Here is a 114,044-nt window from a genome sequence, read left to right as displayed (position 1 = left end):
CGTCGAGGACCGTATCGCCGGACTGACGGCCGGTGGCGACGACTACGTCACCAAGCCGTTCAGCCTGGAGGAGGTCGTCGCCCGGCTGCGCGGACTGATCCGCCGCTCCGGCGCCGCCGACCGCCGCCCCGAGTCCGTGCTGGTGGTCGGCGACCTCACCCTCGACGAGGACAGCCACGAGGTCACCCGGGGCGGCCAGGGCATCCACCTCACCGCCACCGAGTTCGAACTGCTGCGCTTCCTCATGCGCAACCCGCGGCGCGTGCTCAGCAAGGCCCAGATCCTCGACCGGGTCTGGTCGTACGACTTCGGCGGCCAGGCGAACGTCGTCGAGCTGTACATCTCGTACCTGCGCCGGAAGATCGACGCCGGCCGGGAGCCGATGATCCACACCCGCCGCGGCGCCGGATACCTGATCAAGCCCGCGGTGTCGTGAACGCGCGACGACGACCGCGCCCGCGGACCCTGCGGACGCGGCTCGTCGTCGCGTCCGTGGCCCTGATCGCGGTGGTGTGCGCGGTGATCGGCACGGTGACGACACTGGCCCTGCGGTCCCATCTGTACGAGCAGCTGGACGGCCAGGTGCGCGAGGTGGCGATGCGGGCGGCGGGCGGCCCGGCCGGCGGCCGGCCGCTCCCCGAGCCGCTGCGTCAGGACGGCCCCCTCGCCTTCGTCACCAAGGGCCCGCAGGGCTTCGGCGTCATCGGCGCGACGGTCGAGGACGGCCGGGTGACCGAGGGCGTGGTGAGCAACAAGAAGGTCGTGAACGGGTTCACCGCGCCCGAGGCCGGTGACCTCACCGACGCCCAGCTGGCGGCCCTCGGTACCGTCCCGCGCGACCACGACGAGCACACCGTGGACGTCCCCGGACTGGGCAGCTACCGCGTCGCCCACCAGGCCGGCCCGAACGGCGCCTTCTACGTGGCCCTCCCCACGGACGGCGTGGACAGCACGATCAACACCCTGGTCCTCGTGGAGATCAGCGTCACCGCCGCCGGTCTCGTCGCGGCCTCCCTCGCCGGAGCCGTCATCGTCGGCGTCGCCACCCGCCCGCTGCGCAGGGTCGCCGCCACCGCCACCCGCGTCGCGGAACTCCCCCTGCACCGGGGTGAGGTCACCCTGGAGGAGCGCGTCCCGCCGTCCGAGTGCGACCCGCACACCGAGGTCGGCCGGGTCGGCGCCGCCCTGAACCGGATGCTCGACCACGTCCACGGCGCCCTGCACGCACGCCAGGAGAGCGAGACGCGGGTACGGCAGTTCGTCGCGGACGCCGGCCACGAACTGCGCACGCCGCTCGCCTCCATCCGCGGGTACGCCGAACTCACCCGCCGCGGCCGGGAGGAGGTCGGCCCCGACACCCGACACGCCCTCGGGCGGATCGAGTCGGAGGCGGGCCGGATGTCCCTGCTGGTCGAGGACCTGCTGCTGCTCGCCCGGCTGGACGCCGGCCGTCCCCTGCGGTTCGAGCCGACCGACCTCGTACCGCTCGTCGTGGACTCCGTCAGCGACGCCCGCGCCGCCGGCCAGGACCACGTCTGGCGTCTCGAACTGCCCGACGACCCCGCCACGGTGACCGGCGACGCGGCCCGGCTCCAGCAGGTCCTCGTCAACCTGCTCGGCAACGCCCGCAGCCACACCCCGCCGGGCACCACCGTCACCGCACGGGTGCGCCGCAGCGGTCCCCGGCTGCGCGTGGACATCGAGGACGACGGCCCCGGCGTCCCGCCCGCCCTGCTCCCCCACGTCTTCGAGCGGTTCGCGCGCGGCGACTCGGCGCGCACCCGGTCCACCGGATCGACGGGCCTGGGCCTGGCCATCGTGCAGGCCGTCGCGGCCGCGCACGGCGGAGCCGTGACCGTCGACAGCGCGCCCGGACGGACCGTGTTCAGCCTTCACCTGCCCGCGGTGGGCACGCGGCCGGCGCCGGACTCACAGCCACGCCACAGCCTCACCACACGGGCACGACAGGGCAGTTGACCAGGGTCGGTGCCATGCGAACCGAATCCTCTCCCGGCACCCTGCCGGCGCGGGAGCACCTCCCGGCCGCCGGAGCCGGCACGCCGGTCCTGGACGTCGTGATCCCCGTCCACAACGAGGAGAAGGACCTCGGGCCGTGCGTCCGCCGACTGCACGAGCACCTCCGCCGCACCTTCCCCTACGCCTTCCGCATCACCATCGCCGACAACGCCTCCACGGACGGCACCCCGCACGTGGCCGGCGAACTGGCGGAGCGGACCGCGGAGGTCCGGGCCGTCCGCCTGGAGCAGAAGGGCCGCGGCCGGGCGCTGCGGACGGTCTGGGCGGCCTCCGACGCCCCCGTCCTCGCCTACATGGACGTCGACCTCTCCACCGACCTCAACGCCCTGCTGCCGCTGGTCGCTCCGCTGATCTCGGGCCACTCCGACCTCGCCATCGGCTCCCGGCTGAACCGCGGCGCGCGGGTGGTGCGCGGTGCCAAGCGGGAGTTCATCAGCCGCGCCTACAACCTGATCCTGCGCGGCTCGCTGCGGGCGCGCTTCTCCGACGCGCAGTGCGGGTTCAAGGCGATCCGCCGCGACGTGGCCCGGGTGCTGCTGCCGCTGGTGGAGGACGGCGGCTGGTTCTTCGACACCGAACTGCTGGTGCTCGCCGAACGCGCCGGGCTGCGGATCCACGAGGTGCCGGTCGACTGGGTCGACGACCCCGGGTCCAGCGTGCACATCGTGCGGACGGCGACCGACGACCTCAAGGGCGTCTGGCGCGTCGGCAGGGCCCTGGCCACCGGGTCGCTGCCGCTGGACCGGCTCGCCCGGCCGTTCGGCGACGACCCCCGCGACCGGGACATCGAGGACGTACCGCAGGGCCTCGCCCGCCAGTTGCTCGGCTTCTGCGTCGTGGGCGCCCTGTCCACCCTCTTCTACCTGCTGCTCTACAGCGGCTTCCGCGCCTTCACCGGCTCCCAGACCGCCAACGGGCTCGCCCTGCTGGTCTCGGCGGTCGCCAACACCGCCGCCAACCGGCGGCTCACCTTCGGGGTGCGCGGGCGCGCCGGGGCGGTACGCCACCAGGCGCAGGGGCTGGTCGTCTTCGGTATCGGTCTCGCGCTGACCAGCGGCTCGCTCGCCGCGCTGAACACGGCGAGCAGCGACCCCGCCCACTCCACCGAACTCGCGGTGCTCGTCGCCGCGAACCTCGCGGCCACCGTGCTGCGGTTCCTGCTGTTCCGGGCGTGGGTGTTCCCGGACGGAGCCCCGGCCCCCACCGTCCCGGCCCCTGCGGCCCCGCCTCGCGCCGGTTCCGCCCCCGCCGCCCGGACCGCCCCCGCCGACCACGACCCGAGGGACGACCGATGACCACCCGGCACGACCGGACGCACCCCCCGGCCGACCCGCCCCTCCCGGGCCCCCCGACCGGGCCCGCGTCACCCGGCCCCGCGACGCCCACCGCCCCGCGGGACCCGCGCTGGGCGCGCCCCGCCCTGCTCGCCCTGCTGCTGGTGACCGGCGTGCTCTACCTCCACGGCCTGAGCGCCTCCGGCTATGCCAACTCCTTCTACTCGGCGGCCGTGCAGGCGGGCAGCGAGTCCTGGAAGGCGTTCTTCTTCGGCTCCCTGGACGCGGCGAACGCCATCACCGTCGACAAGCCCCCGGCCTCCCTGTGGCCGATGGAGCTGTCGGTGCGGATCTTCGGCCTGAACTCCTGGGCGATCCTCGTGCCCGAGGTGCTCATGGGCGTCGGCACGGTCGCCGTCGTGCACGCCTCCGTCCGACGCCGTTTCGGCGCGGTGGCCGGTCTGATCGCGGGCGCGGTCCTCGCGCTCACCCCGGTCGCGGCGCTGATGTTCCGGTTCAACAACCCCGACGCGATGCTGGCGCTGCTGTCGTCCGTCGCCTGTTACCTCGTCCTGCGGGCCGTCGAGGACGGCCGTACCAAGTGGCTGGTGTGGGCCGGCGTCGCGATCGGCTTCGCGTTCCTCACCAAGACCCTCCAGGCCTTCCTCGTCCTGCCCGCCTTGGCGCTCGTCCACGGCGCCTGCGCACCGGTGCGGATGCGGAAGAGGCTGACGCAGCTCGCCCTGGCGACCGCCGCGCTGGTCGTCTCCGGCGGCTGGTGGGTGGCGGTCGTCGAACTGTGGCCGGCGTCCTCGCGCCCGTACATCGGCGGCTCGCAGAACAACAGCTTCCTGGAGCTGACCTTCGGCTACAACGGCCTCGGCCGGCTCAACGGCGACGAGACGGGCAGCGTCGGCGGCGGTGGCGGCGGTATGGGCGGCGGCGGTGGCCAGTGGGGAGAGAGCGGCTGGGACCGGATGTTCGGCGCCGAGGTCGGCGGCCAGATCTCCTGGCTGCTGCCCGCCGCGCTGATCCTGCTCGCCGGGGGGCTGGTCCTCACCAGGAGGGCCGCACGGACCGACCTCGCCCGGGCGTCGTTCCTGGTGTGGGGCGGCTCGCTGCTGACGACCACGGCCGTCTTCAGCTGCATGGCCGGCATCTTCCACGAGTACTACACGGTGGCCCTCGCCCCTCCTCTCGCGGCCGTGACCGGCATGGGCACGGTGGCCCTGTGGGAGAGGCGGCGGGAGCCGTGGGTGTCGCTCACCCTGGCGGCGGCCGGCACGGCGACGGCGGCCTGGGGGTACGTCCTGCTCGACCGCACGCCCGACTACCTGCCCTGGCTGAAGTGGACGGTCCTGGTGGGCGGGTCGGCCGCCGCGCTCGGCCTCGCCCTCGCGGGCCGGGTGGGGCGCCGGGTGGCGCTCGGCGCGGCGGGCCTCGCCCTGGTGACGGCGCTGGCCGGCCCGACGGCGTACACGCTGAGCACCGTCCAGCAGGGGCACTCCGGTTCGATCGTCACGGCCGGTCCGGCGGGGGCGGGCATGGGCGGCGGGGGGCGGCCCGGAGGCGGTGGCGGTCCCGGCTGGGGCGGTGGGTTTCCCGGCGGGGGCCGGAATGAGCAGGGGCAGACACCGCCCGGCGGGTTCACGGACGGCGCCGGCGGCGCCGGCGGCTTCCCCGGCGGCGGCCCGACGGGCCGGGACGGCGGACAGAACAGCCAGGGCGGAAGGAACGGCCCGCCCACCGGCCGGAACCAGCAGAACGCCCCCGGCGGCAGCGCCGAAGCCGGCGCGATGCCCGGTGCCGGCGGCATGGGCGGCCTCCTCGGCGGTGCGGACGTCGGCGCGGAGGCGAAGGAACTGCTGGAGACGGACGCCGGCGACTACACCTGGGCCGCCGCGGCCGTCGGCGCCCAGAACGCCGCCGGTTACCAGCTCGCCACCGGAGCGCCCGTCATGGCGATCGGCGGCTTCAACGGCACCGACCCCTCACCGACCCTGGACCGGTTCAAGGAGTACGTGGCGGACGGAAGGATCCACTACTTCGTCGCCGGTGGCGGCATGGGCGGCGGCGGTCGTGACTCCGGCACCTCCGCGGAGATCACGGCCTGGGTGGAGGAGACCTTCGAGGAGGTGACAGCCGGCACGGCGACCTTCCACGACCTCACGAGGAAGCGGGCCGGCGACTGACGGACACCCGTCGAGCTGTACACCGTATGGGAACTGTTCTACGGTGTACAGCATGACGACGTCCTCCCCGGAGCACGCCCCCGGCCGGTCCGCCGGCCAGGCGGTCCCCACGCCGCCGGGGCACGCCCGGCGCTGGCTGATCCTCGGTGTCATCTGCCTCGCCCAGCTCACCGTGCTGCTGGACAACACCGTCCTGAACGTGGCCATCCCCTCGCTCACCCGTGAACTGGACGCGTCGACCGCCGACATCCAGTGGATGATCAACGCCTACTCCCTGGTGCAGTCGGGTCTGCTGCTCAGCGCGGGCAACGCCGCCGACCGCTACGGCCGCAAGAAGATGCTGATCGTGGGCCTGGTCCTGTTCGGCGCGGGGTCGCTGGTGGCCGGACTGGCCCAGTCGTCCGGTCAGTTGATCGCCGCGCGGGCCGGCATGGGGGTGGGCGGCGCGCTGCTGCTGACGACGACCCTCGCCGTGGTGATGCAGATCTTCACGCCCGAGGAGCAGCCCAAGGCGATCGGCATCTGGAGCGCCGTCAACTCGCTGGGGTTCGCGGCCGGTCCGCTGGTCGGGGGCGTCGTGCTGAACCACTTCTGGTGGGGTGCGATCTTCCTGATCAACCTGCCGGTGGTGGCCCTCGCGCTGGCCGCCGTCACCGCCTGCGTCCCCGAGTCGAAGAACCGGCAGGGCGACCGCCCCGACCTGGTCGGCGCGGTCCTGTCCACCATCGGCATGGGATCCCTGGTGTACGCGATCATCTCGGGCCCCGAACACGGCTGGACCTCGCCCCGGGTCGTGGCGACGGCGGCGACGGCGGCCCTGGTCCTCGGCCTCTTCGCCTTCTGGGAGAGCCGCGTCCCCCACCCGATGCTCGACCTCGGCTTCTTCCGCAACCGCCGGTTCACGGGCGCGGTCGGCGGACTGGTGCTGATCACCTTCGGCATGGGCGGCGCGCTGTTCCTGCTCACCCAGTACCTGCAGTTCGTCCTCGGCTACGGCCCCCTGGAGGCGGGGCTGCGCACCGCGCCCATGGCGATGACCGTCGTCGCCCTCAACTTCACCGGCGTGGGCACCAGGTGGGCGGCGAGGATGGGCACCCCCCTCTCCATAGCCGTCGGCATGACCCTGATGGCGGGCGGACTGGTGTCGATCGCCACGCTCACCGAGCACGGCTACGCCGGTACGCTGCTCGGCCTGGTCCTGATCGGGACGGGCACGGCGATCGGCAGCCCGGTGATGGCGCACGCGGTGATGAGTTCCGTCCCGCGCGAGAAGGCGGGCGTCGGCGCCGGGATCAACGGCACCCTCGCCGAGTTCGGCACCGGGCTCGGGGTGGCCGTGCTGGGCGCGGTGCTCAACGCGCGGTTCGCGGCGCTGGTCCCGGTGGCGGCGACCTCGCTGCCGGTGGCGCTGGCCGCGGCGGGCTCGGACGGCGAACGGGTGCGGATCACCGACGCGTTCTCCGCCGGGCTGGAGACGAGCCTGCTGGTGGGGGCGGTGGCCGTGCTGCTCGGCGGACTGATCGCTGCGGCGTTGCTGCGCCGGGCGGACCGGGCAGAATCGCGGGAGAAGGCCTGAGAGCCGGACGGCCGGAACCCGGAGGGGGCGACGGCGCTGACCGGCGCCGGCGAGTCGAGGAAGGTGCGCCATGGTGAGGGCAGCCCAGCGGTCCGGCGGTGCGCCGCGGACCAGTGTCTGGCTGGAGGGCACGGACCGCCGCGGCGGGCGCGGCGGCGGACAGCCGTCGGGCCTGGACCGGGAGCGGATCACCGAGGTCACCGTGCGGTTGCTGGACGCCGAGGGCCCGGCCAAGTTCTCCATGCGCCGCCTCGCCGCCGAGCTGAACGTGACGGCGATGTCCGTCTACTGGTACGTCGACACCAAGGACGACCTCCTGGAGCTGGCCCTGGACCGCTCCTTCGGCGAGCTGACGCTGCCCGACCCGGCCGCCGACGAGGACTGGCGCGACCAGCTGCGCGCCCTCGCCCGTGAGTACCGCGCCCTGCTGGTGCGCCACTCCTGGCTGTCGCCGCTGGCCGGACGGTTCCTCAACATCGGGCCCAACGCGCTGCGGTTCTCCCGCGTGATCCAGCGGGTCATCAGCAGGACCGGCCTGCCGGAGCGCGGGGTGACCGGGGCCATCGCGGCCGTCTTCCAGTTCGTGTACGGCTACGGCACGATCGAGGGCCACTTCCACGCCCGGGTCGCCGCGACGGGCCTGACCCCCGACGAGTACCACGAGCGCGCCATGACCGCGGTGACGCGGTCGCCGGACCCCGTCGGGGTGTTCGAGGAGTCGACGCGGATCATGGCGGCCCGCGGCGGTGACACGGTCGAGGAGATGATGGAGCGGGACTTCGCCTTCGCCCTGGACCTGCTGGTGGCCGGCATCGAGGCGATGGTGGCCCGCTCCCGGGACTGAGCGGGCCCGCCTCAGTCCGTCTGGACGAGCCGCGCGGGGAACCCGCCGGTCGCCACCGGCCCCCAGCGCTCCGGAGTGACCCGGATGATCGACTTGCCCTGCTTGATCATCGCCGCCCGGTACTCGTCCCAGTCGGGGTGCTCACCGGCGATGTTCCGGTAGTACTCCACCAGCGGCTCCACGGACTCGGGCGCGTCCACCACCTCGGCGGTGCCGTCGATCTGCACCCACGGCCCGTTCCACTCGTCGCTCAGGACGATCAGGCTCACCCGGGTGTCCCTCTTGGCGTTCCGCGTCTTGGCGCGTTCGGGGTACGTGGACATCACGATCCGTCCCGAGTCGTCGACCCCGCAGGTCAGCGGGGAGCCCTGGGGGCCGCCGTCCGCCCGCCGGGTCAGCAGGACGGCCCGGTGCCGGGGCCGTACGAAGTCCAGCAACTCGTCGAGGGAGACCCGGGTGTTCGTCGCGATGTTCGGTGCCATGGCGTCAGGCTAGGCCCTGGGCGGCCATCGCCTCGGGGAGGTTGTCGTAGACCGGGATGTCGCGGCGCACGCCGGTCAGTTCCAGCACGCGGCTCGCCAGGCTCTCCGGACGGGCCACCACGTGCACCGGGGTCCGGGGGCGCAGCAGCCGGTGCACCTCGTTGATGAGGCGGACGCCCTGGGAGTCCATGAACTCCGTCGCGGTGAGGTCGAGGACCAGGAGCCCGGCCGGACGGCCGGGGCGGGGCCGTACACGGTCCATGATCAGCGGCAGCAGCCGGTCCGCGGTGGAGACGTCGACCTCGGGTGGGAACGGGAACCGGATGGGTGCGGCCGGGGGGTGTCCCCCGGAGGATTCGGGAAGGAAGGTCACGGCAGTCACCTGGCAGACGTGCGTCCGGAATTCCGGCAAGGCCACTTCCTGACCCGCCCCCATTGCACCACGTCGGAGTGTGTCACCGGAAGCGGCTAAAATTCTGTCCGTCCTGTGCTCGCAGTCGGGAATGTGCTGCGGAGCTCTCCTGCGCACGGCTGTCCGGTCGTGCTCGCCGAAGAGGTTCGTGGTGGCTGCGTCCCGGTTTTCTGATTTGCCCCGTTTCCCCGGTACGGATCTGGCGGAAGCGCTGACGGACGCGGCATGCCGGCTGCACGAGACGTCCACCCCGGACAGCACCCTGGACACCGCGGTCCGGCTCACCGTGGACCTCGTACCGGGAGCCGAGCACGCGGGCATCTCCGTCATAGAGCGCGACAACCGCAGACAGACCCTCGCGTGGACCGACGAGGTGGTGCGTGCCGCCGAGGACGTCCGCCCCGAGCCGGGGAGACAGCGGTACTGGCACCGTCTGTGGACCACCCCGGTGGCCGAGGTCGAGGACAGCGAGGGGGACGAGGGCGCGGACGACCTGTACGGTCTCGGCCTGCGTTCCGTGCTCTCGCTGCGGCTGCGCACCGACCGGCGCCGGCTGACCGTGCTCACCGCGTACGCCCGCAAGCCGCGCGCCTTCGACGAGTCCGCGCGGCGGGTGGGCCGGCTGTTCACCGCGCACGTGGGCATAGCCCTGGACTCCGCCACCGTGCGCGATCAGCTCACCGAGGCCATGCGCACCCGGGACCTGATCGGCCAGGCCACCGGCATCCTCATGGAGCGCATGGACATGGACGCGGCCGGCGCCTTCGACAGCCTGGTACGGGCCTCGCAGCGGGAGAACGTGAAGCTGCGCGACCTCGCCCGCCGGATCGTCGACACCCACGAGGCGCCCTGACGGGGCCTCAGAGGGCCGGGAGCGATTCGCCCTCCACCGCCTGGACGTCCAGCTCCACCCGCAGCGTCGTGCCGATGGCCGCGATGCCGGCCCGCACGACCTGGTTGTAGTGCATCGCGAAGTCCTCGCGCCGCAGTTCGGCCGTGGCGCGGAAGGCCGCCCGGGTGCCGCCCCAGGGGTCCGCGCCGGTGCCGAGGTAGGCCAGGTCCAGGTCGACGGGGCGGACGATCCCGCGCATGGACAGCTCGCCGTGGACCGTCCAGCGGTCGGAGCCCGCCCCGGTCAGGCCGGTGGACCGGTAGGTGATCTCGGGGTGGTGCTCGACGTCCAGGAAGTCGGCGGAGCGCAGGTGGGTGTCGCGGGTGCCGTTGCCGGTGTCGATCGACGCGGCCCGGATCACCGCCTCCACCCGGGACTTCGTGATGTCGTCCGGCGCGACCTCGACCCGGGCGGTGAAGTCGGTGAACCGGCCCCGCACGCTGGAGATGCCCAGGTGCTGGGCGACGGCGGCCACGCTCGAGTGCGCCGGGTCCACGGTCCACGGCCCCGGCGGCGGCAGCTCGGTGCCGCCCTGCCGGGCCAGGGTCACCGTCCCCACCTCGGCCCGCCCGCTCGCGGTGACCAGGGCGCTGGCCGCGGCGGGCGCGTAGCCGACCGCGGTGACGATCACGGTGTACGCCCCCGGCGTGAGCGCGGTGGCGTCCCGTACGGCGCCGTCTGCGTCCGCCCCGGCACGCAGCACCTGCGCCCCGGTGCCGTCGGTGAGGGTGACGACCGCGTGCGACACGGCCCACCCGTCCCGGGTGCGGATGGTCGCGGTCAGTGGCATCCCGTTCTCTCCCTGGATCTTTCCTGGACTTGGCCGTCGTGGGACCGGCCCGGGGCGGGGCGCGTCTCCGCTACAGGACGCGCGGCCCGCCCCGGGCCGGGGTTCTCGGTCAGTCGCCCGGGTGGGCGAGCTCGATGTCGTGGTCGTCGGTTCCGCCGCCGGTGACCGTGAGCGCGGTGGCGACCGGCGGGTAGCCCGTGGCGATGACGGTGTACTCGCCGCTGTCCAGGTCGGCGAAGGCGTACGCGCCGTCCGCGCCGGTCGTCGCCGTGCCGACCACGTTGCCCGCCGCGTCGACCAGGGTGACCCGGGCGTCGGCCAGCGGCCCGTGCGGGGCGCGGACCACGCCGCGCAGCCGGGCGCCGGCCTCCAGGCCGACCTCGACGCGGGTCACGCCGGTGCCGCCGACCTCCACGGGCAGCGCGCGCGGCCGGTGGCCGTCGGCGTTCACCGCGAGGGTCACCGTGCCGGGCACCAGCTCCGCGAAGGAGAACTCGCCCTGCTCACCGGTGCTCCCGCTGGCCAGCAGGTCGCCGCGCACATCGGTGACGATCACCATGGCGCCCGGCACCGGTGCCCCGGTGCCGGCGGAGTGAACCGTTCCGGCCAGCCCGCCGGTACCGCTGAGCAGGATGTCGTGGACGAGCGGTTCGCCGTCCACCACGACCGTGGACGCCTGCGGCTGGTGGCCGTCGGCGGCGGCGATCAGGACGTACGACCCGGCCCCGGGCGCGTCCACCCCGTACCCGCCGTCGGCCTGGGCCACGGAGCGGCCCAGCTGACGTCCGCCGAGCGAGATCAGCGTGACGGCCGCCTGCGGCACGGGCACGCCGTCGGCGCCGCGCACCACACCGCGCACCGGGACGCCTCCCGGGGCGGATCCCTCCGCGAGGGTGACGGTGGCCGGTGCCGGAGCGGTGGTGTCCTCCCCGGCGGACGCGGCCGGGGTGCCGCCGGGGGCCGGGGCCACCGCTTCGGCCTTCTCCTCCGCGGCCTGGGCCAGCGCGCCGGTGGTCCGCAGCGGGACCTCCTTGATGAACAGGGTCACCAGGAAGGCGAGCAGGGCGACCGGGGCGACGTACAGGAAGATGTCGGCGATGCCGTGCCCGTAGGCGCTCTCCAGCCAGGTGCGGATGGGCGGGGGCAGCAGGTCCATGTCGGGGATCGCGCCGCTGCCGGAGGCCTCGGCGGCCGCCGCCCGCTCCTGCGGGCCGAGCTGTCCGATGGTGTCCTGGGCGTAGTGGCTGATCCGGGTCGACATGACCGAGCCGAGCACGGAGACGCCGACCGCGCCGCCGAGGGACCGGAAGAAGGTCACCACGGAGGAGGCGGCGCCCAGGTCGGCCGGGGACACCTGGTTCTGCGTGCACAGCACCAGGTTCTGCATCATCATGCCGACGCCGAGACCCAGCAGCGCCATGAAGAGGGCGATGTGCCAGTACGGGGTGTCGTAGCGCATGGTGCCGAGCAGGCCCAGGCCCGCCGTGAGCAGCACGCCGCCGGCCAGCAGCCAGGTCTTCCAGCGGCCGGTCCGGGTGATGATGATGCCGGAGACCGTGGACGACACGAAGATGCCGCCGATCATCGGGATCGTCATGACGCCCGACATGGTCGGGGACTTGTCCCGGGCCAGCTGGAAGTACTGGCTGAAGTAGACGGTGCCGGCGAACATCGCGATGCCGACGAACAGCGAGGCCAGCGAGGCCAGGGTGATGGTGCGGTTGCGGAACAGGCGCAGCGGGATGATCGGCTCGGCGGCCCTGCTCTCGACGAACAGGAAGACCAGCGTCAGGACGATCGATCCGCCGACCATGACGCCGGTCTGCCAGGAGAGCCAGTCGTACTTGTCGTCGGCGAAGGTGACCCAGACCAGCAGCAGGCAGACGGCGGCGGTGACGAGGAAGGCGCCCGCCCAGTCGACCTTGACCTGGCGCTTGACCAGGGGGAGGTGCAGCGTCTTCTGCAGGACGAGGAGCGCGATCAGCGCGAAGGGCACACCGACGTACAGGCACCAGCGCCAGCCGAGCCAGCTGGTGTCGGTGATGACCCCGCCGAGCAGCGGGCCGCCGACGGTGGCGACGGCGAAGGTGGCGCCGAGGTAGCCGGAGTAGCGGCCGCGTTCCCGCGGGGAGATCATCGCGGCCATGATGATCTGGGCGAGGGCGGCCAGACCGCCGGCGCCCAGGCCCTGGATGGCACGTGCGCTGATGAGCATCGCCGGGTTCTGCGCCAGTCCGGCCACGACGGAGCCGAGGACGAAGACGCAGAGGGCTATCTGGACCAGGACCTTCTTGCTGAACAGGTCGGCGAGCTTGCCCCACAGCGGGGTGGAGGCGGTCATCGTCAGCAGCGAGGCGGTGACGACCCAGGTGTAGGCGCTCTGGCCGCCGCCGAGGTCACCCACGATCTCGGGCAGCGCGTTGGTGACGATGGTCGACGACAGGATGGCGGCGAACATGCCGAGCAGCAGCCCGGACAGTGCCTCCATGATCTGCCGGTGGGTCATCGGAGCGTCTGCGGAGGAGCCTCCCCCGTGCTTGGCATGAGCCCGCACACCGGCTGGTGTGGTCGTTGCCATGGGCGTCCTTCTCTTATGTGCTTGCGGGTGTACGGGTGGTCTGTTCGGGAGGGGGAGGCGCCGGCCTGGGCACGGTGCGGCACTCGCCGAAGCTGTCCCTGAGCCGGGCCATCAGCTGGGCGAGGTGGCCGACCTCTTCGTCGGACCAGTCGCCCAGGCGCTCGGCGAGCAGCCGGGTGGTCCGCCGGAACAGCTCGTCGAGCCGTATCCGCCCGGCGGGGGTGAGGCGCAGGATGCGGGACCGTTTGTCGGCGGGGTCCGGGGAGCGCTCGATCCAGCCGCGCTCGGCCAGGTGGGCGACGTGGCGGCTGGTGACGGACAGGTCGACGGAGAGCAGCTCGGCGACCCTGCTCATGCGCAGGTCGCCGTAGCGGCCGAGGAGCGTCAGCACGGACGCGGAGCCGCTGGGGCAGTCGGCCGGCATGATCCGGTTCATCTCCCGCTTGACGGCGCCGAAGGCGCTGAACTGCCGGACCAGTTCCTCGTACTGCGCCGTCCCGGCCATGGCACCTCCCATTTCGTTGCTCGAAGCAACGGTAAAAGTCAATGGTTGCTACAGGCAAGCAAAAGGGGCCCGGACGGCTCAAAAACTTGGCAAAGGCAAGTAATCGCGACAGTAAACATGCAGGTCGCAGGGGTCGTGCCCGTTCCGTCCCGACCTGCCGGCGGCCTCCGCACGGTCCGGCCCCGCCCCGCTTGGGCCGCCCGTCGGGGATTCGCTAGGGTCTCGTGACATGGCTAACACCCAGGGCCCGCAGGGCAATCACGACCCCGCCGGCAGCACCCAGATGTTCCGCGCGTTCGTCGACGAGGCCCCCCAGGGCCGGCAGACCGCGTCCACCAGCGGCGGACCCCGCATCGGCCTGATCATCGGCATCGTCGTCGCCGTGGCGGTCGTCGCCGCGGTGGCCTGGCTGGCGCTCAAGTAGCGCGAGCGGCCGGAGAAACGCGGCGGGCCGCCGTTGCGCCCCAGACGGGCGCCCCGGCGGCCACGCATCCGATTCCACCCCGCGGAGCCGCTCGCTCCGCGGGATCGGAGCCTCAGTCCGAGATGAGGCCCTCGCGCAACTGGGCGAGGGTCCGCGTGAGCAGCCGCGAGACGTGCATCTGGGAGATGCCGACCTCCTCGCCGATCTGCGACTGGGTCATGTTGGCGAAGAAGCGCAGCATGATGATCCGCCGCTCCCGGGGCGGCAGCTTGGCCAGCAGCGGCTTCAGCGACTCCCGGTACTCCACGCCCTCCAGGGCCGTGTCCTCGTAGCCGAGGCGGTCCGCGAGCGAGCCCTCGCCGCCGTCGTCCTCCGGGGCGGGGGAGTCGAGCGAGGACGCCGTGTACGCGTTGCCGACGGCGAGCCCGTCGACCACGTCCTCCTCCGACACGCCCAGCACGGCGGCGAGTTCGGCGACCGTCGGGGAACGGTCCAGCTTCTGCGAGAGCTCGTCGCCGGCCTTGGTCAGCGCCAGGCGCAGCTCCTGGAGCCGGCGCGGCACCCGCACCGACCACGACGTGTCGCGGAAGAACCGCTTGATCTCGCCGACCACCGTCGGCATCGCGAACGTCGGGAACTCCACGCCCCGTTCGCAGTCGAAACGGTCGATCGCCTTGATCAGCCCGATGGTGCCGACCTGGACGATGTCCTCCATCGGCTCGTTGCGCGAGCGGAACCGAGCCGCCGCGTAGCGCACCAGGGGGAGGTTGAGCTCGATCAGCGTGTCCCGGACGTAGGCACGCTCCGGGCTGTCCTCGCCGAGCACGGCGAGCCGCAGGAACAGGGAGCGGGACAGGGTGCGGGTGTCGAGGGCCGCCGTGTCCGGCAGTTCCGCCGTCTCCGGGAGCCGCGCCTGGTCCGGGAGCTCCGGAACCGGTGTGGCCGGGCCTTGGTCGATGGGGCCGAGTGCGTCGAGAGCATGGGGAGCTGTTTCGCTCTCCGCGAGCGTGAGCACCTTCGAGCTGCCCTGTTCTGCGGACATGCCACCCCCTTTGGGTCGCGGGACGGTCGCGGCGGACGCTCCCGATCTGAGGAACGCAGCCTTCACCTGAATACCGGCGCCGAAGCTCCGGCAAACGCGCTTCCCGCAGAATGTCACATGTCGGCAACGCGCTGTAGTGACATGTCGACATCCAAGATACGAATCGGCCCTGGAAACAAGGGGTCTGACGGACTTTCGGCTCGGAAGAACGCGTAACGGCAGTTCTGGGCGATTCGCTCGTTCCGGTTACGCGTCGATCCTGTTTGCGGACCGCAGCCGCTGGAAGCTGCGCGCCAGCAGACGGGACACGTGCATCTGCGAGACACCGAGTTCCGCACTGATCTGGGACTGGGTGAGGTTGCTGTAGTAACGCAGCAGCAGGATGCGCTGCTCCCGCTCGGGGAGCTGCACCAGCAGGTGCCGGACGAGGTCGCGGTGCTCGACGCCGTCGAGGGCGGGGTCCTCGTAGCCGAGCCGGTCCAGCAGGCCGGGCATCCCGTCGCCCTCCTGCGCGGCCTCCAGGGAGGTGGCGTGGTACGACCGTCCGGCCTCGATGCAGGACAGCACCTCCTCCTCGGAGATGCGCAGGCGTTCGGCGATCTCGGCGGTCGTGGGAAGCCGCCCGAAGGCGGTCGTGAGGTCCTCCGTCGCGCTGTTGACCTGAACCCACAGCTCGTGCAGCCGGCGCGGGACGTGGACGGTGCGGACGTTGTCGCGGAAGTAGCGCTTGATCTCGCCGACCACCGTCGGCATCGCGAACGTGGGGAACTGCACGCCCCGCTCCGGGTCGAAGCGGTCGATGGCGTTGATGAGCCCGATGGTGCCGACCTGGACGACGTCCTCCATCGGCTCGTTGCGGGAGCGGAAGCGGGCGGCCGCGTAGCGCACGAGCGGGAGGTTCGCCTCGATGAGCGCCGCCCGCACGCGGGTGTGCTCCGGCGTACCGGGCTCGAGATCCTTGAGCTGACCGAAGAGCAGTTGGGTCAGGGCCCGGGTGTCGGCACCCCGCCGTTTGGCGGGGGTCTGGACCGCGTCGGGGGACACGTCGTCCTGGGGCGGCGCAGTACTGGCCGGCACGGTCAACGCCACCTCGTCATCGCTCTCATGTCCGTCAACTCATCCGTCAAAAGCGGTCATAGCATCACAAGACTGACTCACTGTGCGCAAGCACCGCATATTCCGTGTTGAGCGCCGGGCGCGGGCCGCGGCACGGGAAAACCCCCCGCCGTCGTGGCGAGGGGCGAGGGACGCGGGCGGACGGAGGGTCAGAACTCGTAGTCGGCGATCACCCACGTGGCGAACTCGCGCCACAGTCCCACGCCCGCCTGGTGCTCCGGGTGCTCCACGTACCGGCGCAGCGCGTCCGCGTCGTCGAACGCCGAGTTGATGGCGAAGTCATAGGCGATGGGGCGGTCGCTGATGTTCCAGGCGCACTCCCAGAAGCGGATCTCCGGGATCCTGCCCTCCAGCGAACGGAAGGCCTCCTCGCCCCTGACGACCCTCGGGTCGTCGCGCTCGACGCCCTCGTTCAGCCGGAAGAGCACCAGGTGGCGGATCATCACTTGCCTCCGTTGGCGAGCCAGGTCATGAAGTCCCCGACGGCCTTCGCGGCGTCGGAGATGCCCTCGAACCCGACCGTGACGTAGTCGCCGGCCGTCTCGGGGTCCGTGATGATCAGGTACAGCACGAAGACCACGAGCACATAGATGACGGCCTTCTTCGCGTTCACCGCCATCGCGGCCCTCCCCTGTCACTGATGTGCACCGGTGTCACATGCGTCGAGCGGGCCCATGATCGCACGAAGGGCCCCGTCTGACGACGGGGCCCTTCACCGGCGGTAGCGGAGGGATTTGAACCCTCGGTGACTTGCGCCACACTCGCTTTCGAGGCGAGCTCCTTCGGCCGCTCGGACACGCTACCGAGGGAGACCTTACAGCAAGGGGCGGTGTGGTTCGAAATCGGTCATCAGCGGTTCCGGAAGAACTCCGTGAGCAGCCCGGAACACTCCTCGGCGAGCACCCCGCCGATCACTTCGGGCCGGTGGTTGAGCCGGCGGTCGCGGACGAGGTCCCAGAGGGAGCCGACCGCGCCCGCCTTCTCGTCCCGGGCGCCGTAGACGATCCGTTCGACCCGGGACTGCTGGAGGGCTCCCGCGCACATCGTGCACGGCTCCAGCGTCACCACCAGGGTGCAGCCGGTCAGCCGCCACTCCCCGAGCCGCGCGGCGGCCCGCCGGACGGCGAGGACCTCCGCATGGGCCGTGGGGTCGCCGGCGGCCTCGCGCTCGTTGTGGGCGGCCGCCAGCACGGTGGTGCCGTCCGGGGCCAGTACGACGGCGCCGACGGGGACGTCCCCGCCCCGGACGGCCAGCGCGGCCTCGTCCAGGGCGAGTCGCATCGCCGCCCGCCAGCGGTCGCGTACCGGGTCCGGCGGTCCGGACGTGGTGGTGGTCGGCACGGTCAGCGGACGGTCTCCAGTACTTCCGAGGCGCCGAGGGCGTCGGCGATCTCGTTGACGGCGTCCCCGGCCAGGGAACGCAGCTCCTTCTCGGTGACGCCCAGGTCCTCCAGGACCCGCGCGTCGCCGACCGGCCCGTGCGGTACGGCGTCGGCGGAACCGGCGGCCGCGGGGCCGACGTCCGCGTCGTCGGCGTCCCCGGCGTCGGGTTCACCGTCCTCCGTGCCGTCGAGGTCGAGGGCGTCGAGGTCGGTTCCGTCGTCCCCGGGGGCGCGGCCGAGCAGTTCGTCGGTGAGCAGGATCTCGCCGTAGCTGCTGCGGGCCGCCGCGGCGGCGTCGGAGACGTAGACCCGGGGGTCCTCCTCGCCGTCCACGCGGACGACGCCGAACCACCCCTCCTCCTGCTCGATCAGCACGAGCACCGTGTCGTCGTCCGGAGAGGCCTCCCGGGCCAGGTCGGCAAGATCGGACAGGGTTTCCACATCGTCCAGCTCCGTGTCGCTCGCTTCCCACCCGTCTTCGGTGCGCGCGAGCAGTGCGGCGAAGTACACCGTGACTCTCCCACTGGTCATAGGCGTGCCGGTTGGGAATCCCCCCGGCGGAGGTTGCGGACGGGAGTCGGCGACGCCGGCCCCGCCCACTCGGAATCGTGGCAGAAACACGGCCGTCGGGGGACGTCTTCGGCTCCCTGTGTCCGGCGGTTTCGCTCGCGGTGTGCCGAGTGCGCCCCCGGAGGGACCCACCGGCGCACGCGCTGCCGCTGTCGCTGCCACGTGCGGATCGTACGCGGCCGGGACCGCCGTCGACGTACGCCGCTCGGAACGGGAAATCCCACTGGTGGAAGAGTGGTTGAGGGGTGAACGGGATCGGCGCTACCAGCGGAAGGTGCGCATGCGCATCGCGTGCCGCAGCCGGGCGGCCTTGGCGCGGCGTGGCTGGACCCGGTCGCGCAGCGCGCGGGCCTCGGCCAGTTCGCGCAGGAACCGGGCGCGGCGCCGTCGTCGCTCGGCCTCCGTCTCGTCCTGCGCGCCGGCCCTGCCCCGGGAGAGGGCGGGTGCCTCGCGCGGCGACGGATCGTCTCGGTGTTCCTGGTCAGGCATCGGTTCATCACTCCCGTCCGTCCTTCCCACCTTCCCCCGGTCGGGCGGTTTGACGCCAGCGAACGAGTGACGGGGGGCCGGGGTGCTTGCCGTGCCGCGGGGACGCCGGGCCCTCGGGGCCCGGTTAATGTTGACGGCATGCGTCTCCACGTCGTCGACCACCCCCTGGTCGCCCACAAGCTCACCACTCTGCGCGACCGTCGCACCGACTCCGCGACCTTCCGCCGTCTCGCCGACGAACTGGTCACCCTGCTCGCCTACGAGGCCACGCGCGACGTGCGCACCGAGCAGGTCGACATCCGGACGCCGGTGGAGCCGACCACGGGCGTCAAGCTCTCCCACCCGCGTCCGCTGGTGGTGCCGATCCTGCGCGCCGGGCTCGGCATGCTGGACGGCATGGTCCGGCTGCTGCCGACCGCCGAGGTGGGTTTCCTCGGCATGATCCGCAACGAGGAGACGCTTCAGGCCTCGACGTACGCCACCCGGATGCCGGAGGACCTCTCCGGGCGTCAGGTGTACGTGCTGGACCCGATGCTCGCCACCGGCGGCACGCTGGTCGCGGCGATCCAGGAGCTGATCAAGCGCGGCGCGGACGACGTGACCGCCGTGGTGCTGCTGGCCGCGCCGGAGGGCGTGGAGGTCATGGAGCGGGAGCTGGCCGGCACGCCGGTGACGGTGGTGACGGCGTCGGTCGACGAGCGGCTCAACGAGAACGGCTACATCGTGCCGGGACTCGGCGACGCGGGGGACCGGATGTACGGGGCGGCCGAGTAGCCGGCGGCCTTCTCCGCCCCCGCGTTCTCAGCAGTTCTTCTTCGAGGCGGGCGCCGGCTTCGGGGCGGCCAGTGCGGTCAGTGCCCGGTCGGCGTCCGCCTTCTTCGTCAGCTCCCGGAACCGGTCGCCGATGATGAGGTCGATCTGGGCGCCCTTGCGGGCGGCGTCGGTGCGGCGTTCGGCGTCGGCGAGCTGGGTGCCGAGCACGGGGAGCGCGGTGTCGAGGGCGGTGGCGGGCCCGAGCAGCACTCCGGTGCCCTTCACCTTCTTGTCGTACTCCTTGGGCGCGTTGGCGACCTCGCCGATCCTGAAGCCGCGTTTCTTCAGCTCGTCGGCGGTCTTCTGGGCCAGACCCGCCTGGGTCGTGGCGTTGAGGACGTTGACCGTGATCGTGCCGGGCAGCGGGAACGTCTTCGGGGCGGTCGCGGGGGTCGCCTTGGTGGCGCAGGCCGCCTTCGTGCCGACCGCGGAGGCGGAGTCGCCCCCGGTGAACACGTCGATGAGCTGCAGGGTGCCCCAGCCGCCCACGCCGAGGACGGCTGCGGAGGCGACGGACAGCGCGACGAGCCTCGCGCGCCGCCGGGGACGGCGCATCCGCGGGTATCGGTCGCCCGTGATCCGGTACTGGCCGCCCATGCCAGGTGGAGTGAGCATGCTCATGAGCGCAGCGTAGTGCGCCCGGGCTGCAATGCCTACTAGATGATCATTCGACTGGGTGCAGTGCTGGTGCAGTCCAACCCGAAAGGGCGAAAACCCGGCCGCGGGAAGGGCTTCGGGCGGGCGTCAGCCGAGCTCGAGCACCCGGGCGTGCAGCACTTGGCGCTGCTGGAGCGCGGCGCGCACGGCGCGGTGCAGCCCGTCCTCCAGGTACAGGTCGCCCTGCCACTTCACGACGTGCGCGAAGAGGTCGCCGTAGAAGGTCGAGTCCTCGGCGAGGAGCGTCTCGAGATCCAGCTGCTGCTTGGTCGTCACGAGCTGATCGAGGCGGACCGGGCGCGGCGCGACGTCCGCCCACTGCCGGGTGCTTTCCCGGCCGTGGTCGGGGTACGGCCGGCCGTTTCCGATGCGCTTGAAGATCACACGGAAAGCCTACCGGTCAAGGCGTTCCGGGCGCAGCCATGGCGACGCAGTGCGACACCGGAAAAAGCGGGGCGAAGAGGGAGCAGCAGGGCTTCCCGGGTGAGGTGCGCCCGCTGTTCGGCGGCCCGTACGAGGTGCTGTGACCGGTATCCCGCCCTCCCGCACGCCGGATTCCCCCGAAAGTGTCCCCACCGCCCGACCCGTGCGACACGACACCCCGTCCCGAAGCCCCGGCACCCGACCCCGCGGCCGTGCCGGGCGGGTGTACGGCCCGGTGGGCCGAGTGGGCGCACCCGGCAGCGGCACTCCGTCGGCACCGGGCCCCCGACGCCCCACCGAGGCGGCCCCCGGCCCGCGTGGCCGCGCGTACGGCTTGGATGTGGGGCGGGCGAGGGCTGTCATCCGGTCGGGTGGGCTGGGGCTGCCGTCCGGTCGGGCGCACTTGGCGCGCCGGGTGGAAGCCCAGACCGCGTGCCCGGTTCCGTGGTCCGGGTCGGGCCCCGGCAGCCGGAGCGCACGCCCTGGAACGGCTGGGCGGGGCGGCTCCCGAGGCCGACGGGGCCGCTGGTCGGGCCGGAGGGGCGTGCGGCCGGACGGGTCCGACGGTGTGCAGCCGCGGCGGGTAGGCACGAGGGCCCTCCGTCGTCCGCGGGCCCTCGACGCCGGCCTGGGCATCGGCGAGCGCCCCGGGTGTGGAGCGCACCGCGCGAGGTCCGGGGTGGCCGGGCGCCGTCCGGCCGGGCGTGACCGGCGCGTGGGGCGGGAGCCCGGAGGGCGGGTCGGCTCCGGGCCTGGCGGGTCGGGTCTTCGGCCGCTGGGGCGCATGCCCGGGAGCCGGCGGGTGCGGCCGGGGCCGGCGACGGGTGGCCGGGGCCTGGCGGGCGGGGGCTACGCGCCCGGCTTCTTCGCGGCCTTGGCCGCCTTCGCCGCCGCCTTCTGCTCCTGCTTGTGCGCCCGCACCTTGGCCAGTGACTCCGGGCCGGTGATGTCGGCGACGGAACGGAAGGACTTCTCCTCGCCGTAGGCGCCCGCGGCCTCGCGCCAGCCGGTGGGCCGTACGCCGAGCTGCTTGCCGAGCAGGGCGAGGAAGATCTGGGCCTTCTGTCTGCCGAACCCGGGCAGGTCCTCCAGCCGCTTCAGCAGTTCCCCGCCGTCGCCGACGTCCCGCCACACGGCCTCGGCGTCACCGTCGTAGTGCTCGACGAGGTACCGGCACAGCTGCTGGATGCGGCCCGCCATCGAGCCGGGGTAGCGGTGCACGGCCGGCTTGTCGGAGAGCACCGCGGCGAACGCCTCGGGGTCGTGGGCGGCGATCTCGTGGGCGTCCAGGTCGTCCGTGCCGAGCCGCCGGGCGATCGTCGCCGGGCCCTTGAACGCCCACTCCATCGGGATCTGCTGGTCCAGCAGCATCCCGGTGAGCGCGGCGAGCGGGCTGCGGCCCAGCAGCCGGTCGGCCTCGGGGTCCTGGGCGAGGTGAAGGGTGACGTCCATGCCCCGATGATCGCGCGTCGCGGCTCAGCTCGCGCGCCAGTACCCCAGCGCCTGCATCCGCTGCTTGGGCACGCCCAGCTCCTTGCGCAGGAACGCCGAGAGTGTGCGGGTGGTGACGGTGTCGCAGGCGATCCAGACGTACGGGTCGGGGCCGGCCCGCAGCAGTCCGGGCAGCTCGGCCCGTACGCGCTCGACCAGCGCGGCGCCCGCGTCCTGCCGGGGGACCTCGCGCACCTCGTGCCGGCCGGGGTCGGCGAGGCAGGGCAGCCCGTCGAGCGTGCCCTCGAACCAGATGGTCGCCGGGGCGTCGCCCAGCGCGCCGAGCAGGGAGTTGATGGCCGGGAGCGAGGCCGGGTCGCCCACCACGAAGACGTGGGAGGGGGCGGGGGAGGGGTGCTCGAACCCGGTGCCCTGCACGGTCGCCTCGACGGTGTCACCGGGCTTCGCCGTCCGGGCCCAGTCGCTGGCGCACCCCTCGTGCAGCGCGAACTCCAGGGCGAAGGTGCCGGCCGCCGGGTCCGGGTCGACCAGCGTGTACGCGCGCTGGTGCGGCTTGCCCGCGTTGTCGAACCACAGCCGCACCCACATCGTCGGGTGGACGCCGGCCGCCGCCAGCAGTCCGCCGTCGGTGAAGCGCACCCGCCGGTAGTCGGCGGTGACGTCCTCGCTCCCCGTCACGGTGAACGTGAAGTCCTTCGCACGCAGCAACTTGAGGACCGCGCCTTCCCAACCCCGCCCCTGGCCCATCGCGCCCTCACCCTTCGCGTACGATTCCGCCACGATTACTTAGGGGAGCCTAACCTAAAGGGAAATGAGGGCACAGTGACCGGCGAGATCTTTCGCGATCCCTGGGGCATCCCGCATCTGCGCGCGGACGGCGCGAACGAACTCGCGCGCCTCCAGGGCCGGGTCACCGCCCGGGACCGGGCCTGGCAGATCGAGGTCGAACGCCACCGGGCGCAGGGCACCTCGGCCGCCTTCCTCGGCCCCGAGGCGCTTGCCTGGGACCGCTTCGCCCGCCGCGCCCGCCTCGCCGACACCGCCCGCCGCTGCTTCACCGCGCTGGAGCGGGAGGACCCGGAGACGGCGGAGTGGGTGCGGGCGTACGTGGCGGGGGTCAACGAGGTCCTCGCGTCCGGCGGCACCGCGAGCGCCCCGGAGTTCGGGCGGGCCGGGCTCGCCCCCGGCCCCTGGGAGCCGTGGACGCCGCTGGCGGTCTGGCTCGGCACGCACATCCTCTTCGCCGGCTTCCCCGCCAAGCTGTGGCGCGAGCACGTCACCACGATGCTCGGGGCCGGCGCCGTCGGCCTGTTCGCCGCCGACGGGCCCGGCACCTCCGGCAGCAACGGCTGGCTGGTCGCCGGGGAGCGCACGGTGACCGGGCACGCGGTGATCGCCGGGGACCCGCACCGGTTCATCGAGGACCCGGGCGTGTACCAGCAGATCCGGCTCTCCTGTCCGGAGTTCGACGTCGTCGGCCTCGCCGTGCCCGGTGTCCCCGGCATCGCCCACTTCGGCCACACCGGCACCGTCGCCTGGGCCATCACCAACGCCATGGCCGACTACCAGGACCTCTACCGCGAGCGGCTGCGGCGCACCGGCGCCGGTGTGGAGGCGCTCGGCCCGGACGGCACCTGGCGGCGGGCGGCCCGGCACACGGAGACCATCGAGGTGGCGGGCGAGGAGCCCGTCGAGGTCGAGGTCGTCGAGACCGACCGCGGCCCCGTCGTCATCGGCGGCCCCGAGGGCCTCGACGACGGCGTCACCGAGCCCGGCGTACCCCCGCTCGCCGTCGCCCTGCGCTACCCGCCCCGTGTCACCGCCGACCTGGGCTTCGGCGCGCTGCTGCCCCTGCTGCGGGCCCGCCGGGTCGCCGACGTGGACCGGGCCGCCGACCGGTGGGCGGAGCCGGTCAACGTGATCATGGCCGCCGACACCGACGGCGACACCCTGCACCGGGTGGCCGGCCGCGTCCCGGTCCGCGCAGGGGCCAACCGGACCCGGATCGTCCCCGCGTGGGAGCCGGAGTACGCCTGGCAGGGCTGGCACGAACTCCCGCGCGACGGACTGACCGACGGCGTCGCCGTCATGGCCAACCAGCGCGGCCCGGCCGCCCCCCTCGGCGTCGAGTTCGCCCCGCCGCACCGCGCCGAGCGCATCACCACCCTGCTGGGCCGCCGGAGCCGCTGGTCCGCGGCCGACATGGCCGCGATCCACACGGACACCCACCTCGCCTCCGCCGCCCCCCTCCTGGACCACCTCGCCGCGCTCGGTGCCGGCGCCCTGACCGGGTCCGCGGCCGCCCTGCGCGACCGCCTGCTGCGCTGGGACCGCCACATGGACGCGGACAGCGCCGACGCGGCCGCCTTCGCGGCGGTGCGCACCGCGCTCGTACGCCGCCTCGCCGCCCACCCCGCCCTCGCGGCGGCGGCCACGCCGCCCCCCTGTCCCGAGGTCTTCCTCCCCTGGCTCGCGCTGCTCCCCCGCGTGGGGTACGCCCTCGAGCACCTGCTCGTGGCCGAGGACCTGTTCGGCATCGACCGCCCGGCGGCCGTCCGCGCGGCGCTGGAGGAGGTCGCCGCCGAGCCGCCCGCCGGGACCTGGGGCGACACCCACCGCCTCGCCCCCTGGCGGGCCCTGCCGCCGTCCGGGACGCCGTACGACGAACCCGGCCTCTCCGGCGACCACGACTGCGTGCTGTGCACCTCCCCGGTGCCCGGTCTCACCGACCTCGCCGCACGCGGTCCCGCCGCCCGCTACGTCTGGGACCTGGCCCGGCGCGAGGACAGCCGCTGGGTGGTGCCGCACGGCGCCTCGGGCGTGCCCGGCTCACCCCACCACCGCGACCAGCAGCCCCTGTGGCTCGCCGGAGACCTGGCCCCGGTCATCACCGACTGGGCGCAGCTGACGAAGGAGACCGATGTCTGACCCGTACGCCTCCCGCACGGCCGTCCACGAGCAGGAGGTCGACGGCTTCGGGGCCGTGCGTGTCCTGCCGCTGGACCCGGCCGCCGACGCGCCCCTCCTGCACCGCTGGGTGAGCGGGGAACGCGCCGCCTTCTGGGGCATGAACGGCCTGACCGAGCAGCGGGTCGCCGAGATCTACGCCCACCTGGGCACCCTCGACACCCACCACGCGTACCTGGTCCTCAAGGACGGCGCCCCGGCCGCGCTGCTCCAGACCTACGAACCGGAGGCCGACCGGGTCGGCGCCTGCTATCCGGTCGAGCCCGGCGACATCGGCATCCACCTGCTCCTCGCCCCCGCCGCGCCCGGCGAGACCCGCTCCGGCTGGACCGGCGGGCTGGCGGCCGCGGTCGTCACGTACGTGCTGCTGGTGCTGGACCGCCGGCGGGTGGTGGTCGACCCGGACGTCGCCAACGAGAAGGCGGTCGCCCGCTTCGCGCGGCAGGGGTTCACCACCGGACCCGTGGTCGTCCTGCCGGAGGTCGACCTGCCGGACGTGTACCTCCCTCGGAAGCGGGCGCAGCTCGCCTTCCTCACCCGGGAGGTAGCGTTCGGCGGGTGACCCCCGACGAGCTCGTCGCCTACTACGGTCTGGAGCCGCTGCCCCGCGAGGGCGGGCGGTTCCGGCAGACCTGGGCCGGTCCGCCGGGGCCCGACGGCCGGCCCGAGGGCACCGCCATCGTCGCTCTGCTCACCGACGCCCCCGGCGACTTCTCCGCCCTGCACCGCCTGCCCGCCGACGAGATCTGGCACCACTACCTCGGCGGCCCGCTCCAGTTGCTCCTCCTCGCCCCGGACGGCACCTCCCGCACCCCCGTCCTCGGCCCGGACGTCCTCGGCGGCCAGCACGTCCAGCTCACCGTCCCGGCCGGCACCTGGATGGGCGCACGGGTCGCCGCGGGCGGTGCCTGGACGCTCTTCGGCTGCACGATGGCGCCCGGCTTCACCTACGAGGGCTACGAACACGGTGAGAAAACGGACCTGACGGCGCGTTACCCCGAACGGGCGGGCCTCGTCCGGGAACTGTGCCGCCCGTGAGCCGGCCGGGTCTCCTCGAAGGCCAGGCCGCCCTGATCACCGGCGCGGGCGGCGGCGTCGGCCGGGGCATCGCCCGGCGGTTCGCCGAGGAGGGCGCGGCCGTCGCCCTGCACTGCCGGACCGCCGGCGACTCCGCGCGGGCCACCGCCGACCGCATCCGGGCGGCGGGCGGCGCCGCCGTCGTCCTGCGGGGCGACCTCACCGACGAGGACGCCTGCCACCGCGTGGTGGCCGAGGCGGCCGAACACTTCGGCGGACGGCTGACCGCGCTGGTCAACAACGCCGGCGTGCAACCGGTACGGGAACTCGCCGGGATGACGGCCGCCGAGTGGCGCGCGGTCGTGGACACCAACCTCACCAGCGTCTTCGCCTGCACCCGGGCCGCCGCGGAACTCATGCGGGACACCGGCGGCACCGTCACCCACATCGCCTCGGTCGAGGCCCGCCACCCGCCCCCCGGCCACGCCCACTACGGCGCCTCCAAGGCGGCGGTGGTGGCGCACGCCCGCGCGGCGGCCCAGGAGTACGGCCCGTGGGGCGTCCGCGTCAACACCGTCTCGCCCGGCCTGATCGACCGGGAGGGCCTGGCCGACGCCTGGCCGGAGGGCGTACGCCGGTGGCGGGCGGCGTCCGCCGTGGGCCGGCTCGGCCGCCCGGAGGACATCGGCGACGCCTGCGTGTTCCTGGCCTCCCGGCTCGCGTCCTGGGTCACCGGCCACGACCTGGTGGTGGACGGAGGAGCCACGGCCCGGCCCACCTGGTGAGCACACCGGGCCTCCCGTCCGTACCTACCGTGAAGCCGGACGGCCGGGAGGCGGGTCAACACGTGGAGCGACGGCGCAGCGGGGCGGCGGGCGACGGCGGGCGGAGCAGGTCCCCCGGGGGCCGCGGAAACCGACGGCTCCAAGGGCTGGTGCTGCTGGGCACCGTGCTGGTCCTGCTCGTCCTCGGCAGCGCCGCCCCCGCGAGCGCCCACGCCGCCCTGCGCTCCAGCGACCCCGAGGCCGGAAGCGTCGTCAAGACCGCGCCCCGGCACATCACCCTGGCCTTCACCGAGTCCGTCGGACTGCTCGACGACTCCTTCCGCGTCTACAGCCCGGACAACCACCGTGTCGAGCTGGGCGAACCGCAGCACGCGGACGGCGCCTCCGACACCGCCCGCGCCGCACTGCCCCCCGGTCTCGCCAACGGCACCTACACGGTGGCCTGGCGGGTGGTCTCCGCCGACAGCCACCCGGTCTCCGGCGCCTTCACCTTCTCCGTCGGCGCACCCTCACCGACCCCGCCCGCCGCCCCGGCGGACCACGCCGAACACCCGGTCACCAAGAGCCTCTACGACACCGGCCGCTACCTCGCCTACATCGCCGCCGCCCTGCTGATCGGCACGGCTGCCTTCGCCGCCCTGTGCCGTCCGCCCGACACGGCCCCGCTGCGGCTGCCGCTGCTCACCGGCTGGTGGACCCTGCTGATCGCCACGTCCGCCCTGCTCGTGCTGCGCGCCCCCTACGAGAACGGCACGTCCCCCTCGACCGCCCTCGACCTCCAGGCGTTCACCGCCACCCTCACCGGCCGCCCCGGCCTCGCCCTGCTGACCCGGCTGGCCCTGCTCCTGCTGACGGCGGCGGTCCTGTTCCCGCTCGCCCGGCGCGGCGGCCCCCGGGCCCGCCTGGCGACCGGCGCCGGCGTCTCGGTCGCCCTCGCGCTCACCTGGGCCGCCGCCGAACACGCCTCCGCGGGCATCCAGGTCCCGGCGGCGATGACGTCGTCCGTGCTCCACCTGCTGGCGACGGCCTGCTGGCTCGGCGGCCTCACGGCCCTGCTTCTCACCCTGTACCGTGCCGAGACCCCGCCCCCGCCGGACACGGTCGCCCGCTTCTCCCGTCTGGCCTTCCTCGCGGTGACCGTCCTGGTCGTCACCGGCCTCTACCAGTCCTGGCGGGGCCTCGGCTCCTGGTCGGCGCTCACCGGGTCGTCGTACGGCCGCACCCTCACGGCGAAGCTCGCGGCGGCCGTGTTCCTGCTGGCGGCGGCGGGTCTCTCCCGCCGCTGGACGACCCTCCTGGTGACGCGGGCGTCGGTGCCGGCGGCGGTGGACGCACGGGTGCCGGAGCCGGTGGGAGCGCCGGGCGGAACCGGGGCCGAGGGGCCGCCGCGGGACGCACCGGAGGACGCGCCCGCCACACCCCCGCCGCCCACCGCCGACCACTACCGCCGCGCCCTGCGCCGTTCCGTACTGGCGGAGGTGATGGTGGCCGTCGTCGTCCTGCTGATCACCACCGTGCTGACCGGCACGCTGCCCGCCCGCGCGGAGGCGGAGGCCGCCGAGGCGCCTCGCCCGCAGGTGGCCGGGCTGCCCGGGGCGGAGGCGTTCACCATCCCCTACGACGTCGGCACACCCGAGGGCCGTGGCACGGTGCAGATCCAGATGGACCCGGGCCGGGTCGGCGAGAACGGCCTCCAGGCGGTGGTCTTCGGTCCGCGTGACGCCCTCACCTTCGTCCCGGAACTCCGCGTCTCCTTCACCCTCGCCGCCAGGGACATCGGCCCCATCGACGCCCAGGTCACCGACCGGGGCGGCTACTGGGCCACCAACGACCTCACCCTCCCCCTCGAAGGCACCTGGACCATGAAGCTGACGATCCGCGTCTCCGACGTGGACCAGGTGACGGAGACCCGCCAGGTGGAGATCACCCGCTGAGCGTCACGGCGGACGGTCGGCGGGAGCGGGAGCGGGAGCGGACCTGTGCGACGTAAGAATTCCGTCATCCCGCAGCCTGTTCCGGTCGGACGTCCGTGCCCGTTGACTGTGAACCGCAACTGCCGGAGCGTGGAGAGGCGAGTGACACATGGGACGGGTGCGGAGCGCACTGTTGAGACCCTGGACGGCTGTGGTGCTGGTGGGGGCGGTCGTCGCGGGAGCGTTCGGCCTGTACTGGTTCCAGCCGTGGAAGCTGTGGCAGGACGAGACGGTGCGGGAAGCACTGCCCGAGGTCACGGCGGCCGCCTCGACACCGCCTGCCGGCCCGGCTCCCGGGGCGAGCGCCACCACGCCCCCGGCCGGCCCGACGACGCTGGCGAGCGGCGAGCTGATCAGTCACGAGCATCCGACGTCCGGCACGGTGCGGTTCGTGCGGCTGGCCGACGGCAGCCATGTGGTGCGACTGGAAGGGCTCGACACCAGCAACGGCCCCGACCTGCACGTGTGGCTGACCGACGCGCCGGTGAAGGAGGGCCGCGCCGGCTGGCACGTCTTCGACGACGGCGCGTACGTCAGCCTCGGGAAGCTGAAGGGCAACAAGGGCAGCCAGAACTACGCCGTGCCCGAGGACGTCGACCCGTCGCGCTTCACCAGCGTCAGCATCTGGTGCGACCGTTTCGACGTGTCCTTCGGAGCGGCGGAACTGGCCGCCGTCTGACGGCCCTGCGGCCCCGTCACCGGCGGGGCGCGCAGCGACCGCGGAGTGTCTCCACACCGTCGCCTTCGAGGTCGTCGCAGTAGATTTCCCGTCCCGTCATGGCCATGATGAGGGCGACGGTGGGTCCGGAGACGAGGGGCCCGGACCCGCTCGTGAACGGACCGTCGTCCGCCACCAGCCGCAATCCGCCGACGCGTCCCTTGGCGAGGACCGTGAGGTCGGAACCCCGGTAGAACTCGGCCGTGCGCGCGACGACGTCGGCCGGATGATCGCGGCGGATGCCCAGCGGGCGCCGGATGTCCTCCCCGTGCACGATCGTCTCGCCCAGCATGGCGAGGGCGGGCAGCGGAGGCTTGGTGGTGCTCGGGACGATCCGCCGGAAGCGGTCGAGGGTGTCACCGGGGGTCGCGCCGAGCTGCTCGGCCAGCCGCAGGGCCACCTGCCGGTCGAAGTCGAACCGGCAGCGGATCACCCCCGCCATCCAGCGCACGGTGTTCAGGCTCGCACCCGCGGTCAGGTGCGCCAGCACCTCGCGCACCGTGAGGCCGGCACAGAGCGACGGCGTCGCCCACTGCTCGTCCGTCAGCTCCGCGAGGTCGGCCGCCAGCGCGGCTCGCTCGGCGTGGATGAGGGGCCAGACCCCGCTCTCGCGACGACGGCCCGCCGCCGGTGCCGGATCAGTCATGTCGGGTCGCACTCCTGTCGGGGAAGGGAACGTTCCCGAAGGAGACCCCCGCCCCGCGGCGAAGTCATCGCCGGTGGCGGGCATCGGCGGGAGCCCGGTCCCGGATCGTTGTCCGTGGCGTGTGCTTCACTCCCTGGCCATGGACGAACGGGAACTGTTCGAAACCGTCGCCTCCTTGGTCCGGCCGGGCGGGCGGGAGCTGGTGTGCGGCCGGTCCGGGCACCCGGTGGGGCACGTGTGCCTGGCGGTTTCCGACGCGATCGGCCTGTCCCCTCTCCTCAAGGGGTTCAGCCGCCGTTACGGGCAGCTGCGCAACCTCGCCACGGGCGGTTACGTCGATCCGACGGTGACCGAGCGGACCGGGCTGCCGCTGCTCGCTCCTCTCGCGGGGGAGGTGACCGAGATGCGCGGATGGGCGTCCGGCAGCCGGTGGATCGGCTGCGGGGCGGTGCGTGCCGGGGACGGCGAACGGCCGGTGGTGCTCGTGGCGGAGCGGGCTGCGCCGGAGGCACCGCTCGTCACAGGTGGGGACGCTTGGGACGACGTGCAGCCCCAGGGGGAGATCGAAGGGGAAGCGGGGACCGTCCTGCCCGAAGACGGGCGTACGTGGGCTCAGCGAGTGATCGAACTGACCGGGTGGGAGCCGCTGGGGATCTCCGCCGACTGGGCGGCGATCGAAGGGGAGCTGGGCGTTCCGCTGCCGGCGGACTACAAGGAGCTCTGCGAGGCGTTCGGCGGCGGCACCTTCAGCGACTCCGTCGGCTTTCTGGCGTGCGACGAGGGCGACTCGTTCGACCTGCTGACACGGTGGCGGGTCTCCCTGTCGGTCGACCGGGACAGCGGGCTCGGAAGCGTCTCCGCCGTCGATCCGCACGCGGTCTACGCACCGGGCGGCACGGGGCTGGTCGTATGGGGCTCCACCGAGTGGGCCGACGAGTACTGCTGGCTGATCGATGCCGGGCGGCCGGGCGAGTATCCCGTCCTCGCGCGGTCCCACGACGGTGGCCCGTGGCACCGGTACGACATGTCCACCTCCGAGTTCCTCCACCGCGTCCTCGCCGATGCCGGTTTCCGGCCCTTCGGGATCGCGCGGTACGACCTCGGCGCGACGTTCCGGCCCGCTCCGGCGGCCCGCCGCGCCGGCGAGAAGTGATGAGGCCCGCCACGTCGCGCGGTGACCGTGCTCCCGTCCAGTGGGGCGGACAACGTCGAAGGGCCCCCTGTTTCCAGGGGGCCCTTCGACTTCGTGCCCGGTGAGGCACTGGCGGAGGATACGAGATTCGAACTCGTGAGGGGTTGCCCCCAACACGCTTTCCAAGCGTGCGCCCTAGGCCTCTAGGCGAATCCTCCGCTGGGAACATTACATGACCGAGAGGAGTGCTCGCGAACTCGTTCCCGGCCCCGGACATGGGGTAGCCTCTGCATAGCCCCTCACGCGGCGCTATCTGACTGAACTCCCCCAGGGCCGGAAGGCAGCAAGGGTAGGTCGGCTCTGGCGGGTGCGTGGGGGGCGCTTGCGTTCCCGAGCGGCCGGTCCGGTTGTCGGTGGGCGCCTATAACCTCGTATGCGTGTCGTCTCTCGCGTTGTACCGCCGCTATCGCCCGGAGTCGTTCGCCGAGGTCATCGGGCAGGAGCATGTCACCGACCCGCTGCAGCAGGCGCTGCGGAACAACCGGGTCAATCACGCGTACCTGTTCAGCGGTCCGCGCGGCTGCGGCAAGACGACCAGCGCCCGCATCCTCGCGCGCTGCCTGAACTGCGAGCAGGGGCCGACGCCGACGCCGTGCGGCGTGTGCCAGTCCTGCCAGGACCTCGCGCGCAACGGGCCGGGCTCGATCGACGTCATCGAAATCGACGCCGCCTCCCACGGTGGCGTGGACGACGCCCGTGACCTGCGCGAGAAGGCGTTCTTCGGGCCCGCCGGCAGCCGCTACAAGATTTACATCATCGACGAGGCCCACATGGTCACGTCGGCCGGTTTCAACGCGCTGCTCAAGGTCGTCGAGGAGCCCCCGGAGCATCTGAAGTTCATCTTCGCGACCACGGAACCCGAGAAGGTCATCGGGACCATCCGCTCGCGCACCCACCACTACCCGTTCCGGCTCGTGCCGCCCGGCACGCTGCGGGACTACCTCGGAGAGGTGTGCGGCAAGGAGGACATTCCCGTCGAGGAGGGTGTGCTGCCGCTCGTCGTGCGGGCCGGTGCCGGATCGGTGCGCGACTCGATGTCCGTCATGGACCAGCTGCTCGCCGGCGCCGGTGAACAGGGTGTGACGTACGCCATGGCGACCTCCCTGCTCGGGTACACCGACGGCTCGCTGCTCGACTCCGTCGTCGAGGCCTTCGCGACCGGTGACGGGGCCGCCGCCTTCGAGGTCGTCGACCGGGTGATCGAGGGGGGCAACGACCCGCGCCGCTTCGTCGCCGACCTGCTGGAGCGGCTGCGGGACCTCGTCATCCTCGCCGCGGTGCCCGACGCCGCGGAGAAGGGCCTCATCGACGCCCCCGCCGACGTCATCGAGCGGATGCAGGCCCAGGCCGGCACCTTCGGCCCCGCCGAACTCACCCGTGCCGCCGACATCGTCAACGAAGGGCTCACCGAGATGCGCGGCGCCACCTCGCCGCGACTCCAGCTCGAGCTGATCTGCGCACGCGTGATGCTGCCCGCCGCGTACGGCGACGAGCGCTCGGTCATGGCCCGGCTGGACCGCATCGAGCGCGGGGTGAACTTCTCCGCGGGAGCGGCCGGCGCCGCCGGTGCGCCCGCGGTCGGATACGTGCCCGGACCGGAGGCGCACGGGGCGGGAGCGCCGGGGCAGGGCTCCGTCGAGCCGGGAGGCGGTCCCGCCGCGGCCCGGGCCGCCGTACGCGGTCCCGGACCGGCCTCGCCCGCCGCGCCGCCCGCTCCCGCTCCCACGCCCCCCGCTCCGGTTCCGGCTGCCCCGCCGTCCCAGCCCCCGGCCGCCGCACCCGCACCGGCCGCCGAGAGCCCGGCCGCACCGGCCGGGGCACCCGGCGCCTGGCCCACCGCGGCCCCCACCGGTGGCGCGGGCGGCCGTCGGCCCGGCGGCTGGCCCACGGCCGCCCCGACGGGTGGCGGCGGACGACCGCCGGCACCCGCACCGGGGCCGAGTGCCCCCGCGCCCGCTCCCGCGGCCCGGGCGGCAGCACCGTCGGCGCCCGTCCCCCCGGCCGGTGGCGGCGGCGGTCCCGACCCCCGCACGCTCTGGCCGAACATCCTGGAGACGGTCAAGAACCGCCGTCGCTTCACCTGGATCCTGCTCAGCCAGAACGCGCAGGTGACCGGCTTCGACGGCACGACCCTCCAGATCGGTTTCGTCAACGCGGGCGCGCGGGACAACTTCCTCAGCAGCGGCAGCGAGGACGTCCTGCGCCAGGCGCTCGCCGAGCAGTTCAACGTGCAGTGGAAGATCGAGGCGGTCGTCGACCCGTCCGGCGGCGGCGCGGCGGCCCCCGCCCCGGCCGGACCGTCGGGCGGCTACGGCGGTGGCGGCGGCTACGGGGGTTCCTCCGGCGCCGGTCCGCGTCCGTCCGCGCCCCGGCCCAGCCCGTCGCCGGGCCCCGCCCAGCCGGCGAGCCCGCCCGGTCCGGCGGCGGCCCCCGCCCCGGCTGCCCGTCAGCCCGCCCCGGAGCCACCCCCGGTCTCGCCCGAGGACGACATCCCGGAGGACGACGACCCCGACCTGGACGAGTCCGCCCTCTCCGGGAAGGAACTGCTCGTACGGGAGCTGGGGGCGACGGTCGTCGAGGAGATCACGAACGAGTAGCCGCTGCCCCTCCGGCGGTGTCCGGAGGCCGCGTACGGAGGCCGGGCATGGAGGCCGGGCATGGAGGCCGGGCATGGAGGCCGCGTCTGGAGGAAGCCACAAGCCGTCTCCCCCCGGACCTTCGGAAGCCCGCACAAAGGGGACCCGCCGTCTCCCAGTAGGCTGACCCCCGTGAAGGTCCTCGTCATCGGCAGCGGCGCCCGCGAACACGCCCTGTGCCACTCCCTGTCCCTCGACCCCGATGTCACCGCGCTGCACTGCGCGCCCGGCAACGCCGGCATCGCCGAGGTCGCCGAGCTGCACCAGGTCGACGCCCTCGACGGCGCCGCCGTGTCCGCGCTGGCCGAGCGGCTCGGCGCGGACCTCGTGGTCGTCGGCCCGGAGGCGCCCCTGGTCGCCGGTGTCGCCGACGCCGTGCGCGACGCGGGCATCCCGGTCTTCGGCCCCTCCAAGGAGGCCGCGCAGCTCGAAGGCTCCAAGGCCTTCGCCAAGGACGTGATGGCGGGGGCCGGCGTGCCCACCGCCCGCTCCTACGTCTGCGCGACGCCCGAGGAGGCCGACGCCGCCCTCAAGGCGTTCGGTGCCCCGTACGTCGTCAAGGACGACGGGCTGGCGGCCGGCAAGGGTGTCGTCGTCACCGCCGACATCGAGGCGGCCCGCGCCCACGCCGGGGGGTGCGACCGCGTGGTCATCGAGGAGTTCCTCGACGGCCCCGAGGTCTCCCTCTTCGCCATCACCGACGGCGAGACCGTCGTGCCCCTCCAGCCCGCCCAGGACTTCAAGCGTGCCCTGGACGGCGACGAGGGCCCGAACACCGGCGGCATGGGTGCGTACTCGCCGCTCCCGTGGGCCGACCCCAAGCTGGTCGACGAGGTCGTGGAGACGGTCCTGCAGCCGACCGTCGACGAGATGCGGCGCCGCGGCACCCCGTTCTCCGGCCTGCTCTACGCCGGTCTGGCGATCACCTCGCGCGGCGTCCGCGTGATCGAGTTCAACGCCCGCTTCGGCGACCCCGAGACCCAGGTGGTCCTGGCCCGGCTGAAGACCCCGCTGGGCGGCATCCTGATGGCCGCGGCCACCGGCAGTCTCGCCCACCTGGAGCCGACGCGCTGGAGCGAGGAGGCCGCGGTCACCGTGGTCGTCGCCTCGCACAACTACCCCGGCACCCCGCGCACCGGCGACCCCATCACCGGCCTGGACGAGGTCGCCGCCCAGGACGCCCCGCACGCGTACGTCCTGCACGCCGGGACGCGGCGCGAGGGCGACGCGGTCGTCAGCGCGGGCGGGCGCGTGCTGTCCGTCACGGCGACCGGCAAGGACCTCACCGAGGCCCGCGACCGCGCCTACCGGGCGGTGTCCCGGATCGGCCTCGACGGCTCGCAGCACCGCACGGACATCGCCGCGAAGGCGGCACGGGACGCGCAGGACGCGTAGCGCGCCGGCCGGACCCCGATGAACCCCGCAGGCCCCGGAACCGTCTCAGGATCCGGGGCCTGACCCTTGCCGTCCGTCGCCCACCTCTCCCCAAAGCCATTCCATCGAGTGAGCGATACGCCATCCGGCTGACGTGACCCGGGGCCCCAACTAGGGTGCCGCGCAAGCGTTCCGGCCCCGGTTCCGGCACTTGGCCCATCGGCATTGCGATGTCAGTGGCGGGTGCCACAGTGGGGGGCATGAGCCATGCCAGGACGGGATCCGGAGCCGGGAGGGGGTGACGTCGGGCCATGAGCGGAAGCGGAATGGGAGCGAGGGAGTCGGGGGGACCGAGCGCGCGGTCCCGGGCGCTGGCCGTGCTGCGGGTCCGCAGCAGGGCGCTGGCCGTGGCGCTGCTGCCCGCCGCCGTCGCCGTGATCCTGCTCGTCGGCGGCTCCACCGGCCACCTCTCGGGCGGCGGCTGGGACGTCGCCCGCCGGGTCCTCACCCCCGTCGCGGTGCTCGTCCTGCTCCTCGCCGCGGGAGTCGCCCTGGTCGTCGCCCGGGCCCGGCCCGCCATGAGCCCCACGGTGCCGGTCGCCGAGGAGGCGGCACCCGATCTGTACCGGATGGTGCGTGACCTGGCGGACCGCCTCGACGTACCGGCTCCCTCCGCGATAGCGCTCACTCCGGACTGCGACAGCTGGCTGGAGGACCGCACCCACCGGGCCCACGGCCCGCCGCCGCCCGAGGAGCACGGCGACGTGGCCGGCGTGGGGCGGCCTCCGCGCGGAGCCCCCGCCGCACCCGTGCTGGTGATCGGCTCGCCGTTCCTGTGGTGGATGCGCGTGGGCGAGCTGCGCGCGGTCCTCGCCCCGGTCGTCGCCGGCACGGGACCGTCGGCGCACCCGGACATAGCCGCCGCCCGCCGGTTCGTGCAGGGGCTGGACGCCGCGGTGGCCGTGGCCTCCGTGCCGCGGCGCGGACCCGTGGGCCGCGGGGTGTTCGCGGGCGTGGGCTGGGCGGCCCGGCTGATGCTGCGCGGGTGCCGGGGGCATGTGGCGGAGATGGAGCGCGGGGTCGCGGCAGCGGCGGCCGACCGTGCACAGGCTGTGGACTACGGGCTGCGGATCGTCGCCCAGGAGCAGGTGGGACTGGCGTACGCGGGCTGGGACCGGCTCCTCACCCGGGTCGCGCTGCCCGCCTGGCGGATGGGCCGCTGGCCCTCGCGGCTCAACGCGGGCGTGGTGGCGGCCCTCACCGAGCTCTCCCGGCGGGACCGGCTGGCGGAGGGCTTCGCCTCGCGCCTCGGCGAGCGTCCCGCCTGCGACCTGCTCGAAGAGCCCGGCGCGGTGGACGAGGCCACCTCCCTGCTCGCCGCCCGCCTCTTCCACGGGGGCCCCGCAAAGACGGGCCCCGACTGGTCCCCGGTCCACTGGGGCGACTATCCGGAGGAGGTCGTCGACCGCAAGTGGCGTGCCGACGCCGCCCGCCTCCACCGCGTCCTCGACGCCCTCCACGTCCCCCCGGCCCCCGATGACCCTTCCGCCCCGTACGGCCCGACCCTGACCCGGGTGCTGGTCCACCTGACCACCCGGCAGGCGCCCGCGGAACCGCCCGTGCCGCCCGGCCCGCCCGCCGGCCCCGGCCCCGCCCTCGCCTCCGTCCCGGACGACGGCGAGCACGACGGCGCGGACGACCGGCAGGCCGCGGGACCGCCCGGCGAGCACGACGGCCAGGCCGCGGGACCGCTCGGCATGGACGGCGGCGAGGACGACGACCTGTCCGGCACCACCGCCCGCAGTGCCGCACTGGCCGCCCGGCTGAGTGCCGAGCTCGCGCGCGAGGAGACGGCCGCGGCCTCGGCCGGTGCCCGCTCCTCCTCCGCCGCCGCTCAGGACGGCGTCGCCCCCTCCGCCACCCCGGATCCGGCCGCTCCCTTCCGGGACGACCCCGCGCTCCCCCTGTTCCCGCTCCAGTCGCCGCGCACCGCGCGCGAACTGCTCGCCGACCACGTCACGGCGATGGTCTGCTGCGCGGCGATGGACACCGCGGGCGCCGTCCCCGGGCTCGACTGGCTCGACGGGCCGACCCTGCTCCTCGGCGGCGTGCGGGCGGCGGACCTGTCGCCCCAGGTCCTGGCCCTGATCGAGGACGGTGATCCCGCCGACCTCCGCCTGTGGCTGACCCGGCACGGCATACGCCCCGAGAAGCCGGTACGGCTCGTCTGAGGCCGGCCGTCACGCCGCCCTCTCCACCCGCTGGAGCCCGCACCTCCGCTTTCGGTCAATTCAAAACGAACGGTGACGGAGTGCGCGCGTTATGTGATGTGCTTGGACCGTTCGCGTTCGCTGGCAAGAGCAGGCGACATACGACAAACACATAACTGACGCCAGGACTCACCCGTCCGGCGACTGCCGGACAGCACCACGCACCGCATCGCAACCGGGGCACGAGGGAGGGGAGCGATCATGGGCTCGGAGCAGATTCGCCGCTGGGAGTCGGGAGCACTGGCGCACGCCGTGAACGACCCCTTCGGGCAGGGGCCGCTCCCGTGGCTGCGGGGCAGCGAGACGTACTTCGGCGACACCGGCCAGGTCGTCCCCTGGTACGTGGACACGGACACGGACCCGGTGCCGCACTCCGACCGGGCGGCGGCCCGCCTGCCCCGGCAGGGCGGCCCCAGGGTCCCCGCCCCCCGCACGTCCGTCGGCCCCCGCGCCGCCGACGACGTGCGCCGCCAGATCAAGGGCTTCGCCTCGGCCGGTGCCGTCGCCCCCGGCGAGTCCATCGACTTCCACATCACCGTCGACCCGCCCCAGGAGTTCGGCGTCGACGTGTACCGCATCGGCCACTACAGCGGCGACGGCGCCACGAAGATCACCTCCAGCCCTCGCCTGTCCGGCATCGTGCAGCCCCCGCCGCTCACCGCCGACCGCACCGTCTCCTGCCACCACTGGTGGCTGTCCTGGCGGTTGCCCGTCCCGTCGTACTGGAGCGTCGGCGCGTACGTCGCCGTCCTCACCACGGCCGACGGCTACCGCTCGCACATCCCGTTCACCGTCCGCGACGACCGCCCCGCCGACCTCCTCCTCGTGCTGCCCGACGTCACCTGGCAGGCCTACAACCTCTACCCCGAGGACGGCCGCACCGGCGCGAGCCTCTACCACGCCTGGGACGAGCAGGGCAGGCTCCTCGGCGAGTCCGACGCGGCCACCACCGTCTCCTTCGACCGCCCCTACGCGGGCGCGGGTCTGCCGCTGCACGTCGGGCACGCCTACGACGTCATCCGCTGGGCCGAGCGCTACGGCTACGGCCTCGCCTACGCGAACGCCCGCGACCTGCACGCCGGCCGGGTCGACCCCACCCACTACCGGGGGCTGGTCTTCCCCGGCCACGACGAGTACTGGTCGGTGCCGATGCGCACCGCGGTGGAGCGCGCCCGCGCGCACGGCACGTCCCTGGTCTTCCTCTCCGCCAACACCCTGTACTGGCAGGTGGAGCTCGCCCCCTCCCCGGCCGGCCCCGACCGCCTGCTGACCTGCCGGAAACGCCGGGGCCCGGGCAAGCCGGTGCTGTGGCGGGAGATCGACCGCGCGGAACAGCACCTCCTCGGCATCCAGTACGGCGGGAGCGTCCCCGACCCGCACCCGCTGATCGTGCGCAACGCGGACCACTGGATGTGGGAGTCGACCGGCGCCCACGAGGGCGACCGCATCGAGGGCCTGGTCGCCGGCGAGGCCGACCGCTACTACCCGCGCACCCCGCTGCCCGAGCACGAGGAGCGCGTGCTGCTCGCGCACTCCCCCTACACCGACCGGGCGGGCGCGCGGCGCCACCAGGAGACCTCCCTCTACCGCGCCCCCTCCGGCGCCTGGGTCTTCGCCGCCGGCACCTTCGCCTGGTCACCGGCGCTGGACCGCCCGGGCCATGTCGACCCCCGAGTCCAGCGCGCCACCGCCAACCTCCTGGACCGCATCTGCAAACGCGACTGACCCGCGGCCACGACCGTTCGCCCCGTGCGGGAGAATCGTGTCATTGGACAAAGCCACGGGGAGGAACCGTGTCCGGATTCGTCGAGAAGCCCGAACCCATCCAGGTTCCGGGCCTGGTGCACCTGCACACCGGCAAGGTGCGCGAGCTGTACCGGAACGAGGCGGGCGACCTCGTGATGGTCGCCAGTGACCGCATCTCCGCCTACGACTGGGTGCTGCCCACCGAGATCCCCGACAAGGGCCGGGTCCTCACCCAGCTGTCCCTGTGGTGGTTCGACCAGCTCGCCGACCTGCTGCCCCATCACGTCCTGGCCACCGAACCCCCGGCCGGCGCCCCCGCCGACTGGGCCGGCCGCACCCTGGTCTGCAAGTCGCTGAACATGGTCCCGGTGGAGTGCGTGGCCCGCGGCTACCTCACCGGCTCCGGACTGGCCGAGTACGCCGAGTCCCGCACGGTGTGCGGCCTCGCCCTCCCCGAGGGCCTGGTCGACGGCTCGGAGCTGCCCGCCCCGATCTTCACCCCGGCCACCAAGGCCGCCGTCGGCGAGCACGACGAGAACGTCTCCTACGAGGAGGTCGCCCGCCAGGTCGGCGCGGAGACCGCCGCCCAGCTGCGCCAGGCGACCCTCGCCGCCTACTCCCGGGCCCGGGACATCGCCCGCGAGCGGGGCATCATCCTCGCGGACACCAAGTTCGAGTTCGGCTTCGACGGCGAGCACCTGGTCATCGCCGACGAGGTGCTCACCCCGGACTCCTCCCGCTTCTGGCCGGCCGAGCAGTGGGAGCCGGGCCACGCCCAGCCCTCGTACGACAAGCAGTTCGTGCGGGACTGGCTCACCTCGGCCGAGTCGGGCTGGGACCGCGGGAGCGAGCAGCCCCCGCCGGCGCTGCCGCGGCACGTGGTGGACGCGACCCGGGCCAAGTATGTGGAGGCGTACGAGCGGTTGACCGGCACCACCTGGAGCTGACCGCTGGGCGTCCGGGCCCTTCGGGGCCCGGCCGCCCACCACACGCCGCACGCCCCATCGCAGCCCGGGTACACGACAAGGGCCCCGGTCGATGACCGGGGCCCTTGATCCTGAGCGAACGACGAGGTTCGAACTCGCGACCTCAACCTTGGCAAGGTTGCGCTCTACCAACTGAGCTACGTTCGCATGCGCCGTGGCGCGAGACCCACTATACCCAACCTCGCTCCCGTGCGAGGCGCACCGCGGCATGACGGTTGTCGGCACCGAGCTTCGAGACGGCCGAGGAGAGGTAGTTCCGCACGGTCCCCTGGGACAGCGCGGCCCGCTCCGCGATCTCCGCGACCGGTGCGCCGTCCGCCGCCAGCTCCAGCACCTCGGCCTCGCGCGCGGTCAGCGGCGAGTCGCCGGCGGCGATCGCGTCGGCGGCCAACTCGGGGTCGACGTAACGGTTTCCCGCGTGCACCGTGCGGATGATCTCCGCGAGGCGCTGCGCACTGACCGTCTTGGGGACGAACCCGCGCACACCTGCCGCAAGCGCCCGCTTCAGATGTCCGGGACGTCCGTGACTGGTCACGATCAGCACCCGGCAGCCGGGCAGCTCGGCCCGCAGGGATGTGGCGACCTTCACACCGTCCGCGCCGGGCATCTGCAGGTCCAGGACGGCCACATCGGGCGCGTGCGCCCGGGCCATCGCCAGCGCCTCCGGCCCGGAGGCCGCCTCGGCGACGACCGTCAGATCGTCCTCGAGCGAGAGCAGCGCGGCCAGCGCGCCCCGGATCAGGTGTTCGTCGTCGGCCAGCAGCAGCCGCACGGGCCCGGGGCCGGTCACGGTGTCGCCTCGCTCACGGGTGCGGGAGCGGCCGCCTCGCCGGAACGCGCCGGCAGCGGCACCTCGGCGGTCACCAGGAACCGCCCCTTGCCGGCGGGCCCGGCCCGCAGCGTCCCGCCGATCTCCGCGAGCCGCTCGCGCAGTCCGACGAGCCCCGACCCGCGGCCCGGGACGCCGGACTCCGGCACCCCGTCGTTCTCCACCGTCAACACCACACGCCCCTCCGGCACCCGCAGTTCCATCGCGCACCAGCGCGCGTCCCCGTGCCGCAGCACGTTCGTGGCGGCCTCCCGCACCACCCACCCGAGCGCGGACTGCACCGGCGCGGGGTATCCGGTCACCGGCCCGGTGACCGTGCAGTCGATGCCGGCGGCGGTCAGCACTCCCCGCGCGCCCGCCAGCTCGCTGCCGAGGTCGGCCTCGCGGTAGCCGCGGACCACCTCGCGCACCTCCCGCTGCGCCTCGTGCGCCAGGCGCTGCACCTCGACCATCTGGGTCACGGCCTCCGGCCGCTCCCGCTGGGCGAGCTGGACCGCCAGCTCGCTCTTCAGCGCGATCACCGCGAGGTTGCGTCCCATCACGTCGTGCAGGTCCCGCCCGAACCTCAGCCGTTCCTCGGCGACGGCGAGCAGGGCGCGGGTCTCGCGCGCCTCGTCCAGTTCGTAGACGGCGTTCAGCAGCCAGACGGAGAAGGAGTAGGTGAAGGCGAAGAAGCCTCCGCCGAGGAAGACGATCAGGGTCACGACGAGCGCGGCGAGCCAGGGCAGCCCCATGAGCAGGTACATCACTCCGGCCGTCACCGCGCAGGCCACCACCAAGGCGGACACCCGGCGCCGCCCGCGCAGGAGGACGGCGGTCGCGCCGGCGCCGAAGACCAGGACGGTGGAGAAGATCGCGGCGGCCGCCGAGGCGTCGTCACCGCCCCGGCCCTGCCGGGCGATGACGAGCGCGGTGACGGCCACCAGCGCGGTCGTGACACCGAACACCCACAGGGTCCGCACCGGCAGGTCGCGCTGCCCGCGCCGCCAGTCCAGGGCGCGCGAGGTGGTCACACCGCAGACCACGCTGTGCACGGCCGCCAGTGACAGCAGCGGCACGGCCGGCCGCGACGCGACCTGTCCGAGCAGCGGTCCGGCGGCCACCGACAGCTCGGTCAGCGCGAGGAAGTGGAACGACCACCGGGTGTACGTCTCGAACTTCGCGGGTGTGCTCTTGCGTCCCCACCAGCCGCCCGGCCTGCTCATCTCCTCGCGCTCCCCGTCTCGCCGTACGTCAGCGCCTCGGCTCCCAGCGGAACCAGCGCCGTACAGCAAACACCGTGAACGCGATCCAGGCCAGCGCCACCGCCGTGGCGCCCAGTGCCTCGCCCGACGACAGGTCGCCGGTGAAGCCGCCGCGCACCAGGGTCATGACGGGGGTCAGCGGCAGGAGTTCGCAGACGGCGGCGATCTTGTCGGGGAGGATCTCCAGCGGGACCATCATTCCGGAGGCCATCACCGAGAGGAACATCAGCGGCATCGGGGTGACCTGGGCGCTCTCGCTGGTCCGGGTGAAGCTCGCGGTGACGGCCGCGAGTCCCACGCACATCACCAGCCCCAGCAGCAGGCCCAGCACCGACAGGTACACGGCCGGCGGGGCCGCCATGTCGAGCAGGACGAAACAGCCGGCCGCCAGCAGGAGCGACTGCACCAGGCCCGTCGCGGCCGCCGGCAGCGCGGACCCTGCGAGGATCTCGGCGTCCCGGAGCTCACCGGTGCGCAGCCGCTTGAGGACGAGTTCCTCGCGCCGGGCGACGAGGGAGCCGACGAGCGCCGAGTAGACCGCGAACAGCAGGGAGAAGCCGATCGCGGCGGGCAGCACGACCGTGCCGATGGTGAGGCCGGCCTCGGCGAGATCCATCTCCCCGGCCGCCTCGCGCGCGCTCACCGGCAGCACCAGCGGCACGAACAGCGCGGCGAAGAGGGTTCCCTTGGCCCGTCCCAGCAGGGTCAGTTCGGCCCGGGCGAGCGCGGTCATCCGGCTCATCGGGGTGGTCACGGTGGTGCTCATGCCGCGTACTCCTTCGTCGGCGCCGCCCCCGCGGCCGCCTCCTTGGCGATCCCGAGGAACGCCTCCTCCAGGGACGCCGAACGGACGTCCAGCCGGCGCAGTTCCACTCCGGCGCGTTCGGCCCACACCAGCAGCCCGGTGGCGGCGCGCTGCAGTTCGTGGGTGCGCAGCCGGACCGTCCGGCCGTCGGCCTGGTGGTCGCTCACGCCCAGTTCGGCGAGGGGCGGCAGGTCGCCCACGAAGTAGCCCTCGGGCAGTTCGAAGGAGATCCGGGACGGTTCGGAGGCGGTCACCTCGGCCGGGGTGCCGGTGACGGCGATGCGGCCCTCGTGCATGATCGCGAGCCGGTCGGCGAGGAACTCGGCTTCCTCCAGGTAGTGCGTGGTGAGCAGCACGGTCGTGCCGCGGTCGCGCAGGTCGCTCACCAACTCCCAGGTCTCCCGGCGGCCTTCGGGGTCGAGTCCGGTGGTCGGCTCGTCCAGGAAGAGCACCTCGGGGTCACCGAGCAGGGCGAGCGCGAGGTCCAGGCGGCGCCGCTGCCCCCCGGAGAGCTGCTTCACACGGACGCCGGTCTTCGTCTTCAGGCCGACCAGCGTCAGCACTTCCAGCTCGGGGCGGGCCCCGCTGACGCAGCCCGCCCACATCCGCGCGGTCTCGGCGACGGTCAGCTCGGAGGGGAAGCCGCCCTCCTGGAGCATCACGCCGGTGCGGGGCCGTACGGCGGCGCGCTCGGTGTACGGGTCGTGACCGAGGACCCGGATCCGCCCGGCGGCCGGGGCGGCGAGCCCTTCCAGCAGTTCGACGGTGGAGGTCTTGCCCGCGCCGTTGGTCCCCAGCAGCGCGAAGATCTCGCCGCGCCGCACGGAGAAGTCGATGCCGCGCACCGCCTCGAATCCGCCCCCGTAGACACGTCGCAGGTCGGTGACCTCAATCACGTGTTCGTTCGCTTCCATGACTCGATCATCGCCGCCGCGGGGAGGAGGGGGCAGTGCGGGGTGTCATCGCCGGGCATGACAAATGTCAGACGGGCCGGGGCATGCGAAAGACCCCGGTCCGTGGGACCGGGGTCTCATTCCTGAGCGGACGACGAGGCTCGAACTCGCGACCTCAACCTTGGCAAGGTTGCGCTCTACCAACTGAGCTACGTCCGCATTGCCTCCGACCGGCTCTCACCGATCGGCGCGGGCACCAGCCTACCTGATCCACAAGGATGATCGGTACGGCGATGCAGAGCGGGTGACAGGAATTGCACACTGCGCCTTCCCCCTGGAAGGGGGATGTTCTACTACTGAACTACACCCGCATGTACTCCGTGGGCCGGGCCTTTCGGCCTTGCCCCTCGGCGTGCTCCAGACTCTAGCTGATCAGCGGGGGTGCTGCGCAAGTCGGTTGCCGTCAGGGGCGGGTGACCGGCCGTCCGCCGGGTCGCCCCGGCGGCCCCGGGCCCGTCACCCGACCGGGCTCGTGGTTCCGTCAGCGCGCCGGACCCGGCGTCACCCCATCGGGCCCGAGGGGCGCGCGGCCGGGCTCACCGCGCCGCGGCGAACGCCTCGTAGACCTTCTTGGGGATCCGGCCCCGCGCGGGCACGTCCATCCGGTTCGCCTGTGCCCAGGCGCGCACGGCGGCCGGGTCGGGGGCGACCTCCGTCTGCCGGTACGCCTTGCCGGAGCGCGACCGCTTGCGGCCGGCGTCCACGTAGGGCTCGAGGGCCTTCCGCAGTTTGCTGGCATTGGCTTCATTGAGGTCGATCTCGTACGACTTGCCGTCCAGTCCGAAGGCGATCGTTTCCGCCGCTTCCGAGCCGTCGATGTCGTCGAAGAGAGTGACCACGACCTTCTGCGCCACGAATACCGGTCCCTTCGTGCGACACCTCTCGTCCGTACGTCCGTGATGACGTGCCGGTACGTCGCCGAGATGTCGGCTGTCCGCCTGTAAGCGGGCAAAGTATCTGCTAATGACAATTCATTTGTACAGTGCCCGGCAATGCATTGTGAAGCCCGACTAAATCTGTCCGCGTGTCCGCGGCGCAATAGAGATGTGCGAGGGAACACGGATCTTTCCCGGATCTTTTCCCGGGAGCCTCCTCGCGATGCCGAATCGTGATGGGGCTCACGTAGATTCCTACAACTCTACCCGCGTAGAAATTTTGTGCGGGTAGTCTGAAGGAACCTGCTCAGCACCACACACCGGGAGTGCCAGTGGCACGCGTCGTAGTCGACGTCATGCTCAAGCCGGAGATCCTCGACCCCCAGGGCCAGGCGGTGCAGCGCGCACTGCCGCGACTGGGTTTCGAAGGGATCTCGGACGTCCGTCAGGGAAAGCGATTCGAACTGGAAGTTGACGGGCCGGTCGACGAGGCCGCGCTCGCCCGTATCCACGATCTTGCGGAATCCTTCCTCGCCAACACCGTGATCGAGGACTTCACCGTACGGGTCGAGGAAGTCGCGGAGGCCGCGAAGTGACCGCTCGTATTGGCGTCGTCACTTTCCCGGGCAGCCTCGACGACCGGGACACCCGGCGCGCGATCCGTGTCGCCGGCGCCGAACCCGTCGCCCTCTGGCACAAGGACAAGGACCTCAAGCAGGTCGACGCCGTGGTGCTCTGCGGCGGTTTCAGTTACGGCGACTATCTGCGCGCCGGAGCCATCGCGCGCTTCTCGCCGGTGATGGACACCGTCATCGACCAGGCCAGGGCGGGCATGCCGGTGCTCGGCATCTGCAACGGCTTCCAGATCCTCACCGAGGCGCACCTGCTCCCCGGCGGCATGCTGGGCAACGACCACCTGCACTTCATCTGCCGCGACCAGAAGCTGCGGGTGGAGAACGCGGACACCGCCTGGACCGCCGACTACACGGCCGGCCAGGAGATCCACATCCCGCTGAAGAACATGGACGGCCGTTACGTCGCCGACCGGCGGACGCTGGACGAGCTGGAGGCCGAGGGCCGGGTCGCCTTCCGCTACCTGGACGTCAACCCCAACGGCTCGCTCAACGACATCGCCGGCATCACCAACGCCGAGGGCAACGTCGTCGGTCTGATGCCGCACCCCGAGCACGCCGTCGAGTCGCTGATCGGTACGGGCCGTACCGACGGTCTCCCCTTCTTCACCTCGATCCTCAAGAAGCTGGTCACCGCATGAGCCGCACGCCCTCCCGTCTCCCACCGCCGCCCGACAACGAGGCCCTTCGGGCCGCCCCTTCCCGTCTGGACACGGTCGAGCACGCGGCCGCGACCCCCGACGTCGAGCTGCCCTGGGCCGAGCTGGGCCTGAAGAAGGACGAGTACGAGCGGGTGGTGGAGATCCTCGGCCGCCGCCCGACCGGTGCCGAGCTCGCCATGTACTCGGTCATGTGGTCCGAGCACTGCTCGTACAAGAGCAGCAAGGTCCACCTGCGCCAGTTCGGTGAGAAGGCCCCCGAGTCCGACGCCCTCCTCGTCGGCATCGGCGAGAACGCCGGTGTCGTCGACGTCGGCCAGGGCTACGCGGTCACCTTCAAGGTCGAGTCGCACAACCACCCCTCCTACGTCGAGCCCTACCAGGGCGCGGCCACCGGTGTCGGCGGCATCGTCCGCGACATCATCGCGATGGGCGCCCGCCCGGTCGCCGTCGTCGACCCGCTGCGCTTCGGCGCGGCCGACCACCCCGACACCAAGCGCGTCCTCCCGGGCGTCGTCGCCGGCATCGGCGGCTACGGCAACTGCCTGGGCCTGCCCAACATCGGCGGCGAGGTCGTCTTCGACTCCTGCTACCAGGGCAACCCGCTGGTCAACGCCGGAGCCATCGGCGTCATGCGGCACGAGGACATCCACCTCGCCAAGGCCTCCGGCGCGGGCAACAAGGTCATCCTGTACGGGGCCCGCACCGGCGGCGACGGCATCGGCGGCGCCTCGATCCTGGCCTCCGAGACCTTCGACGACGCCAAGCCGTCGAAGCGCCCGGCCGTGCAGGTCGGCGACCCCTTCCAGGAGAAGCTGCTCATCGAGTGCACCCTGGAGGCGTTCGCCGAGAAGCTGGTCGTCGGCATCCAGGACCTCGGCGCGGCCGGGCTGTCCTGCGCCACCTCCGAGCTGGCCTCCAACGGCTCGGGCGGCATGCGCGTCACCCTGGACGACGTGCCCCTGCGCGACTCCACGCTCTCGCCCGAGGAGATCCTCATGAGCGAGTCGCAGGAGCGCATGTGCGCGGTCGTCGAGCCGGAGAAGGTCGACCGGTTCCTCGAGATCTGCGACAAGTGGGACGTCATCGCCACCGTCATCGGCGAGGTGACCGACGGCGACCGCCTGGAGATCTACTGGCACGGCGGCAAGATCGTCGACGTCGACCCGCGCACGGTCGCCCACGACGGCCCGGTCTACGAGCGCCCCTACGCCCGCCCGTCCTGGCAGGACGAGCTCCAGGCGGACGACGCGAACAAGCTGCCCCGCCCGGAGACCTCCGCGGAGCTGAAGGACCAGGTCCTGAAGCTGGTGGGCTCGCCCAACCAGGCCTCCAAGCAGTGGATCACCCAACAGTACGACCACTTCGTGCAGGGCAACACCGTCCTCGCCCAGCCCGAGGACTCCGGCATGATCCGCATCGACGAGGCGTCCGGCCTCGGCGTCGCGATCGCCACCGACGGCAACGGCCGCTACGCCAAGCTCGACCCGTACGCGGGCGCCCAGCTGGCCCTCGCCGAGGCGTACCGGAACGTGGCGACGACCGGCGCCAAGCCGCTGGCCGTCTCCGACTGCCTGAACTTCGGCTCGCCGGAGGACCCCGCGGTCATGTGGCAGTTCGCCGAGGCCGTGCGCGGTCTGGCGGACGGCTGTCAGCAGCTCGGCACCCCGGTGACCGGCGGCAACGTCTCGCTCTACAACCAGACGGGCGAGGCCGCCATCCACCCCACCCCGGTGGTCGCGGTCCTCGGCGTCATCGACGACGTCGCCCGCCGCACGCCGGTCGCCTTCCGGGAGGAGGGACAGCTGGTCTACCTCCTCGGCGACACCCGTGAGGAGTTCGGCGGCTCGGCCTGGTCCCAGGTCGTCCACGACCACCTCGGCGGGCTGCCGCCCCAGGTCGACCTGGAGCGTGAGCGGCTGCTCGGCGAGATCCTGATCTCCGCCTCCCGCGACGGCATGATCGACGCCGCCCACGACCTGTCGGACGGCGGTCTGGTCCAGGCGGTCGTCGAGTCGGCGCTGCTCGGCGGGAAGGGCGTGCGTCTGGTCGTCCCCGACGGGCTCGACGCCTTCACCTTCCTGTTCTCCGAGTCGGCCGGCCGCGCGATCGTCGCCGTGCCGCGTTCCGAGGAGGTCCGCTTCACCGACATGTGCGGTGCGCGCGGCCTCCCGGCCACCCGCATCGGCGTCGTCGACGGCGACACGGTCGAGGTCCAGGGCGAGTTCGCGCTGACCCTGACCGAGCTGCGCGAGGCCCACGAGGGGACCATCCCGGCGCTGCTGGCCTGACCCTCCCGCTCCGTCCGCACGAAGCCCCCGCCCGGTCCGCCGGGCGGGGGCTTCGTCGTGGAGCGACGACACCGGATTCCCCCTTGCGCGGGATTACGTAGTTACGTAATCTCGAAGGCGTGGAACTCGAAGAACGCATGACCGAGCTGGAGCGCCGGCTGGCCGCGCTGGAAGCGGCCGACCGCACCGCTCCCAGCCTCGGCGAGGGCGACTTCTGGGCCCTGGAGGGCCTGAAGCAGCAGCTCGCCGAGCTGCGGGCGGCCGACGGGGGCGTGCTGTTCACCGGTTCGGTCCGGATGCCGACCGGCGAGCAGTACGCCTGGCAGCACGGCGCGCTCACGGAAGGGCTGCTCGCCTACGAGTGGCCGGACGCCGCCGAGGCGCTGGCCGCGCTCGGGCATCCGGTGCGCCTGCGGCTGCTGCGCGAGATAGTCGGCGGCCGGCGCACCGCGGCCGAACTGGCGGAGCTGGAGGGGATCGGTACGACCGGCCAGATCTACCACCACCTGCGCCAGCTCACCGGCGCCGGCTGGCTGCACACCACGGGCCGCGGCCGCTACGAGGTACCGCCCGGCAGGGTCGTTCCCCTGCTGGTGACGCTGTCGGCGGCGCGGCCCTGACCGGACCGCCGCCCATCGCCGAGGACACAGGGGGAAACATGTCCGCACGCAAGATCGCCATGATCGCCTTCCGGGGCCTCCAGATCGGTTTCATCGCGCTGGTGGCCGCCCACATCGTCTTCGGCTGGGGCTACGGCTGGTGGTGGGACCTGCTGCCGCTGGCCCTGGCGTACGCCGTGGTCATCACCGTGAACAGATGGGGCGGTCCGCCGGACGCCCCGGGGGTCGCCCGTGAGCCCGTCGAGACCGCCCCGCCCGTCACCGGCCGCTGGTCCGCGCTGAACAGCCCCGCCGACCGCACCCCGAGCCACGGAGTCCACGCCTACGGGCAGACCTACGCCATCGACGTCGTGGCCGAACCCGGGCCGGGCGCCCGCCCGGGCTTCACCGCGCTGTGGCCGCTCGCCCGCCGCCCGGCCGGCTTCCCGGCGTACGGCGCCCCGCTGCGCGCCGTCGCCGACGCGGTCGTCGTACGGGTCCACGACCGGCAGCGCGACCACCTCAGCCGCACCTCGCTGCCCGCCCTGCTCTACCTGCTGCTCGTCGAGGGCTCGGTGCGCGAGATGGGAGGAGTCCACCGGATCCTCGGCAACCACCTGGTACTGGACCTAGGCGACGGCGTCCACGCGGTCTATGCCCACCTGAAGCGCGGCTCCCTCACGGTCCGCGAGGGCGACCGGGTGCGCGCGGGGGACGTGGTGGCCGCCTGCGGCAACTCCGGCAACTCCAGCGAGCCCCACCTGCACTTCCAGCTGATGGACGGCCCCGACCCGGACACCGCGCGCGGCATCCCGTTCACCTGGCGGGGCACCGGTGTCCCCCGCAACGGAGAGGTGTTCGACACCCCCGAACCGGCACCGTCCCGCCCCGCATAGGCTGCCGCCATGCCTCCGGCCAAGAAGCGCACCCGCACCTACGACCCCGCGAAGACCCGCGCCGCCGTCCTGGCCCAGTTCGGGAACGTACGGGCGGCGGTCCGCACGCTCACCCCGGAGCAGCTCGCCCTGCCCACCCGGCTCGGCGACTGGACCGTAAGGGAGCTGGTGGCGCACATGGGGGCGGCGCTGACGGCCGTGGACCTGCTGCTCGACGAGCCCGAGCCGCCGCGCCAGGACGGGCACCTGCTCGACTGGCCGTCCGCCATCGCCGCCGACGCGGACACCATCGCCGCCACGGCGCGGCGGCTCGCGGCGGAGCACCCCGATCCCGACGCCCACCTCGCGGACGCCGAGCGGCGCTTCAGCACACGGCTCGACACCCACCCCGGCAGCCGGCTGCTCCCCACCAGCGCGGGCGCGCTCCCGCTGGCCGACTACGTCGTCACCCGCACCGTGGAGCTCGTCCTCCACACCGACGACCTCAACGCCGCCGTGCCCGGCCTCGACATCCCGTACCAGCGGCAGGCCCTCGCCACCGGCGTCCGGCTGCTCGCCGACGCGCTCGCCGCGAAGGCCCCCGGCGGCTCGACGGAGGTGCGGATCCCGCCGTACGCGGTCGTGCAGTGCGTCGAGGGGCCCCGCCACACCCGGGGCACCCCGCCGAACGTGGTGGAGACCGACCCGCTGACCTGGATCCGGCTGGCCGGCGGGCGGACGGCCTGGCAGGACGCCGTGGCCCGCGCCGAGGTGAGCGCCAGTGGGGAGCGGGCGGACCTGGGCCCGTACCTGCCGCTGCTCGGGTGAACCGGGGACGGAAGGGGAACCACTCGCTCCCCGCTCCCGTCGAAGCGGCATGGACAGGCAGAAGCACCAGCAGCGCATGACCCTGGCGGCCGCCGCCGTGCTCGTCGTCCCGCTCGCGGCGGCCTGTGGCAGTGAGAAGGCGGGCGCGGGCAGCGGCAGCGCCGAGGCCGCGGAACCGGTGACCGGCATCCGCTGGACCGTCGACAGCGTCACCGTCGACGGCACCACCCACCGCGCCCCCGGCGACGCCCACCTCACCCTCGACGAGGACGGCCGGGCCACCGGCAACTACGGATGCAACCTGTTCAAGGGCCGGGTCACCTACGACGGCGACCGGATCCGGCTGGGGGAGCGGGAGACGACCCTCAGGGCCTGCTCCGAGAAGGTCATGGACGCCGAGGGCGCCCTGGCCCGCGCCCTCGGCGACGGCGGCCTGAAGACCGAGGCGCGCGACGGACGCCTCACCCTCACCACCGCCTCCGGCGACACCGTGCGGCTCAGCGAGACCGAGGACAGTCCCCTGCACGGCACGAAGTGGACCCTCACCACGCCCGCCGCCGGCCCGCGCGCCCACCTCACCTTCGACCGGAAGCGGGGCACCGTCGCCGGAAGCCTCGGCTGCAACCGCGTGAACGCCGACGCCACGGTGCGCGACGGCCGTATCACGCTCGGCGTGCCGGGCATGACCCGCATGGTGTGCGAAGACTCACTCATGGACGGCGAGAAGACCCTGACGAAGCTGTTCGACGGGACCGTGAGCTACGACATCCAAGGCCGGACCCTCACGCTGACCAGCGAGAACGGCACCAGTGTCCGGGCCGTCGCCCCGCGCTGATCCACCCCGGGGGCCCCATCCCGCATTCGGACCAGTGGTCGATCTCGCCTACACTCGGTGGCGTGCCACGTGGTGACGGACGACTCAACCACGACCTGCTCCCCGGAGAGAAGGGCCCCCAGGACGCTTGCGGCGTCTTCGGTGTCTGGGCTCCGGGCGAAGAGGTCGCCAAGCTCACGTACTTCGGGCTCTACGCCCTCCAGCATCGGGGCCAGGAATCCGCGGGTATCGCGGTCAGCAACGGCTCCCAGATCCTCGTCTTCAAGGACATGGGCCTGGTCTCCCAGGTCTTCGACGAGACCTCGCTCGGTTCGCTCCAGGGTCATATCGCGGTCGGACACGCCCGCTACTCGACCACCGGTGCCTCCGTGTGGGAGAACGCCCAGCCGACGTTCCGTGCCACCGCGCACGGGTCCATCGCGCTCGGCCACAACGGCAACCTGGTCAACACCGCCCAGCTCGCCGAGATGGTCGCCGAGCTCCCCAAGGAGAACGGCCGCGCCCCCAAGGTGGCGGCCACCAACGACACCGACCTGATCACCGCCCTGCTGGCCGGGCAGCGCTCCGCCGACGGCGAGCCGGTGACCGTCGAGCAGGCCGCGCATGTGGTCCTCCCCCAGGTCAGGGGCGCCTTCAGCCTCGTCTTCATGGACGAGAACACCCTCTACGCGGCCCGCGACCCGCAGGGCATCCGCCCGCTGGTCCTCGGCCGGCTGGAGCGCGGCTGGGTCGTCGCCTCCGAGTCCGCCGCCCTCGACATCTGCGGCGCGAGCTTCGTGCGCGAGATCGAGCCGGGCGAGTTCGTCGCCATCGACGAGAACGGACTGCGAACCTCACGATTCGCGGAAGCGAAGCCCAAGGGCTGCGTCTTCGAGTACGTCTACCTGGCCCGCCCGGACACCGACATCGCCGGCCGCAACGTGTACCTCTCGCGTGTCGAGATGGGCCGCAAGCTCGCGAAGGAAGCCCCGGTCGAGGCCGACCTCGTCATAGCGACCCCGGAATCGGGCACCCCGGCCGCCATCGGCTACGCGGAGGCCTCCGGCATCCCCTTCGGCGCCGGCCTGGTCAAGAACGCGTACGTCGGACGGACGTTCATCCAGCCGTCGCAGACGATCCGCCAGCTCGGCATCCGTCTGAAGCTGAACCCGCTCAAGGAAGTCATCAAGGGCAAGCGCCTGGTCGTGGTCGACGACTCCATCGTCCGCGGCAACACCCAGCGCGCCCTGGTCCGCATGCTCCGCGAGGCGGGCGCCGCCGAGGTCCACATCCGGATCTCCTCGCCCCCCGTGAAGTGGCCCTGCTTCTTCGGCATCGACTTCGCGACCCGTGCCGAGCTCATCGCCAACGGCATGACCATCGACGAGATCGGCACCTCGCTGGGCGCCGACTCCCTGTCGTACATCTCCATAGACGGCATGATCGAGGCGACCACCATCGCCAAGCCGAACCTGTGCCGCGCCTGCTTCGACGGCGAGTACCCGATGGAGCTGCCCGACCCCGAGCTCCTCGGCAAGCAGCTCCTGGAGACCGAACTGGCCGCCGGCACCGCCGCCCCGGCCGCGGTCGACGCGATCCGCCGCCCGTAAGCCCTGACGGACGACACGAAAGCTCTCACAGTCATGTCCCAGAACACTGGTGCCAGCTACGCAGCGGCGGGCGTCGACATCGAAGCGGGCGACCGCGCGGTCGAGCTGATGAAGGAGTGGGTGAAGAAGACCCGGCGCCCCGAGGTCCTCGGCGGCCTCGGCGGATTCGCCGGCCTCTTCGACGCCTCCGCCCTGAAGAACTACGAGCGGCCCCTGCTGGCCTCCGCCACGGACGGCGTCGGCACCAAGGTCGACATCGCGCGGCAGATGGGGGTCTACGACTCCATCGGCCACGACCTGGTCGCCATGGTCATGGACGACATCGTGGTGTGCGGCGCCGAGCCGCTCTTCATGACCGACTACATCTGTGTCGGCAAGGTCCACCCCGAGCGGGTCGCGGCCATCGTCAAGGGCATCGCCGAGGGCTGTGTGCTGGCCGGGTGTGCCCTGGTCGGCGGCGAGACGGCCGAACACCCCGGTCTGCTGGGTCCGGACGACTTCGACGTCGCCGGCGCCGGTACGGGCGTCGTGGAGGCCGACCGGCTGCTCGGCCCGGACCGCATCCGTTCGGGTGACGCGGTGATCGCCATGGCGGCCTCGGGTCTTCACTCCAACGGTTACTCGCTCGTCCGGCACGTGCTGCTGGACCGCGCGGGCCTCGCCCTGGACACCCGGATCGACGAGCTGGGCCGCACGCTCGGCGAGGAGCTCCTGGAGCCCACCAAGATCTACTCGCTGGACTGCCTGGCGCTGATGCGCACCACCGAGGTGCACGCGTTCAGCCACGTCACCGGCGGCGGGCTCGCGGCCAACCTGGCCCGTGTCGTCCCCGACGGACTGCACGCGACGGTGGACCGCTCCACGTGGACGCCCGCCCCGGTGTTCGACCTCGTGGGACGGACCGGTTCGGTCGAGCGGCTGGAGCTGGAGAAGACGCTGAACATGGGCGTCGGCATGATCGCGATCGTGCCGCAGGAGTCCGCCGACGTGGCGCTGACGACGCTGTCCGACCGTGGAGTGGACGCCTGGGTGGCCGGTGAGATCACCGACCGCGGCGAGCACGGCACGGGCGCGGCACTCGTCGGTGACTACGCGAACTGAGCACGAGGACGCTGCCCGCGCGGTGACCGGGCGGGCAGCGTTCCGGGTGAGGTGTGCGGCCCGGTGGTCCCGGGCAGCACTGAACCCGGCCGGTGACCGAGGTCACCCACCGGGCTCGTGCTCAGCGCAAGGTCAGGCGCCGCGACGTTGAGAGGACGGGCCGTCCTCGTCCTCGTCGTCGTCCTCATAGAGGTCGGCGTACCGTGCGTACAGGTCGTCGTCTTGCTCATCGTCCTCGAAACGCTCACCGTTCGGTGGCTGATTCGACGGCGATGCACCCAGCTCCTCGGCCAGGCGTGAGAGGTCAGTCCCACCGCTGTTGTACTTCAGCTGGCGGGCGACCTTCGTCTGCTTGGCCTTGGCCCGGCCGCGCCCCATGGCTCGACCCCCTCAACGACGGGGCTCGACGGCCCCAGAGTCTTGACACGCGTTCATGGTCCGGAACGGGCTCTCCGTGGAGAGACCGGTCCGTAGGGCTCCCACGGTACCTGAGCCCACGCCCATACGGTACGTCGCCCGCATGACGGGCCCGTCCCCGGGGCCGTCGAGGCACCCTGTCCTCGCTGGTCAGACGCGATTTTCACCACTTATCGGAGGTCGACCCGCCGGGAGAAGTGAGAGTTCTCTCCAAGTGCCCGCCGGCGGGTACCGCTCACCCGTACGAAGGCGGCCCGGGACGGGCCGCCCCCCGGCAGCTCTCAGCGGACCGGACGTGCCTCCGCCATCCGCTGCTCGGCGATCCGGTCGGCCGCGGCGGCCGGCGGGATCCCGTCCTGCTTCGCACGTGCGAATATGGCGAGCGTGGTGTCGAAGATCTTCGACGCCTTCGCCTTGCACCGGTCGAAGTCGAAGCCGTGCAGCTCGTCGGCGACCTGGATGACACCGCCGGCGTTCACCACGTAGTCCGGTGCGTAGAGGATCCCGCGGTCGGCGAGGTCCTTCTCGACACCGGGGTGGGCGAGCTGGTTGTTGGCGGCTCCGCAGACCACCCGGGCGGTCAGCACGGGCACGCTGTCGTCGTTCAGGGCCCCGCCGAGCGCGCACGGGGCGTAGATGTCCAGGCCCTCGGTGCGGATCAGCGCCTCGGTGTCGGCGACGGCCGACACGCCCTCGGGGTGCCGGTCGAGGACGCGCCGCACGGCGTCCTCGCGCACGTCGGTGACGACCACCTCGGCGCCCTCGGCGCGCAGGTGCTCCACCAGGTGGTGGCCGACCTTGCCGACGCCCGCGACGCCGACCTTGCGGTCGCGCAGCGAGGGGTCGCCCCACAGGTGCTGGGCGGCGGCCCGCATGCCCTGGTAGACGCCGTAGGAGGTGAGCACGGAGGAGTCGCCCGCGCCGCCGTTCTCGGGGGAGCGGCCGGTGGTCCAGCGGCACTCGCGGGCCACGACGTCCATGTCGGCGACGTAGGTGCCGACGTCGCAGGCGGTGACGTACCGGCCGCCGAGCGAGGCGACGAACCGGCCGTAGGCCAGCAGCAGCTCCTCGCTCTTGATCTGCTCCGGGTCGCCGATGATCACGGCCTTGCCGCCGCCGTGGTCGAGGCCGGCCATGGCGTTCTTGTACGACATCCCGCGCGCGAGGTTCAACGCGTCGGCGACGGCCTCCTCCTCGGAGGCGTACGGGTAGAAGCGCGTACCGCCGAGGGCGGGGCCCAGGGCGGTGGAGTGGAGAGCGATGACGGCCTTGAGGCCACTGGCGCGGTCCTGACAGAGCACGACTTGCTCGTGGCCCCCCTGGTCCGAGCGGAACAGGGTGTGCAGGACGCCGTCAGATACGTCGGTCACTGTGGTGACTCCTGAGTAAGAAGCGGCGGGTGGGGTCGGCTCCCGTGAAGGTGGCGGGGGCTGTGGCACGAGAGTAGATCCTTCCGCGTCCGACGGCGGCACCGTGTGCGGGATCACCTCCGTCCGGAGTACCCCGTGCGGCGGTTTGCCAGGATTTCCCACCCGTCCGGGCGGGGGCCGGGCAGGTTTTCGCGGCGGCCGGCTGGGGAGGGAGCAGGCGTGCCCAAGGTGTCCTCGGTGATCGTCCCCTACGCGACGTACCTGCGCGTGTACGAACCGCTGGCCGCCTTCCCCGAGCCGGAACGCGGTCACTGGGCCCGTTACGCCCGCCGCCCCGACCGCCCGTCCTGCCAGGACGAACTCCGCCGGTCGCTGGCCGATCTGGCGCCCACCCCGCCGGTGCCGGTGCCGGTGCACGAGAGCGACGACGCGTTCGTCCTGGAGGCCGACGGCGTCCTCTGCGTCTGCCCCTGGCGCACCCGGCTGCGCGGCTGGCAGGCCCTGGGCGAGCTCGCCGAGGACTTCCCGCTGCCGGTCCTCGACGCCCTGCTCCCCCCGGTCGTACGGCATCAGGCGACCCGGGACTACGAGCGCTGGCTGTCCGGCCATCCCGACGCCCGGCCCTGGATCCGCACGGCGACCTGGCACGTCCCGATCAACTGGTTCGTGCTGTTCGAGGACGGGGAGCGGGAGTACGCCGACGGTTCCGCGGGGGAGGCGCCCGTCCTGCGCTACCGCACCCCCATGGTCCAGGCCCGCCGGCGGGTGGCGCGCGGGCTGCGCGCGCTGCGCGACGCCATGGAGGAGAGCCTGCTGATCGACGGGCTCGAGGACGTCGGACGCTGGCTGGAGGAGTTCCACCCGCGCTCGCTGGTCGAGCTGGACTACGGAGGGCTGGTGCACGCCCTGCCGTCCGGTTCCCTGGAGGGCGACCACTCGGCGGCGGACGTGGCCGAGGGGATCGGGGCGCTGCGGCGCGGCGACGAGGAGGGTGCCGGGGCGGCCTACGGGCGTCTCGTGGAGCGCTGGCGGGCGGTGCGGGACCTGCGCTCGGCGAACTGACGTTTGACCAAACGCCCGTCTTGGGGTTTTGTCTTCGCCCTGGGGGTCCTGAGATTCCGTCAGCGTGAGCCCGGCAACGGACGTAGCTGCCGATCCGGGCGTATGCCCCAAGTGTGTCAAGCGTGATGGACCGCACTTACGCGGCCCTTGCGCCGCTTGCCCACCCTCATGCCAAAATAGGACAAGGAGTCCGGGGAGGGCTCCTCCGTCCTGCTGTGCTCGACTATGGGCGGAATCTTCGCATTGCACGCTTTGGGGGGTCGTGGTGACTCCTGATCGCTGCTGTGACTGATCGTCACAGGGGCGTGACTGTCCGCTATGGCATGGTCCATCGGCTTCCGCGGCTGATGAACACCTGGGAGGGCAATTCCATCGGTTTGGCCGACGTGGCTGGACAGATGGTGTAGTTGTAGTGCCGAGGACAAGCCGTTCGTCCTATAACCGACTCGACTCGCGTCCGCCATTTCGGGCAACGCGGGTCAAGGTGCAGAATTTAGAGGAAAGAACCGAGAAGGTTCGGTTCTCCCGAGGAGGCCGCTCATGACCGCTCGCACCCCTGATGCCGAGCCGCTGCTGACCCCGGCTGAGGTCGCCACCATGTTCCGCGTCGACCCCAAGACGGTCACGCGCTGGGCGAAGGCAGGCAAGCTCACGTCGATCCGCACGCTCGGCGGGCACCGCCGCTACCGCGAAGCCGAGGTCCGCGCACTGCTCGCGGGCATTCCGCAGCAGCGCAGCGAGGCCTGAACAACCGCATGAACCGGGCAGCACCGGCCGGTCCCCCACTGGTCGAGACGCCCGGGAACACAGGCTCCACGCGACGCGGGGACTGCCCCAACAGGCCCTTCGCCCAAGCCGATCGAAGCTTTCCAGGCAACTGAACACGGGTGCGTCGTGGATCGCGCTGGACTCCGCCGGGTCCAGCGCGATCTTTTTTGTGCGCTGTTGGTGGGCCGGCGCGGCCTCGTCCGCGGACGCGCCGGTGCACCGTGCGCGGGCCTGTCGGAGTCTGGGGGCGGATGAGGGATCGCCCGGGTGCCGGCCGGTGCGTACCTCTCCGGGGAGTGCAATGGCACATATTAAATTGACTGGTTGTAGGACGGGTGTAAGTACCGCACTTCACAAAACTCATGCGGTGACACCCGTCACATACCAGTCGGCTTGTTGAGCCTGTGGCATATGCGCTAGAGAGAACGCCCGTTGGGAGCGGGTTGTTCCGCGGCGGGTTGCGAGGGGTGGGGCGGGGCGGCCGGCTCCGGCCTCAACAGGCGGTGGCAGACGGGACGGTGGCGCATCAGGTGCCCGTACGACGATGCGGCCGACAGGTGTGCGCGGAGCAGGGCCCGCGTCTCGTGCCCGGCCGATGCCGCCCTGTGCCACCTCCAGGGGCCACGGGGAGTCGGGCCCTGCTTCCTGGAGTACCGAGGGGCCGCCGGGCCCGTCAAGACGGCGTGGAGCGCCGGAGAGGGCGCACCGGGCCCGGAGCGCGGGGCGGCACGGATCGAGGACGCGTGCCGCGACACACGAGAAGGCCCGCATCTCCGGGAGATGCGGGCCTTCTTCACTGCGGTCCTGACGGGATTTGAACCCGCGGCCTCCACCTTGACAGGGTGGCGAGCACTCCAAACTGCTCCACAGGACCTGGTTTCGCAGAGCCATTCGTGCGTTGCGCTGCGAGAAGGACTGTACAGGAGGGTGAGCCCCCTGGTCGAACTCACCCAGTGTGCGGGCGCGGTTACGGCACCGCCGCGTCGATCGCCTTCACGATCCGCTTGTCCGACACGGGGTACGCCGTGCCGAGCGCGTGGGCGAAGTAGCTGACCCGCAGCTCCTCGATCATCCAGCGGATCTCCAGCACCTCGCGCGGAACGGGCCGCCCCTGCGGCATCTGCTCCAGCAGCCACGCGTACTCGTCCCGCATCTCGTGGACCTTCGCCATCCGCGTCGTGTCCCGCTGCGCGTTCGCCGGCATCTGCTGGAGCCGGCGGTCCGCGGCCACCAGATACCGCATCAGGTCCGGCAGCCGCCGCAGCCCCGCCGCCGTCACGAAGCCGGGCCGTACGAGCCCGTCCAGCTGCGTCCTGACGTCCTGCAGGTTCGCCAGCAGCGCGGGGCTGCGTACGCCCTTCAGACGGCGCTCACAGGCCTGCCAGGCGGCCAGCACCTGCTGCACCTGGCCGACCGCGCGGACCGTCGTGTCGACGATCTCGGCACGGACCTTGTCGAACAGCTTCCGGAACGACTCCTCGTCCCAGACCGGTCCGCCGAAGTCCGCGATCAGCTTGTCCGCCGCGGCCGTCGCGCAGTCGTCGAACAGGGCCTGCACCGACCCGTGCGGATTCGCCGAGAGCGCCAGCTTCTGCGGGTTCGTCAGCTTCTCGGAAGCGAACTTCGCGGGGTTCACCGGAATACCGAGCAGGATCAGCCGCCGGGTGCCCTTCCACATCGCCTCCGTCTGCTCGGCCTCCGAGTCGAACAGCCGCACGGAGACCGAGTCGCCGTCGTCGACGAGTGCCGGATACGCCTTCACCGGCTGGCCGGCCCGGCGGGTCTCGAACACCCGGGTGAGGGAACCGATCGTCCAGTCCGTCAGGCCCGTGCGCTCCAGCGACTCCCCGCCCTGCCGCTGCGCCGTCGCCGCGGCCGCCTGGGAGAGCGCCTTGCGCGCCTTCGGCCGCAGCCGGAGCTTCAACGCCTCGAGGTCCTTGTCCTCGGCGAGTGTGCGGCGCCGCTCGTCGACGATCCGGAACGTCACCTTCAAGTGGTCGGGGACGCGGGACCGGTCGAAGTCCTCCGCGTCGAAGGGCACGCCGACCATGCGCTTGAGCTCGCGGGCCATCGTGACCGTCAGCGGCTCCTGCAGGGGAACCGCCCGCTCCAGGAACGCCTTGGCGTAGTTCGGCGCGGGCACGTAGTTGCGGCGGATCGGCTTGGGCAGCGAACGGATCAACTCCGTGACGACCTCTTCGCGCAGACCGGGGATCTGCCAGTCGAAGCCCTCGTCCGTCACCTGGTTCAGCACCTGGAGCGGGATGTGGACGGTCACACCGTCGGCGTCCGCGCCCGGCTCGAACTGGTACGTCACCCGGAACTTCAGCGGGCCCTGCCGCCAGGAGTCGGGGTAGTCGGCCTTGGTGACCGCCTCGGCCGACTCGCGGATCAGCATCTCGCGCTCGAAGTCGAGGAAGTCCGGCTGCTCGTGCCGCTTGTGCTTCCACCACGAGTCGAAGTGCGCCCCCGACACCACGTGTTCGGGGATCCGCTGCTCGTAGAAGTCGAACAGGGTCTCGTCGTCGACCATGATGTCCCGGCGCCGGGCGCGGTGTTCCAGCTCCTCGACCTCGGTCAGCAGCTTGCGGTTGTCGGCGTAGAACTTGTGGTGCGTGCGCCAGTCGCCCTCGACCAGCGCGTTGCGGATGAACAGCTCGCGGCTGACCTCCGGGTCGATCCGCCCGTAGTTCACCTTGCGCTGCGCGACGATCGGCACGCCGTACAGGGTGACCTTCTCGTACGCCATCACGGCCGCCTGGTCCTTCTCCCAGTGCGGCTCGCTGTAGGTGCGCTTGAGCAGGTGCTCCGCGAGCGGCTCCACCCACTCCGGCTCGATCTTCGCGTTGACCCGCGCCCACAGCCGGGAGGTCTCCACCAGCTCGGCCGACATCACGAACCGCGGCGGCTTCTTGAACAGCGCCGAGCCCGGGAAGATGGCGAACTTGGCGTTGCGCGCCCCCAGGTACTCGTTGCGGCCGCCGTCCTTGCGGCCGCCGCCCTGACCGGTGTCCTTGGACTCCTTCACGTCCTTCATGCCGATGTGCGAGAGCAGGCCGGACAGCAGCGACACGTGGATGCGGTCCTCGGCGGCGTCGTCCTCGTTCAGATGGATGCCCATCTGCCGGGCGACCGTCCGCAGCTGCGTGTAGATGTCCTGCCACTCGCGGATCCGCAGGAAGTTCAGGTACTCCTGCTTGCACATCCGCCGGAACGACGACGAGCCGCGCTCCTTCTGCTGCTCGCGGACATAGCGCCAGAGGTTGAGGAAGGCGAGGAAGTCGCTGGACTCGTCGCGGAAGCGGGCGTGCTGCTGATCGGCCTGTGTCTGCTTGTCCGCCGGCCGCTCGCGCGGGTCCTGGATCGACAGCGCCGCCGCGATGACCATGACCTCACGAGCGCAGCCGTTGCGGTCCGCCTCCAGCACCATGCGGGCCAGCCGGGGGTCGACCGGCAGCTGCGCCAGCTTCCGGCCGGTCGGGGTGAGCCGCTTGCGCGGGTCCTTCTGCGCCGCGTCCAGCGCGCCCAGCTCCTGGAGCAGCTGGACACCGTCACGGATGTTGCGGTGGTCCGGCGGGTCGATGAAGGGGAACTTCTCGATCTCGCCCAGGCCGGCCGCCGTCATCTGGAGGATCACCGAGGCGAGGTTGGTCCGCAGGATCTCCGCGTCGGTGAACTCCGGGCGGGTCAGGAAGTCGTCCTCGCTGTACAGCCGGATGCAGATGCCGTCCGACGTACGGCCGCAGCGGCCCTTGCGCTGGTTGGCGCTGGCCTGCGACACCGGTTCGATCGGCAGCCTCTGCACCTTCGTGCGGTGGCTGTAGCGGGAGATGCGGGCGAACCCGGGGTCGATGACGTACTTGATGCCCGGCACGGTGAGGGACGTCTCGGCCACGTTGGTCGCCAGAACGATCCGGCGACCGGTGTGCTGCTGGAACACCCGGTGCTGTTCGGCGTGCGACAGCCGGGCGTACAGCGGCAGTACCTCGGTCGACCGGTACCGCTTCTTCGTCAGCGCGTCCGCCGTGTCGCGGATCTCGCGCTCACCGGAGAGGAAGACCAGGATGTCGCCGGGCCCCTCCGCCATCAGCTCCTCGACCGCGTCGGTGATCGCGGTGATCTGGTCCCGGTCGGAGTCGTCGGAGTCCTCCTCCAGCAGTGGCCGGTAGCGGACCTCCACGGGATACGTGCGCCCGCTGACCTCGATGATCGGCGCGTCACCGAAGTGCCGGGAGAAACGCTCCGGGTCGATGGTCGCCGAGGTGATGACGACCTTGAGGTCCGGGCGCTTCGGCAGGAGCTGGGCGAGATAGCCGAGCAGGAAGTCGATGTTCAGCGACCGCTCGTGCGCCTCGTCGATGATGATCGTGTCGTAGGCGCGCAGCTCGCGGTCGGTCTGGATCTCCGCGAGCAGGATGCCGTCCGTCATCAGCTTCACGAACGTGGCGTCCGGGTTCACCTGGTCGGTGAAGCGGACCTTCCAGCCGACGGCTTCCCCGAGCGGCGTGTCCAGCTCCTCGGCGACCCGCTCGGCCACCGTGCGGGCGGCGATGCGCCGGGGCTGGGTGTGCCCGATCATGCCCCGGACGCCCCGGCCCAGCTCCATGCAGATCTTCGGGATCTGCGTGGTCTTTCCGGACCCCGTCTCACCGGCGACGATCACGACCTGGTGATCCCGGATCGCCTCGGCGATCGCGTCCTTCTTCTGGCTGACCGGCAGCTGTTCCGGGTACCGCACCTCCGGCACCCGGGCACGGCGGCCCGTCATCCGCTCCTCGGCCGCGGCGATGTCCGCCCTGATCTCGGTGAGCACGGCTGCGCGGGCCTCCGGCTTGCGGATCTTGCGGGCACCCTCGAGCCGCCGTCCGAGCCGGTGCGCGTCACGCAGCGACAGCTCGGTGAGGCGGGAGGCGAGGGAGTCGAGAGCGGGGGCAGAGTGCGTAGACATACGGACTCCAGGATCTCATCCCGCGAAAATTCGCGGCCAACGATTTTGACGGGGCACGTCGTCGGGGCACACAACAAGGCCCCGATCGATGATCGGGGCCTTTGCTGTGGCTGGGGCCGGGGTCGAACCGGCGACCTATCGCTTTTCAGGCGATCGCTCGTACCAACTGAGCTACCCAGCCGCGGTGTTTCACGTGAAACACCAGCGGTCCTGACGGGATTTGAACCCGCGGCCTCCACCTTGACAGGGTGGCGAGCACTCCAAACTGCTCCACAGGACCAAGCGTGTCGTACGACAGTGTCGCACAGGGTGGTGCGTGCCCCCAACGGGATTCGAACCCGTGCTACCGCCTTGAAAGGGCGGCGTCCTAGGCCGCTAGACGATGAGGGCTATCGGCCCGCCTGGGCGCTTCTCAGCGCGTCGGGGACGTGAGAAGCATATGGGATGGCGGGAGGGATCGCCAAAACGGTTTACGGCGCGGGCGTCGAGCGGCTTCCGGGGGAGGGCGACGGCGGGGTGGTCGCGGGGGTGCCGGAGGGGGAGGGCGAGGTACTGCCCGAGGGCGACGGCGAGGTCTTCGCGCCCGGCTGGTTCTCCTCCGGCAGGTGGCGGCTGACCTCCGCCGTCGTCAGTCCGAGCCCGCCCAGTTCGATCGAGTCCCAGGCCTGGAGGCGGCGGTTGTCGCGGTCGAAGTAGAGGATCGACGCCTCGATGGGGTCGGGGTACGTGCCCTCGATGGCCCGCAGGCCGCTGCCGCCGGTGGAGCCCTCGACGCGCAGCCGGGTGCCGTACCGCATGACCTCGGTCTCCTCGCGGTGGATGTGGCCGGCCAGCACCAGGGGCACGGTGCCGTCGACCTCCCGGGCGGCCGACGGTTCGTGGGCGAGCGCGACGTCCACCGGGGTGCCGGCGGCGCGCTGGTCGCGCAGGGCGGAGGCGAGGCGGGCGCCCGCCAGTTCCTGGGACTGCTCGGCGCCGGTCCTGGTGGAGCGGTCGGGCGTGAACTGTGGGTCGCCGATCCCGGCGAAGCGCAGGCCGGCCACCGTCTTCGCCCTGCCGTCGTCGAGGACGTGGACGTTCTTCAGGCCCTCCAGGTAGCGCTGGGTGACGCGGGAGTCGTGGTTGCCGCGGACCCAGACGTAGGGGGCGCCGAGATCTTCGATGGGATCCAGGAAGCCGTTCTCGGCGGCGGTGCCGTGGTCCATGGTGTCGCCGGTGTCGACGATCACGTCCACCCGGTACTGCTCCACCAGCGAGGCGATGATCTTCCAGCTCGCCGGGTTGAGGTGGATGTCGGAGACGTGCAGGACGCGGAGGGTGGTCGGGTCGGGCTGGTAGGCGGGGAGGGTGGAGGTGGCGTCGTAGAGCTTGGTCACGTTGGTGACGAGGCGGGCCAGCTCCTTCTGGTAGACGTCGAACTCGGTGACGATGCTGCGCGCGTCGCCGACCAGGGACGGGGCGGAGGAGAGCAGGCCGGAGAACCTGGGCTCCAGGACGGAGTCCGGGTTCCAGGTGGCGTAGGCGGTGCCGCCGGACGCGGCCAGCAGGGTGAGGGCGAGCCCGCCGGCGGCGAGGGCCCGGCGGGGACGGCGGTAGACGAGCAGGCCGAGGGCCGTGGCGCCGGTGACGACGGCGACGCAGGAGCGCACGGCGAGGTCCGCGGTGCCGTGGGCGATGTCCTGGGTGACCTCGTCCTGGAGGCCGGAGAGGCGTTCGGGGTGGTCGACCAGGGCCTGGGAGCGTTCGGGGTCGAGCTGGTCGACGTTGACGTCGAGGCGTACGGGGGCGGTGTGGCTGTCGAGCTGGAGCGCGCCCAGCGGAGAGACGTTGATCTTGGTGCCGCCGGTGAGGGAGGGGCGCAGGGTCATCGTGGTGTTCATGGGGCCGACGGGGACCCGCACGTTGCCGACGACGAGCAGTCCGAGCCAGGCGCCGAGGACGACCACGGCGACGAGACCGGCGGCGCGCGCCCAGGGCCCGTGCCCGGGGCTGAGGACGACCGTCGTGGCCGCGGGCGCGGTCCGCCGGGAGCGGTGGCGGCGGGTCAGGGCCCGCGGGACCCGTCGGATGCGGTGGACGGCGTTCGTGACGGCGGAGGGGGCGCGGACCATTGGTGCCGTATGCCCCAGCCGCGGGCGGGATATGCGGGTGTCCCGCGCATCTCGTACGGACGGCCCGTGCCCGACAATGGCTCTGTGCTGGAGATGACGCGCGAGATGTTCGAGGAACTGGTCTCCGAGGCGCTGGACCGGATTCCGCCGGAGCTGATGCGGCTGATGGACAACGTCGCGGTGTTCGTCGAGGACGAACCGCCGGCGGACGACCCGGAGCTGCTCGGGCTGTACGAGGGGACTCCCCTGACGGAGCGGGGCGAGTGGTACGCCGGGGTGCTGCCGGACCGCATCACCATCTACCGGGGGCCGACGCTGCGGATGTGCGAGTCCCGGGAGGACGTGGTCGCCGAGACGGAGATCACGGTGGTGCACGAGATCGCGCACCACTTCGGGATCGACGACGCCCGGCTGCACGCGCTCGGGTACGGGTAGGCCGTACGCGCCCGGTGTGAACGGGCCCGTGCGCGTGTCTTCTTGCGGGTGGCGGGAGTTGGGGTTGTTGACCCTGTACTCCCAACGGAGGTGGCCCCGTGCGCCGCTTGTACGTACCCGTCCGCCTGGCCGTCACGTTCGTCGCCGTCGCAGCCGCCGCCGGCTGTGTGAGCGTGGGTGAGGACGGAGGCGGGGCCGCCGGGCCGTCGCACTCGACGAGCAGGACGGGCGGGCAGGCCCCGGAGGGGGGCGCGGCCGGTACGGGCGGCGGATCCGGGTACGGCGCCGCCGCCGACGGCGAGCGCCCGGGCGGCGGGGGCAAGGGGCGCGAGGGCGAGGACGGGAAGGACGGGGCGGGGAAGCGGGCGTCGGCCGAGGCGTCCCCGTCCGCGAGGGCGAGCCGGTCCGCTCCGGCCGACGGCGGGCCCGGCGGTGTTCCGGGCCCGGCCCCCGACGAGGGCCCCGCCGTGCCGGAGCCCACCCGGACACCGGATCCGGAGCCCACACCGACGCCGGCCGAGCCGTCACAGCAGCCGGAGCCGACCCAGGCCGAGCCGTCCTCCTCGGCGCACGAGCCGCCCGGGACCCAGTTGGCACGGCGGGAACCGGCACCGGAAGCGGGGGCGCCCGTCTGAGACCCGCTCTCCCGCTGCCGTGCCCCCTCCGACCCCGCGCTCACCAGCCGATTTGCTTCCAGGGGGTCGAGGTGCGTATGGTGGCAGATCGTTTGATCCTATTTGCCCGGCGCCACTGCAGAGCGCGCCGTGTGGCGCGTACTCTCCCTTACCGTGGTGGACCGCATCGAGGCGGTCGTCATTTGCGAATCGCGAATCACGGAGTTGACGGGCGCGTGCCGAAGAGACTCCGGAAGGTTTCGCATTCGTATGCCCATCGCCAGTACTGATCACGTCGTCGTGCCCGAGAACGCCGAGAACGCGGCGGACACCGACATCGACGTCACCACCGAGGTGACGGCCCCCGAGCCCACCTTCGCCGACCTCGGCCTGCCCGAAGGCGTCGTGCGCAAGCTCGCGCAGAACGGCGTGACCACCCCCTTCCCCATCCAGGCCGCGACCATCCCGGACGCCCTGGCCGGCAAGGACATCCTCGGCCGCGGCCGCACCGGCTCCGGCAAGACCCTCTCCTTCGGTCTGCCGACCCTGGCCACCCTGGCCGGCGGCCGCACCGAGAAGCACAAGCCGCGCGCCGTCATCCTGACGCCGACGCGTGAACTCGCCATGCAGGTCGCCGACGCGCTCCAGCCGTACGGGGACGTCATGGGCCTGAAGATGAAGGTCGTCTGCGGCGGCACCTCGATGGGCAACCAGATCTACGCCCTCGAGCGCGGCGTCGACATCCTGGTCGCCACCCCGGGCCGTCTGCGCGACATCATCAACCGCGGCGCCTGCTCGCTCGAGAACGTGCAGATCACCGTGCTCGACGAGGCCGACCAGATGTCCGACCTGGGCTTCCTGCCCGAGGTCACCGAGCTGCTCGACCAGGTCCCGGCGGGCGGCCAGCGCATGCTGTTCTCCGCGACCATGGAGAACGAGATCAAGACCCTCGTCGACCGCTACCTGAACAACCCGGCGACCCACGAGGTCGACGCGGCGCAGGGCGCGGTGACGACCATGTCGCACCACATCCTCGTCGTGAAGCCCAAGGACAAGGCGCCGGTCACCGCGGCCATCGCCTCCCGCAAGGGCCGCACCATCATCTTCGTCCGCACCCAGCTGGGCGCCGACCGCGTCGCCGAGCAGCTGCGCGACGCCGGGGCGAAGGCCGACGCCCTGCACGGCGGCATGACCCAGGGCGCCCGCACGCGCACGCTGGCGGACTTCAAGGACGGTTACGTCAACGTCCTGGTCGCCACCGACGTCGCGGCGCGCGGCATCCACGTCGACGGCATCGACCTGGTCCTGAACGTCGACCCGGCCGGTGACCACAAGGACTACCTGCACCGCGCGGGCCGCACGGCGCGGGCCGGCCGCACCGGCACCGTCGTCTCCCTGTCCCTGCCGCACCAGCGGCGCCAGATCTTCCGGCTGATGGAGGACGCGGGCGTCGACGCCACGCGCCACATCATCCAGGGCGGCGCGGCCTTCGACCCGGAGGTCGCCGAGATCACCGGTGCCCGGTCGATGACCGAGGTCCAGGCCGAGTCGGCGGGCAACGCCGCCCAGCAGGCCGAGCGTGAGGTCGCCCAGCTCACCAAGGAGCTGGAGCGGGCCCAGCGCCGCGCCTCGGAGCTGCGCGACGAGGCCGACCGCCTGGTCGCCCGGGTCGCCCGGGAGCGCGGCGAGGACGTCGGGACGGTGGTGGCCGAGGCGGCCGCCGTCGCGCCGGCCGATGCCGGGACCGAGGTGACCCTGCCGGAGCAGCCGACCGCGCAGGACGTCGAGCGGACCGAGCGCGTGGAGCGCACGGAGGCCGCGGCGCCGTACGAGCGGCGCGAGCGCCGTGACGACCGCCGTGACGACCGTGGGGACCGTGGTGGGTTCCGTCGTGACGAGCGTCGTGACGGTGACCGTGGTGGGCGTTCGTTCGAGCGTCGTGACGGTGACCGTGGTGGGCGTTCGTTCGAGCGTCGTGACGACCGGGGCGGTTTCAACCGTGACCGCGACCGCGGCGGTTTCCGCCGTGACGACCGTGGTGACCGTGGGGACCGTGGTGGTTTCCGTCGTGACGAGCGTCGTGACGGTGACCGTGGTGGGCGTTCGTTCGAGCGTCGTGACGGTGACCGTGGTGGGCGTTCGTTCGAGCGTCGTGACGACCGGGGCGGTTTCAACCGTGACCGCGACGACCGCGGTGGCTTCCGCCGTGACGACCGTGGTGACCGTGGGGACCGTGGTGGTTTCCGTCGTGACGACCGTCGTGACGGTGACCGTGGTGGGCGTTCGTTCGAGCGTCGTGACGACCGGGGCGGCTTCAACCGTGACCGCGACCGCGGCGGTTTCCGCCGTGACGACCGTGGTGACCGCGCCGGCCACCGCGGCAGCGACCGCCCGTTCAACCGCGACCGTCAGGGCGACCGCCCGGGCTTCCGCTCCGGCGGCCACGACCGCCCGTACGGCCGTCGTGACGACCACCGCGCCGGCGGCTCCTTCGGCCGCCGCGAGGACAAGCCGCGCTGGAAGCGCAACGGCTGACACGGCCTCACCCGGCCGACCGGAAGGGCCCCCGCGACACCTGGTCGCGCGGGCCCTTCCGCGTTTCCCGCGGGGACACGTCCGGGCCCGCCTCACCGATACCCGATCGGAGACCCGGCCACGTCCCGCTATGCTCGGGGAGGCAACATCGCCAAGGGCCCTTAGCTCAATTGGCAGAGCAGTGGACTTTTAATCCATTGGTTGTGGGTTCGAGTCCCACAGGGCCTACCGGCGGCGGGCGGGAGCACGGCTCCCGGACCGCAGGACGACGCCCCGACCGGTTCCGACCGGCCGGGGCGTTCGTCGTCCGCGTCGCCGGGTCAGCGCCTGGGGCCCGCGGGATTGGCCTGGCCCTGCGTCCGCGTCGTCACGGGGGCCGCGGAGGGCTGGGAGTGCGTGCCGCGCGCGTGCGCCTGCGCGGGGTTCATCGTCGCCTGCGCGGCCTTCGCCGTGCGGACCCGGGTGGCGTCCTCGATGAGGTGGGTCATCCCCGAGATGAACTGGCGCCGGTAGGTGTCCTTGAGGCTCGTCAGGTCGCGGGCGGGCGCCTGCCCGCCGCCGAGGCGGGGGCTGCCCTCGGGGCTGGGGGACGGGCTCTGCTTGAAGGGCCGCTGCGCGTCGATCGCGTGGGCGAAGTCGATGAGCCTGGCGTCCACCCGGGTCTCGCCGTTGCTCGTGCCGTGCACCGAGAACACGCTGGCCGCGACGAAGCCCAGGTCGGAGTTCTGGGCGGCGTCCTTGATGGCCTGCATCCTGGTGATCAGCCCGTCCCACACGGCGGGGTCGTCGGAGAACCTGCTGAGGATCTCCGCCGACTGCGCGCCGTCCAGGACGCGGTTCCCGCTCGCGTCCGAGCCCGCGACGACGCGCCACCCCCGCCCGGTCGAACCGGTGGCCAGGTCGGCGAAGACGAACTTGAAGCTCTTGAATCCGGCCTCCAGCACGGACTTGTCCTGCTGGGCCCGGTTCTCCCGGTAGCTCGTCGTCGACCTGCCGATCTTGGTGTCCAGGGTCTTCGGACCGTCCAGACCGGCGGTGATGTTCTCGATGTAGATGTTGCGCCGGTCGTCCAGCGCGGCGCTCTCCGCGGGGCTCAGCTGGTCACCCAGTGCGGCGCGCACCTGCTCGGCCGTGTACGAGGCCGGAACGACCGGCGTGAACTGCGGGTACTCCCCGGCGCGCACCCGCCGGTAGAACTCGTTCTCCACGTTGTCGTACGGGGCCGGCTTCTCCAGGATCTGCCGGGCGTCGCCGAGCGGCCTGATCCCGCCGTGCCCGCCCTGGTTGACGTTCGGCTCCGGGGAGGCGGACCGCCGGCCCTCGAGGGCCGCGGCCGCCTCGGCCTCCGCGATGGTCGGGAACGTCCGCTCCTCGTAGGTGACATCGGGCGGCGTGGTCATGGGGGTCTCCTGTCGCGTGCTCCGCTGGTACGTCGACAGCACTACGGACGGCCGCGCGGAGCGGGTTCAACGCGCGGGGACCGGCCGGTGAGCGGGTACGTGACGCGGGTCATACCGTGAGGCGGACCGCCTCCAGCCAGGAGTCGTTGGTGAGCGTGCCGCCGAAGAGGAAGCCGGGGCGGGCGTCGGCGCAGGTCTGCCCGCCCCAGTCGGCGCCGCGCACCCGGGTGGTCTGGCAGATCCGGCCGCTGCCGACGTTCACGGCGAAGCCCAGCATGTCCGGGGCGTCGCGCTCGGTGCTGCCGACGTAGTTGTTCCGGCCGTCGGCGATGACGGCCGTCCACTTCGGCTTCCACACGCCCTTGCCGTCCTTGGACCCCGGACGGTGGACGAAGGCGTTCGCGGCGGATCCGCCGGTGCCGTGCACGGCGATGTTGAGGGCCTTGACCGGGCGGTCCTGTCCCGACGTCCCGGCCAGGGTGCCGTCGCACACCGGCTTCTGCCAGCCCTTCCCGGAGACGTAGGCGCGGTAGCAGATGTGGCGGCCCGAGGGGTCGTTCGCGGCGAGGCGCTTCACGGCGTCGGCGGCGGTCTCCTGGGCGGGTTTCGCGGTCACCGTGGCGGTGGCCCGTGGTGGCCTCGCGGTCACGGTGACGGTGCTCTTCACGTCGGGCTTCGCGGCCTTTCCGCGCCCGGGCGTGCCGCTGGGGCGGGCGGACTCGGTGGGCGGGGGCGGCGGGACGGTGCGGGAGGACACCGAGACGGTCGGCAGGGGTTCAGCGGCCGAGGGGGACGCCGGCGTCTCGTGGCTGGACCGGGCGTTCTGCCGCCGGTCCTCCTCCTCGTCCGCTCCGCCGCTGCCCAGCACGGCCAGCGGAGTGATGACGAGGGCCGCCACGATCAGCGCCATGGGGCCGACGACCAGCGGCCGGTTCAGCAGGCGGGGCGGCGCGTACTCGTCGTCCGACTGGCGCGGCCCGCCCTTGCGGCCGGCCTTCGTACCGGGTGAGGGGGAGGGGGCGGAACGGGCGGGCGGCGCCCCGACCGGCTGCCGCCGCGGCGCGTCCGCCTCGCGGCCGTACGCGCCGGACGACGCGGCGGACGACGCAGCGGACGCGCCGGACGCGGCGGATCCGCCGGGGCCGCCGTCACGGCCGGGGCCGCCGCTCCCGGGTCCGACGCCGTCCGGTCCGCCCGGCCGGACCGCCGACGATGACGACGCCGGCGGTGGCGGCGGGGACGCCGGAGCGTCCTCGGCCGGCTGCTCCACGAGCCTGCTGGAACCGTCCGGCGCGACCTCGACCAGGGCCACGTAGTCCGCCGAGGGGTCGGATATGGACGCCGTGACGGTGGCGTTGTGGCGGTCGGCGTGCGCGTGCAGCGCGTCGAGGATCGCCGCGTCGAGCGCCTCCCCCTCCGCCACCGGTACGGGCCGGCCGTCGATGGACGCCGAGCCGTCGGCGGAGATGACCACGGCGAAGCGCGGTGCCGGCCCGGGGCCGTCCGGGGCCGTCTCCGTACCGTCCGGGCTCCCCGGCCCTGCGGGCCGGTCGTGCCCGTCCTGCGGCCTCGGTCCGCCCGTTCCCTCGTCCCGGCTCATGTGTGTGTCCCTTCGTCGGCGAACGGTTCCGGCAACGCGGGGCCGCCCACCCCTGCGCCGCGCGGTCCCCGCGTACCGCAACGGCCGCCGGGGCCCGCCGGGTTCAGTCCCGCGCCGTCCGAGCGGCGGAACGGGCCGGAAACCGGCGGAAGAAGAGCGGAGCAGACCGACAGGACGGTGCGTACCGTACGGAAGGGCACGTTCCGCCAAGCTGCCGGTGCCGGAGGCGTCGGGTACTAGAGTTCGAGAAGTGAACGCAACTGATATTCCGCTGCGTTTCGCCGTGCTGGGGCCCCTGCGGGCCTGGCGCGGGGAACAGGAGCTGGAACTCGGCTCGCCGCAGCAGCGGGCGGTGCTGGCCGCCCTCCTGTTACGCGGGGGGCGTCCCGCGACCCTGGGTGAGCTCATCGACGGTGTCTGGGGCGAACGGCCCCCCGCGGCGGCCGTGTCCGTCCTGCGGACCTATGTGTCGCGGCTGCGCAAGGTGCTGGAGCCCGACAGCAACAGGGCCGGAGGACCGCGGGTGGTGGTCTCGGTGGGGGACGGATACCTCCTGCGCGCCCCGGAGGACGCCCTGGACCTGACGGTCGTCCGTCAACGAGCGGCCGACGCCCGGGCGTTACGCGCCGAGGGCGATCCGTCCGCCGCCGCCGGCCTGCTGCACGCCGCGCTCGACGGATGGGACGGGACGGCGCTGGCCGGCATCCCCGGCCCGCTGGCCGAGGCGGAACGCGCCCGCCTGGACGAGGAACGGCTGGCCCTGCTGGAGTGCCGGATCGACAACGACCTCGACCTCGGCCGGCACACCGAGGTCATCGCCGAACTCATGTCGCTGACCCGCGCGTACCCGATGAAGGAACAGCTCAGCCGGCTGCTCATGCTGGCCCTGTACCGCTCGGGACGGCAGGCCGACGCCCTGGCGGTCTTCCGTACGGCCCGGCGGACCCTGGTGGACCAGCTGGGCATCGAGCCCGGTGCCGCGCTGCGGGAGCTGCACGACCGCATCCTCGCGGCCGACGAGTCCCTGGCACTCCTGCCGCCCCGGCAGCAGGCCCAGCCGCCGCCCGCCCGGCCGCCCGCGCCGGCCACGCGCCCGGCGCAACTGCCCGCCGACCTGCCGACGTTCGTGGGCAGACACAGCGAGCTCGACCGTGTCCGCGCCCTCCTCCCCGAGGACGGGCGGATGCCCAGCACGGTGATCATCGGCGCGATCGGCGGCATGGGCGGCATCGGCAAGACCACTCTGGCCGTCCACTGGGCCCACGAGATCGCCGGCCGGTTCCCCGACGGACAGCTCTGCCTCAACCTGCGCGGTTTCGACCCGACCGGCACCGTCGTGACGCCGGAGGAGGCGATCCGTGTCTTCCTCGACGCCCTCGGCGTTCCCCCCTCGAACATCCCCTCCGGCCTCGCGGCCCAGGCGGCGCTGTACCGCAGCCTGCTGGCCGAGCGGCGCGTGCTGATCCTCCTCGACAACGCCCGCGACGCCGACCAGGTGCGCCCGCTGCTGCCGGGGTCGCCCGGGTCGCTGGTCATCGTCACCAGCCGCAGCCGGCTCACCGGTCTGGTCGTCGGCGAGGGGGCGTTCCCGCTGACGCTGGACCAGCTGACCACCTCCGAGGCGCACGACCTGCTGGCCCGGCGCCTCGGCGCCGACCGGCTGGCCGCGGAACCGGAGGCGGCAGCCGAGATCATCACCCGGTGCGCCCGGCTGCCGCTGGCGCTCGCCATCGTCGCCGCCCACGCCGTCGGCCACCCCGGGTTCCCGCTCGCCACCATCGCCGAGGAGGTGCGCGAGAGCCACGGCAGCCTCGACGCCTTCACCGGGGGCGACGACATCACCACCGACGTACGGGCCGTCTTCTCCTGGTCGTACAAGGCGCTGTCCGCCCCGGCCGCCCGCCTGTTCCGCCTGCTCGGCCTGCACTCCGGCCCCGACGTGTCCGCGCCCGCCGTGGCCGCCCTCGCCGGGCTCCCGGCGCAGGAGACCCGCACCCTGCTCTCCGAGCTCACCCGCGCCCACCTGGTCATCGAGCGCCTGCCCGGCCGCTACACCCTGCACGACCTGCTGCGGGTCTACGCCGGCGAGCGGGTCCGCGCGGAGGACCCGGCCGAGGAGCGCGAGCGGGCCGTGGAGCGGCTGCTCTCCTGGTACCTGCACTCCGCCGACGCGACCTACCCGCTGATCACCCCGAAGCGCGCCCGCGTCCCCCTGCCCGCCCCGCCCCCGTCGTGCCGGCCGCTGGAGTTCACCGAGCACGAGCAGGCCCTCGACTGGTGCGAGAGCGAACGCGCCAATCTGGTCAGCGCCGTGCACCAGGCCGTCGCGTGCGGCCGGCCGGACCTCGCCTGGCGCCTGCCGGCCGTCCTGTGGGGCTTCTTCTACCTGCGCAGCCATCTGCACGACTGGCTTGACACCGCCGGTGCCGGCCTGTCCGCCGCCCGTGCCGCCGGCGACCGCGTCGGGGAGGCCCAGGGCCTGGCGGACACCGCTGCCGCGCTGCGCTTCACGGGCCGGGTGGAGGAGGCCATCGCCCACCAGCACCAGGCGCTGGCCCTCTACCGCCGGCTCGGGGACCTGATGGGCAGGTCGCGAGCGGTGGGCAACCTCGGCGACGCCTACCTCCAGGCCGGACGGCTGCGCGAGTCCGTCGAGTACAGCCGCCGGGCCCTGGCCATCGACCGGGTCCTCGGCAGCACCTGGGGTGAGGGCATCGCCCTGACCAACCTGGGCGACGCCTACCAGCGGCTCGGCCGGTTCCAGGAGGCGATCTCCTGCCTGGAGCAGGCGCTGACCGTGCTGCGCGCGAGCGACAACCGCTGGGTCGAAGGCGTCGCCCTCGACATCCTCGGCACCGTGCACCACCGGCTGCGCCGCCACGACGACGCGGTCGCGCACTACCACCGGGCGCTGGAGACCCACCGGGCCATCGCCAACCGGTGGGGCGAGGGCCACTCCCTGAGCAACCTCGGCGACGTGCAGCTCGACGCCGGCCGGGAGGAGGAGGCCCGCACCAGCTGGCGGCGGGCCCTGGAGATCTTCGTGGAACTCGGTCATCCGGACGCGGAGAAGGCCCGCGAGCGGCTCGCCCGCCCGCCGGGCCGCGCGCCGCGCGCGGCCGGCGACGGGACCGCGTCCGCGCGGACCGCCTGACATGGATCTCCCCGATCGCCGGAAGGGGCCTCGTCCCGGCCCCGGGCGGGGTCGGCGAGCTGTCCCCGGTACAACGGGCGGGCCGCGCGGACGGTTCAACGTGCCGTCATCCGGCTTCCCGGTACGCCCGCCCGGACGCGTTCGCCGTGGTCCCGTCGTACAGGCCGGTCGGGCTGGTCGCGGTGGACAGCGCGAACCAGGCGTACCGCTCCACGAAGTCCAGGCCGTTCAGCATCGCCGTCGAGGACCGGACGAAGTCGGTCTGCTGCCGCTCGTCCGGGTGGCGGGGAGTGGGCCCCGAGAAGTCGGTCAGCGCGTACTCGGTCAGCCAGACCGGCTTGCCGTAGCGGTCGTGGACGGCCTGGAGGTAGCGGCGCAGCTGCTCCGGGGCGTCGGGTCCGAAGTCGCCGCCGTACCAGTGCAGGGGGATGAAGTCGACCCGCAGGCCCCGCTCGGCCGCGCCCCGCATGAAGCGGTCGAGCCAGCCGCCCTCCACGTCGCCGCCGAACGCGACCGCCGGGGCGCCCAGGCGCAGGCCGGTGGCCTCCAGCCGGGGCCACAGGTCGAGGGCCTGCTCGACCGTCATGTCGGCCTGGCCCGGCAGGTCGGGCTCGTTGAAGCCGAGCAGGTGCGTGCCCTCCTCGGCGGCCCGGCCCAGTTCGGCGTCGGTGACCGAGCCCGGGCCCCAGATCATCGGGACGTACTCGGCGCTCTCCGGGCCGGCGAACGTGCCCTTCGAGGAGGCCCAGTTGTAGTACCAGGTCGCTCCGGAGTCGGCGAGCGCCCGGTCCGCGCCGTCGACGGGGTTGAGGGCGACGCCCCGGCGGACCGGGGCGGTGGCGGCCTGGTCCCCCTGGCCCGCCGGCCGGGTGGTGGGGGCGGGCGCGGGGGCGCCGCCGCCGTGGAAGGTGACCGTCAGGCCGCTGCACCGGGCGCACTGGCGCACGACCTGGTTGCCCGGCTCGGTGTCGTGCTTGGACCAGGCGTACGCGGTGGGGCACTGCCGGCTCATCGCGTCGCTGTAGGGCGTCGTGGCGTCCCGGTTCGGGTTGACGCAGACCAGTGCCCGGCCCGTCGCCGGGTCCTTGACCAGGTTGTCGGCCGGGCAGGCGGACAGCAGGTCCACGGCGCAGCCGACGGCCGCGCACTCGCCGTCCGCGGGCGCCTCGACGCCGTCCGGGGTGATGGTGACGGCCGCCGACACGGCGTTGACGTAGCTGACGTTGTACCAGGGGGCGAGGGCGTCGGCGGGGTCGAAGTTGAACTCCGCGAGGCTGACGGGCTGTTCACCGGTGGCGCAGTGGCCGGCGTACGGCCCGCAGTCGCCGACGGCGCAGTGGAAGGTGCTGCCCTCCTCGCCGGCGCAGCCCTGGCGGGCGAAGAACTTGCCGCGCCAGTGCCCGGCGCCCTGGTGCTCGGGGACGGTGATGGTGGCGGACCCGCCCGGCTCCACCACCGGCAGTCCGGTCAGTGCGGCCGATCCGTCGGCGTTGACGGTGCTGCCGACCCAGATCCGGCTGTCGGTGCGGTTCACGAAGGTGACGGTGCGGTCGGCGGTGCCGGCGACGGTCCCGCCGTCGATGTCCGTGCCGGCGGACCGCTGTGCCTGGACCGCGACGACGGTGCCCGTCACACCGGCGATCACCAGTAACAGGGCCAGCAGGAGTGATGTGCGTCTGCGCATGAGATGTGGCTCTCCCTCTTCTCGCACGGGTCCGGCGAACGGGGCGCCGGCGGCGGTGGTCCGCGCAGGCACGACGGATGGGCGCGCCGGACGGTTCACCGCGGCGCCGGGCCGGACGTCCGGCCGTTGAACCGTGCGGGGGTGCCGGTCCGTCGTGTGGTGTGCCGAGAGGAAGGGCGACCATGGCAGACGTCACCCCCGCTCCCCGCGGACCGAACCGGCTGACCAAGGAGAGCCCGGAGGCCGGGCTGGCGCGGGAGCTGATCAGCACCGAGTACCGCCGGAGGAACGAGCGACGGCGGCGCGCGGAGGGACCGGACCTCGCGGCCCGCGCCTGGCGGGCGCTGCGGGAGATGTGGCGGGATCTCACCGGCCGCTCGCGGGACGTGCCGCCGTCGTACGCAGCGGACACCGGTTTCCCCGACGGCGCGGCGCAGGACACCCGGCCGGTACCGGGCCTGCCCGGACCGGTGCCGGGAGCGGTGCCGGGGCCGATGTCCGGGCCGGTGCCCGGACCGGTGCCCGGGCCGCCTGCCGGCCCGCCGCCTTCCGCGCGGGAGGGCCGCGACCGTGCCCTGGAAGGCATCGTCGAGCGGATCGAACGGCTGCCTCCCGACCGGCGGGAGGTCTTCGAGGACGCGGTCCTCCATCTGCTCAGGACCGACAAGAAGTGGCGGAAGGCGTACGACGCGGACCCCGCGGGCATGCCGTGGGCGGCGCACTGGGCCAACAACGCGTACGAGAGGGAGGCGCTGCGGGAGGGTCCCGCCCCCGCCGTTCCCGGCCCGGCGCGGGGGGAGGCGCCCTCGCTCGGCTCCCCCGACCCCGGCCCGCCGCTGCCGGACGGCGACGCGCTGTGGGACGTCGCGGAGGCCATGGACCGGGCCGGGAGCCGGATCAGGGCCGCCGACGCCGAGCAGTTCGCGGCCCTCAGGGAACGCTTCTCCCGTCCGGCGCCCGCCGCACGGGAGGCGGCACCGGACCCGGTGCCGGCCGGCGCCGTCCTCCGCGATCCGGGCGGGCGCGAGGCGGTGTACGACGGTCAGGCCTTCACCTCGCTGGAGGAGGCGTCACGCCGAGCCTCGGTGGCCGAGCCGCCGCCGAGCCCGCTGAGCCCGCCGCCGAGTCCGCTGAGCCCTCCACCGAGTCCGCTGAGCCCTCCACCGAGTCCCCTGAGTGGTTCGGCCGATGTGGTGAGTCCGCCGTCGAGCCCGGCGATCTCCCCGGCCGGGCCGGTGAGCCCCCTGTCCAGCCCGGTGCCTCCCGCTGCCCGGCCGGTGAGCCCCGCGCACCCGCGCGCGGAGTCCGCCGCGCCCTCCCTGCTGGGCCCGGAGGGGCTTCGGGCCGCGCGTCTCCCGGCGACGTCCGCCACCCCGTCCCCGGACGCGCGGCACGCCGGCTCCCGGCCCTCGCCCGCCGCGGTGAAGCCCGCTGCCGCACCGGCGCGGAACCGGCGTACGTGACCGTGCCGGGCCCGCCGGGGGTGTCCCGCCCGGCGGGCCCGCTGAACCGGGGCGGGCGCCGACCCCGTTGTGAGGCCGACAGCCTCACCCAGTGGACGGAGAGTTCGTCATGTCAACCCCTCCGCAGGACGTCGAGCGGGGCCCTTCCCGCTCACCCTCCCCGCCTCCCCCCGACTTCGCCTCGGAGCAGTGGTACAGCCCCGTGAGCCGGGCCTACCACCGCATCGCCGGCTCCCAGTTGATGACCTACGCCGGTGACGCGGCCGGGTGGGTGGCGGAGAACCGCGGCCAGATCGTCTCCGCGGCCGTCGACGGACTGGCGCCGGCCTCCGTCGCGCTGCAGAGCATCGGGACCGGGCTGAACGACTCGGCGCAGGGCGCCCGGTCGGCGTACAACTGGGGCGTCGTGCTCAGCGGTGCCGAGGGACTGCGGACCGTCCTCATCCAGGGCTCCAGGGCCTTCCGGCCCCATCCGAGCGACCCGCCCGACGTGCTGTCGGGTGTCCTCGGCGCGGCCCGGGTCGCCGGCGCCGCCGCCTACGGGCTGGCGCCCACGGCCGAGGGGCGTGCCGTGGGTGCCGCGGTCCAGTCGCTGGGCATCGCCGGCGACTACGCCCTGTACCGGTACCGGGCGTCGCAGCAGTCGCAGCAGGCCACGCCCGTGTCCTCGGTGGCCCCGCAGTTGCCGGCTCAGGAGTTCCCCAGCACGCTGTCCGTCAACCGGATGTGGGACGCGGCCAACGCCCAGGCCACCGACCAGCAGTCCCCGCCTGCGACCCCCCAGAACCCGACCCCGCAGAACCCGACGACCCAGACACCCACCCACGAGCCGGAGCCCTCCCGGGGCGGAGGGCGCGGCCGGGGACAGGACTCGTCCGCCACCACGACCGGTACGTCCAGCCGTATCCACAAGGCGGACCCGAACAAGCCGGCGAGACGGGGCAGGAAGGGCTGACGCCCACCCCGCGCAAGCGTCCGCGGGGTGCGCCGGTGCTCGCCGCCGGCCCGCCCCGCGTACGGCCTCACCGACCGGAGGACCATCCATGCACAGCCGACCGAGGGAGCGGGCATGACCGCCGGCACCGCGTCCGCCGGGGAGCGGGACGACGCGTCGCACGAGGCGACCGCGGCCCCCGCCCCCCTGTTCATCCTCTACATGGAGGGAGCCGAGTACGCCGAGACGCTGCGCCGGCTGACCCTGTGGACCCATCACGTGCTGCTGCCGGTCTACGGGAGGGAGGTCACGTCCACGGCCCCCTGGTGCGGCCGCTGGTGGGAACACGGGGAGGCGGTCGCCCAGTTGCACGGGCTGTGGCTGGCCTGGCAGGAGCTGACCGGGCCGGACGCCGGGGCGTGCGGGCCCGCCAACTGGCACCGCGACTACCTGCTTCCGGTGCTGGGCTCGCTCCGGGACCCCTCGGGGCCCTTCTCCGGGTGCAAGCCCGGAGGGCACCGGTCGAAGGAGGCGCCCACCGTCGAGGCACTCGACCCGTTCGGCCCGCCCCCGCCTCCGCCGCCGGCCCCCCTGCGCTGAGAGCCGGGCGGCCCCCCTGCGCTGAGGGCCGGGCGGCCCCCGCCGCCGGGACTCGGTCCCCCCCCGTCACGCGTCGGGCCGCACCACGCCCAGGATCTCCATCGACCCCGCCGGTGCCACCGTCACCGAGCGGCCGGGGCGGGGGGCGTGGACCATGTCGCCGTCGCCCGCGTAGATGCCGACGTGACTGGCGTCCGGGAAGTAGATGATCAGGTCGCCGGGGCGCATGTCCGCCACGGGGACGCGCTCCAGCCGGCGCCACTGCTCCTGGGAGGTGCGCGGGACGACGGTGCCCGCGGCCAGCCAGGCCTGGGAGGTGAGGCCGGAGCAGTCGAAGGAGTCGGGTCCCTCGGCGCCCCAGACGTAGGGCTTGCCGATCTGCCGGGTGGCGTAGGCGAGGGCCTTGCGGCCGGCGCCCGTCGCCTCGGTGCCGGCCTGGTCGAGGATGCCGGTGTCCACCCACCGCGCCTGCGCGTCGGCGGTCTCCTCGCGCTCCAGCTCCGCCAGTTCCCGCCGCTGCTCCTCCGCCAGCCGGGACTCCAGCCGCTCGGCGGCGGAGATGCGCTTCTCGATCCTCTCGCGCTGGGTGTCCATGGCCCGTCGGTTCTTCCGCAGGTCCTCCAGCGAGGTGACCGCCTTGTCGCGCTGCCCGCCCAGCTCCTCGCGGGTGCGGGTCAGGGCGGTGAGCAGGTTCTGGGTGGAGCGGTGCGCCTGCCGGGTCCGGGCGGCACCGTCCAGGGCGCGTTCGGGCCGGCCGGAGAAGACGAACTGCACCTCGGCGGGCAGGTCGCCGCCCCCGCGGTACTGGGCGCGGGCGGCCGCCCCGGCGCGTTCGGTCAGCCCGGCGAGCCGCGCCTCGGTCGTCTCCACCCGGCCGTTGAGGGCGCGGACACGTTTCTGCTGGTGCGTCACCTTCTCCTCGGCGGCGTTGTACTTGTCCGTGGCGACGGCGGCCTCGCGGTACAGGCGCTGCAGCTCGGCGCGTACCTCGGCGAGGGTCCGCGGCGCCGGTGCCGGGTCGGCACGGGCGGGGGACTGGGCCGTGAGCGTCAGCGCGCAGGCCAGCGTGACGGCCGCCGCCGTCCGGAGTCGGGGCGGGCTCGGCAGGGGTCTCATCCGGGCCGCGGCTCCTTTCGCGGGTGAGGACCAGGGCACCGGTACAACGGGGAAGCCGGGTGCGCCGGTTCAACGCGGGGCCCTGAACCGCGGCGGTCCGCGGCCCGTTGTGCGGGTGCCGGGGACACGGGACGGGGAAGGGCGGAACGGGCGGTATGGACGCGCAACTGCTGCTGCCGGCGCTGTGCACGGGCTTCGGTCTCGGCGCTCTGGCGGCCGCGCTGCGGGCACTGACGGCGGCGGTCCGCCTGTGGGCGCGCGGTGAACGGGTGCCGGGGGTGGTGATCCCCCGCGCGGCCTTCGACCGGCGGCCCGGCGCGCTCGTGGCGTACACCGACCGCCTCGGCCGGGCCTTCGTCCTCGACCCGGGCCGGTACGGGCCGTTCCACGGGCTGCCCGGGGCCGGCGCGACGGTGCCGGTGGTGCACGCCAGGGACCGGCCCGACCGGGCCCGGCTGTGGTCGGTGCGCGCCCTGCTGGCGCCCTCGTTCGGCTGGTTCCTGACCTCGGCGCTGGCCTGCGGCACCGGCCTCGCGGTGCTGCCGTGAGCCCACCGGGCGAGGGGCCGCGGCGGCTCGTCGAGCTGGACGTCCTGCGCGGGTTCGCCCTGTCCGGCATCCTGCTGGTCAACGCGCTGCTGATGGCGGGCCCCGACGTGGTGCACGGGGGCGGCCCCGGGGCCCCGACGGCCGACCGGGTGGCCGCGTGGCTGGTCACCGCACTGGTCACCACCAAGTTCTACCTGCTGTTCTCCTTCCTCTTCGGCTGCTCCTTCGTGCTCCAGTCGCGGTCCGCCCGGCGGGCCGGCGCCGCGTTCGCGCCACGCCATCTGCGGCGGACGGCCGGACTGTTCGCGCTCGGTCTCCTGCACGCCGTCCTGCTCTTCCCGGGCGACATCCTGACGACGTACGCGGTGCTGGGGCTGGTGCTGTACGGGCTGCGCGGGCTCCGTCCCCGGGCCGCGCTGCGGCTGGCGGCCGTCCTGCTGGCGGCGGTGGCGGCCGTCCTGCTCGCCCACGGGCTGCTGACCGCGGCTTTCACCGTCGCGGCCGCCCCCGTCCCGGACACCCCGGACACCGCCGCGTACCGGGGCGGTGCCGCCTCGGTCGTCGCCGCCCACCTGCGCGACCTGCCGGCGGCGCTCGCCGCGAACCTGTTGTACGCGCCCGACATGCTGGCCGCCTTCCTGGCGGGCCTGGCGGCGGCCCGGTCCGGTCTGGTGGAGCGGCGCGGGAGAGACAGGGCGTGGCTGCGCGGGGTCGTCGTCCGTCTGCTGCCGGTCGGCCTGGCCGGCGGTGCGGTCGCCGCCTGCTGTGCGAACGGGCCGCTGGACGGGCGGTGGTTCGGGGTCGGCCGGGCGGTGGCGGTGCTGACCGCGCCGGCGCTGACCGCGGCGTACGCGTGCGGGCTGCTCCTGCTGCTCGACCCGCGCGGCCCGGCGGCGCGGGTGCTCGCGTCCGCCGGGCGCATGGCGCTCAGCCACTACCTCGCCCAGTCACTGGTCCTGGCCTGCGTGTTCACCGGCTACGGGTTCGCGCTGTACGGGCGGCCGGGCACGGCGGCCGTCCTCGCGGGCTGCGTCCCGCTGTACGGAGCGCAGCTCGCGCTCGGCGCGCTCTGGGCGGAGCGGGCCCGGTACGGTCCGGCCGAACTGCTGCTGCGGACGCTCACACTGGCCCGGCTTCCCGGGCGGGACGGTTCCACTTCTCCAGGGCCACGGCCGGCGCGGCCGGCAGCCGGGCCGCGGCCCGCTCCGTGATCGCCGCCGTCTCCGCCTTGGCCGCCGCCGAGATGGCACCGGCACCGGGCTCCTTGTACCAGGGGCGCAGCCGGATCAGGGCGGGGCGCACCCCGGTGGCCAGGAGCAGGGCGGTGCCCTTGGGCAGGGCCCGGATCCGGTCCGGGGGCAGCACGGCCTCCTGCCGGTAGGAGTACGAGCGTGAGGTGCCCTCCTTGCCGCGGTTGACGGTCGGGGTGCGCACGTCGTGCTGGCCGACCAGCGTGGAGATCTTCTGGACGAAGTCCGCGTCGTCCAGGCCGGCCCCGAGGAGCTTGACGGTCGCCGCGCTCCACAGGGCGTCCATGCCCACCTCGCCCCACACCCGGGCGCCCTGCCGGTAGCTCTGCAGCAGGGTGACGACGTTGATGCCGCGCGAGCCGAAGTGGGAGTAGAGGTCCGGCAGGTCGGCGATGCGGCACACGTTGGCGGCCTCGTCGAGGACCGCGGTCAGCGGCGGGTCGAGCCGCCCGCCCATGCGCTCGGCGGCGACCACGCCCGCCCGCATCGTCGCGTCCGCGATGCCCGCGATGACGCCCGCCGCCGAACCGCCGCCGTCCTTGGAGAGCAGGTAGAGCGTGTCCTTGCCGAGGACGTGCCGGTCGGGGCGGAACTCGGGCAGCGCGGGGTCGGGGGTGACCCAGGCGAGGATCTCGGGGTCCAGCAGGCAGGAGACGGTCTGCCGCGCCGTCTCGTAGATGCCGTCCCGGGTCTCCACCGCGCCGCGCACGGTGCCCTGGAGCTGCTCCGCCATGGCGATGAGGTTCGCCTCCCGCAGCAGGTCGACCGGGGTGCGGTCGGCGGGGTCGGCGAGCCAGCCGAGCAGGTCGCGGACCCCGGCGCCGCCGCGGGCGGCGGCGAGGAACAGCGCGGTGAGGGTGTTCTGGGCGGCGGAGATCCAGAAGTCCTTCTTGGCGCTGTCGTCGTTGACGGAGGCGACGAAGTGGCCGGCCAGGCGGCGGGCTCCCTCGATGGTGTGGCATTCGCCCAGCAGGTTCCACCACATGGCGCGCGGGGTGTGGGCGATGCCCTGCGGGTCGAACGTCCAGACCCGGCCGGCCTTCTCGCGTGCGGCGCGGGTGACGGCGTACACGTCGGACTTGTTGGAGGTGAGGAGCACCGCGCCCTGGGCGCGCAGCACGCGGGGGACGGCGATACCGGTGGACTTGCCGGCCCGGGGTGCCATCAGGTCGAGTTCGACGTCCTCGTAACTGCTGCGCAGCTCGGGGCCGTTCGGAGCGAGGTCGCCGAGCAGGTTGCCTGTCTCGTCGGGGTGCAGCTGCTCGCGGCCCTCCAGGCTGGGGCGCAGTTCGCGGGCGCGGGCGGTGATGCCCTTGGGGCACATCGCGGCGAGCTCACGCCGGCCGGCCAGCCCTTCGGGCCGCGAGGAGCGGCGCACGAGGAGGCGTACGACGACGGCGACGGGCACCAGGAGGAGCGTCAGCAGCGCGAGCATGCCGCCGTAGACGGCACCGGCCGGGGCGCCGGGCCACAGGGTGCCGGGGCCGTCGCCGACCAGTGTGGCCGCGGTGGACAGCGCGAACGGCGGTGCCTGCCAGCCGTTCCCGGAGACGCCGGCGCCGAGGGTGCCGCCGGTCCAGGCGACGGCGAACAGGCCCAGGCCGCCCGCGGCCAGCGCGACCACGGCCCAGGGCAGCTGCTCGTGCAGTTCGCCGGAGCGGGCGCCGCTCACGCGGACCACCCCCCGGGGCCCGCCTGCCCGGCGGCCCGCGCGACGTCACGGGCGGCCCGCGCCGCCGCCTGCTCGACGGCCTCCTCGTCGGTGGTCCACCGGGTGTTGGTGTTGTGCAGCCGGCGCTCGGCGTCGGTGATGGCGACCTTGATGGGGATGCCGGGCCGCCCGCCGACCTTGATGAGGAAGCGGCCCCGGCCGGGCGGCTCCTCGTGCTCGCCGGTCATGCCCCAGCCGGGCGGCGACGACCAGGACGAGACGAGTTCGATCTCCCGCTGGGACAGGCCCACCACCTTGCCGAGTTCCTCCATCTCGGTCCTGGGCAGTCCCGCGCACACCACCATCCCGGCCCGTTCGACGAAGCCGCGCGCCTTGGCCCGGTCGGCGTCGGTGCCGAGCGCCTCGGCGTCCTTCAGGGTGTGGGTGATCTTCGCGTCGCCCAGGCCGAGGGACCGGTTGAGGCGAGTGAGCGCGTCGATGCGGTCGACGATGCCGGAGGCGGCGCGCAGCGGCCGCCACAGCTCGTCCAGCACGGTGAAGAACCAGCGCCGCGGGGCGAGTCCCGCGTCCGCGAGGGCGTGCGAGGCGGCCACCGTGCCCAGTCCGTCGGACCAGGCGGCGAGCATCGCGGCGGCGGTCAGCTGGGTGTCGGCCTCGCCGATGCCGGAGATGTCGATGCACACCGCGGGCGCGTTCGGGTCGATGCGGGTGGACGTCTCGGAGGTGAAGGTGTCGCCGAGCGGCCCGTCGAGGATGCCGAGCAGGGAGCGGTGCAGCGGGTCGACGGCGTCGCGGTAGCGGGTCTCGTTGCCGCGGTCCAGGGTGACCGCGCGCACCCGGTCGGGGCCCTCGGTCAGCACCCGCAGCAGGTCGGGCAGGAGCGGGGCGCGGCCGGGCGTGCCCCGCTCGCGCAGGTGGTGCAGGACGGCGGAGAGCACGGACTGCTCGTGGTCGTCCATCGGGCGTCCCCGGACGATGGTGATGAGCGCGGCCACCATGTTCAGTACCCGGCCGTGCGTCTCCGCCTTCAGCACCTCGCCGGCCTCGCCGCCGATCCGCACCGCCGCCTCGCCCATGGCGCCCGGGTCGAGGACGTTGATGCCGCCCCGGCCGCGGCCGATGGAGATCACCTGCCCGCCCAGCGCGCGCACGGTGTCGGCGTAGTCCGGCTTGAGGTCACCGAGCACCAGCGGGACCACGCCGGTCGCGGCGAGCCCGATCAGCATCCGGTTGACCAGGGTGGACTTGCCCAGACCGGGCATGCCGAGCATGAACAGGGACGGGTTGGAGATGTAGCGGGCCCGGGTGAACCAGTTCAGCGGGTCGCCGCAGACCGTGGCGCCGGTGAACAGGTGCTGTCCCAGCGGTACGCCCGTCATCGGCGACCCGGAACCGGCCGCGAACGGCCACATCCCGCAGGCCTGCACGGTGGTCGCCCGCCACATGGTGGGCGGGTCCAGGTAGCCGACGCGTCCGCCGCCGGCGCCGTGCCAGCCGCGCGGCGGGACGTAGAGCTCCCTGGGGCGGGAGGCGGTGCTGTCCGCACCCCTCCGGGACCGGGAGGGCGCGGACGGGCGCGGGGCGGGGGCACCGCCGGGCTCACCGGCGCCGCCGTGCGCCCCGGGCCGTCCCCGGGTCCCGCCGTGCGCGCCGGGACCCCCGCCGGGGCGGGCGTCGCCGCCGTCCTCGCCGGACCGCCGGGCGGCGAGCGCCGCGCGCGAGCGCTGCTCGGCGAGCCGGTCCTCGCGCTCGGCCCTCTTCTCCTCGCGCCGGCTCACAGCGCCTCCTGCAGCTCGTGCGGAACCAGGGTCTGCTCCCACGGGAGGATCCCGGCGGGCAGGGTGCAGGTGAAGGCCGCCGCCTGCATCCGGTCGGCGGGCCGCATCAGCACCCGGGAGGCGGCGGTCAGGTTGCGGACGGTGACGTCGGCGTCGGCGAGCTGGTCGGTGTCGTCGACGGTGACCGTCAGCATCAGGGAGAACTCCACCAGCCCGGCGCCCGACGCCTCCTCGGCCGCGGTCTGCTCCGCCGCCCGCACCTCGGAGGCCGCGCGGGCCTGCACCGTGCCCCGGCCGGAGGTGGCCATGAACTGGGCGGCGCGGCGGTCGGCCTCCACGATCCGGGCCGACGTGGCCGGGTCGATGGGCCGGTAGATCAGCGCGACCCGCTTGCGGCGGGTGGCGGTGTCCGCCTCCAGCATCGACCGCAGGACGGAGGACCGTACCGTGCCGCGGGGCGCCAGCGTCATCAGCCAGGTGCGGGAGACGCCCGAGTCGTGCTGGTAGCTGTTGACGGTCTCGACGGCGGCGGCCGGACCGGCGTCCTCCCACTCCAGGCCCGTCCCGCCGTGCTGGGCGCGGGCATCGAGGACGTCGGCGGCGACCGCGGGGTCGTAGGCGACGCGGACCACCTCGGCGATCCGCTCCGCCGACAGCGGGTACGCCGCCCCGCCGCCCGCCGAGACCAGTCCGCTGAGCAGGCCCGGGATGCGGATGGCCAGGTCGGAGATCACGTCCTCCGCCGGGCGGCGCTTGCCCGGGGGGACGCCGTAGGTGAGCGTGACGTAGGTGTGCATCTCGGAGGAGGCGGTCGGATAGCGCTCGACGACCTCCTCCATCACCGCGCGGGCGGCGGGCGGGGCGTCGGCGTGGATGCGGGGCAGCACCTCGTGGGCGAGCCGGGTCCCCGGGTCGGGGGCGGTCTCCACGATCACCGACGCGCCCCGCAGCCCGGGCTCGTGCGCCAGCCGGGACAGCCACTCGCCCCACAGCGCGACCCACACGTCGACCTGGTCGGGGTCGATCAGGGCGCCGCCGTCCGGTTCGCAGCCCAGCACCACGGTGTACAGGTTGCGGCCCGGGTGGTGCAGCACGCCGAAGGGACGGTCGTAGGCGTCCCGGCCCTCGCTCGCGGTGACCTTGTTGAGCAGCCCGGGCGGGCGGAACCGGCCGCCGGGGCGGGGCGACAGCGGGCCCGACACGTACAGGTGGGCGCCCCTGGCCTTGCGGCGCCGCCAGCCGATGCGCAGCGCGATCAGCTGGTAGACGTTGCGCCCGTCCTGGGTGCGGACGGCCAGCGGCAGCAGGAACACGACGAGGGGGACGAACACGACCAGCGCCGCGTACAGCGAGATCAGCGAGGCGAGCAGGGTGAGGACGAGCCCGCCGAAGACACCGAAGGTGCCGACGAGGCCGAGCGGTCCGAGCCCCGGCCGCCGGGGCCGGCGCCAGTTGCCGTAGGTCGGACGGGTGGCGGCTTCCGTGGACATGAGGGTCCGGTTTCCCTTCGTGAAGCGTGGGTGGGGATGGCGGGGGCGGGGTTCCCGGGGGAGTGGTCGCCGGGGTTTCCCCGGGGAGGGATCACCCGGTTCCCCGGGGGCGGGTCACCGGGCCCCCGGGGCCGGGGGAGCCCGGCGACGGCCGCGGTCAGGTGTTGTGCCCCCGCTCGCCGTCGGCGTCGTCCACGGCTCCGGACGCGACCCGGCCGGCGGTCTGGGCCGCGGTGATCGCCGCGGCCACGGCCATCCCGGCCGGTCCGCCCGCGGCCGCGGCGGCCCGCGTGGCCCCGCTCGCCGCTCCGGCCCCGCCCGCTGCCGAGCCGCCCGCGCCCGCCGCGCTCGCGCCCGGAGCGCCGGCACCGCCCGCCGAGCCGTTGCCGCCGGAGGATCCGGACGGGCCGGACTTGCCCGCCGAGCCGCCGGCACCGCTGCCTCCGGACGTGCCGGCCGCGCCGGACGGTCCCGCCCGGCCGACCTGCCCGCCGCCCCCGCCGGCGCTCCGGCCGGCGATCGAGCGGGCGCCGGACGCCAGCGCCCCGCCCGCCTGGGACATCGCGCCGGACATGGCGGCGGAACCGCCGAGGGCGGCGGTGGCCGGCATGACCAGCTTCAGCAGCGCCGGCAGGGCGACGGCGGACAGCAGCATGACGCCGATGCCGGCGATGCGTTCGGTGGACTCGCTGCCCGCCTCATTGGAGTTGATCATGGCCGTGCCCGCGTACATCACGAGCGCCGCCGCCGGTTTGTACAACAGCCAGGCGATCATCCAGCCGATGTGCTTGCGCCACCAGCCGTTGCCCCAGTCCGTCATCGAGGCCGCGGCGGCCAGCGGCAGGGTGCCCAGCAGCACGATCAGCACGCCGAGCCGGATGTAGAGCAGGATCGTGTGGATGATCGCGGAGATCAGCAGCAGGAACGCGATGATCAGCAGCAGGAACGACTTGCCGAGGCTGGTGTCGCTGTCGCAGCCGACGTCCGTCAGCAGCCGCTCCGCTCCGGCGGCGAACAGGTGGTCGGAGTAGCCCTCCGACACCCGGGCGGCGGCCGCGAAGACCGTGGTGGCGGCGCCGGAGACCAGGATCACCCGGGCGATGCCCTTCAGCGCGGTCACCCCGGCGTCGCCGCGCCGCTCGACGGCCATGCGGGCGGACGCGAACAGCAGCGACCCGACCGCCAGGTAGACCACGATCCACTGCGACTGGTTGTTGACCTCCTTGGCGGTCGTCGTCCCGGTCAGCCCCGGAACGCTGCTGACCAGGTCGCCGAAGACGGTGACCGCACCGGCCAGGATCGACTTCGCGATCAGGTCGATGATGGTGCCCACCGGATCGCCGAGGAACTCGAAGAACCCCTTGAACAGGTCGGTGGCGGGATTTCCCGTGGTGCACGCCATGTCAGCGCCCCCACAGGACGTAGCCGCGGGGGTTCTGCACCACCGACACCGGTGTGTGCGGATCACCCCCGTCGGAGGGCCGGACCTTCCAGTCGCCGCCGCTCCAGCGCAGGTCGATGCTGGTCGTCGCGTAACCGGAACCGGTCCGCATGAGCAGGTCGACGGTCGCGTCCGAGCCCTCGTACGAGGCGACGGAGAAACCGGCGTACGTGGCGACGGCGTCGGACCGGCCGGCGGAGGAGTCCCGGACCAGGCCGCGCTGGAACTCGAAGCGGTCGCGTCCCGGCCCGGCCACGACCTGCTGGTCGAGGACCTTGCGCCAGCCGGGCTCGCTGAGCTGGGACGGGATGACGTGGGCGGCCAGCACGGCGCCGACGGGCGTGTGCGCGAAGCACCACCGTATGCCCCCGTCGGTCCGGGTGGGGCCGGCGGCCGAGGACACCGGCACACGCACCGCGCCGATCGTGCGCCACTCGACGCCCTGCGGCGGGGTGGTGGGCACCGCGTCGTCGCCGTCGTCGGTACGGCACCCCTGCGGCCGGCTGTCCCCGGTCACGTCCGGCCCCGCCAGCGGGCCGCCGGGGGCCGGCTCCCGCGGCCGGTCCTCGCCGGACGTCAGCGCGATGGTGCCGCCCAGGACGAACACGACGGCGACGAAGCCCGCCGACAGCTGCCAGCCGCGCTGGCGCCAGTAGGGGCCGGAGGGTTCGGCCCGCCGTCTGCTGCGTGTGAACATCTCGGCCGCCGCGGGGTCAGGCGAACACGAACTGGACCAGCGGGCCCGCGGTGGCCACCAGGACGCAGCCGCCGAGCACCATGCCGAGGCGGCTCATGTGCTCGGAACTCTCGCCCCGCTTCACGGAGATGGCCATCATCGCGCCGGTGATCAGCACCCCGGCCACGCCGGCGGCGGTGCCGGCCCAGGCGGCTATGCCGAGCACCGTGTTGACCTTCTCCGTCAGGTCGCCGGGTGCCTGCCGTTCCGGCTGGGGCACGCCGGCGGCCAGGAACCTGGAGGTCTCGAGGAGCAGTGAGGACATGGAGGTCTCCGAAAGGTAGGCGCCCACCGTGAGCGACGGGCGAGGAGGGTGACGGAAGGGTCCGTGCGCTCAGGGGCCCAGGAGCTCCAGGCTCCCCAGCGCCCCGACGAGCGGGCGGGCGGTCGAGGCGACCAGACAGGCGAGGGCGACGAAGAAGACACCTCGGAAGTGCGACGAACCCTCGCCCGGATCGCCGCGGTTGAGCTGGATCGCCATGTTGGTGCCGATCACGATCAGCCCGAAGACACCGCCCGCCGAGACGCACCAGGCGAGCAGGTTGATGATCGTCTGGGCGTCGCCGCCGGGAACGTAGGGGGCGGCCAGGAACCGGGCGCCGTGCGGGAAGGGGATCACGACACCGCTTCCTCGGCGTACGGTTCGCCGCCCACCAGGTCGGCGAGGGTGACGAGCTGCCGGGGAAGGGTCCTGGGCCGGCGGTCCATGCGCCACGCCGGTATCCACGGCACCCGGTGCACGTGGACGACGGAGCGCAGCACCCGGATGCGGCCCAGCAGGCCGAGCGGCAGCCGGCCGGGCGCGTCGGCGACGAGGACGACGGCCAGCAGGTCCAGGCCCCGGGGTCCGTCCTCCCCGCGCAGTTCACCGAGCGCCCGGGAGACGGACCGCAGTCCCCGCGCGCTGGTCCTGCCGACCAGCACGACCCGGTGCGGCTCCCCCCGGGAGGGGTCCGGCCAGCGCGCGCCGACGTCCACACCACCGAGGACGTCGGCCAGCGAGGTCGCTCCCGCGCCGCCGTGCGCCTTGACCCAGCCGACCGTGTCACGGGTCTTCGCCCGGCCGGCCCCGCCCCGCCGCGGCTCGCCCCAACTGGGCTCACCGGACACGGGGGCGGCACGGCGCAGGGGGGTGGTACGGCGAGGAGCGGGACGCTTCGGCCGTGCGCCGGAGCCCTCGGCCACCCGCGTGTTCCCGGCGGGGGCCGCCGGGCCCCGGCCCGTAGCGTGCTCCGTGGGTGCGGGCGTCTGACCGTCGGGCCCCGGCGCCGGTCCCCCCGCGCCCCCGTCCGTGGCCGGCCGCGTGTCCGGGCCCGTGGGCGGTGCGGACTTCGGGCCCCGTATCCACCCCTGCGGGACCGACGGCCTGGCCGAAGGAGTGCTCATGCGTACCCGCCTCCCTCTTCGCTCGTGCTCGCGCTGCTTGCGGTCATCTGATTCACGCCGGTTTTGAACCTGTTCGCCCGGCAGTCCGTTGCGTCTGCCGAGCCCGTCGGACAGCACAACGGTCCGCCCGGCGACAGCGGTTCAAGACGAGGGGAAGAAGGCGGGAGCCGATGGGTGCGGGTTCGGATCGGAGCGCGGAGGGCGGTGCCTCCACCGCCACCAGGAACACGGTCATCGCCGGGACGGGCTGCGGCTGCCTGCTGTCCCCGGTCGTGCTGGCCGGCGGCGCGATCGTCGTGATCATCATCTGCGGGTTCGGTGTCCTGCTCGCCCCGCTCATCGCGCTCATCCTGCTCTTCGGCGGTGGCGGCGGCGGTGGTGACGGCGCGTCCAACGAGGAGATCGCGCAGCAGGTCATGGACGTCTTCGAGGGCGACGGCAAGGGCGAACTGGAGGAGTCCACCGTCCCCGAGGACCTGGTGGAGCCCATCAAGGACGCCGGGGCCGTGTGCGAGGCGATCGGACCGATCGTCATCGCCGCCCAGATCGAGTACGAGTCCGGCTTCGACGCCTCGCTGGTCGGTTCCGGCGGAGAACGGGGCCTCTCGCAGCTGCCGCCCGAGGTGTTCGAGGAGTACGGCGAGGACGACGACGACAACGACGAGGTCTCGGCGCTGGACGCGGAGGACTCCGTCATGGCCCAGGGCCGCTACCTGTGCGCCCTCGCGGAGCAGGTCCAGCAGGCCCTCGACGACGGCCGCGCCGAGGGCGACGCCCTGGACCTCACGCTGGCCGCCTACCACGTGGGGATCGACACCGTCCTCGCCGCCGGGGGCCTGCCCCGGACGAACGAGGCCCAGGGCTACGTCGCCGCCGTGCGCGCCCAGTTCGCCAAGTACGCCGGTGTCGCCGCCCCGCCGGACGGCGCCACCCCCGGCGTCACCCCCGACCCCGCCGCTTCCCCCGCCTGAGGAGATGAGCCATGTCCCACTTCCGGGTACGCATCACCGACGACAGACTCGCCGAGATCGACGGGACACCCCTCGTCCCCGCGCCGGGCGAGTCCGTCCACGACGCGGTGCTGGACCGGTTGCAGCGCCACGCCCAGGAACGCGCCGCCGCGGTCCGCGCCACGGTGAACGACGGCCCCGACACCGGCCACTTCCTCCTGGAGATCTCCCCGGACGGCTCCAGCCGCCTCCTCGACGCCTCCACCCCGGAACCCCCGGCCGCCTCCGTTCCCCCGCAGTCCCCGGAACCGTCGCAGGTCCCGGGGCCCTCGCAGGTCCCGGAACCGTCGCAGACCCCTGAACTCCTGCAGATCCCGGGACCCTCACAGCCCTCCGCCCTCTCAGACGCGCCGGCTGCCCCACACCTCGCCCAACCCCCGACCCCCGCCGAGCCCCCGACCCCCGCCGAACCGCCCTCGGCCCCTGCCATGTCGCTCTCCGGTCCTGCCGAGGTGTCGGTCCCGGGCCCCGCCGTGTCGGCTTCCGGAGCCGCCGAGTCGGCCGAGGACCGCGCTGTGCCGCCCTCGGGTCCCGGCGAGTCGGTTTCCGGCTCCGCCGTGCCGCCCTCCGATCCCGCCGGCGTGCCGCCCTCCGGTCCCGCCGCACCCGCCTCCGGCCCCGCCCCCCGGCCGGCCCCCCTCACCTCCGCTCTCAGCGCGGCGGTCACCCGGGCCCGCGCCACCGCCGCGTCCCACGCCGTCCCGGCGCCGGATGTCACCATCCCGGCGCCGCAGGCACCCCTCGCCTCCATGGCGCCGGATGTCCCCACCCCGGTGCCGCAGGCACCCCCCGCCTCCATGGCGCCGGAAGTCCCCACTCCCGCACCACCGGCGGCCGCCCCCGGCGGCGGGCTCGCCGGGGACGTCGCGGAGCGGATCGGGCGGATCAACGCGGAGGCGGCGGCCGGGCGGCTCGACGAGGCGTACGCCGACGCCACCACGCTGCGCGAGAGCCTGGCCGAGACGGTCGGTGCCGATCATCCGCACGCGGTGGAGGCCCGCGCGCTGGAGGCGTACCTGGCCCACCTGTGCGGCGACCACCGCGAAGCCACGGTGCTGGCTCTCGGCGTGGCCCGCATCCGGTGCGTGAACGGGGACGAGCGGGCCCCGTCGGACGTGGCGCGGGCGGCGGCGGCCTGGCAGCACATCGAGGACGACCGGGCCGCTGCGGTGCACGGCACGGAACTGCTGCACATGTGGGACACCCTGCGCGACCTCGGCACGCTCACCGCCGGCCAGGCGGAACTCGCCGAGCGGACCCGTGAACAGGTGGAGGCGCTCCTCGCGCACGTCTGAAGCATTCGGATCACCCCTTCACCCCCCTTCCGGCCTGCGCGTCCATCGGAGCGCACACCGGACGTCAAACGAACGTGGAACGCCCCTCGGAACACTCCGTTCCGCCAAGAGCTCCGGTCCCGACGCAGGCCGCGTCGGGGCCGGTCGGCCCACGGAGCGGGAGCAACCATGAACGTGACAGTCATCGGATCGGCGAGTGCCGCCTCCCCCGAGGAACGGGCGCTGCGCGACCTCTACCTCGAACACGGGCCGGCGCTGTACGCGTACGTGCTGCGCATGCTGGGCGGGGACACCCACCGCACGGAGGACGTCGTCCAGGAGACGCTGCTGCGCTGCTGGAACAAGCAGAACCTGGCCGACGACGAGGGCATGGCGGTGCGCCCCTGGATGTTCCGCGTCGCCCGCAACCTCGTCATCGACGGGCACCGCGCCCGCAGCGCCCGCCCGCTGGAGATAGGCGGGGCCACCTGGCTGACGGAGCTGGGCGCGGAGTCGGACGACATCGAGCGCATGCTGTCGTCCATCGTGGTCAACGACGCCCTCGAGACGCTGACCCCCGCGCACCGCGACGCGCTGCGGGCGACCTTCCTGGCGGACCGCACCACCCAGCAGGCGGCCGTCGCCCTGGGCGTCCCGCAGGGGACCGTGAAGTCCCGCGTGTACTACGCCCTGCGCAGCCTGAAGGCGGCGCTGGCGGAACGCGGGGTGCGGTGAGCGGAGGCGCCGGAGCCCGCGGCGGGGCCGGCGCGCGGTCAGCGGGGCGTACGAGGCGTACGCGGTGTACGGGGCGTACGCGGAGCGCGGGACCCGCGGGGCGTGTGACGGCGTTCGGGGTCGAGGAGCTGGACGGCGATGCCGGAGAGGACCAGGCCCGCCGCGATGAGCAGTCCGTCCGGGACGATCACTCCCGCGATCAGCATCAGCACCCCGATGACCAGCGCCCACCAGGCGCCGGTGCGCCGGTACTCACGGGGGCGGGTCGGCTGCCCGGTGGACAGCGAACGGGCGAACCGGGGATCCTCGCGCTCGAGTCGGGCCGCGAGGGCGACCAGGCGATCGTCGTGGGGCCGGGGCACGGCTCCTCCTTCCCAGAAGGTGGCCGCACGCTGACAAGCCGGCGGCCGTCGTCCCGGTACCGCGGGACGGACGGAGGGTTCACGGGCCTGCTGCGAACTCGGGCCGGTACAAAGGTGTTTGCCCGTATTTCGATCTCTCGTATCGTCCGGTACCGGAGACTCCAGGCTCCCCCGGCACCCCCCGTCGGGGCCATCGGTCGCGGGCCCCATCCCCGGACCGGAGGGGCCCCATTTCCGGCGGGGGGCGGTGTGCACGCCGAGCGCCGCACGGCCGGACCCGCAGCCGGAAAATGGGGGTTGTCACGGATGGCGCGACGGCTGATCAAGGCACAGGCTGGAGGGTGACGGCCCGCGCCGCGCCCCCGGTCCGCGGGCCCGTCGCGGGCTCCCGCCGCACCGGGAGCCCGGGTGAGCGCGCCATGGCGAGGAGGCGACAACGGGTGCCTCTGTTCTGGCGGATCTTCATGCTGAACGCCGTCGTGCTCATCGTCGCCACGGCCCTGCTGCTGGGACCGGTCACCGTATCCACCCCCGTACTGCTCACCGAGGCCGCGGTCCTCACCGTGGGCCTGGCCGCCATGCTGGTCGCCAACGCGCTGCTGCTGCGCGTCGGGCTCGCGCCGCTGCAGCGGCTGACCCGCGCGATGACCACCACCGACCTGCTCCGGCCGGGACGCCGCCCCGCCGTCGGCGGGCGCGGCGAGATCGCCGAACTGATCACCACGTTCAACACCATGCTCGACCGCCTGGAGGACGAGCGCGCCACCAGCAGCGCCCGCGCCCTGTCCGCGCAGGAGGGCGAACGCCGTCGCGTCGCCCAGGAACTGCACGACGAGGTCGGCCAGTCCCTGACCGCCGTCCTGCTCCAGCTCAAGCGCGCCGCCGACCACTCCCCGCCCGAGCTGCGCGAGGAACTGCGGTCGGTGCAGGAGACCACCCGGGCCAGCCTGGAGGAGATCCGGCGCATCGCCCGCCGGCTGCGCCCGGGGGTGCTCGACGAGCTGGGCCTGGCCAGCGCCCTCAAGGCCCTCGCCACCGAGTTCGGCGGCCCCGGTCTGAGCGTGCAGCACAGCCTCGCCCCGGACCTGCCGGAGCTGGACCGGGAGACGGAGCTGGTCATCTACCGGGTCGCCCAGGAGGGTCTCACCAACACCGCCCGGCACTCCGGCGCCCGCCGCGCCGAAATCGCCCTGTACCGCACCTCCGGCGGTGTCGAGCTGAGGGTCCGTGACGACGGGCGGGGCATCGGCCGGGCCGAGGAGGGCGCCGGCCTGCGCGGGATGCGGGAGCGCGCCCTGCTCGTCGGCGCCGTGGTGAGCGTGGAGTCCCGTGCCGTCGGCGGCACCGAGGTGCGCCTGGCCGTCCCCGTCCCCGCCCGGTTCCCCGCGCACGCCCTCGTTCCGCTGCGGGGCCCGTCCTCGCCCGCACACGCTCCACCCCCGTGACCGACGCCCCCCGACCGGAAACGCTGACATGACCGAGCAGGCCCCCACCCGTATCCTCCTCGCCGACGACCACGCGCTGGTCCGCCGGGGGGTTCGCCTCATCCTGGACGGCGAACCGGATCTGACCGTCGTGGCCGAGGCCGCGGACGGCGCCGAAGCCCTCGAACAGGCCCGTGAGCACCGCCCCGACCTGGCCATCCTCGACATCGCCATGCCTCGGCTGACCGGTCTGCAGGCGGCCCGTGAGCTCTCGCGCACCCTGCCGGGGACGCGGATCCTCATCCTGACCATGTACGACAACGAACAGTTCTTCTTCGAGGCGCTCGCCGCCGGCGCCTCGGGCTACGTCCTGAAGTCCGTCGCCGACCAGGATCTCGTCGAGGCCTGCCACGCCACCATGCGCGGGGAGCCGTTCCTCTACCCCGGGGCGGTCAACGCCCTCATCCACAACTACCTCGACCTCGCCCGGGAGGGCCGGACCCTGCCGGCCAAGGCCATCACCGACCGCGAGGAGGAGATCCTCAAGCTCGTCGCCGAGGGCAACACCTCGCAGCAGATCGCCGACCTCCTGGTCATCAGCCCCAAGACGGTGGAGCGGCACCGCGCCAACCTGCTGGCCAAGCTGGGCCTGAAGGACCGCCTGGAACTCACCCGGTACGCCATCCGCGTGGGCCTCATCGAACCCTGACCGGCCGGGGCGCGGGCGTCCGGCCGCCCGGCGGCTTGTCAGACTGGGGCCGGCCGCACCACGGCCGCGCCCGCCGCCGACCCTCACCCGGAGTACGCCGATGCACCGTCCGTACGTCCTGCTGTCCGCCGCCGTCTCCCTCGACGGCTACCTGGACGACACCGGCCCCGAGCGGCTGCTGCTGTCCGGCCCCGCCGACTTCGACCGGGTCGACGAGGTGCGGGCAGGGGTGGACGCCATCCTGGTCGGCGCCGGCACGATCCGCGCGGACAACCCCCGGCTGCTGGTCAACTCGCCCGAGCGGCGCGCCGCCCGGATCCGCGAGGGCAGGCCCGCATACCCGCTCAAGGTCGCCGTCAGCGGCTCCGGCGACCTCGACCCGGCGGCGCGGTTCTGGCACACCGGCGGGGAGAAGGTCCTCTACACCACCGACCGGGGCGCCGGGCGGGCCCGCGCCCTCGGCCTCGCCGCCGACGTCGTCCCGCTCGGTCCCGAGCTGGACTGGCGGCGGCTCCTGGAGCACCTGGGCACCGTGCGCGGGGTGCGGCGGCTGATGGTGGAGGGCGGCGGCCTGATCCACACCCAGCTGATCACCCAGGGCCTCGCCGACGAGCTCCAGCTGGTCCTCGCCCCGCTGTTCGTCGGCGACCCGGACGCCCCCCGCCTCTTCGGACCCGGCTCCTACCAGGGCGGCCGGCTGCGACTGGTGGAGACCCGCCCGGTCGGCGACGTCGTCCTGATGCGCTACGAGCCCACCGCGCCCGGCACCGGCACGGTGGCCTCCGCCGCCGACCACCACTGGCTGGCCCTCGCCTGCGCACTGGCCGCCGAGTGCCCGCCCTCCGGCACCGCGTTCAGCGTGGGCGCGGTGGTGGTGGCCGCCGACGGCACGGAACTGGCGCGCGGGCACTCCCGGGAGGGCGGGGATCCGGTGGTGCACGCGGAGGAGGCCGCGCTCGCCAGGACCGACCCCGCCGACCCCCGGCTCGCCGGCGCCACCGTGTACTCCAGCCTGGAGCCGTGCGCCCGGCGCGCGTCCCGGCCGGTGCCGTGCGCCCGGCTGATCCTGGACGCGGGGGTGCGCCGGGTGGTCACGGCCTGGCGGGAGCCGGACACGTTCGTGGCGGGGGCCGACGGCAGCGGCGTGCTGCGGGACGGGGGCGCCACCGTCGTCGTCCTGCCGGAGTACGAGGAGCGCGCCAAGGCGCCGAACCGCCATCTGACCGGGGGCTGACGCCGGGCCGTCCGTAACGGGTGTGCGGCATGTCCCGCCGATGGCGTACAGTGGTCTCAACGACGCGGGGTGGAGCAGCTCGGTAGCTCGCTGGGCTCATAACCCAGAGGTCGCAGGTTCAAATCCTGTCCCCGCTACTGAAGGCCGAGGGCCGGAATCCGATAAGGGTTCCGGCCCTCGGTGTTTCCGTCCCCACCCCGCCCCTCACTCAGCGTGAGCGGTCCGTCCCGCAACGCATAACAAATGACGAACCGTCAGATACGGAAACGCATCTGAAGCGCGGTCAACTCGCCCGTTTTTGCCCGCTCGTGGCGGGTAAGTCCACCCCGGATTCGTTAATGATCAAGAGGAACGGCTTGGAATCCGGCCCTCGCGTCTATTAACGTTCGATAACGCAGCGCGGTCGTCCCAGCCGTCACAGAAGGCGGCTCCGTGCGCACGCGCCGAATCCCGCAAGGGAACCGGGGAACCACCAACTTGGGGTGAATCGCGCAGACGCGGTCGTGGAGACACGGCTCGTATACGCGCGTAGGAGACCTTCCTGCTCCGAACCCGTCAGCTAACCCGGTAGGCGAGAAGGAAGGAAAGGAGCGCGCCCACGTGGCGTCCAACCCGCCTGCCCCCGAGGCCCCGTTCAAGCCGAGCGACACCTTCGCCTACGGCGGAGACCGCACCGACGAGGGCCCCTTCGAGGAGTGGAACCCCACCGCGGAGTCCATTCGCCCCGTTCGAGGCCGGCACCGCGTCGCCAAGCAGCGCGGGGGAGGACTCGCCCGCAGCTCCACCGTCCTCGGTGTCGGTGTCATAGCCGCGGTCGGCGCCGGTGGCATGGCCACCGCCCAGACCGGCAAGCCGCCCGTGTCGATCTCCATGCCCGACCTCCCCAACGTGGGTTCCCTCATCTCCGACGAGGAAACGCCCGAGGGGTCGGCCACTCCGCTCAGCACCCTCGGCATGACCGAGGCCGACGCCGAACAGGGCGCCGCCGGCGCGGGTGAGGCGCTGCGCTCCCGGATCATGGCGCAGGTCGAGCAGCAGCAGAGCCAGGCCGAGACCAAGGCAGCCGCCGAAGCCCTCGCCGCCGCCGAGAAGCAGGCCGCCGAGGCAGCCGCCAAGGCGGAGAAGGAGGCCAAGGCCAAGGCCGAGGCCGCCAAGAAGAAGGCGGAGGAGGAAGCCGCCAAGGCCGCCGAGGCCAAGCGCCTCGCCGAGCTGGCCAAGCAGTACACGCTGCCGACCTCCTCGTACACGATCTCCTCGACGTTCGGCCAGTCCGGCGCCTACTGGTCCTCCGGCCAGCACACCGGCCTCGACTTCGCCGCCCCCACCGGCACCCTGATCAAGGCCGTCCACACCGGCACGATCACCTCCGCCGGCTGGGACGGCTCCTACGGCTACAAGACCGTGCTCACGCTCGACGACGGCACCGAGATCTGGTACGCCCACCAGTCCTCCATCAGCGTCAGCGTCGGCCAGAAGGTCAACACCGGCGACGTGATCGGCCGCGTCGGCTCCACCGGCAACTCCACCGGCGCCCACCTCCACCTGGAGGTCCACTCCGGCGGCTCCTCCTCGGGCATCGACCCCATGGCGTGGCTGCAGAGCAAGGGCCTCAACCCCTGAGCCGCGGCACCACCTGAGTCCCCCGCCCGCGAACACCGGCAGTCCCGACGACGACCCCCCGACGTCAGGGCTGCCGGTCAGGTGTTCCGGCCGTAGGGCGGGTTCCCGGGCGAGGGGTGCGCGTACCGCGGATTCCCGTACGGAGGACTCCCGTACGGGAAGGGCCCGTACGGGTGAGACCCGTGCGGCCTGGGCCCGTACGGCGGATGCCCGTACGCCCCCGGCCACGGCGCGACGGGGTACGCGACGGGCGGTGCGGTGAGCCGCGCCGCGTGGTCCAGCGCCGGGCGCGCCGCCTGCCGCCGGTGCCACAGCTGCAGCAGCAGCTCCCGTTCCCGGCCCACGAAGTCCGACCCGGCCCTCCCCGTCCGGCCCCGGTGCCGCAGGAACGCCAGCGACGTCGCGTACGCCTCGTACTGGGCGACCGAGCGCGCCGCCGGTTTCCCGCCGTGCCGGCGCGCGTACCTGCGGGCCAGGCGGCGCGCCCGCATCGAGCCGAGGGCGAACGGCTCGGCCGGGGCGAGCCAGCCGGCCACCACGTACGCGGGCAGCTCCGTGCGCACCGTCCGCAGCTCACGCTGGCGCGTCCACACCACCAGCCAGGTCAGCAGACCGAACGCCGGCACCATGAACGCCGCGTACACGGCGAAGAACCCGAAGTGGCCGAGCGTGGCGGAACCGTTCCACAGGGCGTGCATGCCCATCGCGAGGAGCAGCCCGCACAGCGGCAGCAGGACCCGCCGCAGCCGCTGCCGGTCCGTGGACAGCGCGGCGATGCCGAAACCGATCCCGGTGAGCACGGTGAACAGGGGGTGGGCGAACGGGGACATCACGATGCGGACGAAGAAGGTCGCCGCGGTGACCGAGGCCACGCCGCTGCCACCGGTGAGCTGGTCGGTGCCGAAGGCCGTGCCCAGGTAGAGGATGTTCTCGGTGAACGCGAACCCGGTGGCGGTGACCCCGGCGATCACCACACCGTCGAGGATCCCGGTGAAGTCGCGTCTGCGGAAGAGGAAGACCAGCAGGACGGCCGCCGCCTTCGCGGACTCCTCCACGACCGGCGCTATGACCGTCGCCCCCAGGGTGTCCGCGCCGACCGGGTCGGCCGTCGCCGTCGCTATCCACCGCGTGGCGAAGCTGTTCGCGACGATCGCGATCAGCGCCGCCGCGCACGCCCCCCAGGCGAAGGCGAACACCAGGTTCCGCCACGGTCCCGGCTCGACCCGGTCCAGCCAGCGGAACGCGGCCAGGAGCAGCGGCACCGGGAGCACGGCGAGCCCGAGCCCCACCAGGAACCCCTCGGTCCCCGTCTGCTCGCGGACCAGGGCGAGGATCACCAGACCGGACAGCGTCAGCAGGGTCGTCAGCGCGGCGTAGCGCACCCAGGGCCGCTGCCACCAGTGCGCGTGCCGCCGTGGCCCGCCGGGGACGTCGCCGGGGTGCGCCGGGTACGGAGGGCTGGTGGCCACGGGATCGACCCTAACGGGGGAGGGGCAGGACGGCGTGCGGTCTCAGACTGGGTGCCCGGCCCGCTCCCCGTGCGGTACGCGGCGGAAGAGCAGGTCGTTCACCACATGACCCTTCTCCAGCCCCTGCCCCTCGAAACGGGTGCGCGGCCGGAACGCGGGACGCGGCGCGAAACCGCCGTCGGCCCGCGTGTTCTCGAAGGCCGGGTGCGCGGTGAGCACCTCCAGCATCTGCTCCGCGTACGGCTCCCAGTCGGTGGCGCAGTGCACGACCGCCCCCGGCCGCAGCCGGGCCGCGGCGAGGGTGAGGAACTCCTCCTGGATCAGCCGCCGCTTGTGGTGCCGCTTCTTCGGCCACGGGTCGGGGAAGTAGACGCGCAGCCCGTCCAGGGAGTCCGGGGCGAGCATCTCGCGCAGCAGGATGATCGCGTCCCCGTTGCCCACCCGCACGTTGCTCAGCCCCCGCTGGTCGGCGAGACCCAGCAGATGGCCCTGGCCGGGGGTGTGGACGTCGACCGCGAGGAGGTTGGTGCCGGGGTCGGCGGCGGCCATCGCCGCGGTGGCCTCGCCCATGCCGAAGCCGATCTCCAGCACGACCGGGTTGTCGTTGCCGAAGAACGCGGCGAGATCCAGGCGCCGGCTGCCGTCGATGTCGAACCCCCACGCGGGCCACAGCCGCTGCAGCGCGTCCGCCTGCCCGGCGGTGACACGGCTGCGGCGCGGCTGGAAGCTGCGGATCCGCCGTTCGAAGTGCGACCCGGCGGGGTCGGCCTTCGGTCCGTCCGGGAACCGCGGCTCGCCCTTGGCCCGGGTACGGCGGATCGACTCACCGGGCGTGGATGCCGGGTGGGCTGTTTCGGGGGTGCTCACGGAGTCAGACACAGTGCTCCCGATTTTACGGGGGCCCGGCCGGCGGTCGGCGTGCCCTCATCCTCCCGCCGCCGTGAGCTGCGCCATCGCCCGTCGCGCGATCTCCCGCCCGATCGGCAGGGACGCCGTCGCCGCGGGGGAGGGAGCGTTCAGCACGTGCACCGCGCGGGGGGTCTCCTGGATCAGGAAGTCGTCGGCCGGCGTGCCGTCCCGCAGCACCGCCTGTGCTCTCACCCCGGCCGGTGCCGGCACCAGGTCGTCCTCCCGCACGGCGGGCAGCAGCCGGCGCACCGCCCGGGTGAAGGCCGCCTTGGACAGGGAGCGGTGGAGTTCGCCGGTGCCGTACCGCCAGTGGCGGCGGGCCAGCTGCCAGGAGCCGGGCCAGGCCAGGGTCGCCCCCAGCTCGCGCGGGCGCACCGTGCGCCAGTCGTAGCCCTCGCGGGCCAGGGCGAGCACCGCGTTCGGGCCGACGTGGACGCCCCCGTCGATGCCGCGCGTGAGGTGGACGCCGAGGAAGGGGAACGCCGGGTCGGGCACCGGATAGACCAGGCCGCGCACCAGCTCCGGGCGGGCCAGCTCGTAGTACTCGCCGCGGAACGGCACGATCCGCACGTCCGGCTCGTCCCCGGTGGCGCGCGCGATCTCGTCGCAGTGCAGCCCCGCGCAGTTCACCAGCACCCGGCCGCGCACGACGTCCCCGCCGGCCGTCAGGACGGCCACCCCCCGGCCGGGACGGCGGTCGACGCGGACGACCCGCGTCCCGTAGCGGATCTCCGCGCCGGACGCCTCGGCGAGCCTGCGGGCGGCCGCCGCGAAGTCGCAGATGCCGGTCGTGCCGACGTGGATGGCCGCCAGACCCTCCACCTCCGGCTCGAACTCCCCGATCTGGCCGCCGCACAGCTCACGGACCGCGATGCCGTTCTCCCGGCCGCGCTGGACCAGGGCGTGCAGGCGCGGGAGCTCCTCACGGTCCGTGGCGACGATCAGCTTGCCGGTCACCGCGTGCGCGATGTCGTACTCGGCGCAGAACTTGACCATCTCCGCCGCGCCCCGCACCGCGTACCGCGCCTTCAGCGAGCCGGGGCGGTAGTAGACACCACTGTGGATGACCCCGCTGTTGCGGCCCGTCTGGTGCCGGGCGGGGCCGGGCTCCTTCTCCAGCACCGTCACCCGGGTGCCCGGAGCCGCGCGGCTGATCGCGTACGCCGTCGACAGGCCGACGATCCCGCCGCCCACCACCAGCACGTCACAGTCGTACGACCGTGCCACCACCACCTGCACCACCTCCGGCATCGATAGTGCACCGCCCCACTGACAACGGCCGCGCGCCCCGCGGTGCGGGTCAGGCCGTGGTCATCAGCAGCGGCCGGGCGCGCTCCCGCAGCTCCACCACGCGCGGCTCGTCGCCGTAGGGCTCCAGACGGTGCAGGAGGTCCCTGACGTACTCGGTGGTGCGCGCGGACGAGATGCGGCCCGCCACCTCCACCGCGCGCACGCCCTGCTCGCAGGCCGCGTCCAGGTTCCCCGACTCCAGTTCGGCGACCGCGGAGACGACCAGGCGCAGTCCGTGCGAGCGCACGAACTCCTCCGTCGGCCGCGACAGGGCCTGCTCGGTGAAGCGGCGGACCTGACGGGGCGCCTTCAGGTCGCGGTAGCACTCCGCGGCGTCGGCGGCGAACCGGTCGTAGGAGTAGAAGCCGAGCCAGACGGGGTCGCTGTCACCGGGACGGGAGCGCTCCAGCCAGCTCTCCGCCGACTTCAGCGCGGCACCGGCCGCCTGGGCGTCCCCGGCGCGGGCGTGCGCGCGCGCCTCCACCAGCCGGAAGAAGCTCAGGGTGCGGGCGGTGGCCAGGCCCCGGTTGCGTTCCAGGGCGGCCTGGGCGAGGTCCACGCCCTCGTCGCCGAAGCCGCGGTAGGTCGCCTGGAGGGACATCGAGGCGAGGACGTAACCGCCGAGCGGGACGTCGGCCGCCGCGCGGGCCAGGCGCAGCGCCTGGATGTAGTAGCGCTGGGCCGCCTCCTGCTGGCCGGTGTCGAAGGCCATCCAGCCGGCCAGCCGGGTCAGCTCCGCCGCCGCGCCGAACAGCGAACGGCCCACGTCGTCGGAGTAGGAGCCGAGCAGCAGCGGGGCCGCCTCGACCCGCAGGCACTCGGGCACCATGGACGAACGCCAGTCGCCGCCGCCGTACTTGGAGTCCCAGCGCCGGGCGTCGTCGGCGGCCTCCCGCAGCTTGCGCACATCGCTGTGGCCGACTTTGAGCGGTGCGCCGGAGCCGTCGGCGGGGTTCACCTCCCGCGCCACCGAACTGTCGGCCGGGGTTATCAGCCAGCGCGAGGCGGGCGTCGCGTAGGCGCTCACCGCGAACGAACCGGCGAGCGACTGCCAGATGCCGCCGGAGCCGGCCCGGCGTCCCGCGAGGTCCAGCCGGTACAGCTCGGTCGCGGAGCGCACCGCCTGGCCCACGTCGCGCGGGAAGGCGAGGCCCACCTCGGGGGCGGGGTCCGCGTCCGCCAGGCCGATCTCGTGCAGCGGCACGGGACGGCCCAGCTTCTGGCCGATGGCCGCGGCGATCAGATGGGGTGCCGCGCCCTGCGGCACCATTCCCTTCGACACCCAGCGCGCCACCGACGTCTTGTCGTAGCGAAGCGTCAGCCCTCGCTGGGCGCCGAGGTCGTTGACGCGCCGCGCGAGGCCCGCGTTGGAGATTCCCGCGAGGGCGAGAACGGCGCCGAGCTTCTCGTTCGGCCCGCGTTGCTCCCTGGACATGCGCCACCCCTCGACACAGACGGCTGCCGCGCTGGCATAACCGTGCGGCATTCGTAAACCCAGCGTAGTTCGCCGCATCCCAAGCGTTAAGGGGCATTCTTCCGGATGGCGGGATTGTGGTCCGCACTGAAGTGCGGGTCCGATACGCGCAGTTGCGTCGTGCTCCCGTTGTGTGGCCGTGCGCCCGTGCGTGCGCTCTTCTCCGGCCACCACGGGAGCGGTTCCATGGGCGATGCGTGGGTCGGCCCGCTGTACTGGATCCAGTGGGCTGGGGGACACCGCCGCCTACATCCCCGCGGGCGGTGGAACGGTCCGGGAGGCGTGCACCGTCTCCCGGACTGCGCGACCGTCCAGCGGTGCGCAAAGCCTGCACGGAGCGTGTTCGAGGTGGTTCTCACCGCTCCAATTCGGCTGAAAATCGACCCCGCTCTTTCGGGTGTATCCGCGCTTCTACCCAGGTAATTGACGGCGCGTTGGGGGTTACGGGGGCGCGCCGTGGGGGCGCATTCGCGTCGCGGCGGCGTGGTCCGCAGGGTGCCGGCGACGGGGTGACGGGGTGGCACCCCGGGTGTGACGAGCGGGCGTTCGGATCGGGGTGTGTTCCGGCTAGGTGGATCCGCCGGGGCGCATTCGACGGAGCACAGACGGCTCCGGCACCGGTACCGGGCGCCTCCTTCATGGCAGCATGGGGAACCGGTCAGTGCGATGCACTGGTTGTCCACAGCCTGTGGAGGCGGCGATGCGGTGGTTGGTGGGGTGGAGCAGCACCGCCGCCGGAGCCATGGGGTTCGGCCCCACCGGCTCCGTCGGCGCCACCGGGCTGGACGGCGAGACCGTGCAGCCCGTGGGATCCCAGCCGCTGTGGGGCGACCCCGACCCGCTCTGGGCGGTCGGCGACTGGCGCCCCGACGAGGTCCGGGTGGTCGAGGCCGACCCGCAGACCCGCATCGCCGTCCTCGGCACCTGCGGCGCCACCGACGAGCAGCTGCGCGTCGCCCTGTTCGCCGCGCGCGGCGGCGCGCTGCGCCACCTGACCGCCTGGGCCGGCAGCTACACGGCCGTAGTGCAGGTGGGACGCCGGGTCACCGTGTGCGGCGACCTCGCCGGAGCCCGGCCCGTGTTCCACACCCCCTGGGCGGGAGGCACGGCGTACGCCACCGCCGCGCTGCCGCTCGCCGACCTCGTCGAGGCCAACCTCGACTTCGGTCACCTCGCCGCGCTGCTCGCCGCCCCCGACGTACCGGCCGCCCTCCACGACTCCACGCCGTACGACGGCGTGAAACGCGTTCCGCCGGGGCACGCGCTGATCCTCCGCGCGGGCGCCCGGGAGATCGCCGGGTACGAACCCGTCGCCTCGCTCGTCGTCGCCGCCCCGCCGGTCGACCCCGGCCACGCGGTGGACGGCGTGCGCGACGCCCTGGTGGAAGCCGTACGCACCCGGCTGGCGGCACCCCGGCACGTCCCCGGCGCCGACATGGACCCCGGACCCGTGCCGGGCATGGGACCCGCCGAGCGGCGGGCCGCCCGGGGGACACCGGTGCCGGGCATCGGGGCGGACCTGTCCGGCGGACCGGCGTCCGGGGCGCTGGCACTGCTGGCGGCGGGACTGCCGGGGCGGCCGGGGACCGTGCTGGGTCACGGGACGGGGGCGGGGGAGCGGCTGCTGGCCGTCACCTTCAACGATCTGGCCGGTGGATCCGCCGGGGGGCGCGACGAGGGCGAACTGGAGCGTGCGGGGGCGCTGGCGGCCAATCCCCGGCTGCACCACGTGGTCGTGGCCGGTGGCGAATCGACGCTTCCCTACGTCGAACTGGACGGGCCGCTGACGGACGAACCGGGTCCCTCGCTGGTGTCCGCCGCCCGGCACCGGGCGCGGCTGGCCGCCGGGAGCGCGGACCACTTCACCGGGTACGGGGCCAAGCAGGTGCTCGACGCGCATCCGGCGCGGCTGGCCGACCTGCTGATGGACCGCAAACGGCGGCACCTCGTGCGGCCGGTCGCGGCGCTGGCGAAGGCGGACGGGTCCGTGATGGTGCCGGCGCGGGTGTACGCGGCGGCCCGGCGTCTGGCGCGAACGCCGTACCGGACGGGTCTCGAGAACCTCGCCGAGCGGCTGCTGCACCGGCGGCTGGACGACGACGGGCCGGGGGCCGCGGACGCCTCGCTGGCGGCGCTGACCTGGGGGAGGCCCGGGCCGGCCGCGCGCTGGCTGACCGGGGAGGCACTCGCTGAAGTATCGGTTCGCCTCCAGGCGTCGACGCGGCGGTCCGACATCGGGCCGGGGCAGCGGCCCGGTGACTTCAGGGCCCGGGCGGCGCTGGCGCGGCACGCCGCGGACCTGCGGGTGCTCGAGCAGGCGGCCGAGATCCGCTCGCAGCGGCTGCACGCGCCGTTCCTCGACAACCAGGTGGTGCGCGCGTGCCGGGCCCTGCCGGAGGCGCTGCGGGTACAGCCGGGGGCCCGGGCCTCCATCCTGCGGTCGGTGCTGGAGGGGGCGGGGGTGCGGGAGCTGCCGGCGGGGTGGGGAGCACCGGGCACGGCCACCCCGGCGGCCGCCGCGCGGTCGGGGCTGCGGGTGGCATCGGGCACGCTGATGTCGCTGTTCGACACGCCGCTGCTGGCGGAGGCGGGGCTGGTGGAGGCGCGGGTGGTGCGCAAGGCGCTGCGGGGCGCGGCGGAGGGGGAACCGCTGCCGCTGGACGGTCTGGCGGACCTGGTCGCCCTGGAGGTGTGGCTGCGCCGGCTGCTGGCCCGCCGGGGCACCTGCTGGACCGGCACCCCGGCCCGCCAGCGAGCGGTCCCGGGCGGCATCGCCCCCCAGCGAGGGGCCCTGGGAGCCAGCCCGACCCCCACCCGCTGACCTTGCCGGCCGTCTGCGGGGCGGTGGGGGAGGGTGGACGCGACGGCACCCCGTAGGCGCCGGGCAACTGCGGCCCGCAGCTGACCCGGCGCCGGCCGACCTCGGCACGTCGCAAGCACCAGCCGGTGCAACCGGCCCCGAGCGCCGCCGGGGTGCGCGCCCCCGCTTACAACGGACGCGAGCGCAGCCCCTCCAGCAGGATGTCCAGCAACCGCGCCGACGCCGCCGCCTGCTGCGCCGCGTCCGGCAGGGACGGCGCCGCCGTGGCGATCACCAGCAGCACGTCCGACACGGACACGTCCGGCCGCAGTTCCCCCGCCGCCCGCGCCCGCTCCACCAGCTGCCCCACCACATCGAGCAGCTGCCCGGCCCCCGCGTCGTCCGCCACGCCGGCCGACTGCTCCGGCACGAGCCGCAGCTCCCCGGCACCAGCCGTCTGCGTCCGCTGCTGCGGCAGCCGCCGCGCGTGGTCCGCCGGACCGTGCTCCTCCGCCACACCCACCCGCAGCACCTGCGGCGGCAGCAGCCGGCCCGCGCCGGAGGCGACCGAGGTGCGCAGGAAGCGGGAGAGCGCCGACCACGGCTCGTCCTCCTGGCCCAGTGCCGCTCGCGCCTGCTCCGTCAGCCGGGACGTCTCCTCCTCGGCTATCCGCCGCACCAGGACGTCCTTGCTCGGGAAGCGCCGGTACACCGTGCCCACACCGACCCGCGCCCTGCGGGCCACATCCTCCATCGGCGCGCCGTACCCCAGCTCGCCGAACACCTCACGCGCGGCCCGCAGCACGTGCTCCAGATTGCGCTGTGCGTCCACGCGCAGCGGCGCCGTGCGCACGCCGTCGCCGCGCGGGCCGCCCGCGGGAGCGCTCAGCGCGCCACCCGTCGCGACGGCGGAAGACCAATGAGAGCCCTGAACATGCATATGTATTCCCCCGGTAATGACGTCTCCCCCCGGAGACTTCTCCCAGCCATTCGATGGCCGGCGGTGTGGAAGAGGCCCGGCCCGTCGGTACCGCCCGTCGCGGACCCGTCGGCACAGCCCCCTACACCCCGTCGACACACGAACATAGTTGAGAGGGGGTCAATTCAGAAGGGGCAGGTTCCGCACGGAGCGCCCCTCGATCGGACCACGGGTCGTATACGTCCTGAATATGCCCCCCTGCGATAGCGGGCATACGACGGATGACCTGCGGGGATGACGCCGAAGGCGGTGAATCGGCCAACCCCGGGGCGCGCGGCCTCCCGGTCACACAATTCGTCGAGGCTGTGGACAAACGCAAGCGGCGGGTGCGTCATGGGATGGTGAAGGAACGTGCGCGCATTCTCGTTGTCGGCGGCGGCTACGTCGGGATGTACACGGCCCTGCGTCTCCAGCGGAAGCTGAAACGGGAACTCGGGCGGGGCGAGGCCGAGATCACCGTGGTCACCCCGGACCCCTACATGACGTACCAGCCCTTCCTCCCCGAAGCGGCCGCCGGCGCCATCTCCCCTCGTCATGTCGTCGTACCGCTGCGCCGTGTCCTGGACCGGTGCCGCATCGTCATCGGCGAGGCCACCGCCATCGACCACGGGAAACGCACCGCCACCGTGAGCACCCTCGCCACCGAGGAGGAGGGCACGGGCGGCCGGCGGATCGCCTACGACGAACTGGTGCTCGCCCCCGGTTCCGTGGCGCGCACGCTGCCGATCCCCGGCCTCGCCGACCACGCCATCGGCTTCAAGACCGTCGAGGAGGCGATCGGCCTGCGCAACCACGTCCTCGAACAGATGGACATCGCCTCGTCGACCCGTGACCCGGCGATCCGCGACGCGGCCCTGACCTTCGTCTTCGTCGGCGGCGGCTACGCGGGCGTCGAGGCGCTCGGCGAGCTGGAGGACATGGCCCGCTACGCCGCCCGGTACTACCACAACGTCCGGCCCGAGGACATGAAGTGGATCCTCGTCGAGGCCTCCGGGCGGATCCTGCCCGAGGTCGGCGAGGAGATGGGCCGGTACACGGTCACCGAACTGCGCCGCCGCAACATCGACGTACGCCTGGAGACGCGGCTCGAGTCCTGCGCCGACCGTGTCGCCGTACTGAGCGACGGATCGCGCTTCCCCACCCGTACGGTCGTGTGGACCGCCGGGGTCAAGCCGCACCCCGTGCTCGCCGCCACCGACCTGCCGCTGAACGGGCGCGGGCGGCTGAGGTGCACCGCCCAACTGGCCGTCGACGGTGCCGCGCACGCCTGGGCCGCGGGGGACGCCGCCGCCGTTCCCGATGTCACCGCCCGGGAGCCGGGGCGGGAATGCGCCCCCAACGCGCAGCACGCCCTCCGCCAGGCACGGGTCCTCGGGGACAACGTCGTCCACTCCCTGCGGGGGGAACCCCTGGAGACGTACGCGTACAAGTACGCCGGTTCCGTCGCCTCCCTGGGGCTGCACAAGGGAGTCGCGCAGGTGTACGGGCGCAGGCTCAAGGGCTTCCCCGCCTGGTTCATGCACCGGACCTACCACCTCAGCCGGGTCCCGACCTTCAACCGGAAGGCGCGGGTGGCCGCCGAGTGGACCCTCGCGGGGCTCTTCAAACGGGAGATCGTCTCCCTCGGGTCGTTGGAGCACCCCCGTGCGGAGTTCGAACTGGCGGCCGGTGGAAAGCCTCCTCTGGACCCCCCGCACGACACGAAGGGGTCGTCCTGACCGGAGTCAGGAACTCCTGCGGCCGGCCCGGCGTCTGACGGATGTCGGCCCGGTCGGCACCCTGCCAGACTGGTCCACCACCGCGGGCGGGTCCCCGCCCACCCCGGTGCGGCCCTCCGGGGTCCCGGCCGGTCCCGGTTTCCGGCCGCCGACAACTACACGAGGCAAGGATTCGTGAACTTCACGCGCTGGAGCGCCCGGCTCCCCGGAACGCAGCGCCGCGCGGCAGCGCGGACCGAGCAGGCGGTCTCCCCGGACCGGCGGGGGGAGGGCTCCGTGCCCGCGGCCCGCGGCGGACACCTCTCCGACGACACGGAGCCCGTGCCCGCCGTCGACGAGCTCGGAGTGCGCGAGGTTCTGGACCGCGTCCCCTCCCTCGTCGCCCTCGTCCGCGGCCCCGACCACCGCATCGCCTACGTCAACGACGCCTACACGGCGGCCTTCGGCGCCCGCCCGGTGGGCGCCCCCGCGCGAGGAGCGCTCCCCGAACTCGATGCGCTCGGCCTGCTGCCCCTCCTCGGCCAGGTCCTGCGCAGCGGCAAGCCCCGGACGCTGAAGTCCCGCAAGGCCCCCGACGGCCGCTCCTACACCTTCACCTGCACCCCCGTCAGCGAGGGCGAGGGCCGCGGGGTGCTGATCTTCGCCACGGACGTCACCGACCACGCCGAGGCCGCCGAGCGCCTGCGCGCCAGCGAGCGCCGGCAGCGCGAGACCGCCGTCACCCTCCAGCGCTCCCTCCTCCCGCAGGAGCTCGAGGAGCCCGACGACCTGCGCATCGCCGCCACCTACCACCCCGGCGGCACCGAGGCCGCCGTCGGCGGCGACTGGTACGACGTGATCACCCTGGGCGGCGGCCGCACCGCCCTGGTCATCGGCGACGTGATGGGCAGAGGGGTGCGGGCCGCCGCCGTGATGGGCCAGCTGCGCACCGCCGTGCGGGCCTACGCACGGCTCGACCTCCCGCCGCACGAGGTCCTCCAGCTCCTCGACGGCCTCGCCATGGAGATCGACGCCAACCAGATCGCCACCTGCACCTACGCCATCCACGACCCCAACGAGGGCCGCCTGGTGTACGCCTCCGCCGGCCACCTGCCCATCCTGGTCCGCGACGAGAACGGCATGGTGCAGCGCGCCGACGAACCGACCGGGCCGCCGCTCGGCACCGGCGGCTGGATGCACTCCTCCGGCTCGGTCCCCCTCGGCCCCGGTTCCACCGCCGTCCTCTACACGGACGGCCTGGTCGAACGGCGGAACCAGGATCTGGACGAGGGCATCGCCGCCCTGGAGGGCGCCCTGGCCGGAGCCACCGGCAGCCCTCAGGTCGTCTGCGACCGCCTGGTCCGCTCGGCCGGGGTGACCCCGGACCACGACGACGATGTCGCCGTCCTGGTCCTCCAGCACCCGGCACGCAAGGGAGCGGAGAGCGAACTCTTCCGCAACGCCGCGCTGGAACTGCTCGGCGGCGTCGAGGCGGCCCCCCGCGCGCGTGCCTTCGCGTCCGGCGTGCTGACCAGCTGGCGCTTCCCCGTCGAACTGCACGACCTGGGCGTCCTGGCGACCAGCGAACTGGTCGCCAACTCCCTCCAGCACGGCACACCGCCGATGCGGCTGCGCCTGCGACGCACCGACCGCCGCCTGATCATCGAGGTCACCGACGGCGACGACCACCTGCCCAGACGCCGCCGCGCGGAGCCCGGCGACGAATCCGGCCGGGGCATCGCCATCGTCGCGACGATCGCCTCCGGCTGGGGCAGCCGGCGCACCCCGGGCGGCGGCAAGGCGGTCTGGTGCGAGTTCCTCCTGCCGAAGACCGGCGGCGCCTAGCCGGCGGCCCGGGAGCCGACGGGGATCAGGCGTGCGCCGGGGCCTGTCCGGCTGCCGCGCCGCTCTGCGCCACGACCCGGCTCCGCGCCGCGGACGGATGGTTCTGCACCTCGGTGAGCTGCCGCCCCAGCCGCACCGCCAGCACGGTGATGCCGAGCGAGAACAGCAGGAACACCACGATGTACGGCGCGTGCAGCGAGGCCCCCATCGGCCCGCCCACCGCCGGACCCACGGCCAGCGCGAGCTGCTTCACCAGGGCGAACGCCGAGTTGTACTGGCCGGCCATCCCGGTCGGCGCGAGATCGGCGACCAGCGGCGCGAGCGTCGGCGACAGCAGCGCCTCGCCGAGTCCGAACAGCGCGTACGTCGAGATGAACGCGGCGGTCGCCATCGCCTGACTGCCGTCGCCCAGACCGGCGTAACCGGCCACGGCCCAGGCCACGGCCCAGATGAGCCCCACGGACGCGATCACGCGCGAGCGCTTGCGCCGCTCCACGAACCGCAGCACCGCGAACTGCGCGATCACGATCACCAGCGTGTTCGCCGCCAGCGCCGTTCCCAGCGCGGAGGTGGAGATCCCGGCCGCCTCGACGCCGTACGCGCTCAGTCCCGACTCGAACTGGCCGTAGCAGGCGAAGAACAGCACGAAGCCCAGGACGCACAGCTGCACCATGGCCCGGTTGCCCAGGAGCTGCTTCCAGCTCGCTCCGGCCGACTGCTGCGGCGCGTCCGTCAGCCGCGGCGCGCGCGGCATCCGCACCGTCGCCATCACCACGACCAGCAGCAGGAACATCGCCGCCTCGATGGAGAACAGGAGGGTGAACGAGCCGGCCTCGGTCGGGTCCACCAGGTGGCCGCCGATGAGTCCGCCGACGCCGAGCCCGAGATTCTGCAGGAAGAACTGCGTGGCGAAGGCACGGGACCGGGTCTCCGTGGTGGAGCAGTCCACGATCATCGTCGCGAGCGCCGGCTGCATCACCGCCTGCCCGGCACCGAGCGCGGACGCCGACAGCAGCACCGTCGCGGCGCTGTTCGACAGCCCCAGGCTCAGGGCGCCGATCGCGGCCGTGACCAGCGCGGCGAGCAGGACCGGCAGCGGACCCCGCCGGACGATGGCCCGCCCGGCGAACGGCAGCACGATCAGCGCGGCCACGGCGAAGACGGCGAGTACCAGACCCGCCGTCATGGCCCCCAGACCTCGCACCTGCGCCACATAGACGTACAGGTACGGAACCGTGAAGCCCAGCCCGAACGCACTGAGCGCGTTGCCCACGTGGATCCGGCGCATCGCCGCGCCCATCGCCCTGGTCACGTTCACCTCACTCACTAGTTAGATCCAAAGACTTAGAAGCTAAAGTTCGAAGCTAAAGAGTACATAGTGAAGGACTTCAAGGCAAAGAGCGGGCGTGCCATACTGCGGAGCATGGGCGACACCTCCGGCCTCGGCGAGCCGACACTCGAAGAGCAGATCGCCGCGTACCAGCGCGAGTTCCAGGACCTCGACCCCCAGGTCGAGAAGATCGTCAACGCGCTGTCCCGGCTGAACCGGCGGATGAACGTGGCCTACGGCCGGCAGACCGCCGAGCTCGGCATCACCAACGCCGACTGGGAGGTCCTGAAGGCCCTGGTGCTGTCCGGCGCCCCGTACCGCATGGGCCCCAGCGACCTCGCCAAGCGTCTCGGCCTCACTCCGGCCGCCATGACCCACCGGATCGACCGCATGGTCGCCGAAGGGCTGGTCACCCGGGAGCGGGACGAGACCAACCGGGTGCGCGTCATCGTGGAGCTCACCCCGGCCGGCCGGGAGAAGTGGCAGGAGGTCATGCGTATGGCCACCGTCTTCGAGACGGACCTCCTCCAGGATCTCGACCAGGACGAGCGGGCGGCGCTCGGTGAGGTCCTCACCCGCCTCCTGCGCAGGGTGGAGGACGCCCAGCCGGACGCCGGCGGACGTCTCACCGACCTCGACTGAAAGATCTTGGCCAAGGGTGGTTGACAGTCACCTTGCCGATCCGTAGAGTTCTTCGGGTTGCCACAGAGCCGTCACGGTTCTCCGGCAACACCTTCCGCCGCACCTGCGGCACTCACAACCCCAGCACGACCTCCCAGCGGGAACGATTTCGGCATGCCTGAATTCGAATTCCCGCCCCCGATTTGGGAAACACGGAGGAAGCCGCTAAGGTTTGAGACGTCGGAACGGCCCAACGGCCGGGAAGACAAGCCCCGCTGACTGGGGGTCAGGTCGAGAAAAAGATCTGATAGAGTCGGAAACGCAAGACCGAAGGGAAGCGCCCGGAGGAAAGCCCGAGAGGGTGAGTACAAAGGA

At 73.4% G+C, this 114,044-nt stretch carries 98 protein-coding genes, 11 tRNA genes, 1 other RNA gene and 1 riboswitch (1 of these 111 running past the window's edge); of the genes, 55 read left to right on the top strand and 55 right to left on the bottom strand.

Going from position 1 to position 114,044, the window contains the following annotated elements; genetic code table 11:
* From IE172_RS06330 to IE172_RS06305, 6 genes are all read left to right on the top strand, one after another.
* On the top strand, positions 1 to 436 hold the 3' portion of the coding sequence (locus tag IE172_RS06330) for a response regulator transcription factor (RefSeq protein ID WP_190096098.1). It extends 305 nt beyond the left edge of the window; only the last 436 of its 741 coding nucleotides appear in the window; the start codon falls outside the window, past its left edge; it ends in the stop codon at positions 434 to 436.
* Complete coding sequence (locus tag IE172_RS06325; protein ID WP_190096097.1) at positions 433 to 1,977, top strand: sensor histidine kinase; 1,545 nt, start codon at positions 433 to 435, stop codon at positions 1,975 to 1,977. The genes IE172_RS06330 and IE172_RS06325 overlap by 4 nt, the downstream gene beginning before the upstream one ends.
* A gap of 14 nt (positions 1,978 to 1,991) precedes the next feature.
* A complete protein-coding gene (locus IE172_RS06320; protein ID WP_229885830.1) occupies positions 1,992 to 3,332 on the top strand; it encodes a bifunctional glycosyltransferase family 2/GtrA family protein in 1,341 nt (446 codons plus the stop codon).
* The gene (locus tag IE172_RS06315) at positions 3,329 to 5,503 is read left to right on the top strand and encodes a glycosyltransferase family 39 protein (RefSeq protein ID WP_190096096.1); all 2,175 of its coding nucleotides are present in this window, start codon (positions 3,329 to 3,331) and stop codon (positions 5,501 to 5,503) included. The genes IE172_RS06320 and IE172_RS06315 overlap by 4 nt, the downstream gene beginning before the upstream one ends.
* A 52-nt stretch (positions 5,504 to 5,555) precedes the next feature.
* On the top strand, positions 5,556 to 7,079 hold the full coding sequence (locus tag IE172_RS06310) for an MFS transporter (protein ID WP_190096095.1): 1,524 nt from the start codon (positions 5,556 to 5,558) through the stop codon (positions 7,077 to 7,079).
* 70 nt (positions 7,080 to 7,149) lie between these two features.
* Complete coding sequence (locus tag IE172_RS06305; protein ID WP_190096094.1) at positions 7,150 to 7,923, top strand: TetR/AcrR family transcriptional regulator; 774 nt, start codon at positions 7,150 to 7,152, stop codon at positions 7,921 to 7,923.
* A gap of 11 nt (positions 7,924 to 7,934) precedes the next feature.
* On the opposite strand, the gene IE172_RS06300 is transcribed toward IE172_RS06305, so the two are convergent.
* Positions 7,935 to 8,405 (bottom strand): PPOX class F420-dependent oxidoreductase, encoded by a 471-nt coding sequence (locus IE172_RS06300; protein ID WP_190096093.1) that lies wholly within the window; start codon positions 8,403 to 8,405, stop codon positions 7,935 to 7,937.
* A 4-nt stretch (positions 8,406 to 8,409) separates the two neighbouring features.
* Positions 8,410 to 8,778 carry an STAS domain-containing protein gene (locus IE172_RS06295; protein WP_435844347.1) on the bottom strand — a complete coding sequence of 123 codons (369 nt, stop codon included), beginning with the start codon at positions 8,776 to 8,778 and terminating at the stop codon, positions 8,410 to 8,412.
* A 130-nt stretch (positions 8,779 to 8,908) separates the two neighbouring features.
* Here IE172_RS06295 and IE172_RS06290 point away from each other — a divergent pair, with 130 nt between their 5' ends.
* Positions 8,909 to 9,670: an ANTAR domain-containing protein gene (locus IE172_RS06290; RefSeq protein ID WP_190096489.1), complete on the top strand. Its 762-nt coding sequence runs from the start codon at positions 8,909 to 8,911 to the stop codon at positions 9,668 to 9,670.
* A gap of 7 nt (positions 9,671 to 9,677) precedes the next feature.
* Here IE172_RS06290 and IE172_RS06285 read toward each other — a convergent pair whose 3' ends face one another.
* From IE172_RS06285 to IE172_RS06275, 3 genes are all read right to left on the bottom strand, one after another.
* The gene (locus tag IE172_RS06285; RefSeq protein WP_190096091.1) at positions 9,678 to 10,499 is read right to left on the bottom strand and encodes a YceI family protein; all 822 of its coding nucleotides are present in this window, start codon (positions 10,497 to 10,499) and stop codon (positions 9,678 to 9,680) included.
* 109 nt (positions 10,500 to 10,608) lie between these two features.
* Positions 10,609 to 13,005, bottom strand: coding sequence for an MFS transporter (locus tag IE172_RS06280; RefSeq protein ID WP_488187070.1), 2,397 nt, complete (start codon positions 13,003 to 13,005; stop codon positions 10,609 to 10,611).
* Positions 13,006 to 13,090: 85 nt separating this feature from the next.
* Entirely contained in the window at positions 13,091 to 13,582 is a 492-nt protein-coding gene (locus tag IE172_RS06275) for a MarR family winged helix-turn-helix transcriptional regulator (protein ID WP_190096089.1), read from the bottom strand.
* A 229-nt stretch (positions 13,583 to 13,811) separates the two neighbouring features.
* On the opposite strand from IE172_RS06275, the gene IE172_RS06270 reads away from it, so the two are divergent.
* Positions 13,812 to 14,006, top strand: a complete 195-nt coding sequence (locus IE172_RS06270; protein WP_190096088.1) for a hypothetical protein — start codon at positions 13,812 to 13,814, stop codon at positions 14,004 to 14,006.
* Positions 14,007 to 14,118: 112 nt separating this feature from the next.
* Here the strand turns inward: IE172_RS06270 and IE172_RS06265 are convergent, their stop codons facing one another.
* The 8 genes from IE172_RS06265 to IE172_RS06230 all read right to left on the bottom strand — a co-directional run bounded on the left by IE172_RS06265 (position 14,119) and on the right by IE172_RS06230 (position 18,605).
* The gene (locus IE172_RS06265) at positions 14,119 to 15,048 is read right to left on the bottom strand and encodes an RNA polymerase sigma factor SigF (RefSeq protein ID WP_190096087.1); all 930 of its coding nucleotides are present in this window, start codon (positions 15,046 to 15,048) and stop codon (positions 14,119 to 14,121) included.
* Between the two features lie 246 nt (positions 15,049 to 15,294).
* Entirely contained in the window at positions 15,295 to 16,131 is an 837-nt protein-coding gene (locus tag IE172_RS06260; RefSeq protein WP_190096488.1) for an RNA polymerase sigma factor SigF, read from the bottom strand.
* 182 nt (positions 16,132 to 16,313) lie between these two features.
* On the bottom strand, positions 16,314 to 16,607 hold the full coding sequence (locus tag IE172_RS06255; protein ID WP_190096086.1) for a Dabb family protein: 294 nt from the start codon (positions 16,605 to 16,607) through the stop codon (positions 16,314 to 16,316).
* On the bottom strand, positions 16,607 to 16,783 hold the full coding sequence (locus tag IE172_RS06250; RefSeq protein ID WP_190096085.1) for a hypothetical protein: 177 nt from the start codon (positions 16,781 to 16,783) through the stop codon (positions 16,607 to 16,609). The genes IE172_RS06255 and IE172_RS06250 overlap by 1 nt, the downstream gene beginning before the upstream one ends.
* Positions 16,784 to 16,883: 100 nt before the next feature.
* A tRNA-Ser gene (locus IE172_RS06245) sits at positions 16,884 to 16,968 on the bottom strand.
* A gap of 45 nt (positions 16,969 to 17,013) precedes the next feature.
* Positions 17,014 to 17,445 carry a tRNA adenosine(34) deaminase TadA gene (tadA, locus tag IE172_RS06240; protein ID WP_190096487.1) on the bottom strand — a complete coding sequence of 144 codons (432 nt, stop codon included), beginning with the start codon at positions 17,443 to 17,445 and terminating at the stop codon, positions 17,014 to 17,016.
* Between the two features lie 62 nt (positions 17,446 to 17,507).
* Positions 17,508 to 18,056: a tRNA adenosine deaminase-associated protein gene (locus IE172_RS06235; protein ID WP_190096486.1), complete on the bottom strand. Its 549-nt coding sequence runs from the start codon at positions 18,054 to 18,056 to the stop codon at positions 17,508 to 17,510.
* A gap of 321 nt (positions 18,057 to 18,377) precedes the next feature.
* Positions 18,378 to 18,605, bottom strand: coding sequence for a hypothetical protein (locus tag IE172_RS06230; RefSeq protein WP_190096084.1), 228 nt, complete (start codon positions 18,603 to 18,605; stop codon positions 18,378 to 18,380).
* Positions 18,606 to 18,743: 138 nt separating this feature from the next.
* Between IE172_RS06230 and upp the strand changes: the two genes are divergently transcribed.
* Positions 18,744 to 19,379, top strand: a complete 636-nt coding sequence (gene upp / locus IE172_RS06225) for a uracil phosphoribosyltransferase (protein WP_190096083.1) — start codon at positions 18,744 to 18,746, stop codon at positions 19,377 to 19,379.
* Positions 19,380 to 19,406: 27 nt separating this feature from the next.
* On the opposite strand, the gene IE172_RS06220 is transcribed toward upp, so the two are convergent.
* The 4 genes from IE172_RS06220 to IE172_RS06205 form a co-directional block, all read right to left on the bottom strand.
* Entirely contained in the window at positions 19,407 to 20,015 is a 609-nt protein-coding gene (locus tag IE172_RS06220; RefSeq protein ID WP_190096485.1) for a LytR C-terminal domain-containing protein, read from the bottom strand.
* Between the two features lie 147 nt (positions 20,016 to 20,162).
* Complete coding sequence (locus tag IE172_RS06215) at positions 20,163 to 20,459, bottom strand: type II toxin-antitoxin system VapB family antitoxin (protein ID WP_003986294.1); 297 nt, start codon at positions 20,457 to 20,459, stop codon at positions 20,163 to 20,165.
* Positions 20,460 to 21,347: 888 nt separating this feature from the next.
* Complete coding sequence (locus IE172_RS06210) at positions 21,348 to 21,950, bottom strand: HhH-GPD-type base excision DNA repair protein (RefSeq protein WP_190096082.1); 603 nt, start codon at positions 21,948 to 21,950, stop codon at positions 21,348 to 21,350.
* A gap of 24 nt (positions 21,951 to 21,974) precedes the next feature.
* Complete coding sequence (locus tag IE172_RS06205) at positions 21,975 to 22,697, bottom strand: siderophore-interacting protein (RefSeq protein WP_190096484.1); 723 nt, start codon at positions 22,695 to 22,697, stop codon at positions 21,975 to 21,977.
* A 75-nt stretch (positions 22,698 to 22,772) separates the two neighbouring features.
* Between IE172_RS06205 and IE172_RS06200 the strand changes: the two genes are divergently transcribed.
* From IE172_RS06200 to IE172_RS06175, 6 genes are all read left to right on the top strand, one after another.
* The gene (locus IE172_RS06200; RefSeq protein ID WP_190096081.1) at positions 22,773 to 24,878 is read left to right on the top strand and encodes a penicillin acylase family protein; all 2,106 of its coding nucleotides are present in this window, start codon (positions 22,773 to 22,775) and stop codon (positions 24,876 to 24,878) included.
* Positions 24,871 to 25,479, top strand: coding sequence for a GNAT family N-acetyltransferase (locus tag IE172_RS06195; protein ID WP_190096080.1), 609 nt, complete (start codon positions 24,871 to 24,873; stop codon positions 25,477 to 25,479). Before IE172_RS06200 ends, IE172_RS06195 begins: the two co-directional genes overlap by 8 nt.
* Complete coding sequence (locus IE172_RS06190) at positions 25,476 to 25,955, top strand: cupin domain-containing protein (RefSeq protein WP_190096079.1); 480 nt, start codon at positions 25,476 to 25,478, stop codon at positions 25,953 to 25,955. The genes IE172_RS06195 and IE172_RS06190 overlap by 4 nt, the downstream gene beginning before the upstream one ends.
* Positions 25,952 to 26,719 carry an SDR family NAD(P)-dependent oxidoreductase gene (locus tag IE172_RS06185; protein ID WP_190096078.1) on the top strand — a complete coding sequence of 256 codons (768 nt, stop codon included), beginning with the start codon at positions 25,952 to 25,954 and terminating at the stop codon, positions 26,717 to 26,719. The genes IE172_RS06190 and IE172_RS06185 overlap by 4 nt, the downstream gene beginning before the upstream one ends.
* Positions 26,720 to 26,868: 149 nt before the next feature.
* Complete coding sequence (locus tag IE172_RS06180) at positions 26,869 to 28,653, top strand: copper resistance CopC/CopD family protein (protein WP_190096077.1); 1,785 nt, start codon at positions 26,869 to 26,871, stop codon at positions 28,651 to 28,653.
* A gap of 148 nt (positions 28,654 to 28,801) precedes the next feature.
* Positions 28,802 to 29,371 carry a DM13 domain-containing protein gene (locus IE172_RS06175; protein ID WP_190096076.1) on the top strand — a complete coding sequence of 190 codons (570 nt, stop codon included), beginning with the start codon at positions 28,802 to 28,804 and terminating at the stop codon, positions 29,369 to 29,371.
* A gap of 16 nt (positions 29,372 to 29,387) precedes the next feature.
* Here IE172_RS06175 and IE172_RS06170 read toward each other — a convergent pair whose 3' ends face one another.
* Positions 29,388 to 30,056: a maleylpyruvate isomerase family mycothiol-dependent enzyme gene (locus tag IE172_RS06170; protein ID WP_190096075.1), complete on the bottom strand. Its 669-nt coding sequence runs from the start codon at positions 30,054 to 30,056 to the stop codon at positions 29,388 to 29,390.
* Positions 30,057 to 30,195: 139 nt separating this feature from the next.
* Here IE172_RS06170 and IE172_RS06165 point away from each other — a divergent pair, with 139 nt between their 5' ends.
* The gene (locus IE172_RS06165; protein ID WP_190096074.1) at positions 30,196 to 31,209 is read left to right on the top strand and encodes an SMI1/KNR4 family protein; all 1,014 of its coding nucleotides are present in this window, start codon (positions 30,196 to 30,198) and stop codon (positions 31,207 to 31,209) included.
* Between the two features lie 109 nt (positions 31,210 to 31,318).
* Here IE172_RS06165 and IE172_RS06160 read toward each other — a convergent pair.
* Positions 31,319 to 31,406: transfer RNA gene (locus IE172_RS06160), tRNA-Ser, on the bottom strand.
* Positions 31,407 to 31,478: 72 nt separating this feature from the next.
* Between IE172_RS06160 and ffs the strand changes: the two genes are divergently transcribed.
* From ffs to IE172_RS06130, 6 genes are all read left to right on the top strand, one after another.
* An RNA gene (gene ffs, locus IE172_RS06155) (signal recognition particle sRNA small type) lies at positions 31,479 to 31,577 on the top strand.
* Between the two features lie 48 nt (positions 31,578 to 31,625).
* A complete protein-coding gene (locus IE172_RS06150) occupies positions 31,626 to 33,845 on the top strand; it encodes a DNA polymerase III subunit gamma and tau (RefSeq protein WP_190096073.1) in 2,220 nt (739 codons plus the stop codon).
* A gap of 171 nt (positions 33,846 to 34,016) precedes the next feature.
* Entirely contained in the window at positions 34,017 to 35,279 is a 1,263-nt protein-coding gene (gene purD, locus IE172_RS06145) for a phosphoribosylamine--glycine ligase (RefSeq protein WP_190096072.1), read from the top strand.
* A gap of 290 nt (positions 35,280 to 35,569) precedes the next feature.
* Positions 35,570 to 37,489: a M48 family metalloprotease gene (locus IE172_RS06140; protein WP_190096071.1), complete on the top strand. Its 1,920-nt coding sequence runs from the start codon at positions 35,570 to 35,572 to the stop codon at positions 37,487 to 37,489.
* 240 nt (positions 37,490 to 37,729) lie between these two features.
* Complete coding sequence (locus tag IE172_RS06135; protein ID WP_190096070.1) at positions 37,730 to 39,253, top strand: N,N-dimethylformamidase beta subunit family domain-containing protein; 1,524 nt, start codon at positions 37,730 to 37,732, stop codon at positions 39,251 to 39,253.
* 68 nt (positions 39,254 to 39,321) lie between these two features.
* Positions 39,322 to 40,221 (top strand): phosphoribosylaminoimidazolesuccinocarboxamide synthase, encoded by a 900-nt coding sequence (locus IE172_RS06130; RefSeq protein WP_190096069.1) that lies wholly within the window; start codon positions 39,322 to 39,324, stop codon positions 40,219 to 40,221.
* A 113-nt stretch (positions 40,222 to 40,334) separates the two neighbouring features.
* Here the strand turns inward: IE172_RS06130 and IE172_RS06125 are convergent.
* The 8 genes from IE172_RS06125 to IE172_RS06090 all read right to left on the bottom strand — a co-directional run bounded on the left by IE172_RS06125 (position 40,335) and on the right by IE172_RS06090 (position 44,945).
* Positions 40,335 to 40,407 (bottom strand) — tRNA-Gly (locus tag IE172_RS06125).
* Between the two features lie 22 nt (positions 40,408 to 40,429).
* Complete coding sequence (locus IE172_RS06120) at positions 40,430 to 41,050, bottom strand: response regulator transcription factor (protein WP_190096068.1); 621 nt, start codon at positions 41,048 to 41,050, stop codon at positions 40,430 to 40,432.
* Positions 41,047 to 42,294, bottom strand: a complete 1,248-nt coding sequence (locus IE172_RS06115; RefSeq protein ID WP_190096067.1) for a sensor histidine kinase — start codon at positions 42,292 to 42,294, stop codon at positions 41,047 to 41,049. The genes IE172_RS06120 and IE172_RS06115 overlap by 4 nt, the downstream gene beginning before the upstream one ends.
* Before the next feature lie 28 nt (positions 42,295 to 42,322).
* A complete protein-coding gene (locus IE172_RS06110) occupies positions 42,323 to 43,099 on the bottom strand; it encodes an ABC transporter permease (protein WP_190096066.1) in 777 nt (258 codons plus the stop codon).
* The gene (locus IE172_RS06105; RefSeq protein ID WP_190096065.1) at positions 43,096 to 44,052 is read right to left on the bottom strand and encodes an ABC transporter ATP-binding protein; all 957 of its coding nucleotides are present in this window, start codon (positions 44,050 to 44,052) and stop codon (positions 43,096 to 43,098) included. The genes IE172_RS06110 and IE172_RS06105 overlap by 4 nt, the downstream gene beginning before the upstream one ends.
* Positions 44,053 to 44,177: 125 nt before the next feature.
* Positions 44,178 to 44,250: transfer RNA gene (locus IE172_RS06100), tRNA-Gly, on the bottom strand.
* Between the two features lie 80 nt (positions 44,251 to 44,330).
* Positions 44,331 to 44,402 (bottom strand) — tRNA-Gly (locus IE172_RS06095).
* A 225-nt stretch (positions 44,403 to 44,627) separates the two neighbouring features.
* Positions 44,628 to 44,945 carry a histone-like nucleoid-structuring protein Lsr2 gene (locus IE172_RS06090; RefSeq protein WP_190096064.1) on the bottom strand — a complete coding sequence of 106 codons (318 nt, stop codon included), beginning with the start codon at positions 44,943 to 44,945 and terminating at the stop codon, positions 44,628 to 44,630.
* 353 nt (positions 44,946 to 45,298) lie between these two features.
* Between IE172_RS06090 and purS the strand changes: the two genes are divergently transcribed.
* The 9 genes from purS (at position 45,299) to purM (ending at position 54,375) form a co-directional block, all read left to right on the top strand.
* Positions 45,299 to 45,562, top strand: coding sequence for a phosphoribosylformylglycinamidine synthase subunit PurS (gene purS / locus IE172_RS06085; RefSeq protein ID WP_006133353.1), 264 nt, complete (start codon positions 45,299 to 45,301; stop codon positions 45,560 to 45,562).
* Entirely contained in the window at positions 45,559 to 46,239 is a 681-nt protein-coding gene (gene purQ, locus IE172_RS06080) for a phosphoribosylformylglycinamidine synthase subunit PurQ (RefSeq protein ID WP_190096063.1), read from the top strand. Before purS ends, purQ begins: the two co-directional genes overlap by 4 nt.
* On the top strand, positions 46,236 to 48,548 hold the full coding sequence (purL, locus tag IE172_RS06075; protein ID WP_229885826.1) for a phosphoribosylformylglycinamidine synthase subunit PurL: 2,313 nt from the start codon (positions 46,236 to 46,238) through the stop codon (positions 48,546 to 48,548). Before purQ ends, purL begins: the two co-directional genes overlap by 4 nt.
* Positions 48,549 to 48,667: 119 nt before the next feature.
* Complete coding sequence (locus tag IE172_RS06070; RefSeq protein ID WP_229885824.1) at positions 48,668 to 49,168, top strand: ArsR/SmtB family transcription factor; 501 nt, start codon at positions 48,668 to 48,670, stop codon at positions 49,166 to 49,168.
* Positions 49,169 to 49,206: 38 nt separating this feature from the next.
* Positions 49,207 to 50,043: a M23 family metallopeptidase gene (locus tag IE172_RS06065; protein ID WP_190096062.1), complete on the top strand. Its 837-nt coding sequence runs from the start codon at positions 49,207 to 49,209 to the stop codon at positions 50,041 to 50,043.
* Between the two features lie 9 nt (positions 50,044 to 50,052).
* The gene (locus IE172_RS06060; RefSeq protein ID WP_190096061.1) at positions 50,053 to 50,850 is read left to right on the top strand and encodes a maleylpyruvate isomerase family mycothiol-dependent enzyme; all 798 of its coding nucleotides are present in this window, start codon (positions 50,053 to 50,055) and stop codon (positions 50,848 to 50,850) included.
* Between the two features lie 49 nt (positions 50,851 to 50,899).
* Complete coding sequence (locus tag IE172_RS06055; protein ID WP_190096060.1) at positions 50,900 to 51,685, top strand: META domain-containing protein; 786 nt, start codon at positions 50,900 to 50,902, stop codon at positions 51,683 to 51,685.
* A 62-nt stretch (positions 51,686 to 51,747) separates the two neighbouring features.
* A complete protein-coding gene (gene purF / locus IE172_RS06050; protein WP_190096059.1) occupies positions 51,748 to 53,274 on the top strand; it encodes an amidophosphoribosyltransferase in 1,527 nt (508 codons plus the stop codon).
* A 33-nt stretch (positions 53,275 to 53,307) separates the two neighbouring features.
* Positions 53,308 to 54,375 (top strand): phosphoribosylformylglycinamidine cyclo-ligase, encoded by a 1,068-nt coding sequence (gene purM, locus IE172_RS06045; RefSeq protein ID WP_190096058.1) that lies wholly within the window; start codon positions 53,308 to 53,310, stop codon positions 54,373 to 54,375.
* A gap of 132 nt (positions 54,376 to 54,507) precedes the next feature.
* On the opposite strand, the gene IE172_RS06040 is transcribed toward purM, so the two are convergent.
* Positions 54,508 to 54,753 (bottom strand): DUF3073 domain-containing protein, encoded by a 246-nt coding sequence (locus IE172_RS06040; protein ID WP_078541017.1) that lies wholly within the window; start codon positions 54,751 to 54,753, stop codon positions 54,508 to 54,510.
* Positions 54,754 to 55,073: 320 nt separating this feature from the next.
* Positions 55,074 to 56,162, bottom strand: a complete 1,089-nt coding sequence (locus IE172_RS06035; RefSeq protein WP_190096057.1) for a Leu/Phe/Val dehydrogenase — start codon at positions 56,160 to 56,162, stop codon at positions 55,074 to 55,076.
* A 219-nt stretch (positions 56,163 to 56,381) separates the two neighbouring features.
* Here IE172_RS06035 and IE172_RS06030 point away from each other — a divergent pair, with 219 nt between their 5' ends.
* Together IE172_RS06030 and bldC are read left to right on the top strand one after the other, a co-directional pair.
* A complete protein-coding gene (locus tag IE172_RS06030; protein WP_190096056.1) occupies positions 56,382 to 57,224 on the top strand; it encodes a DUF8083 family protein in 843 nt (280 codons plus the stop codon).
* A gap of 540 nt (positions 57,225 to 57,764) precedes the next feature.
* Entirely contained in the window at positions 57,765 to 57,971 is a 207-nt protein-coding gene (bldC, locus tag IE172_RS06025) for a developmental transcriptional regulator BldC (RefSeq protein ID WP_003949541.1), read from the top strand.
* Positions 57,972 to 58,408: 437 nt separating this feature from the next.
* On the opposite strand, the gene IE172_RS34365 is transcribed toward bldC, so the two are convergent.
* The 7 genes from IE172_RS34365 to IE172_RS05995 form a co-directional block, all read right to left on the bottom strand.
* Positions 58,409 to 58,747 (bottom strand): DUF6274 family protein, encoded by a 339-nt coding sequence (locus IE172_RS34365; protein WP_229885822.1) that lies wholly within the window; start codon positions 58,745 to 58,747, stop codon positions 58,409 to 58,411.
* Positions 58,748 to 58,791: 44 nt separating this feature from the next.
* Positions 58,792 to 58,866 (bottom strand) — tRNA-Asp (locus IE172_RS06020).
* Between the two features lie 93 nt (positions 58,867 to 58,959).
* Positions 58,960 to 62,940, bottom strand: a complete 3,981-nt coding sequence (hrpA, locus tag IE172_RS06015) for an ATP-dependent RNA helicase HrpA (protein ID WP_190096055.1) — start codon at positions 62,938 to 62,940, stop codon at positions 58,960 to 58,962.
* Positions 62,941 to 63,047: 107 nt separating this feature from the next.
* Positions 63,048 to 63,121: transfer RNA gene (locus IE172_RS06010), tRNA-Phe, on the bottom strand.
* A 24-nt stretch (positions 63,122 to 63,145) separates the two neighbouring features.
* Positions 63,146 to 63,220 (bottom strand) — tRNA-Asp (locus tag IE172_RS06005).
* Between the two features lie 37 nt (positions 63,221 to 63,257).
* Positions 63,258 to 63,330, bottom strand: a tRNA-Glu gene (locus IE172_RS06000).
* Positions 63,331 to 63,410: 80 nt separating this feature from the next.
* Positions 63,411 to 65,051: a metallophosphoesterase family protein gene (locus IE172_RS05995; protein ID WP_190096054.1), complete on the bottom strand. Its 1,641-nt coding sequence runs from the start codon at positions 65,049 to 65,051 to the stop codon at positions 63,411 to 63,413.
* 84 nt (positions 65,052 to 65,135) lie between these two features.
* On the opposite strand from IE172_RS05995, the gene IE172_RS05990 reads away from it, so the two are divergent.
* From IE172_RS05990 to IE172_RS05975, 4 genes are all read left to right on the top strand, one after another.
* A complete protein-coding gene (locus IE172_RS05990) occupies positions 65,136 to 65,486 on the top strand; it encodes a metallopeptidase family protein (RefSeq protein ID WP_189557072.1) in 351 nt (116 codons plus the stop codon).
* 98 nt (positions 65,487 to 65,584) lie between these two features.
* On the top strand, positions 65,585 to 66,121 hold the full coding sequence (locus IE172_RS05985) for a hypothetical protein (protein ID WP_190096053.1): 537 nt from the start codon (positions 65,585 to 65,587) through the stop codon (positions 66,119 to 66,121).
* Between the two features lie 249 nt (positions 66,122 to 66,370).
* Entirely contained in the window at positions 66,371 to 68,635 is a 2,265-nt protein-coding gene (locus IE172_RS05980) for a DEAD/DEAH box helicase (protein WP_190096052.1), read from the top strand.
* A gap of 155 nt (positions 68,636 to 68,790) precedes the next feature.
* Positions 68,791 to 68,863 (top strand) — tRNA-Lys (locus IE172_RS05975).
* A 92-nt stretch (positions 68,864 to 68,955) separates the two neighbouring features.
* On the opposite strand, the gene IE172_RS05970 is transcribed toward IE172_RS05975, so the two are convergent.
* On the bottom strand, positions 68,956 to 70,035 hold the full coding sequence (locus tag IE172_RS05970) for an inositol polyphosphate kinase family protein (protein WP_190096051.1): 1,080 nt from the start codon (positions 70,033 to 70,035) through the stop codon (positions 68,956 to 68,958).
* 109 nt (positions 70,036 to 70,144) lie between these two features.
* Positions 70,145 to 71,635 (bottom strand): hypothetical protein, encoded by a 1,491-nt coding sequence (locus IE172_RS34360; RefSeq protein WP_229885818.1) that lies wholly within the window; start codon positions 71,633 to 71,635, stop codon positions 70,145 to 70,147.
* A gap of 250 nt (positions 71,636 to 71,885) precedes the next feature.
* Between IE172_RS34360 and IE172_RS05960 the strand changes: the two genes are divergently transcribed.
* The gene (locus IE172_RS05960; RefSeq protein WP_229885816.1) at positions 71,886 to 74,789 is read left to right on the top strand and encodes an AfsR/SARP family transcriptional regulator; all 2,904 of its coding nucleotides are present in this window, start codon (positions 71,886 to 71,888) and stop codon (positions 74,787 to 74,789) included.
* 106 nt (positions 74,790 to 74,895) lie between these two features.
* Here the strand turns inward: IE172_RS05960 and IE172_RS05955 are convergent, their stop codons facing one another.
* Positions 74,896 to 76,473: a glycosyl hydrolase gene (locus IE172_RS05955; protein ID WP_190096049.1), complete on the bottom strand. Its 1,578-nt coding sequence runs from the start codon at positions 76,471 to 76,473 to the stop codon at positions 74,896 to 74,898.
* Positions 76,474 to 76,655: 182 nt separating this feature from the next.
* Here IE172_RS05955 and IE172_RS05950 point away from each other — a divergent pair, with 182 nt between their 5' ends.
* The 3 genes from IE172_RS05950 to IE172_RS05940 all read left to right on the top strand — a co-directional run bounded on the left by IE172_RS05950 (position 76,656) and on the right by IE172_RS05940 (position 79,470).
* Positions 76,656 to 77,936 carry a hypothetical protein gene (locus IE172_RS05950; RefSeq protein ID WP_190096048.1) on the top strand — a complete coding sequence of 427 codons (1,281 nt, stop codon included), beginning with the start codon at positions 76,656 to 76,658 and terminating at the stop codon, positions 77,934 to 77,936.
* 109 nt (positions 77,937 to 78,045) lie between these two features.
* A complete protein-coding gene (locus tag IE172_RS05945) occupies positions 78,046 to 78,891 on the top strand; it encodes a hypothetical protein (protein ID WP_190096047.1) in 846 nt (281 codons plus the stop codon).
* A 114-nt stretch (positions 78,892 to 79,005) separates the two neighbouring features.
* On the top strand, positions 79,006 to 79,470 hold the full coding sequence (locus tag IE172_RS05940) for a DUF4913 domain-containing protein (RefSeq protein ID WP_190096046.1): 465 nt from the start codon (positions 79,006 to 79,008) through the stop codon (positions 79,468 to 79,470).
* Positions 79,471 to 79,536: 66 nt separating this feature from the next.
* Here the strand turns inward: IE172_RS05940 and IE172_RS05935 are convergent, their stop codons facing one another.
* The gene (locus tag IE172_RS05935; protein WP_190096045.1) at positions 79,537 to 80,586 is read right to left on the bottom strand and encodes a C40 family peptidase; all 1,050 of its coding nucleotides are present in this window, start codon (positions 80,584 to 80,586) and stop codon (positions 79,537 to 79,539) included.
* Positions 80,587 to 80,741: 155 nt separating this feature from the next.
* On the opposite strand from IE172_RS05935, the gene IE172_RS05930 reads away from it, so the two are divergent.
* Positions 80,742 to 81,134 carry a hypothetical protein gene (locus tag IE172_RS05930; RefSeq protein WP_190096044.1) on the top strand — a complete coding sequence of 131 codons (393 nt, stop codon included), beginning with the start codon at positions 80,742 to 80,744 and terminating at the stop codon, positions 81,132 to 81,134.
* The gene (locus IE172_RS05925) at positions 81,131 to 82,345 is read left to right on the top strand and encodes a DUF418 domain-containing protein (RefSeq protein WP_229885814.1); all 1,215 of its coding nucleotides are present in this window, start codon (positions 81,131 to 81,133) and stop codon (positions 82,343 to 82,345) included. The genes IE172_RS05930 and IE172_RS05925 overlap by 4 nt, the downstream gene beginning before the upstream one ends.
* On the opposite strand, the gene IE172_RS05920 is transcribed toward IE172_RS05925, so the two are convergent.
* The 8 genes from IE172_RS05920 to IE172_RS05885 form a co-directional block, all read right to left on the bottom strand.
* Complete coding sequence (locus IE172_RS05920) at positions 82,254 to 84,056, bottom strand: type IV secretory system conjugative DNA transfer family protein (RefSeq protein WP_190096043.1); 1,803 nt, start codon at positions 84,054 to 84,056, stop codon at positions 82,254 to 82,256. The genes IE172_RS05925 and IE172_RS05920 overlap by 92 nt on opposite strands.
* Positions 84,053 to 85,834 carry a putative type IV secretion/conjugal transfer ATPase gene (locus tag IE172_RS05915; RefSeq protein WP_190096042.1) on the bottom strand — a complete coding sequence of 594 codons (1,782 nt, stop codon included), beginning with the start codon at positions 85,832 to 85,834 and terminating at the stop codon, positions 84,053 to 84,055. The genes IE172_RS05920 and IE172_RS05915 overlap by 4 nt, the downstream gene beginning before the upstream one ends.
* Complete coding sequence (locus IE172_RS05910) at positions 85,831 to 87,324, bottom strand: SCO6880 family protein (protein ID WP_190096041.1); 1,494 nt, start codon at positions 87,322 to 87,324, stop codon at positions 85,831 to 85,833. The genes IE172_RS05915 and IE172_RS05910 overlap by 4 nt, the downstream gene beginning before the upstream one ends.
* Before the next feature lie 157 nt (positions 87,325 to 87,481).
* Positions 87,482 to 88,726 (bottom strand): hypothetical protein, encoded by a 1,245-nt coding sequence (locus IE172_RS05905; RefSeq protein ID WP_190096040.1) that lies wholly within the window; start codon positions 88,724 to 88,726, stop codon positions 87,482 to 87,484.
* 1 nt (position 88,727) lies between these two features.
* The gene (locus tag IE172_RS05900; protein WP_190096039.1) at positions 88,728 to 89,462 is read right to left on the bottom strand and encodes a DUF8175 domain-containg protein; all 735 of its coding nucleotides are present in this window, start codon (positions 89,460 to 89,462) and stop codon (positions 88,728 to 88,730) included.
* Positions 89,463 to 89,478: 16 nt separating this feature from the next.
* Positions 89,479 to 89,766, bottom strand: a complete 288-nt coding sequence (locus IE172_RS05895; RefSeq protein ID WP_189557038.1) for a hypothetical protein — start codon at positions 89,764 to 89,766, stop codon at positions 89,479 to 89,481.
* Positions 89,767 to 89,835: 69 nt separating this feature from the next.
* Positions 89,836 to 90,120, bottom strand: a complete 285-nt coding sequence (locus IE172_RS05890) for a hypothetical protein (protein ID WP_229885812.1) — start codon at positions 90,118 to 90,120, stop codon at positions 89,836 to 89,838.
* The gene (locus tag IE172_RS05885; protein ID WP_190096038.1) at positions 90,117 to 90,686 is read right to left on the bottom strand and encodes a hypothetical protein; all 570 of its coding nucleotides are present in this window, start codon (positions 90,684 to 90,686) and stop codon (positions 90,117 to 90,119) included. Before IE172_RS05885 ends, IE172_RS05890 begins: the two co-directional genes overlap by 4 nt.
* A 371-nt stretch (positions 90,687 to 91,057) precedes the next feature.
* Here IE172_RS05885 and IE172_RS05880 point away from each other — a divergent pair, with 371 nt between their 5' ends.
* The 3 genes from IE172_RS05880 to IE172_RS05870 all read left to right on the top strand — a co-directional run bounded on the left by IE172_RS05880 (position 91,058) and on the right by IE172_RS05870 (position 93,906).
* A complete protein-coding gene (locus tag IE172_RS05880) occupies positions 91,058 to 91,858 on the top strand; it encodes a lytic transglycosylase domain-containing protein (RefSeq protein WP_190096037.1) in 801 nt (266 codons plus the stop codon).
* A gap of 11 nt (positions 91,859 to 91,869) precedes the next feature.
* Entirely contained in the window at positions 91,870 to 93,192 is a 1,323-nt protein-coding gene (locus IE172_RS35095) for a hypothetical protein (protein WP_190096036.1), read from the top strand.
* Between the two features lie 168 nt (positions 93,193 to 93,360).
* Positions 93,361 to 93,906 carry a sigma-70 family RNA polymerase sigma factor gene (locus IE172_RS05870; RefSeq protein ID WP_190096035.1) on the top strand — a complete coding sequence of 182 codons (546 nt, stop codon included), beginning with the start codon at positions 93,361 to 93,363 and terminating at the stop codon, positions 93,904 to 93,906.
* Positions 93,907 to 93,944: 38 nt separating this feature from the next.
* On the opposite strand, the gene IE172_RS05865 is transcribed toward IE172_RS05870, so the two are convergent.
* A complete protein-coding gene (locus IE172_RS05865) occupies positions 93,945 to 94,268 on the bottom strand; it encodes a DUF3040 domain-containing protein (protein ID WP_190096034.1) in 324 nt (107 codons plus the stop codon).
* A gap of 440 nt (positions 94,269 to 94,708) precedes the next feature.
* On the opposite strand from IE172_RS05865, the gene IE172_RS05860 reads away from it, so the two are divergent.
* From IE172_RS05860 to IE172_RS05840, 5 genes are all read left to right on the top strand, one after another.
* Entirely contained in the window at positions 94,709 to 95,713 is a 1,005-nt protein-coding gene (locus tag IE172_RS05860; RefSeq protein WP_190096033.1) for a HAMP domain-containing sensor histidine kinase, read from the top strand.
* 28 nt (positions 95,714 to 95,741) lie between these two features.
* Positions 95,742 to 96,401, top strand: coding sequence for a response regulator (locus tag IE172_RS05855; protein ID WP_189557024.1), 660 nt, complete (start codon positions 95,742 to 95,744; stop codon positions 96,399 to 96,401).
* 100 nt (positions 96,402 to 96,501) lie between these two features.
* Positions 96,502 to 97,635: a dihydrofolate reductase family protein gene (locus IE172_RS05850; RefSeq protein WP_190096032.1), complete on the top strand. Its 1,134-nt coding sequence runs from the start codon at positions 96,502 to 96,504 to the stop codon at positions 97,633 to 97,635.
* A gap of 63 nt (positions 97,636 to 97,698) precedes the next feature.
* Positions 97,699 to 97,772 (top strand) — tRNA-Met (locus tag IE172_RS05845).
* A 294-nt stretch (positions 97,773 to 98,066) separates the two neighbouring features.
* Positions 98,067 to 98,224, top strand: a riboswitch (cyclic di-AMP (ydaO/yuaA leader).
* A gap of 11 nt (positions 98,225 to 98,235) precedes the next feature.
* A complete protein-coding gene (locus tag IE172_RS05840; protein ID WP_190096031.1) occupies positions 98,236 to 99,255 on the top strand; it encodes a M23 family metallopeptidase in 1,020 nt (339 codons plus the stop codon).
* A gap of 77 nt (positions 99,256 to 99,332) precedes the next feature.
* On the opposite strand, the gene IE172_RS05835 is transcribed toward IE172_RS05840, so the two are convergent.
* Genes IE172_RS05835 through IE172_RS05820 form a run of 4 tightly spaced genes read right to left on the bottom strand, consistent with a single transcriptional unit; the run spans position 99,333 to position 104,358 of the window.
* Complete coding sequence (locus tag IE172_RS05835; RefSeq protein ID WP_190096030.1) at positions 99,333 to 100,724, bottom strand: PrsW family intramembrane metalloprotease; 1,392 nt, start codon at positions 100,722 to 100,724, stop codon at positions 99,333 to 99,335.
* 42 nt (positions 100,725 to 100,766) lie between these two features.
* Positions 100,767 to 101,603 (bottom strand): tRNA (guanosine(46)-N7)-methyltransferase TrmB, encoded by an 837-nt coding sequence (gene trmB, locus IE172_RS05830; RefSeq protein ID WP_403376254.1) that lies wholly within the window; start codon positions 101,601 to 101,603, stop codon positions 100,767 to 100,769.
* Between the two features lie 45 nt (positions 101,604 to 101,648).
* Positions 101,649 to 102,884: an L-2-hydroxyglutarate dehydrogenase gene (gene lhgD, locus IE172_RS05825; protein ID WP_190096029.1), complete on the bottom strand. Its 1,236-nt coding sequence runs from the start codon at positions 102,882 to 102,884 to the stop codon at positions 101,649 to 101,651.
* A 49-nt stretch (positions 102,885 to 102,933) separates the two neighbouring features.
* Positions 102,934 to 104,358, bottom strand: a complete 1,425-nt coding sequence (locus IE172_RS05820) for an NsdA family TPR-like regulatory protein (RefSeq protein ID WP_190096028.1) — start codon at positions 104,356 to 104,358, stop codon at positions 102,934 to 102,936.
* A 739-nt stretch (positions 104,359 to 105,097) separates the two neighbouring features.
* Between IE172_RS05820 and IE172_RS05815 the strand changes: the two genes are divergently transcribed.
* Complete coding sequence (locus tag IE172_RS05815) at positions 105,098 to 107,218, top strand: asparagine synthase-related protein (RefSeq protein WP_190096027.1); 2,121 nt, start codon at positions 105,098 to 105,100, stop codon at positions 107,216 to 107,218.
* Positions 107,219 to 107,384: 166 nt separating this feature from the next.
* Here IE172_RS05815 and IE172_RS05810 read toward each other — a convergent pair whose 3' ends face one another.
* Positions 107,385 to 108,137, bottom strand: coding sequence for a TetR/AcrR family transcriptional regulator (locus IE172_RS05810; RefSeq protein ID WP_190096026.1), 753 nt, complete (start codon positions 108,135 to 108,137; stop codon positions 107,385 to 107,387).
* A 377-nt stretch (positions 108,138 to 108,514) separates the two neighbouring features.
* On the opposite strand from IE172_RS05810, the gene IE172_RS05805 reads away from it, so the two are divergent.
* Together IE172_RS05805 and IE172_RS05800 are read left to right on the top strand one after the other, a co-directional pair.
* Positions 108,515 to 109,894, top strand: a complete 1,380-nt coding sequence (locus IE172_RS05805; RefSeq protein ID WP_190096025.1) for an NAD(P)/FAD-dependent oxidoreductase — start codon at positions 108,515 to 108,517, stop codon at positions 109,892 to 109,894.
* Between the two features lie 174 nt (positions 109,895 to 110,068).
* On the top strand, positions 110,069 to 111,718 hold the full coding sequence (locus IE172_RS05800; protein ID WP_190096024.1) for an ATP-binding SpoIIE family protein phosphatase: 1,650 nt from the start codon (positions 110,069 to 110,071) through the stop codon (positions 111,716 to 111,718).
* A gap of 25 nt (positions 111,719 to 111,743) precedes the next feature.
* Here IE172_RS05800 and IE172_RS05795 read toward each other — a convergent pair whose 3' ends face one another.
* Positions 111,744 to 113,018 (bottom strand): MFS transporter, encoded by a 1,275-nt coding sequence (locus tag IE172_RS05795; RefSeq protein ID WP_190096477.1) that lies wholly within the window; start codon positions 113,016 to 113,018, stop codon positions 111,744 to 111,746.
* A 123-nt stretch (positions 113,019 to 113,141) separates the two neighbouring features.
* On the opposite strand from IE172_RS05795, the gene IE172_RS05790 reads away from it, so the two are divergent.
* Positions 113,142 to 113,690: a MarR family winged helix-turn-helix transcriptional regulator gene (locus IE172_RS05790; protein ID WP_190096023.1), complete on the top strand. Its 549-nt coding sequence runs from the start codon at positions 113,142 to 113,144 to the stop codon at positions 113,688 to 113,690.
* The last annotated feature ends 354 nt before the right edge of the window (positions 113,691 to 114,044 follow it).

The sequence above is a fragment of the Streptomyces griseoflavus genome, assembly GCF_014649995.1.
Taxonomy (GTDB): Bacteria; Actinomycetota; Actinomycetes; order Streptomycetales; family Streptomycetaceae; genus Streptomyces; species Streptomyces griseoflavus.
The sequence above is the reverse complement of the archived record's forward strand: the minus strand, read 5'-3'. Positions and strand labels throughout refer to the sequence as shown.

Coding starts and splice junctions, on each gene's coding strand:
- IE172_RS06320 (WP_229885830.1), top strand. CDS start 1,992: ATGCGAACCGAATCCTCTCCCGGCACCCTGCCGGCGCGGGAGCACCTC.
- IE172_RS06315 (WP_190096096.1), top strand. CDS start 3,329: ATGACCACCCGGCACGACCGGACGCACCCCCCGGCCGACCCGCCCCTC.
- IE172_RS06310 (WP_190096095.1), top strand. CDS start 5,556: ATGACGACGTCCTCCCCGGAGCACGCCCCCGGCCGGTCCGCCGGCCAG.
- IE172_RS06305 (WP_190096094.1), top strand. CDS start 7,150: ATGGTGAGGGCAGCCCAGCGGTCCGGCGGTGCGCCGCGGACCAGTGTC.
- IE172_RS06300 (WP_190096093.1), bottom strand. CDS start 8,405: ATGGCACCGAACATCGCGACGAACACCCGGGTCTCCCTCGACGAGTTG.
- IE172_RS06290 (WP_190096489.1), top strand. CDS start 8,909: ATGTGCTGCGGAGCTCTCCTGCGCACGGCTGTCCGGTCGTGCTCGCCG.
- IE172_RS06285 (WP_190096091.1), bottom strand. CDS start 10,499: ATGCCACTGACCGCGACCATCCGCACCCGGGACGGGTGGGCCGTGTCG.
- IE172_RS06280 (WP_488187070.1), bottom strand. CDS start 13,005: ATGACCCACCGGCAGATCATGGAGGCACTGTCCGGGCTGCTGCTCGGC.
- IE172_RS06275 (WP_190096089.1), bottom strand. CDS start 13,582: ATGGCCGGGACGGCGCAGTACGAGGAACTGGTCCGGCAGTTCAGCGCC.
- IE172_RS06270 (WP_190096088.1), top strand. CDS start 13,812: ATGGCTAACACCCAGGGCCCGCAGGGCAATCACGACCCCGCCGGCAGC.
- IE172_RS06265 (WP_190096087.1), bottom strand. CDS start 15,048: ATGTCCGCAGAACAGGGCAGCTCGAAGGTGCTCACGCTCGCGGAGAGC.
- IE172_RS06255 (WP_190096086.1), bottom strand. CDS start 16,607: ATGATCCGCCACCTGGTGCTCTTCCGGCTGAACGAGGGCGTCGAGCGC.
- IE172_RS06250 (WP_190096085.1), bottom strand. CDS start 16,783: ATGGCGGTGAACGCGAAGAAGGCCGTCATCTATGTGCTCGTGGTCTTC.
- tadA (WP_190096487.1), bottom strand. CDS start 17,445: ATGCGACTCGCCCTGGACGAGGCCGCGCTGGCCGTCCGGGGCGGGGAC.
- IE172_RS06230 (WP_190096084.1), bottom strand. CDS start 18,605: ATGCCTGACCAGGAACACCGAGACGATCCGTCGCCGCGCGAGGCACCC.
- upp (WP_190096083.1), top strand. CDS start 18,744: ATGCGTCTCCACGTCGTCGACCACCCCCTGGTCGCCCACAAGCTCACC.
- IE172_RS06220 (WP_190096485.1), bottom strand. CDS start 20,015: ATGGGCGGCCAGTACCGGATCACGGGCGACCGATACCCGCGGATGCGC.
- IE172_RS06210 (WP_190096082.1), bottom strand. CDS start 21,950: ATGGACGTCACCCTTCACCTCGCCCAGGACCCCGAGGCCGACCGGCTG.
- IE172_RS06205 (WP_190096484.1), bottom strand. CDS start 22,697: ATGGGCCAGGGGCGGGGTTGGGAAGGCGCGGTCCTCAAGTTGCTGCGT.
- IE172_RS06195 (WP_190096080.1), top strand. CDS start 24,871: ATGTCTGACCCGTACGCCTCCCGCACGGCCGTCCACGAGCAGGAGGTC.
- IE172_RS06175 (WP_190096076.1), top strand. CDS start 28,802: ATGGGACGGGTGCGGAGCGCACTGTTGAGACCCTGGACGGCTGTGGTG.
- IE172_RS06170 (WP_190096075.1), bottom strand. CDS start 30,056: ATGACTGATCCGGCACCGGCGGCGGGCCGTCGTCGCGAGAGCGGGGTC.
- IE172_RS06165 (WP_190096074.1), top strand. CDS start 30,196: ATGGACGAACGGGAACTGTTCGAAACCGTCGCCTCCTTGGTCCGGCCG.
- IE172_RS06140 (WP_190096071.1), top strand. CDS start 35,570: ATGAGCGGAAGCGGAATGGGAGCGAGGGAGTCGGGGGGACCGAGCGCG.
- IE172_RS06135 (WP_190096070.1), top strand. CDS start 37,730: ATGGGCTCGGAGCAGATTCGCCGCTGGGAGTCGGGAGCACTGGCGCAC.
- IE172_RS06115 (WP_190096067.1), bottom strand. CDS start 42,294: ATGAGCAGGCCGGGCGGCTGGTGGGGACGCAAGAGCACACCCGCGAAG.
- IE172_RS06110 (WP_190096066.1), bottom strand. CDS start 43,099: ATGAGCACCACCGTGACCACCCCGATGAGCCGGATGACCGCGCTCGCC.
- IE172_RS06105 (WP_190096065.1), bottom strand. CDS start 44,052: ATGGAAGCGAACGAACACGTGATTGAGGTCACCGACCTGCGACGTGTC.
- purL (WP_229885826.1), top strand. CDS start 46,236: ATGAGCCGCACGCCCTCCCGTCTCCCACCGCCGCCCGACAACGAGGCC.
- IE172_RS06065 (WP_190096062.1), top strand. CDS start 49,207: ATGTCCGCACGCAAGATCGCCATGATCGCCTTCCGGGGCCTCCAGATC.
- IE172_RS06060 (WP_190096061.1), top strand. CDS start 50,053: ATGCCTCCGGCCAAGAAGCGCACCCGCACCTACGACCCCGCGAAGACC.
- IE172_RS06055 (WP_190096060.1), top strand. CDS start 50,900: ATGGACAGGCAGAAGCACCAGCAGCGCATGACCCTGGCGGCCGCCGCC.
- purM (WP_190096058.1), top strand. CDS start 53,308: ATGTCCCAGAACACTGGTGCCAGCTACGCAGCGGCGGGCGTCGACATC.
- IE172_RS06040 (WP_078541017.1), bottom strand. CDS start 54,753: ATGGGGCGCGGCCGGGCCAAGGCCAAGCAGACGAAGGTCGCCCGCCAG.
- bldC (WP_003949541.1), top strand. CDS start 57,765: ATGACCGCTCGCACCCCTGATGCCGAGCCGCTGCTGACCCCGGCTGAG.
- hrpA (WP_190096055.1), bottom strand. CDS start 62,940: ATGTCTACGCACTCTGCCCCCGCTCTCGACTCCCTCGCCTCCCGCCTC.
- IE172_RS05995 (WP_190096054.1), bottom strand. CDS start 65,051: ATGGTCCGCGCCCCCTCCGCCGTCACGAACGCCGTCCACCGCATCCGA.
- IE172_RS05980 (WP_190096052.1), top strand. CDS start 66,371: ATGCCCATCGCCAGTACTGATCACGTCGTCGTGCCCGAGAACGCCGAG.
- IE172_RS05970 (WP_190096051.1), bottom strand. CDS start 70,035: ATGACCACGCCGCCCGATGTCACCTACGAGGAGCGGACGTTCCCGACC.
- IE172_RS34360 (WP_229885818.1), bottom strand. CDS start 71,635: ATGAGCCGGGACGAGGGAACGGGCGGACCGAGGCCGCAGGACGGGCAC.
- IE172_RS05955 (WP_190096049.1), bottom strand. CDS start 76,473: ATGCGCAGACGCACATCACTCCTGCTGGCCCTGTTACTGGTGATCGCC.
- IE172_RS05950 (WP_190096048.1), top strand. CDS start 76,656: ATGGCAGACGTCACCCCCGCTCCCCGCGGACCGAACCGGCTGACCAAG.
- IE172_RS05945 (WP_190096047.1), top strand. CDS start 78,046: ATGTCAACCCCTCCGCAGGACGTCGAGCGGGGCCCTTCCCGCTCACCC.
- IE172_RS05940 (WP_190096046.1), top strand. CDS start 79,006: ATGACCGCCGGCACCGCGTCCGCCGGGGAGCGGGACGACGCGTCGCAC.
- IE172_RS05935 (WP_190096045.1), bottom strand. CDS start 80,586: ATGAGACCCCTGCCGAGCCCGCCCCGACTCCGGACGGCGGCGGCCGTC.
- IE172_RS05930 (WP_190096044.1), top strand. CDS start 80,742: ATGGACGCGCAACTGCTGCTGCCGGCGCTGTGCACGGGCTTCGGTCTC.
- IE172_RS05910 (WP_190096041.1), bottom strand. CDS start 87,324: ATGTCCACGGAAGCCGCCACCCGTCCGACCTACGGCAACTGGCGCCGG.
- IE172_RS05905 (WP_190096040.1), bottom strand. CDS start 88,726: ATGGCGTGCACCACGGGAAATCCCGCCACCGACCTGTTCAAGGGGTTC.
- IE172_RS05900 (WP_190096039.1), bottom strand. CDS start 89,462: ATGTTCACACGCAGCAGACGGCGGGCCGAACCCTCCGGCCCCTACTGG.
- IE172_RS05895 (WP_189557038.1), bottom strand. CDS start 89,766: ATGTCCTCACTGCTCCTCGAGACCTCCAGGTTCCTGGCCGCCGGCGTG.
- IE172_RS05880 (WP_190096037.1), top strand. CDS start 91,058: ATGGGTGCGGGTTCGGATCGGAGCGCGGAGGGCGGTGCCTCCACCGCC.
- IE172_RS35095 (WP_190096036.1), top strand. CDS start 91,870: ATGTCCCACTTCCGGGTACGCATCACCGACGACAGACTCGCCGAGATC.
- IE172_RS05870 (WP_190096035.1), top strand. CDS start 93,361: ATGAACGTGACAGTCATCGGATCGGCGAGTGCCGCCTCCCCCGAGGAA.
- IE172_RS05855 (WP_189557024.1), top strand. CDS start 95,742: ATGACCGAGCAGGCCCCCACCCGTATCCTCCTCGCCGACGACCACGCG.
- IE172_RS05850 (WP_190096032.1), top strand. CDS start 96,502: ATGCACCGTCCGTACGTCCTGCTGTCCGCCGCCGTCTCCCTCGACGGC.
- lhgD (WP_190096029.1), bottom strand. CDS start 102,884: ATGCCGGAGGTGGTGCAGGTGGTGGTGGCACGGTCGTACGACTGTGAC.
- IE172_RS05820 (WP_190096028.1), bottom strand. CDS start 104,358: ATGTCCAGGGAGCAACGCGGGCCGAACGAGAAGCTCGGCGCCGTTCTC.
- IE172_RS05815 (WP_190096027.1), top strand. CDS start 105,098: ATGCGGTGGTTGGTGGGGTGGAGCAGCACCGCCGCCGGAGCCATGGGG.
- IE172_RS05810 (WP_190096026.1), bottom strand. CDS start 108,137: ATGCATGTTCAGGGCTCTCATTGGTCTTCCGCCGTCGCGACGGGTGGC.
- IE172_RS05805 (WP_190096025.1), top strand. CDS start 108,515: ATGGTGAAGGAACGTGCGCGCATTCTCGTTGTCGGCGGCGGCTACGTC.
- IE172_RS05795 (WP_190096477.1), bottom strand. CDS start 113,018: ATGGGCGCGGCGATGCGCCGGATCCACGTGGGCAACGCGCTCAGTGCG.
- IE172_RS05790 (WP_190096023.1), top strand. CDS start 113,142: ATGGGCGACACCTCCGGCCTCGGCGAGCCGACACTCGAAGAGCAGATC.